Origin of the sequence: Hufsiella ginkgonis (assembly GCF_009834915.1) — a bacterium.
GTDB classification, from domain to species: Bacteria; Bacteroidota; Bacteroidia; order Sphingobacteriales; family Sphingobacteriaceae; genus Hufsiella; species Hufsiella ginkgonis.
On record NZ_WVHS01000003.1, the window covers coordinates 113,966 to 229,308 of the forward strand.

104 protein-coding genes, 2 tRNA genes, 1 other RNA gene and 1 riboswitch (2 of these 108 running past the window's edge) are annotated in these 115,343 nt (G+C 50.3%); of the genes, 44 read left to right on the forward strand and 63 right to left on the reverse strand.

Annotated elements, in window-relative coordinates; genetic code table 11:
* From GS398_RS12900 to GS398_RS12910, 3 genes are all read left to right on the forward strand, one after another.
* Positions 1-100: the 3' portion of a glycoside hydrolase family 31 protein gene (locus tag GS398_RS12900; protein WP_160907222.1), read on the forward strand. It extends 2,378 nt beyond the left edge of the window; only the last 100 of its 2,478 coding nucleotides appear in the window; its start codon lies off the left edge, out of view; it ends in the stop codon at positions 98-100.
* Positions 101-442: 342 nt separating this feature from the next.
* Positions 443-2,359: a 1,4-alpha-glucan branching protein GlgB gene (glgB, locus tag GS398_RS12905; RefSeq protein ID WP_202406096.1), complete on the forward strand. Its 1,917-nt coding sequence runs from the start codon at positions 443-445 to the stop codon at positions 2,357-2,359.
* Positions 2,360-2,453: 94 nt separating this feature from the next.
* Positions 2,454-3,122 (forward strand): Uma2 family endonuclease, encoded by a 669-nt coding sequence (locus GS398_RS12910; protein ID WP_160907224.1) that lies wholly within the window; start codon positions 2,454-2,456, stop codon positions 3,120-3,122.
* 141 nt (positions 3,123-3,263) lie between these two features.
* Here the strand turns inward: GS398_RS12910 and gap are convergent, their stop codons facing one another.
* Genes gap through pfkA form a run of 3 tightly spaced genes read right to left on the reverse strand, consistent with a single transcriptional unit; the run spans position 3,264 to position 6,101 of the window.
* Positions 3,264-4,259, reverse strand: coding sequence for a type I glyceraldehyde-3-phosphate dehydrogenase (gene gap / locus GS398_RS12915; protein WP_160907225.1), 996 nt, complete (start codon positions 4,257-4,259; stop codon positions 3,264-3,266).
* A 6-nt stretch (positions 4,260-4,265) separates the two neighbouring features.
* Positions 4,266-5,117 carry a hypothetical protein gene (locus GS398_RS12920; protein ID WP_160907226.1) on the reverse strand — a complete coding sequence of 284 codons (852 nt, stop codon included), beginning with the start codon at positions 5,115-5,117 and terminating at the stop codon, positions 4,266-4,268.
* Positions 5,118-6,101 (reverse strand): 6-phosphofructokinase, encoded by a 984-nt coding sequence (pfkA, locus tag GS398_RS12925; protein ID WP_369410260.1) that lies wholly within the window; start codon positions 6,099-6,101, stop codon positions 5,118-5,120.
* Between the two features lie 132 nt (positions 6,102-6,233).
* On the opposite strand from pfkA, the gene GS398_RS12930 reads away from it, so the two are divergent.
* A complete protein-coding gene (locus tag GS398_RS12930) occupies positions 6,234-6,929 on the forward strand; it encodes an NUDIX hydrolase (RefSeq protein WP_160907227.1) in 696 nt (231 codons plus the stop codon).
* A gap of 178 nt (positions 6,930-7,107) precedes the next feature.
* Here the strand turns inward: GS398_RS12930 and GS398_RS12935 are convergent, their stop codons facing one another.
* On the reverse strand, positions 7,108-7,956 hold the full coding sequence (locus tag GS398_RS12935) for an N-acetylglucosamine kinase (RefSeq protein ID WP_160907228.1): 849 nt from the start codon (positions 7,954-7,956) through the stop codon (positions 7,108-7,110).
* A gap of 114 nt (positions 7,957-8,070) precedes the next feature.
* Between GS398_RS12935 and GS398_RS12940 the strand changes: the two genes are divergently transcribed.
* Complete coding sequence (locus tag GS398_RS12940; RefSeq protein WP_160907229.1) at positions 8,071-9,090, forward strand: threonine aldolase family protein; 1,020 nt, start codon at positions 8,071-8,073, stop codon at positions 9,088-9,090.
* Positions 9,091-9,093: 3 nt separating this feature from the next.
* On the opposite strand, the gene GS398_RS12945 is transcribed toward GS398_RS12940, so the two are convergent.
* Positions 9,094-9,531, reverse strand: coding sequence for a TlpA family protein disulfide reductase (locus tag GS398_RS12945; protein ID WP_160907230.1), 438 nt, complete (start codon positions 9,529-9,531; stop codon positions 9,094-9,096).
* 156 nt (positions 9,532-9,687) lie between these two features.
* Between GS398_RS12945 and GS398_RS12950 the strand changes: the two genes are divergently transcribed.
* A complete protein-coding gene (locus tag GS398_RS12950) occupies positions 9,688-11,016 on the forward strand; it encodes a M16 family metallopeptidase (RefSeq protein ID WP_160907231.1) in 1,329 nt (442 codons plus the stop codon).
* Positions 11,017-11,124: 108 nt separating this feature from the next.
* A complete protein-coding gene (locus tag GS398_RS12955) occupies positions 11,125-13,197 on the forward strand; it encodes a M16 family metallopeptidase (RefSeq protein ID WP_160907232.1) in 2,073 nt (690 codons plus the stop codon).
* Positions 13,198-13,253: 56 nt separating this feature from the next.
* On the opposite strand, the gene GS398_RS12960 is transcribed toward GS398_RS12955, so the two are convergent.
* Entirely contained in the window at positions 13,254-13,550 is a 297-nt protein-coding gene (locus GS398_RS12960; RefSeq protein ID WP_160907233.1) for a hypothetical protein, read from the reverse strand.
* Positions 13,551-13,797: 247 nt separating this feature from the next.
* Between GS398_RS12960 and GS398_RS12965 the strand changes: the two genes are divergently transcribed.
* Complete coding sequence (locus GS398_RS12965; RefSeq protein ID WP_160907234.1) at positions 13,798-15,762, forward strand: T9SS type B sorting domain-containing protein; 1,965 nt, start codon at positions 13,798-13,800, stop codon at positions 15,760-15,762.
* 78 nt (positions 15,763-15,840) lie between these two features.
* Positions 15,841-16,044 (forward strand): DUF1456 family protein, encoded by a 204-nt coding sequence (locus GS398_RS12970; RefSeq protein ID WP_237488185.1) that lies wholly within the window; start codon positions 15,841-15,843, stop codon positions 16,042-16,044.
* Here GS398_RS12970 and GS398_RS12975 read toward each other — a convergent pair whose 3' ends face one another.
* On the reverse strand, positions 16,045-16,479 hold the full coding sequence (locus GS398_RS12975; protein ID WP_160907236.1) for a hypothetical protein: 435 nt from the start codon (positions 16,477-16,479) through the stop codon (positions 16,045-16,047).
* 241 nt (positions 16,480-16,720) lie between these two features.
* Here GS398_RS12975 and GS398_RS12980 point away from each other — a divergent pair, with 241 nt between their 5' ends.
* Entirely contained in the window at positions 16,721-18,025 is a 1,305-nt protein-coding gene (locus GS398_RS12980; protein WP_160907237.1) for a DEAD/DEAH box helicase, read from the forward strand.
* A gap of 88 nt (positions 18,026-18,113) precedes the next feature.
* Positions 18,114-18,539, forward strand: coding sequence for an OsmC family protein (locus tag GS398_RS12985; protein ID WP_160907238.1), 426 nt, complete (start codon positions 18,114-18,116; stop codon positions 18,537-18,539).
* Between the two features lie 145 nt (positions 18,540-18,684).
* Here the strand turns inward: GS398_RS12985 and GS398_RS12990 are convergent, their stop codons facing one another.
* Positions 18,685-19,788 carry a metallophosphoesterase gene (locus tag GS398_RS12990; RefSeq protein WP_202406059.1) on the reverse strand — a complete coding sequence of 368 codons (1,104 nt, stop codon included), beginning with the start codon at positions 19,786-19,788 and terminating at the stop codon, positions 18,685-18,687.
* A gap of 37 nt (positions 19,789-19,825) precedes the next feature.
* Positions 19,826-20,425 carry a superoxide dismutase family protein gene (locus GS398_RS12995; RefSeq protein ID WP_160907239.1) on the reverse strand — a complete coding sequence of 200 codons (600 nt, stop codon included), beginning with the start codon at positions 20,423-20,425 and terminating at the stop codon, positions 19,826-19,828.
* Between the two features lie 93 nt (positions 20,426-20,518).
* On the opposite strand from GS398_RS12995, the gene GS398_RS13000 reads away from it, so the two are divergent.
* Positions 20,519-21,331, forward strand: a complete 813-nt coding sequence (locus GS398_RS13000; RefSeq protein ID WP_160907240.1) for an N-acetylmuramoyl-L-alanine amidase family protein — start codon at positions 20,519-20,521, stop codon at positions 21,329-21,331.
* A gap of 16 nt (positions 21,332-21,347) precedes the next feature.
* Here GS398_RS13000 and GS398_RS13005 read toward each other — a convergent pair whose 3' ends face one another.
* Positions 21,348-22,112 (reverse strand): SGNH/GDSL hydrolase family protein, encoded by a 765-nt coding sequence (locus GS398_RS13005; RefSeq protein ID WP_160907241.1) that lies wholly within the window; start codon positions 22,110-22,112, stop codon positions 21,348-21,350.
* A 74-nt stretch (positions 22,113-22,186) separates the two neighbouring features.
* Entirely contained in the window at positions 22,187-22,834 is a 648-nt protein-coding gene (locus GS398_RS13010; RefSeq protein ID WP_160907242.1) for an ankyrin repeat domain-containing protein, read from the reverse strand.
* A gap of 184 nt (positions 22,835-23,018) precedes the next feature.
* Here GS398_RS13010 and GS398_RS13015 point away from each other — a divergent pair, with 184 nt between their 5' ends.
* The 9 genes from GS398_RS13015 (at position 23,019) to GS398_RS13055 (ending at position 29,814) form a co-directional block, all read left to right on the forward strand.
* Positions 23,019-25,586 carry an FtsK/SpoIIIE family DNA translocase gene (locus GS398_RS13015; protein WP_160907243.1) on the forward strand — a complete coding sequence of 856 codons (2,568 nt, stop codon included), beginning with the start codon at positions 23,019-23,021 and terminating at the stop codon, positions 25,584-25,586.
* A gap of 1 nt (position 25,587) precedes the next feature.
* A complete protein-coding gene (lolA1, locus tag GS398_RS13020) occupies positions 25,588-26,238 on the forward strand; it encodes an outer membrane lipoprotein periplasmic chaperone LolA1 (RefSeq protein ID WP_160907244.1) in 651 nt (216 codons plus the stop codon).
* A gap of 28 nt (positions 26,239-26,266) precedes the next feature.
* Complete coding sequence (locus GS398_RS13025; protein WP_160907245.1) at positions 26,267-26,542, forward strand: hypothetical protein; 276 nt, start codon at positions 26,267-26,269, stop codon at positions 26,540-26,542.
* Between the two features lie 15 nt (positions 26,543-26,557).
* Complete coding sequence (locus tag GS398_RS13030) at positions 26,558-27,319, forward strand: MBL fold metallo-hydrolase (protein WP_160907246.1); 762 nt, start codon at positions 26,558-26,560, stop codon at positions 27,317-27,319.
* A 69-nt stretch (positions 27,320-27,388) separates the two neighbouring features.
* A tRNA-Leu gene (locus tag GS398_RS13035) sits at positions 27,389-27,471 on the forward strand.
* Between the two features lie 50 nt (positions 27,472-27,521).
* A tRNA-Leu gene (locus GS398_RS13040) sits at positions 27,522-27,605 on the forward strand.
* Positions 27,606-27,990: 385 nt separating this feature from the next.
* On the forward strand, positions 27,991-28,422 hold the full coding sequence (locus tag GS398_RS13045; RefSeq protein ID WP_160907247.1) for a DUF2147 domain-containing protein: 432 nt from the start codon (positions 27,991-27,993) through the stop codon (positions 28,420-28,422).
* Complete coding sequence (locus tag GS398_RS13050; protein ID WP_160907248.1) at positions 28,404-29,435, forward strand: WD40/YVTN/BNR-like repeat-containing protein; 1,032 nt, start codon at positions 28,404-28,406, stop codon at positions 29,433-29,435. Before GS398_RS13045 ends, GS398_RS13050 begins: the two co-directional genes overlap by 19 nt.
* A 115-nt stretch (positions 29,436-29,550) precedes the next feature.
* Positions 29,551-29,814: a hypothetical protein gene (locus tag GS398_RS13055; RefSeq protein WP_160907249.1), complete on the forward strand. Its 264-nt coding sequence runs from the start codon at positions 29,551-29,553 to the stop codon at positions 29,812-29,814.
* Between the two features lie 2 nt (positions 29,815-29,816).
* Here GS398_RS13055 and GS398_RS13060 read toward each other — a convergent pair whose 3' ends face one another.
* The 9 genes from GS398_RS13060 to GS398_RS13100 form a co-directional block, all read right to left on the reverse strand.
* Positions 29,817-30,761, reverse strand: coding sequence for a phosphatase PAP2 family protein (locus tag GS398_RS13060; RefSeq protein ID WP_369410261.1), 945 nt, complete (start codon positions 30,759-30,761; stop codon positions 29,817-29,819).
* A 1-nt stretch (position 30,762) separates the two neighbouring features.
* Entirely contained in the window at positions 30,763-31,320 is a 558-nt protein-coding gene (locus GS398_RS13065; RefSeq protein ID WP_237488186.1) for a sterol desaturase family protein, read from the reverse strand.
* Positions 31,321-31,399: 79 nt separating this feature from the next.
* The gene (locus tag GS398_RS13070; protein ID WP_500784538.1) at positions 31,400-32,122 is read right to left on the reverse strand and encodes a CDP-alcohol phosphatidyltransferase family protein; all 723 of its coding nucleotides are present in this window, start codon (positions 32,120-32,122) and stop codon (positions 31,400-31,402) included.
* A complete protein-coding gene (locus GS398_RS13075; RefSeq protein WP_160907252.1) occupies positions 32,119-32,556 on the reverse strand; it encodes a GtrA family protein in 438 nt (145 codons plus the stop codon). The genes GS398_RS13070 and GS398_RS13075 overlap by 4 nt, the downstream gene beginning before the upstream one ends.
* Before the next feature lie 3 nt (positions 32,557-32,559).
* A complete protein-coding gene (locus GS398_RS13080; protein ID WP_160907253.1) occupies positions 32,560-33,885 on the reverse strand; it encodes an inositol-3-phosphate synthase in 1,326 nt (441 codons plus the stop codon).
* Between the two features lie 79 nt (positions 33,886-33,964).
* Entirely contained in the window at positions 33,965-34,963 is a 999-nt protein-coding gene (locus GS398_RS13085; RefSeq protein ID WP_160907254.1) for an NAD-dependent epimerase/dehydratase family protein, read from the reverse strand.
* On the reverse strand, positions 34,960-36,081 hold the full coding sequence (locus tag GS398_RS13090; protein ID WP_160907255.1) for a hypothetical protein: 1,122 nt from the start codon (positions 36,079-36,081) through the stop codon (positions 34,960-34,962). The genes GS398_RS13085 and GS398_RS13090 overlap by 4 nt, the downstream gene beginning before the upstream one ends.
* Complete coding sequence (gene spt, locus GS398_RS13095; protein WP_160907256.1) at positions 36,078-37,283, reverse strand: serine palmitoyltransferase; 1,206 nt, start codon at positions 37,281-37,283, stop codon at positions 36,078-36,080. The genes GS398_RS13090 and spt overlap by 4 nt, the downstream gene beginning before the upstream one ends.
* A 370-nt stretch (positions 37,284-37,653) precedes the next feature.
* Positions 37,654-43,224, reverse strand: coding sequence for an alpha-2-macroglobulin family protein (locus tag GS398_RS13100; protein ID WP_160907257.1), 5,571 nt, complete (start codon positions 43,222-43,224; stop codon positions 37,654-37,656).
* Positions 43,225-43,277: 53 nt separating this feature from the next.
* Here GS398_RS13100 and guaA point away from each other — a divergent pair, with 53 nt between their 5' ends.
* The gene (guaA, locus tag GS398_RS13105; protein ID WP_160907258.1) at positions 43,278-44,807 is read left to right on the forward strand and encodes a glutamine-hydrolyzing GMP synthase; all 1,530 of its coding nucleotides are present in this window, start codon (positions 43,278-43,280) and stop codon (positions 44,805-44,807) included.
* On the forward strand, positions 44,798-45,979 hold the full coding sequence (locus GS398_RS13110; RefSeq protein ID WP_237488188.1) for an RsmB/NOP family class I SAM-dependent RNA methyltransferase: 1,182 nt from the start codon (positions 44,798-44,800) through the stop codon (positions 45,977-45,979). The genes guaA and GS398_RS13110 overlap by 10 nt, the downstream gene beginning before the upstream one ends.
* Positions 45,980-46,143: 164 nt before the next feature.
* On the opposite strand, the gene GS398_RS13115 is transcribed toward GS398_RS13110, so the two are convergent.
* The 3 genes from GS398_RS13115 to GS398_RS13125 all read right to left on the reverse strand — a co-directional run bounded on the left by GS398_RS13115 (position 46,144) and on the right by GS398_RS13125 (position 50,905).
* On the reverse strand, positions 46,144-46,710 hold the full coding sequence (locus tag GS398_RS13115; RefSeq protein ID WP_160907259.1) for a MarC family protein: 567 nt from the start codon (positions 46,708-46,710) through the stop codon (positions 46,144-46,146).
* Positions 46,711-46,885: 175 nt separating this feature from the next.
* Positions 46,886-48,574, reverse strand: coding sequence for an amino acid permease (locus GS398_RS13120; protein WP_160907260.1), 1,689 nt, complete (start codon positions 48,572-48,574; stop codon positions 46,886-46,888).
* A 120-nt stretch (positions 48,575-48,694) separates the two neighbouring features.
* Positions 48,695-50,905 carry a sodium-translocating pyrophosphatase gene (locus GS398_RS13125; RefSeq protein WP_160907862.1) on the reverse strand — a complete coding sequence of 737 codons (2,211 nt, stop codon included), beginning with the start codon at positions 50,903-50,905 and terminating at the stop codon, positions 48,695-48,697.
* A 241-nt stretch (positions 50,906-51,146) separates the two neighbouring features.
* Between GS398_RS13125 and GS398_RS13130 the strand changes: the two genes are divergently transcribed.
* The 3 genes from GS398_RS13130 (at position 51,147) to GS398_RS13140 (ending at position 55,223) form a co-directional block, all read left to right on the forward strand.
* Entirely contained in the window at positions 51,147-52,595 is a 1,449-nt protein-coding gene (locus GS398_RS13130; RefSeq protein WP_160907261.1) for an APC family permease, read from the forward strand.
* Positions 52,596-52,666: 71 nt separating this feature from the next.
* Positions 52,667-54,004, forward strand: coding sequence for a glycoside hydrolase family 88/105 protein (locus tag GS398_RS13135; protein ID WP_160907262.1), 1,338 nt, complete (start codon positions 52,667-52,669; stop codon positions 54,002-54,004).
* Positions 54,005-54,104: 100 nt separating this feature from the next.
* On the forward strand, positions 54,105-55,223 hold the full coding sequence (locus GS398_RS13140; RefSeq protein WP_160907263.1) for a Gfo/Idh/MocA family protein: 1,119 nt from the start codon (positions 54,105-54,107) through the stop codon (positions 55,221-55,223).
* Positions 55,224-55,244: 21 nt separating this feature from the next.
* Here GS398_RS13140 and GS398_RS13145 read toward each other — a convergent pair whose 3' ends face one another.
* Positions 55,245-56,489, reverse strand: a complete 1,245-nt coding sequence (locus GS398_RS13145; protein ID WP_160907264.1) for a serine hydrolase — start codon at positions 56,487-56,489, stop codon at positions 55,245-55,247.
* A gap of 45 nt (positions 56,490-56,534) precedes the next feature.
* Positions 56,535-56,730: riboswitch (cobalamin riboswitch) on the forward strand.
* A gap of 181 nt (positions 56,731-56,911) precedes the next feature.
* Here GS398_RS13145 and GS398_RS13150 point away from each other — a divergent pair.
* From GS398_RS13150 to GS398_RS13170, 5 genes are all read left to right on the forward strand, one after another.
* Positions 56,912-58,846 (forward strand): TonB-dependent receptor plug domain-containing protein, encoded by a 1,935-nt coding sequence (locus GS398_RS13150; RefSeq protein ID WP_160907265.1) that lies wholly within the window; start codon positions 56,912-56,914, stop codon positions 58,844-58,846.
* Positions 58,847-59,010: 164 nt separating this feature from the next.
* A complete protein-coding gene (locus GS398_RS13155) occupies positions 59,011-59,715 on the forward strand; it encodes a Dph6-related ATP pyrophosphatase (protein WP_160907266.1) in 705 nt (234 codons plus the stop codon).
* A gap of 73 nt (positions 59,716-59,788) precedes the next feature.
* Positions 59,789-62,569, forward strand: coding sequence for a M14 family metallopeptidase (locus GS398_RS13160; RefSeq protein WP_160907267.1), 2,781 nt, complete (start codon positions 59,789-59,791; stop codon positions 62,567-62,569).
* A 164-nt stretch (positions 62,570-62,733) separates the two neighbouring features.
* A complete protein-coding gene (locus GS398_RS13165; protein ID WP_160907268.1) occupies positions 62,734-62,940 on the forward strand; it encodes a hypothetical protein in 207 nt (68 codons plus the stop codon).
* 61 nt (positions 62,941-63,001) lie between these two features.
* Complete coding sequence (locus GS398_RS13170; RefSeq protein WP_160907269.1) at positions 63,002-64,087, forward strand: DUF3810 domain-containing protein; 1,086 nt, start codon at positions 63,002-63,004, stop codon at positions 64,085-64,087.
* On the opposite strand, the gene GS398_RS13175 is transcribed toward GS398_RS13170, so the two are convergent.
* From GS398_RS13175 to GS398_RS13195, 5 genes are all read right to left on the reverse strand, one after another.
* Positions 64,084-64,923: a helix-turn-helix domain-containing protein gene (locus GS398_RS13175; RefSeq protein WP_160907270.1), complete on the reverse strand. Its 840-nt coding sequence runs from the start codon at positions 64,921-64,923 to the stop codon at positions 64,084-64,086. The genes GS398_RS13170 and GS398_RS13175 overlap by 4 nt on opposite strands.
* On the reverse strand, positions 64,916-65,857 hold the full coding sequence (locus tag GS398_RS13180; protein ID WP_160907271.1) for a heme-dependent oxidative N-demethylase subunit alpha family protein: 942 nt from the start codon (positions 65,855-65,857) through the stop codon (positions 64,916-64,918). Before GS398_RS13180 ends, GS398_RS13175 begins: the two co-directional genes overlap by 8 nt.
* A gap of 62 nt (positions 65,858-65,919) precedes the next feature.
* Positions 65,920-66,318 carry a hypothetical protein gene (locus GS398_RS13185; protein WP_160907272.1) on the reverse strand — a complete coding sequence of 133 codons (399 nt, stop codon included), beginning with the start codon at positions 66,316-66,318 and terminating at the stop codon, positions 65,920-65,922.
* Between the two features lie 102 nt (positions 66,319-66,420).
* Positions 66,421-68,718 (reverse strand): LruC domain-containing protein, encoded by a 2,298-nt coding sequence (locus GS398_RS13190; protein ID WP_160907273.1) that lies wholly within the window; start codon positions 68,716-68,718, stop codon positions 66,421-66,423.
* 216 nt (positions 68,719-68,934) lie between these two features.
* Positions 68,935-70,515 carry a peptide chain release factor 3 gene (locus tag GS398_RS13195; protein WP_160907274.1) on the reverse strand — a complete coding sequence of 527 codons (1,581 nt, stop codon included), beginning with the start codon at positions 70,513-70,515 and terminating at the stop codon, positions 68,935-68,937.
* Positions 70,516-70,700: 185 nt separating this feature from the next.
* Here GS398_RS13195 and GS398_RS13200 point away from each other — a divergent pair, with 185 nt between their 5' ends.
* Entirely contained in the window at positions 70,701-71,303 is a 603-nt protein-coding gene (locus GS398_RS13200) for a hypothetical protein (RefSeq protein WP_160907275.1), read from the forward strand.
* A 7-nt stretch (positions 71,304-71,310) separates the two neighbouring features.
* On the opposite strand, the gene GS398_RS13205 is transcribed toward GS398_RS13200, so the two are convergent.
* The 5 genes from GS398_RS13205 to GS398_RS13225 all read right to left on the reverse strand — a co-directional run bounded on the left by GS398_RS13205 (position 71,311) and on the right by GS398_RS13225 (position 75,907).
* Positions 71,311-72,285, reverse strand: a complete 975-nt coding sequence (locus GS398_RS13205) for a polyprenyl synthetase family protein (protein WP_160907276.1) — start codon at positions 72,283-72,285, stop codon at positions 71,311-71,313.
* A 31-nt stretch (positions 72,286-72,316) separates the two neighbouring features.
* The gene (gene rnr / locus GS398_RS13210; RefSeq protein WP_160907277.1) at positions 72,317-74,452 is read right to left on the reverse strand and encodes a ribonuclease R; all 2,136 of its coding nucleotides are present in this window, start codon (positions 74,450-74,452) and stop codon (positions 72,317-72,319) included.
* Positions 74,445-74,966, reverse strand: a complete 522-nt coding sequence (locus tag GS398_RS13215; protein ID WP_160907278.1) for an NADH-quinone oxidoreductase subunit B — start codon at positions 74,964-74,966, stop codon at positions 74,445-74,447. Before GS398_RS13215 ends, rnr begins: the two co-directional genes overlap by 8 nt.
* The gene (locus GS398_RS13220; protein ID WP_160907279.1) at positions 74,956-75,480 is read right to left on the reverse strand and encodes an NADH-quinone oxidoreductase subunit A; all 525 of its coding nucleotides are present in this window, start codon (positions 75,478-75,480) and stop codon (positions 74,956-74,958) included. Before GS398_RS13220 ends, GS398_RS13215 begins: the two co-directional genes overlap by 11 nt.
* A gap of 115 nt (positions 75,481-75,595) precedes the next feature.
* Positions 75,596-75,907 carry a hypothetical protein gene (locus GS398_RS13225; protein ID WP_160907280.1) on the reverse strand — a complete coding sequence of 104 codons (312 nt, stop codon included), beginning with the start codon at positions 75,905-75,907 and terminating at the stop codon, positions 75,596-75,598.
* Between the two features lie 171 nt (positions 75,908-76,078).
* Between GS398_RS13225 and GS398_RS13230 the strand changes: the two genes are divergently transcribed.
* Both GS398_RS13230 and GS398_RS13235 read left to right on the forward strand, forming a co-directional pair.
* Positions 76,079-77,182, forward strand: coding sequence for a PQQ-dependent sugar dehydrogenase (locus GS398_RS13230; RefSeq protein ID WP_202406060.1), 1,104 nt, complete (start codon positions 76,079-76,081; stop codon positions 77,180-77,182).
* A gap of 2 nt (positions 77,183-77,184) precedes the next feature.
* Positions 77,185-77,877, forward strand: a complete 693-nt coding sequence (locus GS398_RS13235) for an SIR2 family NAD-dependent protein deacylase (protein ID WP_160907281.1) — start codon at positions 77,185-77,187, stop codon at positions 77,875-77,877.
* A gap of 4 nt (positions 77,878-77,881) precedes the next feature.
* Here the strand turns inward: GS398_RS13235 and GS398_RS13240 are convergent, their stop codons facing one another.
* The 4 genes from GS398_RS13240 to GS398_RS13255 form a co-directional block, all read right to left on the reverse strand.
* Positions 77,882-78,433 carry a DUF6580 family putative transport protein gene (locus GS398_RS13240; RefSeq protein WP_160907282.1) on the reverse strand — a complete coding sequence of 184 codons (552 nt, stop codon included), beginning with the start codon at positions 78,431-78,433 and terminating at the stop codon, positions 77,882-77,884.
* A 313-nt stretch (positions 78,434-78,746) separates the two neighbouring features.
* Positions 78,747-78,995 (reverse strand): hypothetical protein, encoded by a 249-nt coding sequence (locus GS398_RS13245; protein WP_160907283.1) that lies wholly within the window; start codon positions 78,993-78,995, stop codon positions 78,747-78,749.
* Positions 78,996-79,081: 86 nt separating this feature from the next.
* Positions 79,082-79,795, reverse strand: a complete 714-nt coding sequence (locus tag GS398_RS13250) for a DUF3291 domain-containing protein (RefSeq protein WP_160907284.1) — start codon at positions 79,793-79,795, stop codon at positions 79,082-79,084.
* Positions 79,796-79,826: 31 nt separating this feature from the next.
* The gene (locus tag GS398_RS13255; protein ID WP_160907285.1) at positions 79,827-80,177 is read right to left on the reverse strand and encodes a hypothetical protein; all 351 of its coding nucleotides are present in this window, start codon (positions 80,175-80,177) and stop codon (positions 79,827-79,829) included.
* Positions 80,178-80,305: 128 nt separating this feature from the next.
* Here GS398_RS13255 and GS398_RS13260 point away from each other — a divergent pair, with 128 nt between their 5' ends.
* Positions 80,306-80,779 (forward strand): free L-methionine (R)-S-oxide reductase MsrC, encoded by a 474-nt coding sequence (locus tag GS398_RS13260; RefSeq protein ID WP_160907286.1) that lies wholly within the window; start codon positions 80,306-80,308, stop codon positions 80,777-80,779.
* A 4-nt stretch (positions 80,780-80,783) separates the two neighbouring features.
* The gene (locus GS398_RS13265) at positions 80,784-81,833 is read left to right on the forward strand and encodes an agmatine deiminase family protein (protein ID WP_160907287.1); all 1,050 of its coding nucleotides are present in this window, start codon (positions 80,784-80,786) and stop codon (positions 81,831-81,833) included.
* Here the strand turns inward: GS398_RS13265 and GS398_RS13270 are convergent.
* From GS398_RS13270 to pyrG, 15 genes are all read right to left on the reverse strand, one after another.
* A complete protein-coding gene (locus GS398_RS13270; RefSeq protein WP_160907288.1) occupies positions 81,830-82,372 on the reverse strand; it encodes a DinB family protein in 543 nt (180 codons plus the stop codon). The genes GS398_RS13265 and GS398_RS13270 overlap by 4 nt on opposite strands.
* A gap of 84 nt (positions 82,373-82,456) precedes the next feature.
* Positions 82,457-83,155 carry a peptidylprolyl isomerase gene (locus GS398_RS13275; protein ID WP_160907289.1) on the reverse strand — a complete coding sequence of 233 codons (699 nt, stop codon included), beginning with the start codon at positions 83,153-83,155 and terminating at the stop codon, positions 82,457-82,459.
* A 29-nt stretch (positions 83,156-83,184) separates the two neighbouring features.
* Positions 83,185-84,417 carry a nucleoside recognition domain-containing protein gene (locus tag GS398_RS13280; RefSeq protein ID WP_160907290.1) on the reverse strand — a complete coding sequence of 411 codons (1,233 nt, stop codon included), beginning with the start codon at positions 84,415-84,417 and terminating at the stop codon, positions 83,185-83,187.
* A 53-nt stretch (positions 84,418-84,470) separates the two neighbouring features.
* Positions 84,471-85,700, reverse strand: a complete 1,230-nt coding sequence (locus GS398_RS13285) for a M14 family metallopeptidase (RefSeq protein ID WP_160907291.1) — start codon at positions 85,698-85,700, stop codon at positions 84,471-84,473.
* A gap of 16 nt (positions 85,701-85,716) precedes the next feature.
* Positions 85,717-87,021, reverse strand: a complete 1,305-nt coding sequence (locus tag GS398_RS13290; protein WP_160907864.1) for a bifunctional folylpolyglutamate synthase/dihydrofolate synthase — start codon at positions 87,019-87,021, stop codon at positions 85,717-85,719.
* A 26-nt stretch (positions 87,022-87,047) separates the two neighbouring features.
* A complete protein-coding gene (locus tag GS398_RS13295; RefSeq protein WP_160907292.1) occupies positions 87,048-87,860 on the reverse strand; it encodes an energy transducer TonB in 813 nt (270 codons plus the stop codon).
* Positions 87,857-88,255, reverse strand: a complete 399-nt coding sequence (locus tag GS398_RS13300; RefSeq protein ID WP_160907293.1) for an ExbD/TolR family protein — start codon at positions 88,253-88,255, stop codon at positions 87,857-87,859. Before GS398_RS13300 ends, GS398_RS13295 begins: the two co-directional genes overlap by 4 nt.
* Positions 88,252-88,947 carry a MotA/TolQ/ExbB proton channel family protein gene (locus GS398_RS13305; protein ID WP_160907294.1) on the reverse strand — a complete coding sequence of 232 codons (696 nt, stop codon included), beginning with the start codon at positions 88,945-88,947 and terminating at the stop codon, positions 88,252-88,254. Before GS398_RS13305 ends, GS398_RS13300 begins: the two co-directional genes overlap by 4 nt.
* 3 nt (positions 88,948-88,950) lie before the next feature.
* A complete protein-coding gene (locus tag GS398_RS13310; protein WP_160907295.1) occupies positions 88,951-90,186 on the reverse strand; it encodes an HU domain-containing protein in 1,236 nt (411 codons plus the stop codon).
* Between the two features lie 42 nt (positions 90,187-90,228).
* Complete coding sequence (locus tag GS398_RS13315; RefSeq protein ID WP_160907296.1) at positions 90,229-91,905, reverse strand: porin family protein; 1,677 nt, start codon at positions 91,903-91,905, stop codon at positions 90,229-90,231.
* 3 nt (positions 91,906-91,908) lie between these two features.
* Positions 91,909-94,935 (reverse strand): tetratricopeptide repeat protein, encoded by a 3,027-nt coding sequence (locus GS398_RS13320; protein WP_160907297.1) that lies wholly within the window; start codon positions 94,933-94,935, stop codon positions 91,909-91,911.
* Between the two features lie 140 nt (positions 94,936-95,075).
* The gene (locus GS398_RS13325) at positions 95,076-96,008 is read right to left on the reverse strand and encodes an aspartate carbamoyltransferase catalytic subunit (protein WP_160907298.1); all 933 of its coding nucleotides are present in this window, start codon (positions 96,006-96,008) and stop codon (positions 95,076-95,078) included.
* 14 nt (positions 96,009-96,022) lie between these two features.
* Positions 96,023-96,562 carry a bifunctional pyr operon transcriptional regulator/uracil phosphoribosyltransferase PyrR gene (pyrR, locus tag GS398_RS13330; protein ID WP_160907299.1) on the reverse strand — a complete coding sequence of 180 codons (540 nt, stop codon included), beginning with the start codon at positions 96,560-96,562 and terminating at the stop codon, positions 96,023-96,025.
* A 35-nt stretch (positions 96,563-96,597) separates the two neighbouring features.
* Positions 96,598-98,466, reverse strand: coding sequence for a membrane protein insertase YidC (gene yidC / locus GS398_RS13335; RefSeq protein ID WP_160907300.1), 1,869 nt, complete (start codon positions 98,464-98,466; stop codon positions 96,598-96,600).
* A gap of 20 nt (positions 98,467-98,486) precedes the next feature.
* A complete protein-coding gene (gene pyrG, locus GS398_RS13340; protein WP_160907301.1) occupies positions 98,487-100,097 on the reverse strand; it encodes a CTP synthase in 1,611 nt (536 codons plus the stop codon).
* A 528-nt stretch (positions 100,098-100,625) separates the two neighbouring features.
* Here pyrG and GS398_RS13345 point away from each other — a divergent pair.
* Positions 100,626-100,904 carry a hypothetical protein gene (locus tag GS398_RS13345; RefSeq protein WP_160907302.1) on the forward strand — a complete coding sequence of 93 codons (279 nt, stop codon included), beginning with the start codon at positions 100,626-100,628 and terminating at the stop codon, positions 100,902-100,904.
* Positions 100,905-101,070: 166 nt separating this feature from the next.
* On the opposite strand, the gene cobA is transcribed toward GS398_RS13345, so the two are convergent.
* A complete protein-coding gene (gene cobA / locus GS398_RS13350) occupies positions 101,071-101,805 on the reverse strand; it encodes a uroporphyrinogen-III C-methyltransferase (RefSeq protein WP_160907303.1) in 735 nt (244 codons plus the stop codon).
* Between the two features lie 109 nt (positions 101,806-101,914).
* Between cobA and GS398_RS13355 the strand changes: the two genes are divergently transcribed.
* The gene (locus tag GS398_RS13355) at positions 101,915-102,124 is read left to right on the forward strand and encodes a heavy-metal-associated domain-containing protein (protein WP_160907304.1); all 210 of its coding nucleotides are present in this window, start codon (positions 101,915-101,917) and stop codon (positions 102,122-102,124) included.
* A gap of 2 nt (positions 102,125-102,126) precedes the next feature.
* Here the strand turns inward: GS398_RS13355 and GS398_RS13360 are convergent, their stop codons facing one another.
* Both GS398_RS13360 and GS398_RS13365 read right to left on the reverse strand, forming a co-directional pair.
* A complete protein-coding gene (locus tag GS398_RS13360; RefSeq protein ID WP_160907305.1) occupies positions 102,127-103,305 on the reverse strand; it encodes a glycosyltransferase family 2 protein in 1,179 nt (392 codons plus the stop codon).
* 4 nt (positions 103,306-103,309) lie between these two features.
* Positions 103,310-104,221, reverse strand: a complete 912-nt coding sequence (locus GS398_RS13365) for a glycosyltransferase family 2 protein (protein ID WP_160907306.1) — start codon at positions 104,219-104,221, stop codon at positions 103,310-103,312.
* A 59-nt stretch (positions 104,222-104,280) separates the two neighbouring features.
* Between GS398_RS13365 and GS398_RS13370 the strand changes: the two genes are divergently transcribed.
* Genes GS398_RS13370 through GS398_RS13385 form a run of 4 tightly spaced genes read left to right on the forward strand, consistent with a single transcriptional unit; the run spans position 104,281 to position 106,758 of the window.
* Positions 104,281-104,796, forward strand: coding sequence for a hypothetical protein (locus GS398_RS13370; protein WP_160907307.1), 516 nt, complete (start codon positions 104,281-104,283; stop codon positions 104,794-104,796).
* Entirely contained in the window at positions 104,796-105,932 is a 1,137-nt protein-coding gene (locus GS398_RS13375) for a response regulator (protein ID WP_160907308.1), read from the forward strand. The genes GS398_RS13370 and GS398_RS13375 overlap by 1 nt, the downstream gene beginning before the upstream one ends.
* Positions 105,933-105,935: 3 nt before the next feature.
* Positions 105,936-106,250 (forward strand): STAS domain-containing protein, encoded by a 315-nt coding sequence (locus GS398_RS13380; RefSeq protein WP_160907309.1) that lies wholly within the window; start codon positions 105,936-105,938, stop codon positions 106,248-106,250.
* A gap of 7 nt (positions 106,251-106,257) precedes the next feature.
* Complete coding sequence (locus tag GS398_RS13385) at positions 106,258-106,758, forward strand: hypothetical protein (protein ID WP_160907310.1); 501 nt, start codon at positions 106,258-106,260, stop codon at positions 106,756-106,758.
* On the opposite strand, the gene GS398_RS13390 is transcribed toward GS398_RS13385, so the two are convergent.
* Complete coding sequence (locus GS398_RS13390) at positions 106,755-107,213, reverse strand: nuclear transport factor 2 family protein (protein WP_160907311.1); 459 nt, start codon at positions 107,211-107,213, stop codon at positions 106,755-106,757. The genes GS398_RS13385 and GS398_RS13390 overlap by 4 nt on opposite strands.
* 43 nt (positions 107,214-107,256) lie before the next feature.
* A complete protein-coding gene (gene rbp, locus GS398_RS22675; protein WP_160907312.1) occupies positions 107,257-107,655 on the reverse strand; it encodes an RNA-binding regulator in 399 nt (132 codons plus the stop codon).
* Positions 107,656-107,997: 342 nt separating this feature from the next.
* On the opposite strand from rbp, the gene GS398_RS13400 reads away from it, so the two are divergent.
* Positions 107,998-108,912 carry a M28 family peptidase gene (locus GS398_RS13400; RefSeq protein ID WP_202406061.1) on the forward strand — a complete coding sequence of 305 codons (915 nt, stop codon included), beginning with the start codon at positions 107,998-108,000 and terminating at the stop codon, positions 108,910-108,912.
* Between the two features lie 9 nt (positions 108,913-108,921).
* Here GS398_RS13400 and GS398_RS13405 read toward each other — a convergent pair whose 3' ends face one another.
* The 5 genes from GS398_RS13405 to rnpB all read right to left on the reverse strand — a co-directional run bounded on the left by GS398_RS13405 (position 108,922) and on the right by rnpB (position 114,642).
* Positions 108,922-110,520 (reverse strand): S41 family peptidase, encoded by a 1,599-nt coding sequence (locus tag GS398_RS13405; RefSeq protein ID WP_160907313.1) that lies wholly within the window; start codon positions 110,518-110,520, stop codon positions 108,922-108,924.
* Positions 110,521-112,017 (reverse strand): S41 family peptidase, encoded by a 1,497-nt coding sequence (locus tag GS398_RS13410; RefSeq protein ID WP_160907314.1) that lies wholly within the window; start codon positions 112,015-112,017, stop codon positions 110,521-110,523. It lies immediately after the preceding gene.
* Positions 112,018-112,037: 20 nt separating this feature from the next.
* Positions 112,038-112,652: an HAD hydrolase-like protein gene (locus GS398_RS13415; RefSeq protein WP_160907315.1), complete on the reverse strand. Its 615-nt coding sequence runs from the start codon at positions 112,650-112,652 to the stop codon at positions 112,038-112,040.
* A 34-nt stretch (positions 112,653-112,686) separates the two neighbouring features.
* Complete coding sequence (locus GS398_RS13420) at positions 112,687-114,072, reverse strand: sigma-54-dependent transcriptional regulator (protein WP_160907316.1); 1,386 nt, start codon at positions 114,070-114,072, stop codon at positions 112,687-112,689.
* 175 nt (positions 114,073-114,247) lie between these two features.
* An RNA gene (rnpB, locus tag GS398_RS13425) (RNase P RNA component class A) lies at positions 114,248-114,642 on the reverse strand.
* 35 nt (positions 114,643-114,677) lie between these two features.
* On the opposite strand from rnpB, the gene GS398_RS13430 reads away from it, so the two are divergent.
* Positions 114,678-115,343 carry the 5' portion of a phosphotransferase enzyme family protein gene (locus tag GS398_RS13430; protein WP_160907317.1) on the forward strand. The gene runs 375 nt beyond the window's last position, so 666 of the gene's 1,041 nt are visible here — the first part of the coding sequence; its start codon is at positions 114,678-114,680; the stop codon falls past the right edge of the window.

Sequence of the window (115,343 nt, forward strand, 5' to 3'; positions counted from 1 at the left end):
AGACGGCAAAGATTATACCGGCAGCCTGGAGGTAGACAACCTGCAAAGGGTGAGGATTAAAACCAGCAAGAACTTTAGGTATATACAGGTATTGGCTTAGGAAAGGATCATATAGGTTTAAGGTGGGACGTTTGATGTTTGAGGTTAGCTTCGCTTTATAAATGAGCGATAAGCGCATGCAACCTCAAACATCAAATTTCTTCAAGCCGGACCAAGATTCTCAAGATTATTACCAACCATCGGCCTTTTCCCCTGTTAAACAGGTATCTTTATTCACCAATTAAGAACCTGTTAATCATTCATCATCTCTATAATTATGGCTAAAAGAACCGTTGCGGACCAGGAAGGTCAGTCGCCGAAACCTGCGCGCATACCCAGGAAAACTAAAGCCGTTGACACGGGCGAAACCTCTCCTGCGACCGGCCAGGGTAGTTTTGTGGCAATGAAAAATGTAGAGGTTTTTAGCCTGCTTACGGATTTTGATGTCAGTCTCTTCCAGGCAGGCAAACATTTTAAGCTTTATGAGAAGATGGGTTCACATGTACTGCAGCACCTGGGCGTTACCGGTACTTATTTTGCGGTTTGGGCGCCCAATGCACGGCAGGTTTCGGTAACCGGCAATTTTAACGGCTGGAACCGCGATTCACACCAGTTATTTGTACGCTGGGATTCGTCGGGAATATGGGAAGGCTTTATACCCCATACCGGTAACGGCGAGATCTATAAATATTTTATCCGCGCGAACTCCGGAGAGGAGCTCGAAAAAAGCGATCCCTTCGCCTTGCGGTGGGAAGAGGCGCCAAAAACCGCTTCCATTATCTGGGATACCTGGTACGAGTGGAAGGACAGGAGCTGGATGACCGCCCGTGCGGAGAAGAATGCGCTGAATAAGCCGTTTTCGGTATACGAGGTGCATTTTGGTTCGTGGGCCAAGAGCCCCGAATCGCCCGACCAGTTTCTTAGCTACCGTTCAATGGCGGGTAAGCTGGTACCTTACGTAAAGGAAATGGGTTTTACACATGTGGAATTTATGCCGCTCGCCGAGCATCCTTATTACCCCTCCTGGGGATACCAGATAACCGGCTATTTTGCGGCGACTTCCCGGTACGGCACTCCCCAGGACCTGATGTACCTGGTGGAGCTTTTCCATGAGAACGGGATCGGCGTGATTATGGATTGGGTACCCTCACACTTCCCTGGAGACGCGCATGGGCTTCACCGGTTTGACGGGACTCATTTATACGAACACGAGGATCCGCGCAAGGGCTTTCATCCCGACTGGAAATCGCACATATTTAATTACGGCAGAAACGAGGTGCGGTCCTTCCTCATCAGTAACGCGATCTTCTGGCTCGACCGGTATCACATCGACGGGCTACGGGTAGATGCGGTGGCCTCTATGTTATACCTCGATTATTCGCGGAAAGCCGGGGAATGGATCCCCAATGAACATGGCGGCCGCGAAAACCTGGAGGCCATCAGCTTCCTTGAGGATTTCAACAAAGCGGTATATGGTACTTTCCCTGACGTGCAAACCATTGCCGAGGAATCTACCGCCTGGGGTGGCGTAAGTAAACCGGTTCATCTTGGCGGGTTGGGTTTCGGCATGAAATGGATGATGGGCTGGATGAACGATACCCTGAGCTATTTCCAGCAGGATCCCGTTTACCGGAAATATCATCACAGGCAGATCACGTTCAGTACGATCTACGCGTTTACGGAGAATTTTATGCTGCCCTTCTCGCATGATGAAGTGGTGCACGGCAAGAAGTCGCTGCTATATAAGATGCCCGGGAATGATTGGGAACGTTTTGCTAACCTTCGGCTCCTGTTCCTCTATATGTTTACACATCCGGGTACCAAGCTGTTGTTTATGGGTGATGAGTTCGGCCAAAGCAGCGAATGGGCCTTTTCGCGCTCGCTCGATTGGCACCTGCTTGAATATGCCCCGCACCTGGGGATACAATCGCTGGTAAAACAGTTAAATGCCCTTTATAAACAGGAACCGGCTTTATACGAGAAAAGTTTCACCCCTGATGGTTTCGCCTGGATAGACGGCGGCGATGCAGCGAACTCGATCCTGGTATATGCCCGCAAAGGTGACCACCAGCATGATGAAGTAGTGGTAGCGCTGAATATGACCCCGGTGTCAAGAACCGGCTTCAGGATCGGTGTGCCCGGACCGGGAGAATGGCAGGTGATTTTTAATTCTGACGACCGGCAATTCGATGGCAGCGGTGTTTACATACAACCCGCCTTAAGCGCCGACAATATCGCATGGATGAACCAACCTTGCTCGGTATCCATGGGTTTGCCGCCGCTGGGAGGAATAATATTAAAAAGGAAAAGCCAGGAATAGATTAAAGTGTAGCAAGGAATTTTGAAATATTTCTTTATAATTATCTAAATTTCTTATTATTTCGTTTTAATTTCTTTGTTATTTATATTTGAATATGAAGAATGAAGAAGTCGAAAAATATGAAGAGGACCACGACCAGGTTCCTTATCTATACGGTGAACCGCCGTTACACGAACTGAATGAGCCGGCTCCCGATTATTTATCCAGGAGTTACACGATGGAGGAATATTTCGGGCTGGAAGGATCTTCGGAAGAGAAACACGAGTTTTTCCGCGGAGAGGTATTTGTGATGCAGCCCCCCAGGCTCACACATAACCTGATCGTGATGAACGTTTCTGCGCTGTTAATGCAAAAGTTAGCGGGAAAAGGATGCCGGCCGCACAACAGCAACCAGCGGTTGCACATCCCGGCGAATACGCTTTGCACTTATCCTGACATCTCCGTGGTATGCGGTAAAGTCCAAACCTTGAATAATGACGAATGGAACCTCCTGAACCCGACCGTGATCTTTGAAGTGCTGTCGCATTCCACCCGTAATTATGACCGCGTAAGGAAGTTTATCCTGTACCAGTCCATACCGACGCTGCGTGAATATGTGTTGATAGATTCGGAAGCGATCGCCACCGAAGTATACCAGGTTAACGGTAACGGGAATTGGGGGATGCTAAGATGTAACGAGCCGGATAAATGGATCTACCTGGAATCCATCAGGGTGCGGTTGTCATTAAAAAAGATCTATGAAGGTACAAAGCTGGTTACTTAGCACTATATCTCCGGTAACCACTGGCGATCCGCTCCATCGTTGTATCCGGCCGTTTTTGGCAGGTGGAAGGCCGGGCGGATTATGGCAGATCATAAACAAAAAACCCCGCCGTCCGGGCAGGGTTCTTTTTGTTTCGATCTCCTATAATTTCCCGATATGCTGAACCAGGTCGATGATCTTGTTGGAGTAACCCCATTCGTTGTCATACCACGATACCACTTTTACAAAGTTATCATTGAGGGCGATACCGGCTTTGGCATCGAAGATGGAAGTACGTGCATCCCCGAGGAAATCGGTGGATACCACTTCATCTTCCGTATAGCCTAAGATACCGGCCAGGTCGCCTTCTGAGGCTTCTTTCATCGCTGCTTTCACCTGCTCGTAAGTAGCTGGTTTTTCCAGCCGCACGGTTAAATCTACTACTGAAACGTCGGCGGTAGGAACGCGGAACGACATACCCGTAAGCTTTCCTTTTAATTCAGGGAGTACCAGGCCAACCGCTTTAGCGGCGCCGGTAGAAGAAGGGATGATGTTCTGGTATGCCCCACGGCCACCACGCCAGTCTTTTGCAGACGGGCCGTCAACAGTTTTCTGTGTGGCAGTTACCGCGTGGATGGTGCTCATCAATCCTTCCACGATCCCGAATTTATCATTCAGTACTTTTGCGATCGGCGCAAGACAATTAGTGGTACATGACGCGTTCGAAACGATGTTCTGATCGGCAGTGAGCTTGGTGTGGTTTACACCCATCACGAAGGTAGGGGTATCGTCTTTCGCGGGAGCTGACATAACTACTTTTTTGGCGCCCGCCTGGAGGTGTTTTCCGGCAGTATCCTGGGTAAGGAATAACCCCGTTGATTCGATAACTACTTCGGCGCCTACCTCGTCCCATTTCAGGTTTGCGGGGTCTTTCTCCGCGGTAACGCGAATGGTTTTGCCGTTTACTACGAGGTTTCCGCCGCTTACTTCAACGCTACCTTTAAACTGACCGTGTGTAGAATCATATTTCAGCATATACGCCATATAATCCGGCTCTACAAGGTCGTTGATCCCAACGATCTCGATATCATTACGTTCGCTTGCGGCTCTGAATGCCAGGCGGCCGATGCGGCCAAATCCATTAATTCCTATTTTCATGATTATTTATTGATTTTTATTTGTGTAATATGTTAATACGTTAAAAATGGGCGCTTTAACAACCGAGGCAATTTCCAGGCCGTAATTGCCGGCCACTTCCCGCAACCAGGGTTCGAAGGCAAAGGCGATGGTGCCGGCAAAATGTAATGGCGCTCCCGGGTTCGTTTCAGTGATCGGCGTCACATAGTTCTTAAAGTAGAGGTCGAAACCTTCCTTTACCGTTTCTTTGACATAAGTGTCGTTTGCATTTTCTGCGAAGAACTCTGAAAACGACGTAAGGAACAATACCGGCTGCGGCTGCCTGTACACCTTGTCCAGGATCTGTTTGCGCTCGAGCCCGAATTTCTTGTTGAACTTATTCAATAGCGGCTCGGGGAGCGTATGGTTCAGGAAGCTTTTGAGCAGCCTTCGGCCGAGCCAGTTAGCCGAGCCTTCGTCGCTTAAGATGTATCCCAGTCCGTTGTTGTTCTCTTTTACTGATCGCCCGTTATAATAAGCAACGTTCGAACCGCTGCCGATAATGCCTACCACCCCTTCATGATCGCCGCAGGTAGCCAAAGCGGCCGCTTTCAGGTCGTGCTCGACTGAGATCTTACCATACCTGAAAAAATTACTGAACGACGTGGCAATGATCTTTTTCCTGTCGGGAGACGAAGCGCCTGCACCAAAGAAATAGATCTTTTTGATGCGCTCGGCATAAGTAACCAGCTCGTTGGTTTTATTCAGCAACTGGGTGATGAAGCGCTCGTCGTTGAAAAAGGGGTTGATACCGAGCGTTTTAAACTCGGCGATAATCGAGCCCTTATCTGCCAGCTTCCAGTTTGCATATCTCGAACCGCTGTAAACTACTGCAATCATTTATATGGTAAGGATCGTTGACATTTCCATCAGGTCCTCTTCAAGTTTAAAAGAATTATTGTTAATCGATTCAACCAGGTCCGTCAGCTTTACCCGGTTGCCCCTGATCCCGACCATTTTACGGGTTTCGCCCGCTTCCAGCGCCTTTACCGCTGCATACCCGAGACGGCTTGCCAGCACACGGTCGAAACTGGTCGGGCTGCCGCCGCGCTGCAAGTGGCCTAAGATAGTTACTTTGATGTCGTAAAACTGAAACTTTTCTTTTACCAATTTCGCTACATGGTAGGCGCCGCCATTTTTATCGCCTTCGGCAATGATCACGATGCTGGAGCTTTTATTGCTATCGGCGCCTTTCTCCAGTTTCTGGATCAGGTCTTCTATCCCGGTGTCTTTTTCGGGAAGGAGGATCGCCTCGGCGCCTCCCGCAGTACCCGCCCAAAGTGCGATACAGCCGGAGTCTCGTCCCATTACTTCGATAAAAAACAACCGGTCATGCGAGGCGGCTGTGTCCCTGATCTTATCGATAGCCTCGATCACCGTATTATTGGCGGTATCGTAACCCAGGGTGAAGTCAGAACCGTACAGGTCGTTGTCAATGGTCCCCGGAACACAGATCACCGGGATGTCGAACTCCCGCGAGAGCAGCTCGGCGCCGGTAAACGTACCATCACCGCCGATAGCTACCAACGCATCAATGCCTTCTTTTTTTAGATTCTTATATGCTTTCTGCCGGCCTTCATAGGTGCGGAACTCGTCGCAACGGGCGGTTTTAAGGATGGTACCTCCAAGCTGGATAATGTTGCAAACCGAGTGGGAATCCATATTTACGAACTTCCTGTCGACCATCCCCTGGTAACCTTGTTTAATCCCCACTACCTCTTTACCCAAATAAATGCCCGTCCGGACCACAGCCCTGATGCAGGCATTCATCCCGGGAGCGTCGCCCCCAGAGGTAAGTACCCCGATTTTCTTTATGGCTTTCACGATTGGTTAAGGTTTGAAAATAAATACGAATATAGTGTGTATTTATTACACTAAGGTAAATTTCGCAATAATTTTTTACACTAATAGTAATCACCTATATTTAAGGTCTTTTAAGGTCTTAATTAAACAGGCGTGCAGGAAATAGTCCCTAAGTTCGAATCGATTTTTACCGTTGACTGTGTGGTTTTTGGCTTTGATGAAGGTGAGCTCAAGGTGTTGCTGATCGAGCGTAATGAAGAAGATTATACGGGCTGGTGGGCATTACCCGGTTATTACGTACAGCAGGATGAAGGACTTGACCCGGCCGCTGAACGTATCCTGTACGAGCTTACCGGCCTGCGAGATATTTACATGGAGCAGTTTTATGCGTTCGGCGATGTCGATCGTCACCCGCAGGGCCGGGTAATCACGGTAGCCTATTTTGCCATGATCCGGTTAAACCCGCTCAAGGAACTGAAACCGGTGATCAACTACGCCAGGAAAGCTTTCTGGCACCCGATAAACGACCTGCCCAAGCTTGCCTTTGACCATACCCAGATCTTCGAGAAGAGCCTCGAGAAAATTCGCCGCAAGATCAGCTACCAGCCCATTGCCTTTGAATTGTTACCCGAAAAATTCACCCTTACCCAGCTACAGCATCTCTACGAGCTGATCCTGAACAAAAAGCTCGATAAACGGAACTTTCGTAAAAAGATGCTTAATTATGGCATCCTGAAAGAGCTGGATGAAAAACAGCGCGGAGTATCCTATCGCGCCGCAACCTTATATAAGTTCGACAGGCGGAAGTATGCAAGGCTGTTTCAGAAGGAGTTATCGTTTAGTAAGTAGCAATCGCGTTGTGGGAACAGGATCCGGTTGTGGGGGCAGGGTCCGGTAGAGAATGGGAAAATGGGGAATAGAAAATAGAAAATAGAAAATAGAAAATGGAGAATAGAGAATAGGCGTGTCGTCCATTCTCTATTCTCCATTCTCCATTCTCTTCTATTACGATTATGTTTACAAGATTCTACTTATCTTCGAGGTGGAACTTCACCAGGTTATCTATCGGGGATCTCAGTAATTGTCCCATTTCCATTCCCCATTCGGCCGCTACTTCCTCAATTACGTTACGGAAATTGTAAGCAACAGATCCTACGCAGTTAAACGTATAGTTTTTATAATCAGGGTAATGGCTCACCAGGTTGCGGAAGAAATCGTCGAACGATGTTTTAACCAGGTTGCGGGTGTATTCTATGTTCACGTTATTGTCATAAACAAACTTGGCGAAGCTTGCGCAGAAGCGGCTCACCATCGGTTTGGTGTACACGGCGTCTTCGATCTCTTCCGGCGTTAAGCCGAAGGTGTCCCAGAAACTCTGGCGAACGGCTTCGGGCATGTAGCCGCGAAGGTAGTCGATCAGCAATTTTTTACCGATGTGGCAGCCGCTGCCTTCGTCGCCCAATATATAAGCACCCGAATTGATCTGGTGCGTAATATCGTCGCCGTCATACAGGCAGCTGTTTGTGCCGGTGCCCAGGATGGCCGCAAAACCTTTCTCTTTTCCGAGGAGCGCACGTGCGGCAGCCAGTAAGTCGTGGCCCACGAAAACTTTTGCGCCGGGAAATACTGCCTTGATCGCTCTTTCGAGAATGCTGGCCTTTTCGTCACTATGTACACCTGCGCCATAGTAATTGACCTCGGTGATCTTGTCAAACTCCAGGTCTTCCGGCAGGCCTTTTTGAAGGGAGCCGATAATATATTCTTCGTCGACGAAAAAAGGATTGTATCCTTCAGTATTGAAATAGATTTTTTTGCCTTCGTCATTGATCAGGCACCAGTTCGTTTTTGTAGAACCACCGTCAGCGATTATGATCATATTTTGTTTTCAGTTTGCCTGCTAATGTATAAAAAATGACTGGTGTATAAATAACACGATGTAATTTTCTTGCGGGCACCGAAAATAGCTAAATTTGGCCATAAACGATTTTACATGATAGTTGATCTGCGAAGCGATACCGTAACCCGGCCCACGGCGGGCATGAAAGAAGCCATGATGAACGCCCCGGTGGGCGACGATGTATTTGGTGAAGATGAGTCGGTAAATGCCCTCGAGGAAAAGGCCGCCGCACTTTTCGGAATGGAAGCCGGCATTTTTTGTCCTTCGGGCACGATGACCAACCAGATCGCTATTAAGTGCTTCACCCGGCCAATGGATGAGGTGATCGCCGACGAAACCGCCCATGTTTACCGGTACGAAGGAGGGGGCATCGCCTTTAACTCGGCCGCCTCGGTGAGGCTGTTGTATGGCGATCGGGGTCGCCTGAACCCGGAACTGATCGAGCCGGCCATTAACCCGGATAATATACACCACCCGCGAACTAGCCTGGTGGTGCTCGAAAACACCGTGAACCGGGGCGGCGGCAGCTGCTATACCGTTGGCCAGATAGAACCGGTTTATCATTTATGCCGGTTAAAAAAGCTGAAGCTGCATCTCGATGGCGCCAGGGTCTTTAATGCGCTGGTAGAAACCGGCGACGATCCGAAGAATTACGGAAGGATGTTCGACGGTATTTCCGTTTGCCTCTCTAAAGGGCTCGGCGCACCGGTAGGCTCCGTGCTGCTGGGAAGCCTCGAAACGATCTACCAGGCGCGGCGCATCCGGAAAGTGCTGGGCGGCGGCATGCGGCAGGCGGGTTTCCTGGCCGCGGCAGGGATCTATGCCCTCGATCACCACGTTCAGCGCTTAAAAGAAGACCATCAGCATGCCCGCGCGATCGGGATTGCATTAGCCGAACTCCCCTTTGTAATACGCGTGCTCCCGGTCGATACCAATATCATCATCTTTGAGCTGGATCCGAAACACCAGGCGGATGAATTCGTGCTGCGACTAAAGCACGCGGGTATTTTATGCAATACTTTTGGCGAACAGATGATCAGGTTTGTAACTCACCTGGATGTTACCGGCGAAATGGTCGATTATACCATCGGGGCGCTACGTAAAATGAGGTAACCTTCAGGCGTGCATCAGCGAAGGCTGGTGATAGTATTCGTTGGTGAGCTGCTCCAGTATTTTATCCAGTTGTTCGGGCTCCAGGTTGCGGGTGATCACTTCGCCATCGGTATCCATAAGCACATTGGCCGGCAGTGCACGGATGCCGAACTCCCCGGCGGCCTGGTTGCTCCAGTAGCGCAGGTCGCTTAGCTGTACCCAGTCTGCGCCGTCTTCATCTATGGCCTGCAGCCATTGCGAGCGTTCCGTGTCCAGCGCAATGCTGATGATCTCGAAGTTCTTATCCCTGAAACGCTGTTGTAAATGTTTGAAGAACGGTACGTCCTCCCGGCTGATCTTACACCAGCTGGCCCAAAAATGCAGCAGGATATATTTTCCTTTAAATGACGAAAGCCTCACGGGGCTGGTAGTTCTATCGAATTGTATAATGTCGGATCGCATGGGGTTCAGTTATCGGTTATCAGCTATCAGCTATCAGCTATCAGCTTTTTACCAAATTACCTGCCTTTCATGAAATCCCCATGAAATTTTAAACGTGGCACAATAAATCAATGATTTTTTCCGCTACTTTGTACCTGTTAAATCATAATTATCTATATGCTAAAATTAAAACACCTGCTATGTGTGGGGATGGGCCTGGGGCTTAGTTCCATAGCAGCGGCACAGAAAGTGGAGTTCACGGAGTACGACCTGCCAAACGGGTTGCATGTTGTTTTGCACCAGGACCGTTCTGCGCCGGTAGTCGCGGTCTCGGTAATGTACCACGTGGGTTCGAAAAACGAAGTAGTGGGACGTACCGGTTTTGCACATTTCTTCGAGCACCTGTTATTCGAGGGTTCCGAAAATATCAAAAGAGGCGAGTTTATGAAGCTCGTTTCAAGTAATGGCGGGCAAAATAACGCGAACACGTCGCAAGACCGGACATTTTATTATGAAGTATTTCCGTCTAACCAATTGAAACTTGGTTTATGGTTGGAAAGTGAGCGGATGTATCACCCTGTAATTAACGAAGTGGGCGTAAAAACCCAAAATGAAGTAGTGAAGGAAGAGAAACGCCTGCGTGTGGATAATTCGCCATACGGCCGGTTTGCCGACAAGATCTTTAGCAACCTGTTTTCAAAACACCCTTACACCTGGCAGCCCATTGGGTCGATGGCCGACCTCGATGCCGCCAAGCTGGAAGAATTCAGGGCTTTCTTCAAGAAATATTATGTGCCTAACAATGCTGTGCTGTCTATCGCCGGCGACATCGACATCGCACAAACGAAAGATTGGGTGAGCTCCTATTTCAGCGTGATCCCCAAAGGAGAACCGGTACTGTATAAAAAGATCGAAGAAGCGCCCATCACCAAGGCGATCGTTGACACCATGTACGATGCCAATATCCAGATCCCGGCGATATTTGCTGCCTACCGGGTACCCGGCATGACCGGTAAAGACGCTACCGTGATGGAAATGATATCCTCCATTTTATCGGGCGGATCGAGCTCAAAACTTTACCGAAAAATGGTCGATGAAAAGAAAAATGCGCTCCAGGTGGCCGCGTTTAATTATACCCTGGAAGATTACGGAGCCTACATTACCCTTGCCCTTCCTAACAACAATACGCCGTTGAATACCTTATTAAAAGACATCGACGACGAGATCGTGAACCTGCAGACGAAGCTCATCAGCGAAGACGATTATAAAAAGATCCAGAACCAGTTTGAGAATAACTTTGTATCGGCCAATTCAAAAATGCTGGGCGTGGCCGAGAACCTGGCTTCCGGTTATACATTCTTTAATAAGAATACGAACCATGTAAATACGGAACTGGACGAAATAAGAAAAGTGACGCGTGAAGATATCCAGGCAGCGGCACAAAAATACCTTCAGCCAAACAGCAGGGTGGTATTATACTACTTACCGGCAAAAGCCGCTAAATAATGAAATCGAACTACGTTAATCGCAAAATAATGAAACTTGCATGGGCTGCTGCTCACTACGGCAATCTTAGCGCATACATGCTTCGTAACTCTTAAAACAATTATTCCGATGAAAAAACACATCATATTGACCGCCTTGTTCCTGGCATCTATTGCTGCCAGCGCACAGGTTGGGATCGACCGGTCGAAAAAACCATCTGCCGGCCCGGCCCCGGTGATCACTATTAAGGACCCGGTAATTTTTACGCTGCCCAATGGAGTCACCGTATTAGTGGTAGAAGACCATAAGCTGCCTAAGGTAGACGCCTCGCTTTTTATCGATATGGGCCCGGTTACCGAAGGAAGCAAGGCCGGCCTGGTATCGCTCATGGGCAGTATGCTTAATGAAGGCACTAAAGACATGACCAAGGCGCAGTTTGACGAAGCGGTGGATCGCATCGGCGCCAATGTTTACCTCGGCTTTAGCGGCTCCGGCGCTTCGGCTTTAACGCGTTACTTCCCGCAGGCATTTGAATTGATGGCCAAGGGCGTAAAAACGCCGGCATTCCCGCAAGAATCATTTGATAAAATAAAGTCGCAAACCTTAACCGGGATGAAGGCTGATGAGAAAAATGTAAAGGCGGTTTCTACAAGGCTGGTTAACGCACTTTCCTATGGCAAAACGCACCCTAACGGCGAATTTGCGACCGAAAAGTCGATTTCTGCGCTTACGCTGGCCGATGTAAAGGCATCGTATGCGAAATATATTACACCGTCCCGGGCGTATCTGACGTTTGTAGGCGACATTACTCCCGACCAGGCAAAGAAATTAAGCCAGTCCTTCTTTGCCGATTGGAAAGGCGCGCCCCTCAAGCTGGAAGTGCTCGCACCGGTGGCTAACCCCTTAAAAACGGAGATCAACGTAGTTGATATGCCAAATGCCGTGCAGTCTGAGATCACCGTGGTTAACCTGGTGGACCTTAAAATGAATAACCCGGATTATTTCCCGCTGCTGCTGGCTAACCAGATCCTGGGCGGCGGTGCCAGCGCAAGGTTATTTATGAATCTCAGGGAAAAACATGGCTTTACCTATGGCGCTTATTCCAGTGTGGGCGCAGGCCGTTTCCAGAGCCGGTTTTCTGCTTCTGCAGCGGTGAGAACAGCCAAAACAGATAGCGCGGTGAACGAGTTCCTGAACGAAATAGCCCGCCTTCGCGACACCGAGGTAGCTGATGATGAGCTCACAGACGCGAAAGCGCTGTACAACGGCTCTTTCGCCCTGGGCATGGAGAACACGGAACGCACCGCAACTTATGCGCGCAATATTCTGCTGAACGGACTTCCAAAGGATTTTTACCGTACCTACCTCCAGAAATTAAATGCAGTCACCAAGGCTGATATAAAGCGCGTTGCCCAGAAGTACTTTAACTATGCCAACACACGCGTGGTGGTGGTGGGTAATAGCGACCAGATACTGGAATCGTTAAAGAAACTGAAGTACCCTGTAAAACAATATGATACCTATGCAAACGCAGTAGTTAAATCAACAGCGCCGGTTACGGTGAAGGCCGCAGATGTGCTTAACGCCTATCTTACTGCCATAGGAGGGACTGCCGAGCTCGCGAAAGTAAAAACACTAAGCATGCTGGCGGGCATGGAAATGCAGGGAATGGCAATCGACGTGACCAGCAAGGGGATGACGCCCAACAAAGAGTTGATGACCATGTCGATGGGTGGAAATGTAATGATGAAAACCGTTTTCGACGGAACCTCGGGATACCAGCTGCAAATGGGCCAGAAAAAACAAATGACTGTCGAAGAGATCAAAGAGAAAAATGCCATCACCGGCCTGTTTGAACAGGTAGACTATGTAAAAAATCCTGCTTTTAAAGCAGAAGTCAAGGGTATCGAAAAAGTAGCGGGCGCTGACGCTTATAAATTGGTAATTACTTATCCCTCGGGAAAAGTGAAGACGGAATATTATAATACTACGACCAAACTGCTTGTTAAACGCGATGAGGTTGATGCCGCAACAGGCGTTAATACCACCTCCGAATTTAGCAACTATAAGAAAATCGGTACGATCCTGTATCCTTACGACGTTACGTTGACGGTGAGCGCCGGCGGACAATCGCAGGTACTGCCAATTAAGGCAAAGGAAGTTAAATTGAATGAAGGCGTAACCGCCGAAGACTTTAAATAACCTACCATGAAGCTAATGGCTATCGGCCGATAGCCATTAGCTTCTATATTTCCGGGCTAGATCACGCCATCGGGGCCGGATATTTCCTCATCCGTGCGTACTTCGTCATCTTCGGCAATGTCCTCGTCTTCCGACAGGAGAAAATCTTCCTCTTCTTCGTTATCCGCTTCATCCGTTTTCTTTATGTTCGGATCGGGGGCGTTATTGTCTTCCACGGAAGTGGGATCATCATCCTGCGGGTCTTCGTCGCCAGCCCCTGGACCGGTGAGTGTTTCGTTATCCGGATCAGGCGTTTCGGCAAACGGGATCAGGTGCTGGTAAGAGATGGCTGATGTGTTGCTGTGTAGGTTCATGGAGGCCTTTTAAAGAGAACCATCGGCAGGCGAAACGGTTTTCGGTTTGAATACTTCGGCCACCCCGATCCAGGTTTTTTCGTACCGGTCCAGCTAGCTTGCGGCCACATCGGCCCGTACGCCGCCGTCTATGTCGATAGCAATAGGTTGATTTTTGGACATTCCCTGTAATATTAAGGATGGGCTTGAATTCCGGTTGAGGCAAAGTTGCTATTTTTGATCCTGCCAGGCATGTCCTATCGGTCTTATGAAGAAATACTTGTTCCTGCTTTTATGCGTGCCGGGCATTTTTAAAGTGTCCGCGCAGTCGTTCTATGCGAGCTCGGCCTCAGATTATTACTTCCCGGGCGGCGATACCAGGGTATACAGGATCACCAAAACGCCTGCCGGATTTTCTACGGAATTGTTAACTGCCTGCGCAGGACCGGCATATAAGCTGCTCTCCATCGCCATGGATGCGACCGGGCTGTACTGGGTGAATGGCTACCAGGTCGGCAAAGCGGAGATATCTGGTAATTCGTTAGTGAATTGTCGTCAAATAGCGACCGTCCCGGGAGGATCAGCGGCGCTTACCATAGGTACAGATAACAAATTGTATTATTCAGCCGCAATCCTGACGACAACTGACGTGAGCACCGGCCAGACCAGGAATCTTGGTCCGATGACTTACCAGCCTACGGGCGATATGACCTTCTATGAGGGTGAACTGTACATGACCGCAAGAGAAGGCGTGATCAAGATAGATATAAACGACCCCGCTAACAGTACCCTGCACATTCCGCTTCCCGCTTCGCTGAATATGTATGGCATGGTTACGCTGGCTACCTCCCTGCATAAAAATACCGTATATGGTTTGTGCGCCGTATCTGCCACACAAACCGACATTATCGAGCTCGACATAGACAACCGGATAAACAAAGGAGTGGTAGGCTCCCTGCCGATAAATGTACTCGATGCCGCAAGTATCGTAGAAGACGGCAGTATCGTCGGCATTCAGTTGGATAAGGTGAAGATACGCCAGGGTTGCGATGCGGCATCGGGCAGCATAGCCGAGATCTCCCTCAAACCTCACCTCGAGCCGGTAACTTTCACCCTGGATAATGGAACGACCAATACCACTGGAATATTTACAGGACTGGAGCCGGGAACGTATTCCGTGACCATGAAGTCCGCTTCAGACGAACAAACCGCCGCTTTCTCCGTGCAGGGATACATCGCCGACCAGCCAACCGTTAGCTACACCACGCACGATCCGGCATGTGCGGCTAAAGGCGATGTCCGATTCTCCGTCGCGGGGACCAGTTCCGGGTACCAGGTAATGTTCGGCAGCGACGTCTTTCCCGCAGCGCACCTGTTTGAAGGGCTCGGCGCCGGGAAATACCATTTTGTTATCCTCAACGCCGCAGGTTGTATAGTAAAGGAGGCCGACATCGTGTTAAAATACAAGCCCTGTGATGTGGTGATCAGCGACATCAGTACCAGCGCCGAATGCGATATTATAGGTAGAGACGTGTTGCGGGTTAACTGCCCTCCTATACCCGAAACCTATTTATACACACTTACCGGCCAGGCTACCAACACCACCAATAGTACCGGGGTTTTCGGTATGCTTTCCCCGGGGACTTACCAGCTCACCGTAAATACGTCGGGTGGAGGAACGCCGCAAAGCAGGACGATCAGCATGCCCGACTTTAGCCTCACCAAACCCGTAACCCGGGTCTCAATAACGAACCCGTTATGTGAGCTTCCGGGAAAGATAAGCCTGGCGGTAGAAACCGGCGCCGCATTGTATGATATCAGGTTTAATGGTCGCATTTACCCTTCAGACCATGTTTTTAGCGACCTGGAGGCAGGCGATTACCAGTTCGAAGTGCTGAGAAAGAATGGCTGCATCGCCGATAAGATCGATGTTGCGCTGGTCGCCGAACGCTGCAGCCCGGTATCGTTCCCCTCCGCTTTTACGCCTAACGGCGATGGGGTGAACGACCTTTTCCGCGCAAAGCCGGAAAGTACGGCGAGCAATTTCCGGCTGCGGATTTTCGATAAATGGGGTGCGCTGGTATTTTCAACCACTGACCTGCATGGCAATTGGGACGGTAACAATGCTCGTGGCAGGCCCATGCCCGTAAGCACTTACTATTGGATCGCCACGTTCATTTCCCTGGAAAACAAGCAAGTGATACAAAAAGGCGCGGTTACCCTCGTCCGTTGAGCCGCCCGGCAGAGCGATTCCGGATTTTTATCGCCAAATTCGCATAAAATTCCCTGCCATATGAGTAACAACGAAGTCATGAAAAAACTTCGCGTAGCCCTGCAGCTCCGCGACGATGATATCGTAAATATCCTTAAGCTCGCTAATTTTAATATCACCAGAACAGAGTTGAGCGCTTTCTTCCGTGCAGAAGATCACCCGAATTTTAAGCCCTGCGGCGACCAGGTATTGCGTAATTTCCTGAATGGGCTGGTGATCTATAAAAGAGGGCCGAAGCCGTGATTACGCACCGGTCTTTTTGGTAAACAGGCCATTTACCAGGCCGACTACGCCTCCGGTTACCGCGCCCATTACCCCTGCCGCAGGAAGGTCCATTAAGGTGCCCTGGAGCGTGGAGATATTGGTGGTGCCCAGCATCGTGAAATCGTGGCTGGCTGCCATTAGCACGTAAATCACAAAGCCGCCAAGAGCGCCGGCGCCAAAGGTGCGTACACTGCCGTACTTTCCGAAAATAAAGGCCAGGAGAAAACCGCTAAACAAGCTTCCCAGTATCAGCGCCCAAAATAACATGTCGTTATCGGCCCGGTAAACATTGGTCGCGGTGCCAGCGGTGTCCATAAAATACTTCGACAACAGGAAGCCGTAGATCAGGAAACCCATAAAAAAATTGGCGACGCCACCGGCGGTCCCGGAGAGTAGGAATTTTTGAAGACTCATAAAAGTGAATTAAGATTTGGATGGTTAATACAAGATAAACATGTTATACCGTATTTACAAGCCGCTGACAATAAGTTACAATTAAAAAATAGTATCTTTGCGTAAAATACTCTCGTTTAGCAGTGCTTGTAAAGCTGCTATTCCTTTCTAAAGCTCATCTGATACAGGATGAAGAGGATATCATTAACTGCCCCCTGTATATCCCGGTTGTTAGCATTATTAACATAATTACTATATTATTTTGTCATTCGAAGATTTAAATCTTATTGAACCCTTATTGAGGGCGCTTAAGACTGAAGGGTACACCGTACCCACCCCCATCCAGGAAAAGTCCATTCCTGTAGTATTAAATAACAGGGACCTGTTAGGTTGCGCCCAAACCGGTACCGGTAAAACGGCTGCCTTTGCGTTGCCGATCCTGCAGATCCTGAATAAGAACGAGTATGTAAAAACCGGTACCAAAAAGATCGGTGCGCTTATACTTACTCCAACCCGCGAACTGGCGATCCAGATCGGGGAAAGCTTTGCTGCGTATGGCAAGCACACTAAGCTGAAACACCTGGTTATTTTTGGCGGTGTAAGCTCCTTTCACCAGATCAGCGAGCTGCGTCGTGGTACGGATATCCTGGTGGCTACGCCGGGCCGCCTGCTCGACCTTGCTTCACAAGGCGAAATCGATCTTAAAAGTATCCAGATCTTCGTGTTAGACGAAGCCGACCGGATGCTCGATATGGGCTTTATCCACGATGTGAAGAAAGTGATCACCCGTATCCCGGTTAAAAGGCAGACCTTGTTTTTCTCGGCAACTATGCCTGCGGAGATCTCGGCGTTGGCAAACACTATCCTCTCGAACCCGGTAAGGGTAGAAGTCACCCCGGTGTCGTCTACCGCCGAAAAAATCACCCAGTCGGTTTATTTTGTAGATAAACAGAACAAACCGTCGCTGCTGGTTCACTTGTTGCAGGATCCGGCGATGGATAGCGTGCTGGTATTTACCCGTACAAAACATGGTGCGGATAAGCTGGCTAAAGCGCTGGTCCGTCATAATATTACCGGGGATGCCATTCATGGCAATAAATCTCAAAACGCGCGCCAGCGTGCGCTGAGTAACTTCAAGTCGGGACAGATCCGCGTGCTTATTGCTACCGACATCGCTTCGCGCGGTATCGATATCGATGAACTGAAATACGTGGTTAATTTCGAGCTCCCTAACATTCCCGAAACCTATGTACACCGTATCGGCCGTACCGGCAGGGCAGGGTTGAGCGGTACCGCATTTTCATTCTGCGATGCGGAAGAGCGTCCGTACCTCCAGGATATCAATAAATTAACGTCGCAATCGATTAAGATCGTGAGTGATCATCCGTACCCGATGACGACTACCGCTTCAGATGCCGCCGCAGCTTCAAAAAAAGCGGCCCCGGCACAGCGCCAGGGCAGGGCCAGCCAACGCGGAGGAAACGGCATGAGCGGACGTTCGCGCGGTGCGGCTAAACCGGCACAAAGCGGCGAGCAAAAAGCCTCTTCCAACAGAAGATGGAGATAGTGAAGCCATAGTTTTTAAGCATAAGAAGAGAAAGAGGCTGCCAGTACGACAGCCTCTTTTTTATTAAGAAAAACCTGATATTTAAGCCATGAACTACAAATTCGAAAAGCCTGTTCATGGCGAGATTGGCACCGCTAAATACCAGTGTACCATTACCTGGCGAAACGGAAAATTTATTTCGGATGAACCGGCTACCCTGGGAGGATTAGATGAAGGCCCCGATCCCTATACGTTGCTCCTCGCGTCATTAACCTCCTGCACGCTGATCACGCTGCGTATGTACATAAACCGGAAGGGTTGGGAGATCCCGGCGATCGCCGTTAACGCCAACCTGTTCCAGGAAATAAAGGATGGAAAAGCGCGTACCGTGATCGATCGCGAGATTCTTTTTCTTTCGGCTTTGCCGGATGAGCAGAAAATAAGGCTGCAGGAAATTGCCGCTCATTGCCCCATTTCAAAGATACTGGAAAACCAGGTAGTGGTTCGCACCTGCTGTAACGAGCGCAAGATGTGAACAGATCAAGGCATCGCTGCTCCCGAAACCATTTATGATCTGTGAAACGTGCTTTCGGTTTCGTAACCCATCGCCCTTGCGGGGTGCGACGATCCGGCCGCATAGTTCTTTGCTCACCATGGGGTACGGCTCATGATAGCAGTAATCACTTATTGCCGATCAACCCGGCCAGTACGGAAAGCGATATTTCTTCCAGTACGATCCGGGCAGGAAGACCTTGTTCATCGTATTCCCATTTCACCAGGCGGATATAGCCATCGGCGATCTCGATCCCGGTGATGTCGCCATCGTCGAAACAACAGCATCCGGCATTAAAATAAGTAGGACGGTAGGAGGTGAAATCGGGGATGATATCGCCTTTTCTCCAGCGTGACCTGATCTCCCGTTCGAACTCTTGTATTAAGAGCTGATCCCCTGCTTTCTTTGCATCGTTTAGCGATTGATAGAGGCGTTCGAGATGGGTAAGCGACAGGAAAACAGGTTGATGCGTATGACCGGTTACCAGGAGCATGTTTTCCTGCCGGGCGCTCCATTCGTACATCAGGCGATTATGCTCCGTTTTCAGCTCGTCGTTATTGGACGGCGTATTGGGATTGATGCCCAGGTAGGATTGCAGCGGCGCCCATACCATAGAAACGAACCATTTGCTGAACCAGTTGCCGTCGCTCTGCAGATCGCCCTGGTGACCATGCGTTAAAAAGATCTTAAATGGGTTACCCCCGATGTCCGTCTCCAGCAGGGCGCCGGTGTAGATCCTCACCTTTTCACCATAAATACCCAGTAAGGTAATGGCAGCCAAAGGGTCGTTATCCCAAAACAGGTCATGGTTGCCGAAGATTTTAATGAAGCGCTTTTCTTTTAAGAACTGTTTCTCCTTTTCGAACGACAGCGGGTTTTCCCGGGTGACCGATATTACGCCGTTCTTCCAAAGTTCTTCGCTGTCGCCGAGGTTGATATAGCAGTAATTGCCGTTAAAATAGTGGTCGAGCGCGGCCAGGTAGTTGCGCTCGGCCAGCATAAAATCGTCGGCGCCGTTTTTAGCGCCTTTATGCTGATCGGAAAGAATAATAAAACGATCGTTTAAACCGAAATGGAGAATGGGGCCTTTCTTGCCGGGGTCTTTTACAATGCGGTGGAAAAGCCTGGTAAGCGAAGCATGTACCCGCCGTTTAACCGGGCGCGACGAATACCGGTCGGCTAACCGGCGTACCCGGTTGCGCAGCAGCTTTTGCAGGAATCTTCGTATCATTTAGTTCTTCCGGGAAAAGCTGCTGCGGGTTAGGGCATTAGTTCATTTGGACGATCGGTCCGCAACCAATCCTGCTTCCGGAATTGCCGGTGGGCTGTGTTTTCAGATCGTCCACACCCGAATGTACAATAATTGAGCGATTCAGGATATTTGTTTTTTCATCTCCCCCGATGCTCCAGCGGTCACTGGCGATGGTTACTTCGGCTTTGCCGTCTTTATCCAGCTGTATATTGCCGATGTCGCCCGAGTGGAAAGGAGGGACGCCCCATTTGCCATGCGCCTCGTTGGTAGGGTTCCAGTGCCCGTGTGCGCCTTTGCCTGCATCAGAGCAATCGGGATGTTCGTGGAAGTGCACCGCTATCGTCTGGTTAGCCTTTGCCGGGATGGTTAATGACAGGGTCATCTCCACCGTTCCGTCGCCTTTACTGGTAAAATGAGCGGTACCTGTTACCGCGGTATCTGTTTTGGTGGCGGTAATATCGGCGTGTGCCGCGAGCGCCTGGCTGCTTACACTATCTGAATCTACCAGCGCAGTAGAATCTGCATCGCTGTGCGTGTTGGTGGCAGAGTTACAGCCCATACTCGCCAGTGCGATCCCCGCCGAAAATAATAAGGTGTTTATTACGTTGATTTTCATGGTATATTTGTTGGTTAAAGGCTAAACAACTATTCGCATTTTTGGTTTACCCCGAAGAAACTATTCACCTATGGTCTATGTATTAACCTGCTTATGAGGATCGTGCGCCCGAAATGGCTGTTTTGCACGGCAGCCTGTTTTTTATTGTTCCTGACGTCTTACCGTACCAATCCTGCCGGCAGCCAGCGAAAGATCCGCACCATCGTGATCGATGCCGGGCATGGTGGTCGCGACGGCGGGTCAAGTGGTGTCCGCAACAAGGAAAAAGATATCGCGTTAAAAGTGGCGCTTGGCCTGGGGAAAGCGTTAGAAGAGAAAATGCCCGACGTGAAGGTTGTTTATACCCGTACAACCGACGTGTTCATCGACCTTTATGACCGCATCGGGCTTGCCAATCGCATTAAAGCGGATATTTTCATCTCCATACACTGCAATTCCCTTCCACTCAATAAGCCGGGACGTGCGTCATTCCGCGGTGCGGAAACGCTGCTTTCAGGCTCGGGACGACTGGGTGAGCAGGATGTAGCGTTACGCGAAAACGCCTCCCTATTACTTGAAAAAGACTATAAAGAAAACTACGACGGGTTTGATCCACGCGATCCGCAGAGCTATATCATCTTATCATTGATGAAGAATAATTTCCGCAAACAAAGCATTAACCTCGGCGTGCTGATACAGGACCAGTTCCGTCAATCGGGAAGAATAGACCGTGGGGTGCGTGAGCAGAGCCTGGCAGTATTGGCGCGTGCGGGCATGCCGGCGGTACTTTGTGAGATCGGGTACATCAGCTCACCAGAAGAAGAAAACTACATGAGCTCTGAAAGTGGTCAGAAAGAATTAGTCGCCAACCTGTTAAACGGGTTGCAGCAATACAAGATCCAATCCGAGCAATATCGCACGGATTAGATCCTGTATCAGCCGGCTATTTCAAAACCTGCAGCCAGGCTTCAGCCATCAGCTGCGCCCCCGCCAGGCTCGGATGAACGCCATCGGCCGTCCAATAGGTGCCCGGGATCCCGTTTGCCGCGGCCTTGTCAAAGACAGACTGCAGCGGAATGAACGCGGTGCTGAATTCCGCCGAAAGCTTACGTGCCGCTTCCTGGTAGGGAGCCAATGCGGCGGTCCAGGTTTCGTTCACGGCAGTTCCGCCTACTACGGCGAATGGCTCGGCAATGATCAGCTTGATCCCCGGTAATTTTTGTTTGGTACGTTCGAGCAGCGCACGGAAATCATTGATGTATTTTTCCGGCGTGCCCGCAGGATAGTTGCCGTTGCGCATGTGCCAGTAGTCGTTGACCCCGATGAGGATACTCATCACGTTCGGCTTGATATCGAGGCAGTCGGCGTCCCAGCGTTCCGCCAGTTGGTACACTTTATTACCGCTGATCCCTTTGTTGTAAATTTTGAGCCTAAGTTCCGCATGTTTCCTGAGTAGGGCGCCTGCGGTGAGAAACGCATAGCCGCTGCCCAGTGCCGCAGCGTTGTTGAAGTCTTTGGTGGTTTTGTTTCTCCCCGCATCGGTGATGGAGTCGCCCTGGAAAAGATAGGTATCTCCGGGCGCCAGTTTAATCTTGCTGCTTTTTTCGGCGGCAAAAGCTTCCTGCACGATAGCGGGCAGGGAAAGTGCCATCATACCTCCAACCGATGCGGTTTTAAGAAAGTTACGGCGGTTAGTTGAGTGTTCCATTTGGAATGTTGAAAAGTTAGGAGTTTACTATTGATCGTTCTTACAGTTGTTAATTAATATAACGCCGGGTGTTGTTACGACAATATATTCGCAATTTCGGTAAATCCCTTTGCAGCAGCCATATCCGAGGCAAGTTTTCCACCTTCCATGCGTATATCTGTGCTTGCCCCGGCTTCGAGCAGGAGGATGAGGATCTCGATATTCCCGTTGTGGGCGGCAGAATGAAGCGGTGTGGCGCCGGATTGCTGGGTAACGTTTACTTCGGCGCCTGCCTCAAGCAGGATCTTGGTGATGACGTCGTTATTAGAGGCTACCGCCGAATGTATGGGATACACATTAAACCCGTTCCTGGACGCTATGTTCACTTCCGCACCCTTTAGCAGCAGGTAGCGGGCGATATCTTCATGCCCGAAATAACAGGCCAGCCCAAGCGGCGTAAACCCGTCCTGCGAATAAGCGTTGATCTGGCCGGGGTTTTTATAGATGTGGTTGGCTACGCTGTCAAACTTCCCGGAGGCGCTGGCCTCGTGCAGATCGGGATCTTTTACAAAACCCAGGATCACCTTCACCACGGCAGGCTTTTTATAATAGCAGGCAAGCATTAACGGGGAAACTTGCTGGCTGGTGGGTTTAGTCACCAATGCGGGGTTTGAATCCAACAGATCCTTCAGCGCATCGGCATTGCCAGCTTGTATATATTCTTCGACCAGATCCTGGCTCATCGCGTTTTTAATTAATAATCAATAATAATGATTTTATATAAGAATGAATAATGATCGGGACCCAATGCATAATATCTGCCGGCCGGCGGCAAACAAGCCCGTATAAATATCGTTCATTGTTGATTGCCGGTTGTTCATAGACGATAGATCGTCGTATATTTGTTACCTAATCCTACGAAAACGAATGCCTTCAAAAGGAAATCAATTCAGATCAAATAATTTTCGGGATGAGCCACAGCCGAAAACCGGCGGGGAAAAGGTTCAGAAAGAAAAGACAGAAATATTCCCCCGGTTCCAGTTCGATAACGGGCGTGCGGTGAAGATCATTGGCCTGCTTTTCCTGGTGATATCGGTATATTTCCTGGTGTCGTTTACGTCCTACCTGTTCACCTGGGAAGAAGATCAAAGCTACGTGATCGACGCTAACGGCGGCTGGCATAACCTGTTCAGGAATGCGGAGGCGCTGGAAAAAGCAGGTGTTCGCGATATAGCCGTTGAAAACTGGTTGGGCAAGTTCGGGGCGCTGCTCGCGCACCAGTTCATTTATGAATGGTTCGGTGTGGCTTCGTTCATTTTCATCGTCATCTTTTTTATCATCGGCTATCGTTGGTTATTTAAGGTACGGATCGCGTCGATCTCCAAAACATTGGGTTACTCGTTTTTTTTCCTCGTGTTCGCATCGGTTACCATGGGATTTATCCACAGCTTTGTGTCTGATTACCCGCATTTCCTCGAAGGGGAATTTGGCTTCTGGACAAACAGGTTGCTGCAGGCAGAGATCGGCAACGCAGGAATTGCGGGTCTATTGGTATTCCTGGGGCTTTCGATCCTGATCATCGCTTATAATATAGATTTTAAGCTCCCTGAGAAGAAGCGGGAGGTGAAGGTACAACCGGAGATAAGCGATGAAGAGATCGAACTGTTAAATGAGATCCGCTCGGAGCCGGTAGAATTCCCGTTGCCGGGACGTGTAAACATACGCGAAACCCGGGAAAAGCCTGCCAGCCTGCAGCAGCAGGAGCGCCTGGCGCCGCCGGTGGTGATCGAAGAGGAGGATTTTAAAGAACAGGTGCTGCGGCCAAATAAGACCTTTGCGGCAGGCGACATCACACTCGAGAATGTGCTGCGTCCCGAACCGGAGCCGGAACCGGAACCCGAGGTAGAGATGACGGTCGAAAGGCCGCGCGATGAGAAAACAACCGTAGAAAAAACGGCGGACAGCCTGGTAGAACGGTTCGGGGAATACGATCCCAAGCTGGACCTTTCGGGGTATAAGTACCCGCCGCTGGACCTCCTCGAAAATTACGGATCCAATAAGATCGCCGTAAATACCGAAGAGCTGGAGGCCAATAAGAACAAGATCGTTGAAACCCTGAACCACTACAACATCGAGATCGATAAGATCAAGGCTACTATAGGACCGACCGTGACGTTGTACGAGATCATCCCTGCGCCCGGTATCCGTATCTCCAAGATCAAAAACCTGGAAGATGATATCGCACTGAGCCTGGCGGCGCTCGGGATCAGGATCATTGCGCCGATGCCCGGGAAGGGAACCATCGGCATAGAGGTGCCTAACCTGCACCCGGAGATGGTGTCGATGCGCTCGGTGCTTGCCACAGAAAAGTTCCAGAACACCACCATGGACCTGCCCATCGCGCTCGGGAAGACGATCTCGAACGAGATCTTTATTGCCGACCTGGCGAAAATGCCTCACTTGCTGGTTGCGGGGGCTACCGGGCAGGGAAAATCGGTTGGGATCAACTCTATTCTCGTTTCGCTGCTCTATAAACTTCACCCGGCCCAGCTGAAATTCGTGCTGGTGGACCCTAAGAAGGTGGAGCTTACGCTGTTTCGTAAGATCGAGCGGCATTTCCTGGCAAAGCTTCCCGGGGAAGAAGATGCTATTATCACAGATACTAAGAAGGTGGTTAATACGTTAAATTCACTCTGTGTAGAGATGGATTTGCGGTACGATCTGCTGAAGAACGCACAGGTAAGAAACTTGCGGGAATATAATTCCAAATTTATCGGCCGTAGGCTGAACCCGGAAGAGGGGCACCGTTTCCTGCCGTTTATCGTGCTGATCATCGACGAATTTGCCGACCTGATGATGACAGCCGGTAAAGAAGTAGAAGCGCCGATCGCCCGTATTGCCCAGTTGGCACGCGCGGTGGGTATTCACCTGGTGATCGCTACACAGCGGCCCTCCGTGAATATCATTACCGGCACCATTAAGGCGAACTTCCCGGCGAGGCTGGCATTCAGGGTATTGTCTAAGATCGACTCGAGGACGATCCTCGATTCGGGTGGCGCCGACCAGCTGATCGGGCGCGGAGACATGCTGCTTTCAACAGGAAGCGAGCTGATCAGGCTCCAGTGCGCGTTCGTGGATACACCGGAAGTAGAGCGAATCGCCGACTACATCGGGGCACAGCGGGGGTACCCTTCGGCGTGGATGCTGCCCGAGTATTTTGACGAAAACAGCGAATCGGGCACCAAAGAGTTCGATCCCGACGATAAGGACCCGCTGTTCGAGGACGCCGCAAAGCTGATCGTGATGCACCAGCAGGGATCTACCTCGCTCATCCAGCGCAAGCTAAAGCTCGGCTACAACCGCGCGGGCAGGATTATCGACCAGCTGGAAGCCGCCGGGGTAGTAGGGCCGTTTGAGGGCAGTAAGGCGCGTGAAGTGCTGATTCCTGATGATTACGCCCTGCAGCAGTTTTTAGACAACATGAATAATGGATAGTATGATAAGGAGAAAAGTGATCCCGGGAATGATGTTCCTGCTGTATATGGTTTCGCCGGCGATGGCGCAAGACCCGGCTGCGAAAAAGATCCTGGCGGAAGTAAGCCGGATCTACCGCACGTACGACGTTATTAAAACAGATTTCAGCTACACCGTCGAGAATCCGCAGGAGAAGACGAAGCAAACAGAGGCGGGAACGTTATACGTTAAATCGAAAACGAATAAGTATAAGGTGCAGCTGAAGGAACAGGAGATGGTGAGCGATGGCAAAACACGGTGGACCTATCTTAAAGAGGACAAGGAAATACAGATCGGCGAGGCCGACAATACAGACGCGATGAACCCGGCCAGGATCTTTATTATCTACGAAACCGGGTTTAAATACGTGTATTCGGGCGAAACTAAGTCGAACGGCCGCGTATACCAAACCGTAGATCTTACACCGGTGGATACAAAGCGTTCATATTTTAAGATCAGGCTTAGCATTGATAAGGTGCTAAAACAGGTGCGCGGGGCAACGATCTTTGATAAAAACGGTAATAAGTATACCTACGCAATTAAAACATTCACCCCGAATGTTAAAGTGCCCGAAAGTACATTTACGTTCGACGTGAAAAAGTATCCGGGCGTGGAAGTGGTAGACCTGAGATAGCTCCGGTATTTTCATTAATTTCGCTGATATGTCTGTTACTTATACCCAGCACACCCTTGATAAGCTCGAGGAACTATTTAAGCAGTTGGGGTTTAAGGTGCGCTATGAGCGTGGTAACTTCAGAACGGGCGCCTGCATGCTCGAAAGCAGCCAGATCGTGGTGGTGAACAAATTCTCGAACGTTGAAAGCCGCATCAACTCCCTGATCGAGTTGCTGCAGCAACTGTCCGTTGCGGAAGAGATACTCGATGAAAAACACAAACAGTTCCTGTATAGCCTGAAGCAGACAGAATTAAAATTATAGCGCCGGAATAACTACATGAAAGTCACTTTTTTAGGAACAGGAACATCCCAGGGCGTGCCGGTAATTGCCTGCGAATGCGAGGTTTGTATGTCGCCTGATCCGCATAATAAGCGGCTGAGGGTGTCGGTCCTGGTAGAAGTGGACGGGAAGAATATCGTGATAGATTCTGGTCCCGATTTCAGGTACCAGATGCTGCGCCAGGGCGTAAAGCACCTGGAAGGTATCATGATCACGCATGAGCATAAGGACCATATCGCAGGCCTGGACGATATCCGCGCTTTTAACTATAAGCAGCAATCGGCGTTGGATGTATACGCTACAGAACGGGTGCAGCGCATGCTCCGCAACGAATTTCATTACGCTTTTGCCGAAAGTAAATACCCCGGGATCCCGCTGATAAACCTGGTGGAGATCTCCAACGAGCCATTCACGGTGGCGGGCATCCGGGTCATTCCCATTGAGGTAATGCATCACAAACTGCCGGTATCGGGTTTTCGTTTTGGCGATTTTACCTATATCACCGATGCCAAAACGGTTTCGGAAAGCGAGCGGGAGAAGATCAAAGGCTCACAGGTGCTGGTGGTTAATGCTTTGCAGCACGACTTTCATATCTCGCATTTTACGTTCCGGGAAGCGATCGAATTTGCGCAATCTACCGGGGTGCCTTCGGTTTATTTTACGCATATAAGCCATAAGCTGGGTAAGCACGACGAGGTGTCGGCCATGCTTCCTGCAGGAATTCGACTGGCTTATGACGGCTTGCAGATTGATTTATAATGGATTAGTATTTTTTTCAAATTACATTCTGAAATTTCGAATACTACTTCTATATTTGCAATCCCTTGAGCCCGGGTGGCGAAATTGGTAGACGCACCATCTTGAGGGGGTGGCGCCTTACGGGTGTAGCGGTTCGAATCCGCTTCCGGGCACAAAAACAACACTGGCACAAACCGGTAAAAGATAATACTACTTGCTCAACGCCCGGATGGCGAAATTGGTAAACGTTGCGGTCTCAGAAGCCGTTGGGAATTGTCCCTTGAGAGTTCGAGTCTCTCTTCGGGCACGTAGTTAAGGAACCGCTCCTTTTGGAGCGGTTTTTTTTGTTTCCATTCCTTCCTACCCTTAGGCGATCAAGGAGGATCAAGCTTAAAAGTTTGGGAGCTTTCAGCTATCAGCGATCAGCTTTGATTACACTGTCAAACCTGGAATACTACCCAGGAGGAGCTCAACGTCAATTACTTATCTTATAAGGTATACTTACGGGCTGAATGCTGATAGCTGACAGCCAAATATCCTCCCTGGGAGAAAGTGCCGAAGGCTGAGGGGTACTAATTACCCTGTGACCGGCAGAGCAAGGAGGAGATTACATCCCTGTCTACTACCCGGATTTTATCGATTGATCCCTGATTTGGCTAAATTCTTGCAAGTGTTAAGCTAAAAGCATTTTTATGAAACTGGCACTAGCATCCGTCCTGGCATTTTTTTTATATGTTCAGTATCCGCCGATAGAGAGCGACTCTGTCCTGGGATCCTGGGAGCACTCCTCGGGCGCAGGCCATATCCAGATCTTTAAACGCGGAGACAAGTACTTTGGAAAAGTGATCTGGCTGAAGGAGCCGCTAAAAGACGGGAAACCGCGCCTGGACTGGCATAATCCCGATACACAGCTGCAAAACAGGCCAATATTGGGGCTCGAGATCCTGCGCGACTTTAAATATGACCGCGACGGCTTATGGGACGACGGCACCATCTATGATCCCAAAAGCGGCAAAACCTATCGTTGCAAAATGATGATGGATAGCAGCGATAAACTTGAGATTCGTGGCTATAAGGGCGTATCTTTACTGGGAAAAACAGAAGTATGGATCCGCGTCGATTAATAAAAATAGTTCTTTCCCTGTTACTACTGTCGGTTTTTGTGGACGCTGGCGCACAAACCATCGCACTGCATCCCGCAGGTAAAAGCGCAAGTTTAAGGGGGTTATCTGTAGTGGATAACCACACTGCCTGGGTGAGCGGCTCCAATGGTTGGTTTGCACGCACAACAGATGGCGGCGTTACCTGGAAATGGAAGCAACTTGAAAAGTACACCAAACTTGATTTCAGGGATATCGAGGCTTTTTCGGATAAGGTGGCAGTGATGGTGAACGCAGGATCGCCGGCTGTGATCGTTCGCACCGGTGACGGCGGAGAAACCTGGACCGAAGTATACCGAAACGATGCGCCCGGGATCTTCCTCGATGGGATCGATTTTTGGGATAATAAGAGAGGCATCATTTTCGGCGACCCCATCCTGGGACAAATGCAGCTCCTGAAGACTGTTGACGGCGGGAAGAACTGGGAGAACATCACCCCGAACCTTAAAGTTCTCCTGGTAGAAGGAGAGGCCAGTTTCGCAGCCAGCGGAACCACCATCAGGGCCATGAAGGGCGGCCATACCTGGGTAGCAACCGGCGGCAAGCGCTCACGCATCTTTTACTCCCCTGACTATGGGAAGAACTGGCAGGCTTTTGATTGCCCGGTGATCCAGGGTCCGGAGTCGGCAGGGCCTTTTTCTATCGCATTCCTCGATAAAAACATTGGCATAGCTGCCGGTGGAGATTATAAAAGAGATACGTTACGGCAGGACAACCTGGTGCTTACCCGCGATGGCGGTAAAACCTGGCAAAAACCTGCTTCCGGGCCGCTTGGCTATCGTTCGGCCGTTGAGTATCTATCCAAAAACGTATTGGTTGCTACAGGCACTTCGGGCACGGATATTTCTACGGACGGCGGAATCACCTGGAGAAATATTTCTAAAGAAGCCTTTAATTCAGCGCGAAGGGCAAAGAAGGGTACCTGGGTGGTGCTGGCAGGTTCGCGCGGAAAGACGGCCACCCTGAAAATGGACTAGGTGTATTTACGGATTTAATAGTTATTGAAAGCAACTTTATCTTGCTTCTGTTGTTAGAAGAGGAATGAAGGACGTTTTTCTTTTAGCCAGGGACCCTGAAAACGAGTGCAGAGACATGATCTACCACCGTGGGAGTAACCTGCGGATGCGTGTCTATTGTCTTGGCGAGGAACAATACCAGTCGAACCCCGACGAGCTGCAGTTTTATGCCGATAACAATGGCGAGCTGCTCGCGTTCGAAACCTGGCATTATGATATGGACGATCCGGGATTGATCATCGAGGCGATACGCTGGTATGCACGTTACATCAAGAATCCAGGGATGGAGATCCTCGCCGACGATCCCCGGGCAGGCCACAACAATTCCAATTACGGGTAGTCCTACACGGAGGCTGCTTGCTCCAGCTTCAATATGAAGCTTTTTAACCAGGTACTGCGGTTAACCGCGAAGTGAAACAAAGCGATCCCCACAGCAGCACAGGTAATGCCCGAAAGTACGTCGAGCACGTAATGGTGACTGGTATAAACTGCCGCAAACCAGATCCCCACGGTAACCATGGCGAATAATACATTTACAAACCCCAGTTTATTCTTAACTCCGTAATAAAGAACAATGAGCGGGTAAGCCGAGTGCAGCGAAGGCATGGCAGCGAACACGTTCGAGCTCTTTTCATAGATGGACTTGAACACGGTGATGCCGAAGAACACGTCGAAACGGGCGAGCCCCGCAGTATTGCCCTTTGTAGCGGCATCGAATACAAACCCGTGGTATTGTACATACCAGGGCGGCGCCGCCGGATGAGAATAATAAACTATGAATCCCAGCAGGTTTACTAGCAGGAAGGTAAGAGCAAAGTGGAAGAACTGCGTACGTTTTTTGAAGAACAGGAATGCGCCCGTTAGCAAAGGCACCGGGATCCAGCAGAGGTAAAAAATGCCGCTGAGCACATCCAGGAAAGTGTTCTTATGTAAAAACAGGAATTCGTTGGGGGTAAATAGCTTTCCACCGCTGTGAATGCCAAAAAGAAGCTTCTCCAGTTCATAAATATGTAGGATATCTACGTCATGGTACCGGTAATTAGGGAACGCTTTCATGTAATCGAAAATGATCCAGTAAACAATAAAGATGGAGAAACCGGTAACAAAATTCCGCGTTACGCCCGAAACCAGGAACAGGAAATTGAACAGCACAACCAGCGTTAATTGCTCTGGCCGGTAACCGATTACGAGGTATGAAAGCAGCATATACGCCGCGGACAGGGAAAGGGAGAGATAAACGTGTTTACGGGTAAGCGTAAATCGTTGGCTAACAGGAACTAAAGACACGTTATTTTTTAATAAAATCCGAGCGGAAGATCTTATCCCAGAAATCTGAAGTTACGCCATAGCCTTTGGTATCATCTGAATAATGATGGAGCATGTGGTGCTTTTTTAGCTTTTTCCAGAACCCGCTTTTAAAAGTGGCATGATGCAGCGCATAATGCACCATATCATAGATCAGGTAGCCGGTAATAAAGCCGCAGAACAGCGGAAACGCCATATTCCCGAGGATCACATAAAACAGCAGGAAGAACAGCGATGCGAGCGGCAAACTGGCTGAAGGAGGCATCACAAGGCGCCCCGCATCATTCGGGAAATCATGATGTACGCCGTGAAAAATAAAATGGATCCGTTTAGCCCAATCAGACGTCGGGTGGAAATGGAACACAAAACGGTGAAGAAAGTATTCGATAAAGCTCCAGACGGCGAAGCCTGCAGTTACATAAGCGGAAAAGGTAAGCGCACTCAGGTTAAGAGAGAAAAGCGATTTCCAGATAAACCAGATGATCACCGGGATATAAACGATCAGCGGAACGTAAAAAGGGACTTTGGAAAGGCTTTCCATAAACCCGCTCTTAAACATTCTCACTGATTCAGAGGAATTTGATATATAAGTTTTCTTCATGAAGCAAATATGTTACTGCTTATTGTTGTGATTCTTTTGCTTCCAGGGCTTTTTTTGCATCAAGCAAACGTCTAAGCGCCGTCAGATTGGTCAATATAGCCATAATTGCAATAGGAATGGTGAATATTGACATAGTTTCGAACACATGAAACTTAATTCCGGGTACAAACAGTTTATAATCTCCGCCTATATACAAAGAAACGATCCCGCACGCCCAGGCCGAGGTTCCCAACACTACTACACGTTCCGGGCGCTGCATTACACCCCCTTTCAGTTCTATTCCCAATCCTTCGGCGCGTGCCCTGGTATAGCTCACCATCATGGAGCCGATCAGCGCGATAAACGCGAAAAGCGAGCTCAAAAAATAATGATGTGCGATGAGGTAATAACAAACACCCAGGAAAAGGATCAGTTCACTATAACGATCCAGCACCGAGTCAAATAACGCTCCGAACGCCGATTTCATATTGCCAAGGCGTGCAACCTGCCCGTCGAGCATATCGAATAACCCGGCTATGAGTACCAGGAACCCGGCCCAGCCTACAAACCGCAGGTCGCCCCGGTTGCCTTCTTCGGCGCCGAAAACAAAGATAAAGGCCACACCCACATTTAGCAGCAACCCTATGAAAGTTACTGCGTTAGGAGTGAGTCCCAGCCTTATCAGAAGCATAACAAAGGGATCGATGATCTTGTAGATTCCCAATTGCAATTTGGTTCGCAATGGAATATTTGCCATACTCATTTGTACTTAATATTTATGTGCTGCGATATTTCTTCTTCTTCTTCTTCTTCCTGCTCTTCTTCACTGCTCTTAAAAACGAAACTGTTTTGTAAAAGATAGTTATAAAAGAACCCGATGATCAATGACACGACGATCTTGCTGATCGGAAATTTTACATGACCGTAATTTGTCATCAAAAAAACGCCGCCGGTATTTAATACCAGGTTACCAACCCAAACCAGTACATACCGCAGGAACTGGGTATGTACTGTATGGTTTTTTTCATTGAATACCCAGGTACGTCCCAGGTAAAAGTTTGTGATCCCTCCCGAAATATTGCCGCTGATATTTGCCGTGATAACGGAAACCCCGAATACCCCGTGAAACAGCATCGACACCAGGAAGTCGACTATAGTCGCTGCGAACGCAGCCAGTTGTGATCTTAAAAACTTCATTAACTACATCGACTCTACCAGGTCCTGGTAATAATCCAATCCGAGGTGCGTGATCAGATCTTCGCCCATGATGTGACGCAGCGTGTTTTGAAGCTTCATCAACTGTTTGAAGATGTCATGCTCAGGTTTCAGCCCGGGGGCCGTTTGCGGCGATTTCAGGTAGAAAGACAGCCATTCCTGCACGCCACTCATGTTAGCGCGTTTGGCGAGGTCCATAAACAGGGCCAGGTCTAATACGATAGGAGCTGCCAGGATGGAATCGCGGCAAAGGAAATTGATCTTGATCTGCATCGGGTAGCCTAACCATCCGAAGATGTCGATATTGTCCCAGCTTTCTTTGTTATCGCCGTGCGGAGGATAGTAGTTTATACGGACTTTATGGTACAGTTCGCCGTACAGCTCCGGGTTGATCTCCGGCTGGAAGATCTCTTCGAGTACGCTCAATTTAGACACTTCCTTGGTTTTAAAGTTATCCGGATCGTCCAGCACCCATCCGTCGCGGTTGCCCAGGATGTTGGTAGAGAACCAGCCTCTTACACCAAGTGCTCTTGCGCTGAGACCTGGGGCCACGATGGTTTTCATCAGCGTTTGGCCGGTTTTAAAGTCTTTGCCTGCGATAGGCGTTTCAGTTAATTTCGCAAGCTCTACGATGGCAGGAATATCAACCGACAGGTTAGGAGCGCCATTAGCGAAAGGAACACCTTCTTTAACCGCAGCGTAGGCATAGATCATGCTCGGTGCGATATCAGGGTGGTTATTGTGTAATCCTTCCTCAAAAGCTGCGAGGGTGGTATGTACTTCGGTTTCTTCCTGGTAGATCTCGGTAGAACCGCACCAAACCATTACCAGGCGGCTGCAGTTGTTGGCGGCTTTAAAGTTGCGGATATCGGCGATCAGCTGTTCGGCCAGGTCATATTTTGTGGTAAAGGTCTTTACGTTGGTACCGTCGAGGTTTTTGGCAAAACGCTTGTCGAAAGCAGCGGTCATGGGAACCAGTGCGCTGAGTTCGTCCTTGATCTGGTTTAACAGGGCAGGCTCAAGCACTTTCGCATTGATCGCGGCATCGTACACGTTGTCGCTGTAAACGTCCCATCCGCCGAAAACGATGTCGTTAAGGTCGGTCAGGGGAACGAAATCCTTGATCTTCGGATACTTGTTTTCGGTACGTTTTCCTACGCGGATGTTCGAAGTTTGTGTAAGTGACCCGATTGGTTGTGCAATACCTTTTTTTACTGCCTCTACGCCCGCAATAAAGGTAGTTGCAACAGCTCCTAACCCGGGGATCAGGATACCTAATTTACCTTCAGCAGGTTGTACTGATTCTTTCATATTTATTCTTGTTTACTATTATATTAAATTTACGTTTCCGGCACAGAGAATTTGCAAAAGTAAGATTTTCTTTTGTGTATCAGTTAAGCCATTTGTTTTCTCTATACCATTTAATTGTTTCCTCAAGACCACTTTCCAGGTTATACTTCGGAACAAAATCCAGGTCTTCCTTCGCTTCCGCGATACTGCATACCCAGTTCTCCGCCGTAAGCTCATGCATTTTTTCCTGGTTCAACACCGGCGGAGCGGAGCTGAACGTGTAAGCTTTCTCCATAAAAAATGCAAGGCCTTTTACAAGTACCAGTGGGATATGGAATTTAACGGTCCTTTTATCCAGCAACTTACGGGTAATTTCGCCAAACCTGTATTTATCATACGCAGCGCCGTCGGAGATATTGTAGGCGTTGCCCGCATTTACCGTTTTAGTAAGTGTATTTACGACGATTTCGGCGAGGTCTTTTACATAAACAAAGCTAAGCTGCTGTTTATTCCTGCCGATATAGGGTTCAAATCCGTTAGCGATCGTATTGATCAGGATGAACAGGTCACGCTCACGCGGCCCGTAAACCGCGGTAGGACGAATCACCGTTAACGGTAAGCCGGGAATTTCTGCCAGGTACTTTTCTGCCAGGAGTTTGCTCTTGCCATAAGCGGTAACGGGGTGGGGGGGATGGCTGGAGGATATCGGTGTGGTATCGCCGGCTTTCAAGGGCCCGAGAGCCGCCAGGCTGCTGATGAAAACGAACTTTTTCAGCGGAACGCCCGAAGCCATGGCCGAGGCGGCGAGATTACGGCTGAAATCGGCATTCACCCGGTCGTAATCCTGCTGCGTTTTAGCCCTGGTGAGCCCGGCGGCATGGATGATGTACTGGTATTGGTGACGTTTTAACTCTCTTTCCAGTTGTCCGGGGTCATCAAAAGCGAGGGCGGTAAAGTTTACGGGCGACGATTGCAGGTGGTCGATCCTGCTTGAAGGCCTCACGGCGGCAAATACCTCCAGGTTTTTCTGAAGCGCTTGCTGCACAAGGTGATATCCTACAAAGCCGGATGCCCCGGTAATCAATACCCGTTCCTTCATATCGCCTGTTCGAGTACCCGGTATTTTTTATAGAGCCTGCCGTTTAACTGTTCGATCGCGTGATTCATCACGTAATTGGTTTCCAGCATCCACGAGCATTCCGCGGTTTTCATATTTCCTTTTTTGGAGTTTTTAATGAAATGGCCGTATATACAGGCTTCGATGCCCAGTTTGCGGTATCCCTCATTTACACCTAAACAAAGCACGCGCAAGCCGTTTATCTTTTTCTTGTTCAACAGCAGCTTAAAGATCCCGGTCGGGAGCAGCCGGCCGCGTTTAATGGTTTTCAGGATCTGGTTGATATCGGGAATGGCGAGGCCGAAACCCACGAATTTGCCATCTTTTTCTGCTACCTGGCAGTAATCCGCGTCGAGGATCATCTTGAGATCCTTCGCCAGGTAATCGAACTCTGCTGGCGTCATGGGTACAAAGCCAAGGTTCTTATCCCATGCGGTGTTGTAGAGCTCCCTTAATTTGGCAGCTTCTTCTTTAAAGTTTTTAAGGTTGATCTTACGGATGGTGATACCGCTTCGCTGCAGACGTGTTTCCAGCAGGTCGAGCATCCTAAATGCCTTGTCGTTCTGCTCACCGATGGTGATCTCGTACGCCAGCAGGTCGATCTTCTTGGAAAGGCCGTAATTTTCAAAAAGCGTGTTGTAGTAGGGGGCGTTGTAGGGCATCATCGCCACCGGCGGACGGTCGAAGCCCTCGATAAGGTAACCAAGTACATCGTTACTCGAAAAGCTAGCCGGGCCGATCATGTTGGTAGCGCCCAGTTCCCTGATACGCGCCTTTGCCGCGTCGAGCAGCATATTGGCAGTCTCCTGGTCGTTAATACAATCGAAAAAGCCGAAAAAGCCATCGGTGGTACCGTTAAACTTGTTATGGTTGTTATTCATGATAGCAGCCACGCGCCCGATCACCTTTCCGCCGTCGTACGCCAGGAACAAATCGACCGTAGAATGCTCGTGGAAAGGATGTTTCCCAGGCGTAAGCATATCCTGCTGCGCAATGAACAGTTCCGGTACATAGTTCGGGTCGTCCTTGTAAAGGTCGTGTGGGAAATCGATAAAATGCTTCAGATCTTTTTTCAGATCGGCGCGAAGGACTTGCTTCATATATTTTCTTTCACTAAAGGTACGCTAAGCGCCTTAAAAGCTTTGGAGAGCTTATCGACCGCCTCATCTATCTGGCCGAACGTATGGCTGGCCATGAGTGAAAAACGGATCAGGGAGGAATCTGAAGGAACCGCAGGAGATACTACCGGGTTTACAAACAGCCCGTTCTCCTGGAGTAAATTGGTCACCATAAAGGTTTTTTCGTTATCGCGGATGTAGATAGGCAGGATAGGGCTTTCCGTTCCCCCCAGGTCAAATCCTTCGGCAAGAAGCAATTTCTTTGCATAGTTTGTATTGGCCCAAAGCTTATCGATGATGCCCGGATCCGACTCCACGATATCGATGGCCGCCAGCACACTGGCCACTGAAGCCGGCGTCATGCTCGCGCTGAACAGCAAAGCACGTGCGCGGTGCTTTATATAGTCGATCACATCTTCATCGCCGGCAATAAAACCGCCCAGGGACGCAAATGATTTACTGAAGGTGCCCATGATCAGGTCTACTTCGTTGGTAAGGTTGAAGTGTGACGCCGTACCCGCGCCGTTCATGCCGATCACCCCGAGACTGTGGGCATCATCCACGAAGATGTTCGCGCCAAACTCCTCGGCGATCTCCACAATCTCCGGCAGTTTGACAATATCGCCTTCCATGCTGAAAATACCGTCAACCGCGATCAGCTTGGTAGCCTCTTCGGGAAGCAGGCTCAGTTTTACCCGGAGATCCTGCATATTGTTGTGGGCGTATTTGATCACACGGGAGAACGAAAGCCTGCTGCCATCGATAATGGATGCGTGATTGTATTCGTCGAGGATCAGGTAGTCGTTACGGCCGGTAAGGCAGGAGAGTACGCCCAGGTTCACCTGGAAACCGGTGCTGAAAATAACCGCCGCGGGCTTACCCACATATTGTGCCAGCCTGCGCTCGAGCGCTAAGTGGATATCGAGTGTGCCATTCAGAAAACGTGAACCTGCACATCCTGTGCCGTATTTATCAATGGCCGCTTTTGCCGCTTCTTTGATCTTTGGATGATTGGTTAAGCCCAGGTATGAGTTCGAGCCGAACATAAGCACTTCCTTCCCGTCTATCATCACCCTGGTGTCCTGGCCTGACTCAATGGCACGGAAAAAAGGATATAAACCTTTCTCTCTTAAATCGGATGCATCTTTGAAGGAAGCCACCCGGTCGTGTAATTTTTTACGCATTAACCTTCTGTTATTTCTTCGCAAATTTATTGTAAAGTAACTTAAACAGTATATCTTTTTGTAATCTGCACGTATTTTTATTTGAGAATTTCACAAAGATAAACGATTTATTGCCGCATCTTTTAAGCGGCTGGCGAAGGTAATTATCCTGCTTATTATCCGCCCTTGCCTATCCCCGGCGCATAAAAAAATGACTTACCGATGATCTGTATAAGACGCCCGTCCGCGGCGAAATGTTACCTGGCCAGGAGATAAAATCTACTGCGCTTAATACGACGGATAAAACCGCATTGCCAACGGCCGGCAGCGGAGAATCATGCAGGATTAAAAGAGTTCCGCGGGTATACGCACGGAACTCTTTTTGGGATGGTTATTTAGTAACGATCACCCATTTACCGGCAGCTACCGCCTGGATGTCGTTATCGTACATCGCCTCACAACTGGTGGGTGGCAGGAAGTAACGTCCTGCATATGCGGCGGTAAGCAACACCTGGTAGGTGAGCGTTTGCGCCGGCTGGATGTTAAAGTAAGTCAGCACCCGGTCGTCGCGGATATCCCGGTAGGTATATGGCGACAGCTTAAGCGTTTCGTCGTTCTCAGCAAGCCTTGTATTGATGATCTCCCAACCCGACGGGAAGATCTGTGTGAGCGCCATCTGCTCGTAAACGCTCCTGTTGCCCGGGTTGCGGACGGTCACTTCGGCTACAAAGTCGGTGCCCTGGCGTAAGGCGGCAGGATCGATCCTGGCTCCCGACTGTGTTTTGTAGGCTACATTCATCACCAATATCGCTGGCTTTCTCACCGAAGGAAGTATGGTCCCTGCGGGGGGGCGCCCTTCCGAGATCACTTTCACAAATAACTTTGCGTTGAGCTGGTTCGACGCCGCTATCGTGTTCTTTCCGCCCTTCAATACCAGCGGCGCGCGGTAAACAAAGGAGCCGGTAGACACGCTCTGCACTTTACCGTTAAGCGTATACGTAGCCTGGATCCGCTTGCCCGGCGATGCAATGCCGCAATACTTAGCGATAGCGATCAACGCGTAAGCCGTGGTCTGCGTGCTGTACCAGTTGTCGGTGGCCAGCCTGGCGCCAATAGACACTAACAGCTTGTTTGCTTCGGCACGTTTACCGAGGTAGGTAAGGGTTTCGAGGATGATGGCTTCATCGCGCATGTCGGATCCGTAGGTATATCCCATCTGTTTATAGGGCTTAACATGGTAATCCAGGCCGCGCACCAGCGCGTTTGCCACTTCCGCCTGCCCGATCAGCTTATAGGCGGCTGCCAGCTGCCATTTCGCCGCCGGTGAAAGGTAAGCGAATTCCTTAAGCCTGTTCATCGCACCTATTTCGGGCGACTTGGCAAGGGCAAGCAGGTACAGGCGGTAGGATTGCATGAGGTCGCCGCCGTAGAAATTATTCGTGTTTGGCGCCCACTGGACCGCTTTGCCGCGCTGGTAATTTTTCCATGGTTCCATGAAGCCGGCAGGCAGGCTGTATCCTTTCGCCTGCGCTTCCAGCATGAAGTGCCCCGCATAATTAGTTCCCCATTCGTCGGCGTCGCGCTCACCGGGCCAGTAGGCTAACCCGCCGTCAGCGGTCTGGAAGCCCCTGATCCGGGAGATCCCCGCGCGTACGTTCCGTTCGATAGTGGCTTTCTGCTGCCCGGAGAGGTCGGTTACATTATCAAGCAGCAGTTGCGGAAATACCGAGGAAGTGGTCTGCTCAATGCAGCCATGCGGGTACTGGATCAGGTAGTCGAGCCTTTTCCCAACGTTCACCGGGATGGCGGAAAGCTCGATCGAGGTGCTGCCATTGGCCAGCGGGCTTACGGCGCCCGTCCATTTCTTCCCGCCGTCAAGCTCGGCGCTTACCACCGAAGTGATGAACGGGTTCGGGTTGCGGATCACCAGTTCGGTTTCGACCTGCGTGCGCTCCGTACCGCTTGTAGCGATCACCGTAATCTTTCCAACACCGGTAAGGTTCTTAACTGCGATATCTGCATCGATCATTTTTTCGCCGGGTTTTTCAAAGTCGACTACATAGTCTTTCGCGCCGGAAAGCAGCCCGTTAACTAGCACTCTAACATTAACTCTCCTGATCCGGTTTTCCATGGCAAACAAGGTAACAGGTACCTTGAACGATTCGCCTGGGCCTGCTACACGCGGAAGAGTGGTGAGCAGCATGAGCGGTTTCTTTACCTGTATGGTTTTTTCTGCAGATCCGTAAGCGCCGTTCTCCCCGGCCACTACCATCATACGTACCGAACCGACGTATTGCGGCAATTTAACCTGGTGAATTCTCTTCTCGCCAGGTTCCAGGTGGAAGGGACCGAGGAATTTTACGACAGGTTTAAAGCGGTTAGACTTGGCGGGATCCACATTGCGGTTCATGCCGTCGCCGCCGATGCTCAGGATCCTTTCCAGGTCGCCGCCCCAGGCGCCGATCACGTGGTCGAACAGGTCCCAGGTTTTAACGCCTAATGCTTCGCGGGCATAAAAGGCGCTGTGCGGATCGGGGGTTTTAAAACGGGTAAGGTCCAGCAGGCCTTCATCTACCAGGGCGATGGTATAGGTCATCGGCCTGCCGCCGCTTTCAGAAATCGTTACGGTGCTGGTAGTCTCCGGCCTGAGCACGTCGGCCATGCTGATCACCGGTTTCAGGACGGTTTGGGGATCCGACACCAGCAGCGGGATCACGCCGTACATGCGGATTGGCAGGTCGTTCGCCGTTTGCGAATGCGGCTGCAGCAGCGTAACATTCACATACACGTTTGGCGCCATCTCTTTTTTCGCTTTAAACTTATAGATCGTTTGCCCTTTTTCGGTCTCTATCCACCAGGTTTTAAGTACTTTACTGCCGGTTTCGATACTTACCAGGCCGCGGCCTCCTGCGCTGGAAGGAATAGTAAGAGTAACTTCTTCCCCTGCTTTATAGCTTTGTTTATCTGCGGTGAACGAAAGCATTGCGGCATCGGTTTGGCTGCCTTCCAGCTCGCGCTTCGCGCCGCCGGGCCAATCCATGTACACGGTTTGTCCTGTAACGTGTCCGCTGGTAAGATCTTTTACACGCACCAGGTATCGGCCCCATTCGGGCGAGTTCACCCGCAGGTTCCACCGGCCGGCGCCATTGTTCAGGGTCAACTTTTGGACGGAGATCAGCTTGTTATACCGGTCCTGCGTAAAGTTGCCCAGGTTTTCCTGCTGCTGGTCCCACCACCAGCGCCACTGTATCTTATAAAGTTCAACCTGCACTTCCCGTTTTCCGGCCACCGGTTTCCCTTCCGGGCTAACCGAAACAATAGACACGTTATTGTCGCGGTCAGTATACAGCATTTCCGAAAACCCGACCCCTTTCGGAAACCTGATCCCTGCGTAGGCATCATACATATGGTAGGGAATACTGAAATTATCGATGCTAAAGCCGCCTCCCGGTTCAAACACACGGGTGTTAAAGCTGGCAGTAAGCACACCCGGTGCGGTTGTCGCGGCGCTGATGCCGGTTTCAATATCGGCGGTGCCTGCAGGCGAAAGGCCGCCGTCAAATATGGTTTTAGTCTCGGGCTCGAAGGTACCCGTAGGATCGTCGAATACGTACCCGGAGAAACCGGGGAAACTTGTTTTCCCGGGCTTGAGGGTAACGTCAACTTTCGCTTTCAGGTTCTGCGCCGTTGCGCCGAAAAGCCATTTAGCGGAAAGGGAAGCCTTACCCGGCCCGTCTTTGGTGAGGTAACTGCGGCCGCCGAGATCGAAATTGATCTTCAGCCGGTTAGGCATCACCGTTTCTATCTTCAGCGTTTTTTGGAAAAGAGCGCCTCCCGCCTTGATCCTGGCACTCCAGTTCCCGGTAGGGGCGGTGGATTCCGTAGCCGTATGGAAGCTGTAAAACCCATTTACCGGGTTGCTTTTGATCATTTGCCGGGTAAGCTGTCCCTGCGGGTTATACAGCTCGAATGTGACCGGCATATCGGCGGGCATCTTTTTATCCTTGTCTTCCAGCACGAAGCTCAGGAACAGGGAGTCGCCGGGACGCCAGACGCCGCGCTCACCGTAGATAAAACCTTTGAGACCTTTTTGAACGATGTCGCCATTTACGTTAAAGCGCCCCAGGGGCAGCGAAGAGCCGTCGTCGAGCTTCAGGTAGCCGCGTTCCGCTCCTTTTTGGGCCACCAGCAGGAACGGCTTGCGCTTCAAGCTGAGCTGGGCAAGGCCCTCGCCGTCAGTGGTGATGGTTTGCAGCACCTGGTTCTGGTAGTCGAGCAGGCGGAGCTCCACGCCGCTCATCGGTTTCGTGGTGAGAATATCGGTAGCCGCAATTACCAGGCTGTTGCTGGCGCCTTCTTTGGCGATCAGGCCGATGTTGGAAGCGATCACATTTCGCGATGCCCATCGCCGGCCGGTGTAATAAGATTCGGTACAGGGGTCGTCTTTGTCGGCCCAGCTGTAGTTATCGGGGTAAAAACTGCCATAACGGCTCCAGAAGTCGTCGTCTTCGTCGATATCGCTCCCGGAGTCTGAATAATAGCCATCGCCGTCATATTCATATTCATTGCTGTCCTCAGCTGGCGCAGGTTTCGAACCGTTACATACCTGTAGGGCGTAGGCTTTGCGGAACCCGATGGTGATCCGGTAAATGGCGCCTGGCTCCGTGCGCAGGAGTTTGTCGATATCTAGCGAAAAGCGGTTCTTCTTTCGCAGGTTCAGGTTCTTGTCGGCATCCAGGCGAACGGTTTTCTCGACCACCGGCCTGGCCACACGACGCAGCTCCTGCTCGCCGTCGATCGTATTGCGCTGGAGGTACTGCGGGATATTATTTTCGTAGATCTTGATAATGGTCACATCCACCGCGCTGAGGTTCGACGCCTCGAACGGGAATGTAAGCTTTCCCGCACCCGGCAGGATAATGCCCTTACCCGGGATGCTCACCGAAGGCAGGTGGCTTTCGAAGTTCACGTTCGCCGACATTCCCTTGCCGGTTTTCAGGGCGCGGATGTTTTCGATGCCTTCATTTACCGTAACGGAGTAATTGCCGTTCAACTGATCGGGCGCGTACACTTTCACTTCGCTGCCTTCAATGGTATAACGCAGGTCGGTAACGTTGGCGATCCCGATCAACCCGTTCAGGTCCTGTGCCACCAGTACCGGGTCTGAGAACTGCACGAGCACATATTGATCGGTGTCCTGTACGGCTTTGATATCAAGCACTTTAAAATCAGCGCCTACGGCAGGCACCTCCAGCGAAGTGCTCCCTTTCGCTTCGGCGTCGATCGGATCGCCATCCCAGCTCAGGCTGATCGGTTCAGCGGTCTTCTTACGCGGAATGCTGTCGATGGTGTAGCTCGAAACGCGTGTTTCGGGATCATGTGCCCATTTGATCTTCATCTTCCCGCCTGAATAGCTGCTGGTGAGGACCTTTTCGATCTTCCTGGGATCTTCCGTATCGGCAAACGACAAAGATCCGGTAAGTTTCATATAATCCAGCGACGAGCTGTTGATCGCTTTAAGACCGTCTTCTTTAAATTCCACACCGGGCTTCATCACTTTAAAATCAAAAGCGAATGTTTTCAGCTCTTCGGGCACTTCGGTGATTTTCGCCAGCTCGATGGTGGCATCGTAACGCTTATCGGGGTCGAGGTCTTCATCCGGCCGGAATTCCAGCGTGCGGTCGGTTACCCAAACAGTCTTGCCTTTAATGGACGGGCTGAAGCTGAACACCTCAGGTGCTTCGCCGTTCTGCGGATGCACGAGTGTTACCGAGCTCGCAAACTGCACCCTGATCGGCGATTTTTTGGAGATGGTGCCCGATGTATACGCTTCCAGGAACTGGCTATAGGCAGAATCCGGCTTCAGGTCTTTCTGGAAATAGCGGCAGGCAGGTAAGGTAAGGGCTAATAACAGCAGGAAAACAACTTTGGTGTAGCTATATCGGGTGCCTGGATTTTTCATTAACAAATGGTTAATCTGTTACCAATGTAGGGAACAATTTTCTATCTTTGCCCATGCAGGAAAAAATTATCATTCTCGACTTCGGGTCGCAATACACCCAGTTAATTGCCCGGAGAGTAAGAGAGCTCAACGTCTATTGCGAGATCCATCCGTTTAACCATGTCCCCGATTTTGACGATGCCGTAAAGGGAGTGATCCTTTCCGGAAGCCCGTATTCCGTGCGCCAGGCAGATGCCCCGAACGTGGATTTTAAAGCCATCGGCGATGCGTACCCGCTGCTGGGCGTTTGCTACGGGGCGCAATACATCGCCCTGCATTCGGGCGGCCAGGTTAATCCGTCCTCTATCAGGGAGTATGGTCGGGCGAACCTTAATTTTATCGACGGCGCCAACGCGCTTACAAAGAATATCCCCCTCAACTCGCAGGTGTGGATGTCGCATGGCGATACCATTACCGCGGTACCCGATAATTTCGAGATCATAGCCAGTACCGACACGGTAAAAGTGGCTGCTTACCACGTTAAAGATACCAACACTTACTGCATACAGTTTCATCCGGAGGTAACCCACAGCGTGGATGGCAAACAGCTGCTGGAGAACTTCCTGGTAGAGATATGCGGTTGTTCGCAGGATTGGACACCGGATTCTTTCATCGAAACTACCATTGCGGCACTAAAAGAAAAGATCGGCAATGATAAGGTAGTGCTGGGACTTTCGGGAGGCGTCGATTCGTCGGTTGCCGCCGTGCTGCTCCACCACGCCATAGGAGAGAACCTGCACTGTATTTTTGTCGACAACGGCCTGCTGCGCAAAAATGAGTTCGAAGACGTACTCGATTCCTACCAGCACATGGGCCTGAATGTACGCGGGGTGAACGCGAAGGACCGCTTCCTGGACCAGCTGGCGGGGTTGAAAGATCCTGAGCAAAAACGGAAAGCCATCGGCCGCGTATTTATCGAGGTGTTTGATGATGCCGCGCACGAAGTGCAGGACGTGACATGGCTCGGCCAGGGAACGATCTACCCCGATGTGATCGAATCTGTTTCAGTAAAAGGCCCGTCGGCCACCATCAAGTCGCACCATAACGTAGGCGGTCTTCCTGATTTTATGAAGCTGAAGATCGTTGAGCCGCTCAATACTTTGTTTAAAGATGAAGTGCGCAGGGTAGGGAAAGCGCTTGGAATCGATCCGCTGATCCTCGGCAGGCATCCTTTTCCCGGTCCCGGCCTGGCCATCCGTATCCTGGATGACATCACCCCGGAGAAGGTAGCCATTTTGCAGGACGCCGATGCCATCTACATCAATAACCTGAAAGAAAGCGGCTGGTACGACAAAGTATGGCAGGCTGGAGCTATCTTCCTCCCGGTGCAATCGGTGGGGGTGATGGGCGACGAACGCACCTACGAACACGTGATCTGCCTCCGCGCGGTAAGCTCGGTTGACGGTATGACTGCCGACTGGAGTCACCTACCCTATGAGTTATTGGCCAAGATCTCCAACGAGATTATCAACAACGTAAAAGGTATCAACCGGGTGGTGTATGACGTCAGTTCGAAGCCCCCCGCAACCATCGAATGGGAGTAACGTCCCGCGAAACTATGCGCCATGAACAGCACCTTCGTACGTTTTTAAAGATCCTGGAGCTTTACCCGGCAGATAGTCCTGTCGGGAAGTTCCTGCCCGCCTATTTCAGGCAGAACAAGCAAATGGGCGGGGCCGACAGGCGTTCAGCATCAAGGTTGTTATATACTTATTTCCGGCTTGGCCGGGCCTGTGATGCGCTGCCGCCGGAGGAAAGACTCTTCCTGGCGGAATTTCTATGCAATACCGACAGCGCCTTCCTGGCTCATTTTAAACCGGCGCTTTATGAGAAAGCAGGTTTGCCGCTTCGCGGGAAGATCGGCTGGCTCGAAACGCAAGACTATGGCTTTAAGTTAGCGGACGTTTTCCCGTTCCATACCCATCTTTCCCGCGGGATTGACCGCGAAGCTTTCCTGGCCTCGTTCTTTATTCAGCCGGATCTTTTTATCCGAATTCATCCCGGCAAAGAAAAGAAAGTGAAAGCCGTACTGGATTCGGCAGCTATCACATACTCGGAAGAAGCCCCCGGTACCCTGCGGCTGGAGAACGGCACCAAGCTCGATCCCCTGTTCGCGGATAGCCGCGATTTTGAAGTGCAGGACCTCTCTTCGCAGCAAACCGGCGCCTGGTTTAAGCCTGCCGCGCACGATTACTGGTGGGACGCCTGTGCCGCCTCAGGGGGGAAGTCGTTGCTGCTGTTTAACCAGGAGCCCTCCATAAAGCTGCTCGTTTCCGATATCCGCGAAAGCGTACTGGCCAACCTCGACGAACGTTTCGCGCGCTCGGGACTTACGAAATACCACAAAAAACTCCTTGACCTTACACAGGACCCGCAACCCGTATTACACGACTATCATTTTGATGGCATCCTCCTCGATGCGCCCTGTTCGGGTTCAGGCACGTGGGGACGAACCCCCGAAATGCTCAGCCAGTTCAGGGAAACAGGAATAAGGGGATTTCATGGCCTGCAGGAATCTATCCTGAACAACGTAACCAAATATCTCAAACCGGGGAAACCCCTGGTTTACATCACCTGCTCCGTTTTTAAGGAGGAGAACGAAGACATGGTAGATTTCATTTCAACAACGCTCGGGTTGTCAACTGAATCGTGCCAGGTGATAAAAGGTTATGAGAAGAAAGCGGATACGATGTTTGTGGCGAGATTTGTGCGATAGAAACATTAACTTTGATAGTATCATTTGATGCTATATGAAGCCGCCTTATACCCTTACGCCAGCAATATTACAGTTGATCACACTTCCAACTATTCATGGCCTGGCACCCCGCCTCCGGCACATTAGCTGCACTTCCCTATATCCGGGATAGAAACGTCTAACCCCTACAACCCCGTATTACTCCTGAATAGCTTGATCGCGATCGCCAGTAAGATGATCCCGAATGCCTTCCTGAGCACACCCAGCCCCGTTTTACCCAGCAGTTTTTCGATGCGGTGTGTATTCTTCAGCACGAAATAAACGAATATGGTATTCAGGATAATGCCCACGATGATATTTGCGGTGGCGTATTGTGATTTAAGCGAAAGGAGGGTCGTCATTGTTCCCGCTCCGGCGATCAGGGGGAACGCCAGCGGAACAATGGATGCAGTGGAGCTGATCTCCTCCTCTTTAAAGATCCGGATTCCCAGGATCATTTCCATTGCGATAAAAAAGATCACCAGTGAGCCCGCGATGGCAAAGGATTTAATATCCACATTGATAATGCTCAGCAGCTCGTCACCGATAAACAGGAACACGATCATCAGTATCAATACCGTTATGGATGCTTTCTCAGATTCGATATGCCCTGCCCGCTGACGCACCTGGATGATCACCGGGATAGTGCCGATAATGTCGATGATCGCAAACAGGATCATGGTTACGGAAAGGATCTCACGGAAGCTGAACATGTTAATAGATTAATGCCGGACAAAGGTAGGAATTATACGTTGTACGTTATACGTGGCTGCGCTTTATTAACACCGGATGCGTACGTATAACGTACAACGTTTAGGAGGTTTTAAACAAGAAAAAGCCCCTCCTTAAAGGGGCTTTCCCGGATTTAAATCTATAACATGCTTTAGCTTATACTTTGGCAGAGATAGATTTCACTCCGAAAGCCCGGTATAAATAGATGAAAAGGTGTAACACGGCGAACCCGGTTGAGAAAAGGAACAAGGCGGAATCGTCTGTTTCTGCTACCTGGTGATGGGCTATTGCGATCAGTGCCAGCAGCACAGTAAGGCTAACGCCGATTAATGATACGGTACGACTGCTTTTTAACAGCGTAACCGGGTTGTTATCAGATAGTAAGCTGTTTTTCATGCCGTAGAAGAGGTATACGTCAAGCCCGATGATCATCCAAACCACTAACCTGATCCAGGTATCAAGCGGCAGGAACACCATCATAAAGAGACAGGTTGCCACACCGAGGATCGGGATCAGCGGTACTAGAGGTGTTTTAAACGCTCTTGGAATTTCCGGCATGCGTTTCCGAAGAATAATAATACCTATACAAACCAGGATGAATGCAAAGAGTGTACCGATGCTGGTCATTTCTCCTACCACCCGTGCAGGTACGAATGCGGCGAACAAGCTCACAAAAAGCATGAACAACATGTTGCTCTTAGCAGGAGTGCTGTATTTTGCGTGCACATTTGAGAATACTTTCGGAAGCAGCCCGTCTTTACTCATAGAGAAGAACACGCGTGACTGGCCCATCAGCATCACCAGGATTACAGAGGCGTAACCGGCAAGAATGGCGACGATGATGGCTTTGTTTAACCACGGGAACGCAGGTGTGATAGAGCCGTCCGCATTTACGGCGCCCATATGATCTATCGCGACAGCTACCGGCGCAATTCCGTCCTGGCCTTTAAAGTCAGTGTAGTTGGCTACACCGGTCATTACATGCGCGAACAAAATGTAGAGTACGGTACAGATAAGCAGGGAGATCAAAATCCCTTTAGGCATATCCTTGCCGGGGTTTTTCGCCTCCTGTGCCGCGGTAGACACGGCATCAAAACCGATGTAGGCAAAGAATACGATGGCTGCCGAGCGTACGATCCCGCTAAACCCGAACTCGCCGAACGTGCCGGTATTCTCCGGGATATATGGCGTATAATTTTCTGTGTGGATGAAGCTCCAGCCGAGGATGATAAAGATCAATACCACGACAACTTTAAGCGCGACGATCAACCCGTTAATGAAAGCCGATTCTTTAGTGCCCCTGATAAGCACCAGCGACATCAATATCACGATAAAGACCGCGGGCAGGTTTACCCCGCCGCTTACGACCGTTCCGTCTGCCAATGTAACTGAATCGAAGGGCGACATGGTAAGCCCCACCGGCAGATGCAGGTCGAAATAACCGAGGAATTTAACTAAATACCTGCTCCAGCTTATCGAAACGGTGGCGGCTCCAACGGCGTATTCCAGCACAAGGTCCCAGCCGATGATCCAGGCTACAAATTCGCCCATGGTGGCGTAAGAATACGTATATGCACTGCCGGCTACGGGGATCATAGATGCAAATTCTGCATAGCACAACCCTGCAAACGCACAGCCTATTGCTGCAATGATAAAAGAGATAGTAATGGCAGGACCTGCGTTATTGGCCGCAGCGCCTCCAGTAATCGAAAATAATCCCGCACCGATAATTGCCCCGATACCAAGTGCAACCAGGTTGGTTGCCCCAAGCGTTCGCTTAAGGGAGCCCTCTCCGGTCTCTGCCGCCTCAGCTAAAAGTACAGTAATTGACTTTCTGAAATTCATGATTAAGAGTTAATGTGTTTCGATAAGATTTTTATTAGTCTGAATCCAAACCTAATTAAAATAAATTTAAAAAAGAAAGGGGATCAAAGCTGATCCCCTGTATTACGGTGAATTGTTACGTTATCTGAGCTTACCCGCCGAAATCATAGCTGTTTTAACCTCTTTTACGCGCACTTCCTTACGCACTTCGGGTTTGATGGCGCTGGTTTCCGCTAAATTTACATGAATGTGCGGCGCGATGATCAGCGATACGATCGACATCAGCTTGATCAGGATATTCATAGACGGGCCGGACGTATCTTTGAAAGGATCACCCACAGTGTCGCCGGTTACCGAGGCTTTATGGGGTTCCGATTTTTTATAGAAGATCTCCCCGTTAATTTCCACACCCTTTTCGAAACTCTTTTTGGCGTTATCCCAGGCTCCGCCGGCGTTTGACTGGAACATACCCATCAGTACGCCCGAAACCGTTACACCCGCCAGTAATCCGCCCAGTACTTCGGGGCCGAAGGTAAAGCCAACGATCAACGGTACTACCAGGGCTATGCCTCCCGGCAGCATCATCTCGCGGATCGACGCCTTGGTGGAAATGGCCACGCATTTTTCATACTCCGGTTTCGCCTTGTACTCCATAATGCCCGGAATCTCGCGGAACTGGCGGCGTACTTCCTGTACCATGTCCATAGCGGCACGGCCTACTGCCGAGATGCATAGCGACGAGAAAATAAAGGGGATCATACCACCTACAAACAGGCCGGCGAGCACGTCGGCTTTATAGATATCGATGCTGTCGATCCCTGCTATACCCACAAACGCGGCAAATAACGCGAGCGAAGTAAGGGCGGCAGAAGCTATCGCGAAACCTTTACCTGTCGCTGCCGTGGTATTCCCTACGGCATCCAGGTTATCCGTACGGTGACGCACCTCCTCGGGCAGCTGGCTCATTTCGGCGATCCCGCCTGCGTTATCGGCTATGGGGCCAAAGGCGTCGATAGCCAATTGCATCGCCGTAGTGGCCATCATGCCTGCCGCGGCGATAGATACCCCATAGAGGCCGGCAAAATAAAATGAACCGTAGATACCGCCTGCCAGTACCAGGATCGGTAACACAGTGGACTCCATCCCAACGGAAAGGCCCCCGATAATATTGGTCGCATGGCCGGTAGAAGATTGTTTAATGATAGATAGAACCGGGCGTTTACCCATGGCCGTATAATACTCGGTAATGATGCTCATCAGCGTTCCCACCACGAGACCTACCAGGATGGAGAAAAATACGTCGTTCTTTGTGAACGGTACATTCCTGATGGTAAGCGTATCCGGCAGCAGCCATTGGACCGCGAAATAAGAGGCGATGGCCGTTAACACGATCGACGACCAGTTGCCTATATTTAACGCGTTCTGCACGCTGTCTGTTTCGTTCCTGATCTTTACAAAAGACGCCGCTACGATTGAGAATATCAGTCCTAACCCCGCGATCAGCATCGGCAGCAGGATAGGCGCGATGCCGCCGAAGTTGTCGTTTGAAACGATTTCCTGGCCAAGTACCATGGTGGCGAGGATAGTAGCCACGTACGAGCCGAAAAGATCGGCGCCCATACCGGCAACGTCACCTACGTTATCGCCTACGTTATCGGCAATAGTAGCAGGGTTACGCACATCATCTTCCGGGATACCGGCTTCTACTTTGCCCACCAGGTCGGCGCCTACGTCGGCTGCTTTGGTATAGATCCCGCCGCCTACGCGCGCGAACAAGGCGATCGACTCCGCACCCAGCGAAAAGCCCGCCAGTACTTCCAGCGCTTTTTCCATGGCCGGGCCGTTCACATCGGCGCCCTGGCTAACCACGTACATATGGTAGAATACGATAAATAAAGACCCGAGGCCAAGTACCGCTAACCCGGCCACACCGAAGCCCATCACCGACCCGCCGGTAAAAGAAACCTTTAACGCCTTTGCCAGGCTGGTGCGCGCCGCTTGCGTGGTGCGTACGTTCGCTTTCGTGGCGATGTTCATGCCGATGTATCCCGCGAAAGCGGAAGTGAAGGCCCCGACAAGGAATGAGATGGCGATGACCGGGCTGGAGGTCTCCACCAGCGTTCCCGACCATGCTAATAAGATGGCAGCAATTACCGCAAAATAAAAAAGTACTTTCCATTCGGCCCTTAAGAAGGCCATCGCACCGTCGGCAATGTAACCTGCAAGGGTTCTCATGTTCTCATCTCCCGCATCCTGTTTGGTTACCCAGGCCGATTTTGCCAGCATCACTAAAATCCCCGCAACCCCAAACACCGGGATCAGATAAATTAAATTAGTTTGTAAAAACTCCATCATGTAGTATTAGTTAATATCGATTAGTTTTTTGATAAGAGGCCAAAAATAAGAGGCTTAACGGATTAATCAAATTTATTGGTGATTTATTAGTTGCCGGTTTTCAGTTGCCAGTTATCGGTTTCAGTGATCCGCGTTACGGGTGTTTATATCGTTGCCTGTCGTTATCAAACTGAACGCTGATCACTGGTACTGATAACTAAAAGTGATATATTCGTATTCTCAACCTAAACCCAACAACATGACCAAACCTTCAGAACCAACCGCGATGAAGCGGGAATTCACCTTGCTCGACGGTACCCTTTTAGTGGCGGGAAGCATGATCGGCTCCGGCGTTTTTATCGTGGCGGCAGACATTACCAGTTATGTAGGCTCGGCCGGGTGGCTGATCGTTGTGTGGTTGATCACAGGTTTTATGACGCTGGCCGCCGCCCTGAGCTATGGCGAGCTGAGCGGGATGTTCCCGAAAGCCGGCGGCCAATACGTATACCTGAAAGAAGCCTATAACTCACTTATCGCCTTCTTATATGGCTGGAGTTTTTTTGCGGTCATACAAACGGGCACGATCGCTGCGGTAGGGGTTGCGTTTTCGAAGTTCGCCGCGTATATTTTTCCGCCGCTCAGCGAAGACAATATTATACTAAGTTTCCAAACCGGTGTGGATGCCGCCGGCGCGGGCAAGTTTTTTACCATCAGCGCTGCGCAGATCGTTTCGATACTGCTCATCGTATTTCTTACCTATGTAAATACCAAAGGTGTAAAAGGCGGTAAGCTCATTCAAACATTCTTTACTTCTACCAAGCTGTTAAGCCTTTTTGGTCTCATCATCTTCGGCTTCATACTAATGAAACCGGAAGTATGGCAGGCCAACTGGGCCGATGCCTGGCAATTGCGGGGGTTAAGCAAGGACGGGTCCTTTACAGAATATGCCGCCATCGCCGCTATCGGTGCCGTTGCTGCCGCGATGGTGGGTTCGATATTCAGCAGCGACGCCTGGAACAGCGTGACCTTCATCGCCGGCGAAATGGAAAACCCAAAACGTAATATCGGCCTCAGCCTGTTCCTGGGTACTTTGATCGTAACCATTATCTACGTGCTCGCCAACCTCATGTATACCGCGGTGCTTCCGCTGAATGATATCGTGAACGCCGAAAAAAGCCGGGTAGCCGTCGACGCATCCAAGGTGATCTTTGGCGATATGGGCACCATCGTAATCGCGGTAATGATCATGATCTCTACCTTCGGCTGTAATAACGGCCTCATTCTTTCGGGAGCCAGGGTATACTACACGATGGCGAAAGATGGCCTGTTCTTTAAAAAAGCGGGAGAGCTTAATAAACATGCCGTGCCTGAATTCGGGCTTTGGGCGCAATGCCTGGTAGCTGCCATCCTATGCCTCAGCGGGCAATACGGTAACCTGCTGGATATGATCTCCTTTGTAGTGGTGATCTTTTATGTGTTAACCATAGCCGGGATCTTCATCCTTCGCGCGAAGCGTCCCGATGCGGAACGGCCTTATAAAGCTTTTCTTTACCCGGTGCTTCCCGCAATCTACATCGTGATGGGGCTGGCTTTCTGTGCATTGCTCATCAAGTTTAAACCGGAATATACCTGGCCGGGGCTGATCATCGTATTGATAGGGCTGCCGATCTACTTTATTTCGAAACCGAAGGGGAGTACGACGGTTTAACAACTTAGGATTGAAGGAATGCCGGAGTCGTTCCGGTTCTCCGGTATCTTACTGATCCTATTTGATACCTTATGAAGCACCACTATCTTATTTGCCTCTTAGCGTCCGGACTGCTTGCCTGCGCCCCGTCTTTAAGGAAGCCCGACAAACAGCCGGCTTACTCCCAAAAGATGGTAGAGAACCGTGCCATGAAGCGGTTTTTCAGTAACCGCGGCGAACAAGAGCTGGCAACGGCGCATTGGGATTATGTACCCGGTTTGGTAGCTTACAGCGTGCTGAAAGCCTGGGAACAATACCCGGAGAAAACGGAATACTACCGGGTGGTAAAGGCGTATGCCGACCACTGCCTCCAGGGAAAAGATACCGTGGGCGTCGGCGTAAGCAACATCGACGACCTGGCCGCCGGGAGGATCTTTTTTACCCTTTACCAAACCGAGTTAAAAAAAGGCAATAAAGCCGATGCGGTGCGTTATAAAACATGCGTAACCGTGCTCAGGAACAAGCTGAAGTACGACCACCGCCGCATCAGCGCAGGAAAACCCGGCACCGGCGGTTTTTTTCATAAAGCGCAATACCCTAACCAGATGTGGCTCGACGGCTTATATATGGGCCCGGCGATGTATGCGGGTTGGCAGACCGTGTTTGGAAAGGAAACGGGTGATGAGGACAACCGCCAATCGTGGGACGACATCACGCTGCAGTTCAAAACCATCCACAGATATACTTACGACACCGAAAAGCAGCTCAACTACCACGCCTGGAGCGCCGACCCGGACGACGAAAACTCTTTCTGGGCTCGTAAAAGCGGGCCGTTCAAGGGCTGTTCCCGGGAGTTCTGGGGCAGGGGAATGGGCTGGTACTTCGCGGCCCTGGTCGATGTATTGGAGCTGATGCCCAAAGAACGCCCCGGCTATGATACGCTAAAAAGCATCGTTAACCAGGTAGCGGCAGGGCTTGCCCGTTACCAGGATAAAACGAGCGGATGCTGGTACCAGCTCCTGCAATACGACGGTAGAATGATAGCGGACAATAAAGGCGACCTGGTGGCGGGGCAAACGTTTAACGGCGGAAATAAGAGCAATTACCTGGAATCTTCGGCATCGTCGATGTTTACCTATGCTTATCTGAAGGGAATCCGTTTGAAAGTGCTCGACCGGGGAACTTATCTCCCGGTAGCGGAAAAAGCCTACCTGGGACTATTGACCAACTTTATCCGTGAAGAAAGTAACGGGGAGTTGTCGATAACGCAATCCTGCGCCTCAGCGGGATTAGGACCGGCAAAAGACAGATCAAGAACGGGTACGATCAATTATTATCTCTGTGGTAAGGATGTAACGGTTACCCAAAATGAGGGGAAAGCGATCGGGCCGTTTATATTGGCGAGTTTGGAGTTTGAGAGGAGGAAATAGCCTGGCGGGGTGACAGGACACGGTAGAAGTGACGTATATATTTGTATTTTAGCGTTTAACCGGCCTTCCGGCTCTTAACTACCCTAAAACGAACGAACCAATGGAAACCCGCCGCAACTTCCTCCAGAAATTAGCCGCCTCGGCGATCGTATTGCCCATGGCACCTGTAACTGAAAGCTGGGCTGCCGATGCCATAAGTCATGAACCCTACGATGGGCCCGTTCTTCGCGTCGCCATGATGGGGCTGGGCAGCTACGCTAACCGCGTTGCCGATGCCATGAAATCGTGTGTGAAGGCGAAGATCGTAGGCGTGGTAAGCGGTACGCCCGAGAAGATCACCGATTGGCAGGACAGGTTCGGGATTCCCGGAAAGAACTGTTACACCTATGAAAACTTCGATTCGCTTAAGTCGAATCCCGACATCGACGCGGTTTATATCACCACGCCCAATTCACTTCACCGTCCCTATGCCGTACGGGTTGCAGCCGCCGGTAAACACGTGATTTCCGAGAAACCGATGGCAGTGAATGCAGCAGACGGGCAGCTCATGATCGATGCCTGTAAGAAAGCGGGCGTGAAATTACTGGTAGGCTATCGATTGCATTTCGAAGCGAGAACGCTCGAAGTGGTACGTATGCGGCAGGCCGGAGAATTCGGCAAGATCCGCTTTTTCCAGGGGCTCAGCGGCTTCAGGATAGGAGACCCCACCCAGTGGAGGCTCAATAAACAGCTCGCCGGCGGAGGCTCGATGATGGATATAGGCGTTTACTCCATCAATGGTGCAAGATACATGCTGGGCGAAGACCCGATCTGGGTAACCGCACAGGAAACGAAAACCGACCCGGTAAAGTTTAAAGCCGGGATCGACGAAACTATCCAGTTCCAGCTGGGCTTCCCGTCGGGCGCGGTGGCTTCCTGCCTCTCAACTTATAATATGAACAACCTCGACCGGTTTTTCTTAACGGGGGAAAAGGGCTTTGCTGAAATGGTGCCGTCCACCGGCTACGGCCCGCTAAAGGGTAAAACACATAAGGGCGAATTGACCAGCCCCCATATAACCCACCAGACTCAGCAAATGGAGCAGTTCGCAGGCATCCTGCTCGAAGGCAAATCTGCGCCCATCCCGGTCGACGGAGAAGAGGGCCTGAAAGACCTGAAGATCATCGACGCGATCTACGAGGCGGTAAAGACGGGGGAGAAGGTGATGCTGAAGCTGTAGGCTGCCTGCTTATAACCCCGATCACCTTACCGAACTAAATTTATCCAGCCCCGGTATGTGTTTTCTCTTTCGTTCCAGCTCCAGCTGGTAGATCAGCTGCCCTATATTCTTCATGAACGGATAACAAACCGTTTCGTACTCATACTTATTGTCGTTATAGATCCCGTCTTCATTAGACTGGACGACCACGGTGAGCAGGAATTCGATCTTGTTTTTAAAGTCGACGATGTAGGCGTTATCGATGACGTACCCGTATGAATCGCCGTACTTATTAAAGATGCGCAGGTTGGGATCGGTCAAGGCATTCTTATCCCGGCCGTAATAAAGCATTTTGGCATAGGTGGGCCAGAATGCTTTCGGGTCGTATTTTGGGAAATCGCTTTCGGTGGGATACATAGACATATACCGGTAGATCAGCTCGTAATCGCCGGCGGTGAGATTGAATCGCTCCTTCCCGGGGAACGCTTCCGGGAAGAGTAGTTTTTTCATCACCTGCTGCTGGTCCTGTATGGGGTAAACATTCTTGTCAGCGAAGCTGTAGGGTTCGTTCACCAGTTTATCATTGGCGTCCATATAACCAGTACCGCGTGAAAGGTTTTGCAATTTCAGCGGGTAGTCTGTTGCGTCGTATTGGGCTTCCTGCCGGTAGACAAGCTTTCCGCCGGTATAAAAACTGACGGGGTTGGTATGCCTGGCGGATTCCCCGGCATCGCCGATGGCCAAACGGTTCAGGATACGGCTGTGCACGGCGCCGTTCTGCCGTAGTTTTTCGTTAATCTCCGCACGGCCGATAAATTCAAAGAGGCGGTTAAACGCGTCGTTATCGCTGGTGAGCAGGATCTTTTTGATATAGTGCTCGATGGAGGGGAGGCCGTTTGCCGCGGTGCTGTCTACGTTTACCCGCGTCTGCCTTGCGAAGGCGCTGTCGGTGATCATGACGCTGGTACGCGAAAGCCCCGGAATTTTAAGGCGGTTGATCTTTTCCAGGGCGAAGATCACTGCAGGGAGCTTCACGGTGCTCGCCGGGTAAAAATACCAGGAAGGATCGGGGTGATAGCCGAATGATTTAAAATGAGGCACGTTCCGCGAATCGCGGTTGATCTGCGTGTACAGGATCTGCACTTCGTTGTTTCCCGGGCGGGAAAGAATGCCGCCAAATTCGTCCGGGTGCGCCTTCATTAGTTTCTCCAGGAAGCGTTTGTCGGTTTTATTCTGGGCAGGTAGCATGGCTGGCAGCATACATAATAAGAGGAAAATCCGCATCATAAACGAAGATATAGAGAATTTTTATCGTTGTGAGGAATGTTCTGCTACCTTTGCGGCGCTATTGGTGTCCGCAAATGCGGACTTAAAAGGGAACCGGGTGCGAATCCCGGACAGTCCCGCTGCTGTGTTCTCCGTTTAACGGTCGTCCATTCTTATTGTCACTGTCCTGCCGCCGGCGGGGCGGGAAGGCAGGACCTCACCGGGAGTAAGTCAGAAGACCTGCCAGGAGCCTGAACTAATTCATAGCTTTCGGGGATTGAAGCTTAGGATGAACATATGCTTTCCGTATATTTCATTTCCGCCATCCTTCTGTTTGCTGTGGGCTTACTCACAACAAAATGAAACCTGCATGAGCATACCGCTAAAAATCCAAATGGATAAGCTCATGCAAGCTTCATTGCCGTTAAAAGGCACATGATTAAATGAAAAAAGAAAAAATTGTAATTGCTGCAAGCCTGGGGTTTGCACAATTGGCGCTGCTGAGTACAGCAGCCCACGCACAGGAACGACCTGCACGGGAACTGGACGAAGTGGTGGTAACGGCTACCCGTTCACCCAAAAAACAATCAGAGATCGGTAAGGTCGTGAAGGTGATCGACGCCAAACAGATCGCGGCCAGCCAGGGGAGAACGCTTGTTGACGTACTGAACAACGTAGCGGGTTTACAGCTTTCGGGCGGGCACAACGCGCCGGGATCCAATATTACACTCTTTACCCTGGGAGCGGCATCCGGCAACACCCTGGTGCTTATCGACGGCATCCCTGCGAATAATGCAGGCGGGATTACCGGCGAGTACGACATCTCTTCGATCGCCATCGACCAGGTGGAGCGTATCGAGATCCTGAAAGGGGGCAACTCTACCTTATATGGGTCTGACGCTGTGGCAGGGGTGGTGAACATTATTACTAAACAGCCTTCGAAAGATGTGCATACCGACCTGCTGCTTACAGGCGGCACTTACGGGACCTTTAAACAGGCGCTCGGCGTAAGCGGAACTTCGGGCAAAACGGCCGTTTCACTAAATGTATCCAACAATAATTCGGATGGTTTCTCTTCCGCCAAAGGCGATGAGAGCACCTTTGATAAAGATGGGTTTAACCAGAAAGCGCTTACTACGCACGTCCGGCAACAGCTTACGGACAAGCTTTCGCTGCAGGGAAATGTACAGTTTAACTGGAATAAATTCGACCTGGATGCCGGTGCCTTTGCCGATGACAAGGATTATACCGCTAAGAACTCTTCGTTCTTCGGCGGATTAAATGCCGCTTACGCGCTGCCCAAGGGGACTATAAACCTGATCTTTAACCAGAATAACGTACGCAACCAGTTTACAAACCCGGGTACCGGCACCAGTTTCAGCCGGCAGGACAACAAAGGAAGAGTAACCTATTCTGAAGCTATCCTGAGCCAGCAGTTCATCCCGGCGCTGGGCCTCACCGCAGGCGTTAACTACCGCCGCTCGGAAACAGACCAGACTTACGAATCCAGGAGCTCTTTCGGTCCGTTTAACAGCTACTTAAAAGCCGACGATGCCAATAACAATATTTTTAGCGGTTATGCCAGCTTCTTTCTCAAAGCCGCTGGTTTTAACACAGAGCTGGGCGGCAGGTACAATCACCACTCGCAGTACGGTAATAATTACACCTATACGGTGAACCCCTCATACGTGATCGCAGATCGCTACAAGGTATTTGTAAGCGCGTCTTCCGCGTTTAAGGCGCCTTCGCTTTATCACTTAACATCCGAATATAAGAACCCGAACGGCCTGGAGCCCGAAACCACCACCTCTTACGAGGCAGGTACCGAACTGGAACTGGTTGAGTCAAAGCTGAAGCTAAACGTGGCCGGTTTTATCCGCGATACTAAAAACCTGATCTACTTTTACACCGATCCGGTTACCTTTGCTTCTGCCTATCGCAACGGCAGTAAGCAGCACGACAAAGGCCTGGAAGCAGAAGTAGCGGTTACGCCTACCGATCGCTTTAAACTGGAAGGCTGGTTTGCCTACGTAAAAGGCGAAGGCACCGATGCGGCCGGCGCGAAAACTAACTACCTGCTCCGCCGCCCGGAGAAGACGTTCGGCGCAAATGCGGGTTACGAATTCAGTAAGCTGTTTTCGGCAAAGCTGATCTATAAATATACCGGCAGCCGGTTAGATCCGTTTGGTTATCCTGTAGTGAACACCAACCAGCATGCTTTCACGTTGCTGGATACCTATCTCCAGCTGAAGCCGACGGCTGCGCTGGTGGTTTTTGCCGATATTAAGAATATCTTCGACGAAGGTTATACGGAATGGCAGGGATATACCACCGCCGGCAGAAACTTTAATGCAGGAGTAAAGTACACGATTAAATAGTAATACGCAGGTTTTCCTCCCCGGTCTTCGTCGCCCCGTCCGGCGGGATAAGCGCCATGGCGCAATAACGGTTAGGTCTTAAGATGAATCAAATCATGATGGCAGACAAAAACTTAACCCCCCTTTGGAGGGAGCGGCCAGGAGATCGGAGGAGGATCTGAGTGATGAAAACACCGGTCGCCCTTTTCTGGAGCGGAGGTAAAGATTCCTCCTTCGCGTTACACCATATCCGGCAGGAGCATCCCGGGCTGGAAGTAGTACGTCTTATCACTACTCTTAACCTTGAGTTCAAACGCATCTCTATGCATGGCGTGCGCGAAGAACTGCTGGACCGCCAGGCGGAAAACCTGGGCCTGCCGCTCGATAAAATGTGGGTTCCGAACGAACCGGCCAACCTTGCGTACGAAGAACAACTCCACGGGGTGCTTGCTGGGCTCAGGGCAGAGGGTATCAATCATGTTGCTTTTGGGGATATATTCCTCGAAGATTTGAAACAATATCGTGACAAGATACTTTCGGAACACCATATAACCGGCGTCTACCCGCTTTGGAAAAAACCAACAGACAAGCTCATCCGCGATTTCCTTCGGGCCGGTTTTCGCACGGTGACCTGTTGCATAAATACCGCGGTACTTTCTGAAAACAGCCTTGGAATTGAAATAAACGAGGATTTTATAGCGATGCTCCCCGTAAACGCAGATCCCTGCGGCGAGAACGGCGAGTTTCATACCTTCTGTTTTGACGGCCCCGTTTTTAACCGGCCGGTTGATTTCAGAACCGGGGAAGTCGTTTTTCGTCCGCTCGGCGTGCGTTTGCAGGAGGCTCCGGCCGTCCGCGCGGGCTTTAGCTATATTGACCTGTATCTCTAGAAATTGTATCTTGCTTGGGTAGGTTATACGCTTAACGGATAACTTAAATCATGGCTGAAAAACCCCAAACTTTATGATCAACAAATACCTGAGCTCACTGGCGTTCATGCTGCTGTTTATTACTACACTGGCATCGGCGCAAAACATCCCGTCACCGAAAGAACACTTCGGGTTCTCTATCGGCGATGACTACAATCTTGCGAACTTTACGCAAACGGAGGCTTATTTTAAAAAGCTCTCCGCGTCTGACCGTACTAAGATGGTCGACATCGGCCTTACCGAAGAGGGACGGCACCAGTTTATGATGATCATCTCATCGCCGGAGAACATCAAGAACCTGGAGCGCTACCGCGAAATCTCAAAAAAACTGGCACGCGCCGAAGGTCTTACAGACGAGCAGGCCAGGGCGCTGGCTGCCGAAGGAAAAACGGTGGTATGGATCGACGGCGGCCTGCACGCCAATGAGACCGTTGGTGCGCACCAGTTAATTGAAACCGCCTGGCAGCTGGTAAGCCGTAAGGACCCGGAAACCCTGCGGTTGCTCAATGGCGCTATCATCCTGATGGTACATGCCAATCCCGACGGGCAGGAACTGATCTCCAACTGGTATATGAAAGAGAAAGATCCGCTGAAGCGCTCGCTGAGCCAGGTTCCGCGTCTTTACCAGAAATACATCGGGCATGATAACAACCGCGATTTCTACATGATGAACATGAAGGAGTCGAAAAACATTAACCGCCAGCTGTACCTCGAGTGGCTGCCGCAGATCGTGTACAACCACCACCAGGCGGGTCCCGCAGGATCGGTGGTTGCCGGTCCCCCGTACCGCGATCCGTTCAACTTCGTGTTCGATCCGCTCCTGGTAACCAGCCTCGATGCCATCGGCGCCGCCATGAACAACCGGGTGAACCTCGAAGGGAAGCCAGGTTATACGTCCCGCTCGGGCTCTACCTTTTCTACCTGGTGGAACGGCGGCTTGCGCACCACCACGTATTTTCACAACATGCTGGGTTTGCTTACCGAGATCATCGGCAGCCCTACACCAAGCGAGGTTCCGCTGGTGCCCGACCGCCTGGAGCCGAACAGTGCTACACCTAACCCGGTAACGCCGCAGGTATGGCATTACCGCCAGTCGATCGATTACTCGGTATCGCTTAATTACGCCGTGATCGATTACGCGGTCCGCTACCACGACGAGGTGCTGTTTAATATGTACAAGATGGCTAAGAATTCCATCGATCGCGGCAGCAGGGACTATTGGACGCTTTCACCCAAAAGGGTGGAAGAGATTAAAGTAGCTGCGCGCGAAGGTCAGCCTGCGCCTGCGGCAGGTGCTGAAGGAGCAGGGGGTCCCGGTGGCTTCGGCGGCCGGGGCGGCATGAATGTAAAGTATTTTGATGCCGTACTTAAAAATCCTGCGTTGCGGGATGCCCGCGCCTACGTAGTCCCCGCTGACCAGGCGGATTTTCCTACCGCGGTAAAGTTCCTGAACACGCTGATCGCTACCGGTGTTCGCGTACACCAGGCCACGGCCGCGTTTACCGTGGCCGGCAAGAAATATCCTGCGGGATCATACATAGTAAAAACCGACCAGGCGTTCCGTCCGCATGTGCTCGACATGTTCGAGCCGCAGGACCACCCGAACGATTTCCAGTACCCCGGGGGGCCGCCGATCCGTCCGTACGATGCGGCGGGCTGGACCCTGGCTTTCCAGATGGGGGTGCAGTTTGACCGGATCCTCGATGCGCTAGACGGACCTTTTACCGCAACGCCTTATGGCGAGCTGCTGGCCGCGCCGAAAGAAACGGTAGCTGCCTCGGCTAAAGCGGGGTATTTGCTGAGCCCTAAGGTGAATAACGCCTTTATCGCGGTAAACGACCTGCTAAAGGCAGGCGCCGAAGTATACCGTGTTTCTGCGGCGCAACCCGGTGTTGATGCCGGTGCTTTCTTTATCCCGGCTTCTGCCGTTGCGAAAACATCGCTCCTGAGATCGGCGGCAGACCTGGGCGTACGTGCCAATGCGGCGGCCAAAAAACCGGCTGGTGCCGTTAGGGTCACCGCGCTGCGGATCGGCTTATGGGACACCTACGGGGGCTCAATGCCTTCCGGATGGATCCGCTGGATGTTTGAGCAATATCATTTCCCGTTCACGGTGATCTATCCGCAGGAGATTGACGGCGGTAACCTGAAAGATAAATATGATGTGATCGTATTCGCTTCGGGCGGCATCCCTTCGCTTCGCGGCGGACGCGGCTTTGGTGGCGGAGGCGGCGGTGCTTTTGGCGGTGCAAGGGTAGAGATCCCTGCCGAGTTCCAGAAGATGACCGGCTCGATCACGGCCGAAAAATCGGTGCCGGAGCTGAAGAAGTTTATGGAAGCCGGCGGCTCTGTAGTGGCCATCGGCAGCAGCAGCAACCTGGCTTATCACCTCAAACTGCCCGTAAAAGACGCCCTTACCGAAACGGTTAACGGACAAGACCGGCCATTACCCGGCGAGAAGTTCTATATCCCTGGAAGTATTATGCAGGTAACGCTTGCCAGCACGGACCCGGCCGAATGGGGCATGGACAAAGTAGCCGATGTGGTTTTCGATAGCAGTCCCGTATTTAAGCTTCAGCCCGGCGCAGAAGCCGCTGGCATTAAAACGCTTGCCTGGTATGCGACAGACAAGACGCTGCGCAGCGGCTGGGCGTGGGGGCAATCGTACCTGAAAGATGGGGTCGCCGCGTTCGAGGCACCCATCGGTGCCGGTAAATTATACGCTTTCGGACCTGAAATCACCTTCAGGGCGCAGCCTCACGGAACCTTTAAATTGTTGTTTAACCAGCTCTACGGAGCTTCAAAAGCCAAATAATCGCCAGAACCTGCCGGAAAAGCCTTTAAACGTTGATATGTGGATAAATTTTGTTAGGCAGAAATAAATTCTGTTTGAAAAACTGCTATACTTGTTTATTGTTACCACTTTGAGTAATTAAGACCTGGTACACAACAAACTATATTAACCTTTAAAAACCTGTTATGGCAACAAATGGAATCACCGCTTATTCGGTAAAGACAAAAACAAAAAACGTTCCTATGGTTGATCCTGTGATCGACGTTAAATCTGGTAGATACATCGCTACCGGTACTGATGGCGCTGGGAACAAAATGGCTGCGATCCTTTCGAAAGCGAAAGCTGAAGAGCATATTGCAGGCGGAGCAGCAAAAAAAGGCTCTGGCTGGTAAGCACGCTGCTTGTTGAAAAAAACAGAGCCGGATGTATGCATCCGGCTTTTTTTATGCTATAATGAAAGAATCGGTTTCAACCAGCAGGCTGCTCCTGACCATCGTTAGCCTGTTATTATTATATGGCCTGGTAGTTGCCGCAGGGCATGCCCCGCTGTTTGTGGAGCAGTATTACTCGCAGGAGATTTACCCGGTGATCGCCACCGCTACACAGGCCATTTTTAACTTTATCCCGGTAAGTGTAGGTGACCTCCTGTACATCGCTACGGTGTTGTGGCTCGTGGTGATAGCGGGTAAATTGTTGAAAAGATTATTCACAAAGAAGTTTCGCGAGGCGGGTCGCCTGGTGTTGAAAACCCTGATAGGGGTACAGGCGGGGATCCTGGTGTTTTACTTGTTCTGGGGACTCAATTATTTCAGGCCGCCGGCCGCTGTAAGACTTGGTCTGCAGGATAGCTGCTGTTCCCGCGAAGACATCCGCCGCGTGGCAGCCATCCTGATCGACAGCGCCAACGCGGTCAAGCTCCGGTTAAAGCCTTCAGACCTGCAGCAGGATAACCGGCAGATCTTCGGCAATGCCGTGGCAGCCATGAAAGCGCTGGGCAGCCACGATGCACGCTTCAAAACGTATTTTCCCACGGTAAAACCCTCGATGCTTACGTTCTTTATGAACTACATGGGTACGGCGGGTTATTATAACCCGTTTACTTCAGAAGCCCAGCTCAATTATGAGATGCCGGTATACACACGGCCGGTAGTAGCCTGCCACGAGATGTCGCACCAGATCGGGTTTAATGCGGAGGATGAGGCCAATTTCGGCGGATTCCTGGCAGGGGTATCCTCAGATGAGCGCCTGCTGAAATATTCGGCTTATTATATGGGGATGCAGGAGTTTATGGCCGAGTTGCGTAACCGGGACACCACGGCGTTTAATGAACTAAAACCCTGTATTTCGCCCGCAGTGATCGAAGACCTGAAGGCCGAACGGGAGTACTGGCGCCGGTTCCGCGGAAAAGCAGGGATCCTGAGCAGCCTGATGTACGAACAGTACCTTAAGATAAACAACCAGCCTGAAGGACTGCAAACCTATAACCGCATGGTTAAATTGGTGATCGCGTGGTACAAAAGAAACAGGCCCGGCCATTAACTGTCGCCTTGCTTTGGCTGAAGGAAAAAATTGGCGATGTTCTTTTCCCTGAAAGCATACGCGGAGGGATTTTCGCCGGTGAACGCTTTAAAATTCCGGATAAAATGCGACTGGTCGAAAAATGCGGCTTTGTATACTATTTCAGACCAGTTTGTTTCTTCTTCATCCACCAGGCTGAAGATATAATTGAACCGGACGATCCGCGCGAACAACTTTGGGGAGAGGCCTACCATTTTCCTGAACAGGTATTCGAGCCGTCTTTCGCCGGTGCCGCTGCCAGGAAGCAGTTTACTGACGGATATCATGCCGTGATTGCCGGTGATCAGCTCAACCGCACGATCTGCCGGGCCTGGACGGTAGTCGCTGTCTGCAAGTAACTTTTTAAAGCAATCGTTAAGCAGGCCGGTAACCTCCCTGTGACCGGGCGTGTCCCTTAACACCGTTTCCAGGTGCCGGAAGGGATCTCCTTTAATCGCCTGGTGCAGGTCTGCCACGCGGTCTTTTAGCAGGTGCATATCTAACCCGAACAGGTGATATACTGCCGTCGGTTTTAATTTGATGGCCACCATGTGTGAGCGGCCGGTGTTTTTCAGCATAAAGTGCCTGCTGATCTGCCCGGCAAGCAAAGCGGTGGGTTGTTCCTCCCAGCGATCTTTCAGGCGGATGACGTAAGGATCGCCCAGGTGAAAAATGATCTCGACAAACCCATCGGGGATGATCTTCTGTTCTGCCGGTGTGGCATCATCAGAAATGATGATCCAGTAACACTCGATTATAGCCGCCAGTTCCGGCGAAGGCGCAACCCGTTTGAAGCGGGGATCGACCGGTTCAGGCATTGGCCGTGGTGGGTAAAAGGTGAGTGCGGAGCCAGGGAAGGCTCCCGGCGAGTCCTTTATAGGCTAAAGAGGCGGGCGACATATCGCCGATAGCGCGCATCAGCGCGGCACGTTCTTCGCGGGAGAGGGTGCTTACCGGGTAAAAGTACGTACGGATGGTAAACAGGAACGCCTCCCGGCCTGGGAAGCCCACCAGGTTTTGCCGTTCAGTGCGCACATAGATCTCGTTAACACCAGGCCCGAATGCGCGGCCCTGCCACCCTATGGCATCGGCGCCGGGCGGAGCAACAGGATGATGGTTGAGATACGTATCAGTAGACAACCCCCAGGCAAAGCGTGTGAAGGGGCCTTTATGCACCGCGGCATTAAGGATGCTGAAGTAACTGGCATTCAGCTTCTCCATACCAGGTACGGCATGGTGGATATACGAAAATCGTTTGCCGATCTTATCGCCCGGTTCCCAATGATTGGGCGCACACAGGTGAATGGCCGCCATATGATCGTTGTCCTGGTGCAGCTGGCAGATGAGCACATCTTCCTGTACCTGGCAGGCGAGGGCGTCGAACAGGTTCACATAGGTATCGTGCGGGAGAGCGATCCAATCGTCGCCCCAGCTAAAACTTTCGCCCGTAAGGAGATTTGAAAACGAAAAAGAACCTGCTTGTTGTTCGAAACGGAATACCGACGGGTGTTCGGCCGCCAGCTGGTTTGCGAGGTACCGGTTTATGGCCGATGCCGTTTCGCGCGGAAGCGCCGATTCATGGTAATATTTATAGATGTCTTCTTGCCGGCAGCGGCGTTTATTGCCAAGCCATGCCATATATTGATCGTCGACCTGGAAAACCTGGCGGTCTGCGGGGATCGCTGCCTTGTCAGATTGCTGCAGGCCGGGAGCCACACTATATTTCCCGTTCAGGAACGGAAGGTATCTCATCTTCATGGTAGAATAATGAGTAAGATACATAAAATCAAATACCGGCAGGCGGGGAAAATTTGTTAATTCTTGCCTTTGTCTTTCAGCTTATCGCTGATCTTTTTACCGGCATCGTTGATCTTATCGCCGATCTTCTCTATTCCTTTGGCAACCTTATCATCGGCTTTATTGAGCTTATCGCCGGTTTTCGACACCCACTTCGCCACAGAATCGGCGCGTGCGCCGGGGGAGGTGAGGATGGTATACACGGTATCCTTGCGGAAAACGATGGTACGGCCAGAATCGGGGTAATCCCAGATCTCGGTATTTTGAATGGTGTTACGCTGTTTGGGCTCACCAACAATGGCGGTAACGCCGGGCTTGCTCATGCCGATCTCTACGGTAGCAAGTGTCTTAGGCGTTCTGCCGCAGGCCGACAGTAAAACGGGAAGCAGCAAGATGTAAAATGGAAGGGTTTTCATAGCGGTACGTAATCTGTTGAACAACAGCTGCCGTTACGATTTGTTCAAAACAAAAAAGCTACCGTTGCCGGTAGCTTTTTGAGAACGCTAACTTGATTTGTATTAATATATGTTCGCGGTATTTCTATAACCGGTACCTGTGTTACTGTACCAGTCGGCATACGCCTTGGGAGTGGTGGTTGAAGAAACCCAATCATCCAGGCGAAGATAGGTGTTCACGATATCTATGCCTTCTTTAGGATAAGAGAAGGTAGTAGTGGGGATATCGATCGCCCAGGGTAAGCCGGTGCTGGTTACGTAGTAACGTGAGTTGGCAGCGCTGGTGTTGTCATTGCCGGTACCGAACAATGTAGACGTACCTGCGAGTGTCGGCGCGGTAGGTGTATGTCCGGGCAAGTGTATTTCGTAAGCACGGCCGTAACCATTGGTACCATTCCAGATAAACGGATTATATTCCGTTTGTGGGAACGAATTTAGCACGACTGTATTGGATGGCAGGGTGAACTCTACGTTATAAGTCTTCACTGCTGAAGCAGGCTCGGTAGAGCGGGTGTTCCAGGTAGCCTGCTCATCACGCATGCTGTTGAACAGGATCACTACGGCGTTGGTTCTGCCCACTTCAAGCGTTCCGCCGGTAAGCGTTCCAACCGCTGATCTCAACACAGGGAATTCGACACCGAATCCGTTAAGGAATTCACCTCCTGTGGCTCTCAGCGTGTATACTGCAGTGATCTTTCTCACTACGCTTTGTGCGCTGGCCCACAGTGTATAATTGTAGCTGATAACGACGTCGTTCATGTCATAGTCACCTTTTAAAGGCCATTTATCTTCAAAAGCCAGGGTGCCGGATTTTCCGGGAGTGCTGATCGCAATAGTCGGATCGGTAGGCGCTGCGTCTGAGCCATCAGCTACACCGTCGCCGTCTGTATCAACTACGGTTACGTTCCCAACCGGGTTACAGGTAGTTACCGGAATGGTGGTAGTACAGCTTTGACCTGCACCGTTGATAAATATAGAAGCAGTAAGCTGAACAGGATTACATACCTGTACCGTTCCGGAAAACTTAGGGCTATTTTGAACGGTCGTAGCAGAAGTAACCTTAACAAATGATGTGCTGCTTGATGTGGCACCGGTGATGGTCACGTTGTCCATCACGAGCGTAGCCGTATGCAGCATTGAAGCACCTGACATGGTAATACCTGCCTGGTTGATGTAAGAAGTACCATCTACCCGGATAAGCGCTCCATTTTGATTGATCATTGCTGAACCGGAGCTCTGTAAATAGTTTGTTTTAGTCCATAGGTAGCAGCTATTGGTGAATGGAGCATTCACTTCCAGGTTGCCGGAGATAATGATCTTACCGCTGTTAACAAATGAAGTGCCGCCCACTACCATTTTACCGGCGTTAACGTTGATAACTCCGGTGCTGGTGTTGGTAATTGCCGAGCCGCTGTTTACGTCATAATTACCTGCCGATAAGTTAATCGTTCCCGAGTTAGTAAAGGTTGTACCGGTGGTTAACGTAGTCGAGTTGATGGTTCCTGAATTAGTAGCGGTACCGCTTGAAAGGGTTAAAGTGCCGCTTGAGTTGATAGTTCCTTCATTGATAAAAGGACCGCTCACAGAGAATGCACCGGTAGTTATCGTTCCATAATTATTAAAAGTGGCACCGTTATTTACCTGCAGGCTGGAGCCCACGATCACAGATGCAGTACTTTTAATAAGGAGCTTCGCGGTGCTGCTGCTCATGGTTACGTTAGAAAGTGTCACGTTTGTGCCGCTAACCAGAATCGTTCCGTTTACCGATGCAAAACCAACGGTTATATTGCTACCGTTGATACACAAAACCTGGCCGCTATTTACACTAACATTGTTGGTGCTTGTTGTGATCGTAGTCGAACATGACGGCCAGCTCGTCGGTTCAGTAGAAACAGTTGCCTTCCCGGTGCTGCTGATAGCAGGATTGCTGTTTTTAGAAGAGACAACACCACTATTTTCGCCCATGGCCACATTGACCAACGCACTGGTAACAGGAACTTTTATCGCGTACTGAGAATTGTCAGGAGCTGTTTTCACCACGTATACTTCGGTGATCACATCAGCCAGATCAATTTTGTTTTTGAAAGGTGTGTTGGCATAAGCGACACCCCTGGACAAAAGAACGCCGCCAGTTCCCGGGTCAGCGTTATAAATAGAGATCACACTAGCCATGCCGTTAAAACGGGTGTCAGTCAGTGTGATATTAAATTGTACTTCGCGCGACATTTTCCAGGTAAACCCTGTTGGTACGACCAGGTTGTTAAAGCTGTTTTCTTCAATGATTTCGGGACCGTTGTTCTTTTTACAGGATCCGAAAGCAACTACGGCAATGACCAGGAGTACCGCGTAAATTCTTTTCATAATAGTAATAGTTAATGGGAACATAATTATATACAAATCTATTCATTCAATTCAACTTGTATGCCAATCGTTACAATGTGCCTTATTTACGTAAAAAGGCGCTATTAGATTTATAGAATGGGGAATTTGTTGCCGGATGATCTAAAAAGAGGCCTGGAAAGTGGGGAAAATGGTGGAACACTTTGGGAAAGGGGGTAAACGATAACGAATCATAACTTAGCTAAACTCGGAAGTTTTATGGAATTCCACTTCCGGGAAATCGCGTTTTGCCAGGTTCAGCGCCCAGTCGTTATCGGCCAGGAACACCGGGTTACCTTCTTTGTCGTAGCCTATATTTGCCGCGCGGCGCTGCATGATCTCCTGGAGATTTTTTTTATCCTTCGCCGTTATCCAGCTGGACCTTTTAAAGGTAAGCATGCGGAACCCGCATTTGGCGCCATATTCATGTTCGAGGCGGAAGCTGATCACCTCGAACTGGAGCTCACCCACCGTACCGATGATCTTGCGGTTACCTGGCTGCTGGATGAACAGCTGCGCCACACCCTCTTCGGTGAGCTGCTGGATGCCTTTTTCGAGCTGCTTGGTCTTTAACGGATCACGGTTTTCTACTTCTTTAAAGATCTCCGGCGAAAAGCTGGGGATGCCCTTAAACTGGAGTTGTTCGCCTTCGGTGAGGGTATCGCCGATCTTGAAGTTGCCGCTGTCATACAATCCTACCACGTCACCGGGCCAGGCCTCTTCTACCAGGCTCTTTTCGTTGGCCATAAAGTCCATCGGGTTCGAGAACTTCAGTTTTTTATTCAGGCGGGTGTGGTAGAAGAACTTGTTGCGCTCGAACTTGCCCGAACAGATACGCAGGAACGCGATGCGGTCGCGATGGTTGGGGTCGAGGTTAGCATGGATCTTAAACACGAAGCCGGTAAAGGCCTTGTCGTTGGCGAGCACCACGCGCTGCTCCGCCTCACGGCTCCTGGGGCTGGGGGCCACATCTATAAAGGTATCCAGCAGTTCCCGGATCCCGAAATTGTTAATAGCGCTGCCGAAGAACACTGGAGCCAGCAGGCCCTCGAGATACATCTCTTTATCCAGCTGACCATAGATGCCATCAGTAAGCTCGAGGTCGTCCTTTAGTTTGCCAAGCTCTTTGGGCTGGAGAAATTCTTTCAGCAGCTCGTCGCTAAGGTCGTTTACTTTGATCACCGGTTCGGTCACTTTCGACTTATCAGGCTCGAACAGGTTAAGCTGGTTGTCATAAATATTGTATACGCCTTTAAAGGTATGACCCTGGCCGATCGGCCAGGAGAGCGGGCACACGCTGATGGCCAGTTTGGACTCGATCTCGTCGAGCAGGTCGAAGGAATCTTTGCCCTCCCGGTCCATTTTGTTGATGAAAACGATCACCGGGGTATTGCGCATGCGGCAAACCTCCATCAGTTTCTCGGTTTGCTCTTCGACGCCCTTCACGCTGTCGACCACCAGGATCACGCTGTCAACGGCCGACAGGGTGCGGTAGGTGTCTTCCGCAAAGTCCTTGTGGCCGGGTGTATCGAGGATGTTTATACGCTTGCCTTTATATTCAAATCCCATCACGGAGGTGGCTACGGAAATCCCGCGCTGTTTCTCTATTTCCATGAAATCGGAGGTGTTGCTCTGGTTCGCTTTGTTGCGCTTTACGGCACCGGCGGTATTAATGGCGCCGCCGAACAACAGGAATTTTTCGGTCAGGGTAGTTTTTCCGGCATCGGGGTGACTGATGATGGCGAAAGTTTTTCTTTTTTCTATTTCAGGATTTACCATAATTTCTTTCAGCCTGCAAAGGTAGTGATTGTAGGATTAGGATCAAGGTAAACCGGTGAGGTGGTTACAGGAATGGAAAACAGCTTAAGAGCCTGCGTTTTTTTCGGCCTATTTTTAATTAATTTCGTCACAATGCCAACAACGGCAAATGTTAATCGTTATTTCCGCAAAGTCCCTGGAAATATATGCATAAGCAAACAGCAAGAGCGACCTCCTGCCTCGCCGTTACCCTGGCAGCGTTAGCCATTTTTTCCTGTACCGGCGGAAAAACCAGCCATGGTGCGAAGCCAGATTCTACAGCAACGGCGTCGGCCCGCCCGGTGCCGGCAGATACCGGCGCCGTATTATTAACGCAAACCGCCGATCACCTTTTTAGCAGCGCCAAAACGCCGGACCACTTTGAGCTTACCGTTACCGGCGCGTCCCTGGTAAAAGGAACCGCTACCCTTAAGATTACCAACGGCAGCGGCGATGTCATTTATTCACAAAAATTCCCGGCATCGTACCTGATGGGTATGCCGGTAGACGAAACTGCGGCGCAGCGTCCGCAGGAAGAGTTAATCACGTCCCGGGCCAAAGAGTTCTTCGCGGAAGCCAATTTCGGTAAACCCGCGATCGGTGCCGGGGAACGGTTTGACGGACAACATGCTAATAAAGCCAATTGGGACGAAATTCAGTCAAACCCCGGACTAGTTGGGTTTACTTATCCAACGGGTATAGAGAACAACAGCTCTATCGCCTGGTCGGCGAAACAGGGTAAGGTGGTGGTTTACTTTAGCTGCTGTTAGGAGTCCGTTAATTTTCCCGCACCAGCAATTGCTCGGCAAATTCGCGCAATAGCTTTTTCCGTTCTGCCGGCACCGGGATCGCTTCCAGTTGCTGCAACGCGTGTTCGGCATGGTCGTTCATCTCCGCTTCTGCCAGGGTCCTGATACCAAGCCTGTCGAAAACAGCGGTAACCGCGCGGACCTTTTCAGAGGGGCCGGCATCACTCTCATTAAACCAGTAGTTTAATTCTTCCTCGTCCAGGCCTTCAGCCAGCTCACGCGATTTAAGTAAAAGCCAGGTTTTCTTGTTCGCGATAATATCGCCGCCGGTTTGTTTGCCGAACTTTTCGGGATCCCCGTAAACATCCAGGATATCATCCTGGAGCTGGAAGGCGATGCCGAGGCTTTCGCCGAATTTGTAGAGTTTACCGGCATCGTCAGCGGCTGCGCCACCCAGCAGCGCACCTATCCGGAGACTGGCGGCAAGAAGCACCGCGGTTTTAAGCCGGATCATCTCCAGGTATTCCGGGATGGTGATCCCGTCTTCCTGTTCAAAGTTCATGTCGATCTGCTGGCCACGGCAAACACCTGCGGCGGTTTCGTTAAAGACGTCGAGCACCTGGCGCAGTACCTGGTCTTCGGTGTTCATCATCAGCCGGTAGGCTTCTACCAGCATCACGTCACCTGAAAGGATCGCTACATTTTCGTTCCACTTTGCATGAACGGTGGGCTTGCCGCGACGTAGCGGGGCTTTATCCATAATATCGTCGTGCACCAGCGTAAAGTTATGGAACAGCTCTATCGCGACGGCCGGCTCCAGGGCCTTTAATACGCTTCCGCTAAAAAGGTCGGTTGCCATCAGGAGCAATACGGGACGCAGGCGTTTGCCGCCGAGCGACATGATGTAGTTGATCGGGTCGTAAAGTTCCGCAGGTTCGCCCTTAAAGGTCTTGCCCGCGATGGCCTGGTTAACCAGCTGCTGCAGGTGCTGTATTTGATGCATGGGTTCTAGTTCAATATAATATCTTGTTCAGTTATTGGTTCACCAGCGTGAAATCGATCATTCTTTTGCCCAGGTCCACTTTTTTTACCAGGATCTTAACGGTGTCGCCTAACTGGTACTTCTTCTTTTTGCGCTGCCCGATAATGCAATAATTCTTTTCATCGAGCACATAAAAATCGTCGGTAATATCGCGGAGCCGCACCATGCCTTCGCATTTATTTTCGATGATCTCTACATACATTCCCCATTCGGTAACGCCGGAGATGATCCCTTCAAACTGGGTCCCGATGTTATTTTCCAGGTATTCGGCCTGTTTGTATTTAACGGAAGCGCGTTCCGCGTCGGCGGCCTTCTTCTCCATCTGCGAGGAATGCTCGCTCATTTTCTCGTACGTAGTTTCGTCTACGGATTTTCCATCGGCCAGATAACGTTCGAGCAGCCGGTGTACCATTACATCGGGATACCGGCGGATGGGGGAGGTGAAGTGCGTGTAATAGTCGAACGCAAGCCCGTAGTGACTGGTCTTCTTGGTGGTATAAATGGCTTTGGCCATAGAGCGGATGGCCAGTTGGGTAAGTACGTTCTGTTCTTTTTTGCCTTCTACGTCTTCCAGCAGGTGGTTTAACGAACTGGCCACTTCGCGGTCTGAGCGGGTGTTGATCTTGTATCCGAATTTTGCGGCGAACTGGGCGAAGTTCAGCAGGGCGTCGGGTTTGGGTGCATCGTGTGCCCGGTACACGAACGTAAGCTTTTGTTTTCCTTTACCCTTTTTGGCAATAAACTCCGCCACCCGCCGATTGGCGAGCAGCATAAAATCCTCGATCAGCTTATGGGCATCCTTTCGCTCTTTTACGTATACGCCGACCGGCTTGCCGGCATGATCCAGTTTGAACTTTACTTCCGTGCTTTCGAAACTGATGGCCCCGTTTTTAAACTTGCGGTCGCGGAGCTTATAAGCCAGCGCATTTAACGTGAGGATCTCTTCGCTATACTCGCCGGTTCGCTGTTCGATCAGTTCCTGCGCGTCTTCGTAGGCAAAGCGTTTATCCGAATGGATGACGGTTTTGCCGAACCATTGGCCGATGATGTGCGCTTCCTCATCCATTTCAAATACCGCTGCAAAGCAAAGTTTGTCTTCATTGGGACGCAGGGAACATACACCGTTCGACAGGCGTTCGGGCAGCATCGGGATTACGCGGTCTACCAGGTATACCGAAGTACCCCGCTGAAAAGCTTCATCGTCCAACGGCGTTCCCGGCTTAACATAATGTGAAACATCCGCGATATGCACGCCGATCTCGTAGTTTCCATTGTCCAGTTTCTTATAGGAAATGGCATCGTCGAAATCCTTGGCATCCGCGGGGTCGATGGTAAACGTAAGGGTGTTCCTGAAATCGCGCCTGCGGGATATCTCCTGTTGCGATATTTCCTCAGGAATGGCATTCGCTTCGGATTCCACCTCTTTGGGAAATTCGAGGGGGAACCCAAAATCGGCGAGAATGGCGTTCATCTCGGTATTGTTCTCTCCCTGTTTCCCCAGGGCATGTTTGATCTTCCCGATGGGATTTTTAGAACCTTCCGGCCAGTCGATGATATGGGCTACGGCTTTCTCGCCATCGAGGGCACCGTTCAGGTTTTCCCGGGGGATGAAAATGTCGTGCAGCATCTTCCGGTCATCGGGAATGAGGAATGCAAAGTGTTCCGATAGTTTAATGATACCGGTGAAGTCCATTTTCGCGCGGGTGATGATTTCCACCACTTCGCCTTCTTTCTTCCGGCCGCCTTTGCTTTTTCCGAAGGCATATACTTTCACAATGTCGCCATGGAGCGCGTTGAGAAGTTTGCGCGGCGCCACATAGATATCTTCTTCAAATTCGTCGTCGGGTACGATAAAGGCAGAGCCATCGGCGGTCATCTGCACCTTTCCGGTAATAAAGTTTTTGAGCTCCTTGAGCCTGAATTTTCCTTTGTCGGGCTCCTGGAACTCCCCTTTGCGGGTTTCCTCCTGGAGGATCTGCAGGATGGTGTCGCGTGATTCGCTGTCGTTAATATTCAGCTGTGCGCAGATCTGTTTACAATTAAGGGGTTTATTTCCCGATTTTTCAAGCACATCGCCAATCAGGCGGGTTAAAACAAGTTTTATGTTGTTAGTTTTCTTTTTAGACATTTTGTTGGTCGTTAAGGAGCAGATCTGCTTCGGCGCTGCCGGCTTTGATCACTTCCGATTCTATTTTCTTTTGCAGCTCGATGATAGCGCCTATCAGCGCTTCCGGCCGCGGGGGACAGCCCTGCACGTACACATCAACAGGAATGATGCGGTCCACCCCTTTTACCACGTGGTAGCCATGTTCCCAGTAAGGTCCCCCGCAGTTGGAGCAGGAGCCCATCGAGATCACGTATTTAGGTTCGGGCATCTGCTCATATAGCCTTTTTATACGAGAAGCCATTTTAAAGGTGACGGTCCCGGCGATAATGATCACGTCCGATTGCCTGGGAGAGGGGCGCGGGAACACCCCGAAGCGGTCCAGATCATAGGTGGAGGCCATCGAGCCCATCATCTCGATGGCGCAGCAGGCAAGCCCAAAGCTCATTGGCCATAAAGAAGATAGTCTTGCCCAGTTTAACAGGTCATCGAGCCGGGTGATCACCACACTGCCGTCCTGATGTAATTTATCGCTCATGCTCTAGTTCTTTTACCGGTGCGTCAAATTTCCTCACCTGGTAGGTTTGCTGGTTTAGCCGGTCGTACGCAGCTGGAGGAATGCCCGTTTTTACCTCCGGGGTTATCGGCGCGGGTTTTACCCATTCCAGGTCGCCCTTTTTCCAGACATAGATCAGGCCTAATAACAGTATCCCTACGAAGATCATCATTTCGGTGAGGCATAACCATCCCCAGGCCGGCTCGGCGGTTAACAGCGGCTGCTGCGCATAAATAGTGGACCACGGAAAAATGAACACCATCTCGACGTCGAACAACAGGAATACGAGCGCAATTACGTAGAAACGCGGGTTAAACTGGATCCATGACGATCCTGTCGGTTCCTCACCGCATTCGTACGACAACAGCTTTTCGGGGGTAGGTTTCCGGGGAGAAAGCAACCGTGCAGTAAAAAACGCGATCAGCACGAATACCGATCCCGTGATCAGGAAAAGTAAGATCTTTCCAAACTCCGTTACCTGGGAGGGATTTGACATACAACAAAGGTACGGAATAGTGAGCAGTTGTGAGACGTCGGTTATCAGCTATCAGTTATCAGCTGTCAGCCGTCAGTTATCAGCCGTCAGTTATCAGTTATCAGCTGTCAGCTTGCTAAATGCGTTTCATGTAATATACTTTGCCGTTTACGTGCATAACCATGCACTTGGCGCCGAAGCCTGAGAGTACCCGCTCGCGGAAAGTGATGCAGAGGTCGCCGCTTTCCACTGGTTTGTTATAGATCACCTGCTTGCGCATCCCGGAGAAAATACTGGCAGAATATAAGGTGATGGTCACCTCGCAGGGATAGCTGGCAGTGAGAAAAACGGATAAACATCCCTCGTTAATGTCGTAGTTGAGGTAGGACAGGGCACTTTCCCGGTGCTTGTAATCGATGGCATCCATTGAAATTGTAGAGTGATTCATACGCTGCTGAGTTAATATGGGGTCAAAACTATCGTGACGTGGCGCCCCGGGCAAGCGGCAGTCGGCGAAACGCGGAAAACTTCCGGTGAAGGGCGGTTTTTCATCCGGCGATGAGGCGGTGAAACATATGCGATGTCGGCGTGTTGCTTTGTACAGTTAAACGAAACGGTTATGATCAAGAAAATCATCTGCCTGGCTTGTATTGGTATGATATGGGTAGGCGCGTGCAAAAAATCCGGCGAACCGGCTACGGAGGATTTGGCGGATGTGGAACTCTCTGCAAAAGTGCTTAATCAAAGCTTAACATTTCCATGGGAGGTGCTCTGGGGACCTGATAATATGCTTTGGCTTACGGAAAGAGGGGGAAGGATCAGCAAAGCCGATCCGGGTACGGGTGCGCTCACCCCGTTGCTCAATATCGGCGAAGTGAAATCGGAAGGCGAAGGCGGCTTGCTCGGAATGGTGTTGCACCCTGACTTTAGCACCACGCCTGAAGTGTTTGTGGCCTATAATTATGATAAAAACGGCGTTTATACTGAAAAGATCGTTAAGTACACTTATAACGGCACTACACTCATCAACCCGGTGGTGCTGCTGGATAACATTGCGGCTTCCACTATCCACAACGGGTGCCGCCTGGCGATCTCGCCGGATAAGAAGCTATTTATCACCAGCGGAGATGCGTCTGTTTCGCCTAATGCACAAAATTTGTCGAATATCTCGGGGAAGATCCTGCGCATCAATTTAAATGGCAGCATCCCGGCAGATAACCCAAACCCGGCAAGCCCTGTCTGGAGCTACGGGCACCGCAATGCGCAAGGACTGGTGTTTGTTAAAGACCGTCTTTACAGTTCGGAGCACGGCAATACTACCGACGATGAGATCAACATCATCACCAAAGGAAAAAACTTTGGCTGGCCTAATGTAGAAGGATTCTGCAATACCACTGCAGAACAATCGTTTTGCAGCAGTAACGGCGTGCAGGAGCCCGTTTTTGCGTGGACACCCACCATTGCCCCATCGGGGATCGACTATTACAACCACACACGTATCCCGCAATGGCGCAATTCGCTGCTGCTGGCGGTGCTTAAGGGTAACGTCCTGATACAGTTAAAGCTGGATGACGCCGGCAACACGGTCACTTCAGCCACTGAATTTTTTAAAACTACGTACGGAAGGCTGCGGGATGTTTGTGTTTCGCCCGAAGGCAGGGTATATTTGATCACCAGTGACGGGTCCAAGGATAAGTTGGTGGTGATCGATAAAAAAGAGTAGTTATGAAGCGAATTGCCGTTCTCACAGGCGCAGGGATCTCCGCGGAAAGCGGGCTTAAAACTTTCAGGGATACCGATGGACTGTGGGAAGGCTTTGATGTATATGATGTGGCGACCCCCGAGGCCTGGGCACGCAACCCGGTGATGGTGCAGGACTTTTATAACCAGCGGCGTAGAACGGTGCTGGAGGCGGAGCCAAATGCCGCGCACCGGGCATTGGTGAAGCTGGAAGAGCGGTTCGACGTGACGATCATTACGCAGAATATCGATGACCTGCATGAGCGGGCCGGCTCTTCCGATATCCTGCATTTACACGGGGTGATCACCCGGTCGCAGTCGGATAAAAACCCGGATCTTACCTACCCTATTGAAGGCTGGGAAATAAAAATGGGCGAATTATGTGAATTGGGCTCCCAGCTCAGGCCCCACGTGGTGTGGTTTGGGGAAGCGGTGCCGATGATCGAAAAAGCGGCGCAGATCTGCAGCCAGGCCGACCTCTTTATGGTGATAGGCACTTCCCTGCAGGTTTACCCTGCCGCAGGTCTTATCAATTACGTTAAACGGAATGTTCCCAAAATCCTGGTCGATCCAAACCTCCGGGAAATAGACGCGGTGGCGAACCTGGAGGTGATAACGGACAAGGCGACGGTAGGAGTGGTGCAGGTAGTGGAGAGGATGCTGGGGGTTGGACGTTAATACGTTAACGTCTAACGCGCGCCGGCGCCAGCTGCGGGAATTTCTTTTCCAAAAGATACAGGCCGCCAAAAAGCACGATACCGTAAATCGCGTCCCCGATGATCATATTGCGGAGAAAGGGCAGGCCAGCCACATACGAAGCAATTACGCCCTGTAGCGAATGTGGATACCAGGTGTTCTGGTATACATAGCTAAGGTTGGTGATGAGGAAGAAAAGCACAGCACCGGTGATAGAGGCAATTGCGATGCTGGTTATGGTAGTGCGTTTGCTGATCACCATTCCGCATACCACCATCAGCAGAAACGAAGCGTAAACGATGAGGTCGAAACCATTGCCGAGGAAGAGGTCTGACAACGCCATTACCGCCATCGGGATTGCCATAGCCAGGAACTTGTTCTCAAATTTAGATCCCGCGAAAACGCATAATGCGCCTACCGCGGTGAAGTTCCATAAGAAAAGCTGGGGAGCTATCCGGGGTAACGCCCGGGTATAGGCAGCCAATACTATCAGTGCGCAAAGCACCACGAACCGGTAAATATTTTCCTGTTTGATCATCCCCAAAAATAGGATTTTTTTTCGAGAGGTAAAATAACTCATTTTTCCCCTGCAGGATGAGAAACAACCGGTTTTTTCGGGGAAGCAAACGCCAAATAATATTTTGTTTTTAAAATATACAACTGTTAACCAGTTTAATATGGTTTTTATATTGATGCTTTATTCACGTAGGCCGGATCGTATGACCGGCACGGGTAAAAAACGCCTGGTATGGGACTGTTTTTTGCCAAATAATATTTGGCTTAAAAGGATATCTTACAGGTAATCAGCGGTTAAGCATATGTTTAACTTATGACACGGAAGGTCACAGGGATTAATATTCATGGCGCTGGTAAGCCTGGCGGAAATCAGCGCTCATGCCCTCGAAGCGTTGCACTACCGTGGCGATAAACGCTTCGTCCAGGATCTCGAACACGGAGTCGAGTCCCTTCATCATATCGATCTCGGAGAGCTTATAGGTTTGTTCCAGTACGCCTTTTTCGAATTTGATGATGAACTTCATGTTCATGGAAAAGATGGTGATCTTACAATCGGGACGAGGGAGTTCAGCTACTACGCGCATGGGATGCAGTGGGTAAGTTATCAGTTATCAGCTTCAGCGGTCAGCCGTCAGTTATCAGTTATCAGTTATCAGTTATCAGTTGAGGTTTAGGGCGCTAAGTTAGTTAATTTTCCGGCGAGGGGATCGCATCCATGGAGGGTGCCATAGCTGGCGATGGGGCGGAAGCGGGCGAAGAGCTCCTCGCTGTACCAGCCTTCTTCGCGGGTTTTGCGGATCACCTCGCGGTGCACGGGCGAACGGTATGCAAAATCGGCAACGGCATCTTCATTTTCCCACAGGGAGAACGTGGCCTGCCTGAAAAAAGGTGCCTCCCCTATTCCCACGGATGTGAGGTATCCGGGAGCGCTATGCATAAGATTTGCTACTGGCGTTACATGTTGCCAAAACCTGGGGAGCTTTTTAAGGCGTATGGTGGCCCTTGTAAGCACCGCAATGGGCGCAGGAGGCACCTGTGATTGTCCGGTGATTTTAAAAGGCTCCCTGCCGTCCCATTTTCCGTGGCTGGCGATCGGCTCGGCCAGCAGCGTCCATTGTTCCGTGGTAAAAGCGTTCCACCAGCGTGGGACGAAGGACGATCGGGCAAAGGCTTCGTAGTCCTCCCGCGTTTCCCAGGCCGCAAGCAGCCCCCATTGCCGCCAGTCGGGTTGAAGGTCGAACGTGCCGTTCCTGCCGGAGCCCAGCAGTTTCCAGAACGTACACTTCTGGGCTAGCCATAGTGGTAACCGATGTACCGCCATAGCGAGCAACGCCACCGGGATAAAGCGTGTACGATAGCGGACAATGGTTAACGATACGATCATATATTTATGAAAAACAATTAATTAGGGTGGCTTATCTTCCACGGTAATAGAGAAAGAACTCCTGCAGGTAATTTTCGGTTTCAACCTGTTTCCTTTCCAGCATCCGGATGTTGCTGGTAAACGATTGCACATTGATGGTGGGAGTCCGGTTAACCAGGTAGCCGGCCCGCGCAAACTCCAACTGCCGTTCGATGGCGGTGATCAGCGACGCGAGATGCCGCGTTTCTTTGTTCTTATCGGCACTCAGTTTTTCGAGCGTGACCTTTGGCGTGCGCATCACTTTGTGTAAGGTATCCGTTTCCGATAATGGTTCCAGTTTGCCATACTGGGCAAAAGCGGAAGAACCGGTTAAAAGAAGGCAAATGAGGAACAAGCGGAACATAGCTGTTGGTTTACGTGTTACGTCGGATGTCTGGAAGTTCCTGTCCCTTGTTTATTGAGGCAGCTAAGGGACCGGACGTACTACGTCAAAACGTCCAACGTATAACGTAAAAGTAATAACTTTGCGCGATGGCTGAAGACTTAAAGATTGTTGAAGCGGCAAAGGAAGAACAGTATCGTTCGCTGCTGCCGCAGATTGAGGCGTTAATGCAGGGCGAAGACGATTTGGTAGCAAACCTGGCGAACTGCTGCGCCGCATTGAAAGAGCAGTTCGGGTTTTTTTGGGTGGGATTTTACCTGGTAAAAAATAACGAACTGGTGCTGGGCCCTTTCCAGGGACCGGTGGCATGCACGCGGATCGCCAAAGGGAGGGGCGTTTGCGGCAGCGCGTGGGCGCAGGCGCAAACACTGATCGTTCCGGATGTAGAAGCGTTCCCCGGGCATATCGCCTGCAGCTCGCTTTCTAAATCGGAGATCGTAGTGCCCGTCACCAGGGGCGGTAAAGTGATCGGCGTGCTGGATGCAGACAGCGACCGATACGACCAGTTCGATACCACCGACCAGCAATTCCTGGAACAATTAATGACGATGATTTCTTTCTGACTATATGAACCACGAAAATAGCACCCCCCGGCAGCTGGGCTACCGGTTCCCTGCCGAATGGGCCGAGCACGTTGCTACCTGGCTCAGCTGGCCTCATAAGGAGGCGAGCTGGCCCGGCAAGATCGATGCGATATATCCCGTGTACGGCGAATTTGTAAAGCTGCTGGCTGAAGGCGAAAAAGTACGGATCAATGTGGCTGATGAGACCATGAGGGCCGCCGCCGTGCAGCACCTGGAAAAAGCCCGTGCAGACCTCCGCCAGGTGGAGTTTTATTTCCATCCCACCAACGATGCCTGGTGCCGGGACCACGGACCAGCGTTCCTGCTAAATAACCAGGCCGCGGAAAGAAAGGCGATCGTAGACTGGGGCTTTAACGCATGGGGCGGAAAGTACCCGCCATTCGACCTGGACGATGTGATCCCTACCCGCATTGCAAACCATTTTGGCCTCCCGGTTTTTAACCCGGGCATTATTATGGAAGGCGGATCGGTAGAGTTTAACGGCAAAGGCACGGTATTAACTTCAACCTGTTGTCTCCTGAACGGGAACCGCAACCCTTACCTCAGCCAGCAACAGGTTGAACGGTACCTGTATGACTATTATGGCATGGAGCAGGTGCTATGGGTGGATGAGGGTATCGTAGGCGACGATACTGACGGGCATATTGACGACACCATTCGTTTTGTAAATGAGGACACGGTGCTCACCGTGGTCGAGACTGACAAGAACGACGAGAACTATACCCTGCTGCAGGACAACCTGCGCGCCCTTAAAAAGATGCGTCTTTTAAATGGCAAGCAGCTGAACATCATAGAGCTGCCCATGCCAGATGCGGTGACCTGGGAAGGCACCCGGCTACCCGCGTCCTATGCCAACTTTTACATCAGCAACAAACACGTCATCGTACCTACCTACCGGTGCCACAAGGACGAAAAGGCCCTGGAGCTGATCCAGGCCTGCTTTCCTACCCGCAAAACGGTGGGTCTTGATTCTACTGATATTATCTGGGGACTAGGCAGTTTTCACTGCCTCAGCCAGCAGGAGCCGCGTTAACCGGCAAGCTCATCTACCTGCTGGGCAAGTCTTGGCAGGTAGATCACGTTGCTGTAGTTTTTAAACTCCATCGACCAGAAGCTTCCCGAAAGCTTAAAGATGCGGAACAACTGGTTCGACTCATGGAGGACGAAGAAATCGATCCACTGGGAAATATCCATCCTGCCGAGAATGGCATGGGTGCCCACTCTTGAGAATTGCTCCGGCGACATATCTTCCAGCTCGAGCATAATGTGATCGCGCATACGGTATAGCTCGTGGAGCAGGGAGCCGGTGGTGCGGGCTACCGCGAAATGGTATTCGGGGTCTTCATCCGGCTTATACATCCCGAAGAACGGGTTAATGCTGTTCATGATCCCTTTTAATCTTTCGAGGAAAATATAGTGATAGCGTGTAAGATAGGCGATGGTTTCGTGGATCGAGTACTTATCCGAATTAAGACGGTTGTAAATGGCCTCTGGCGGGAGGTTGTCGATATATTTTTTAATGGTTTTGTGCTGCGAAGCAAACCTGCTTAGCGTTTGTGCCTGGAGATTCATAACGTACATGGTTAGTGCAAATATAACGCCGGCCGCTCTCCGCTTGTTTTGCAGGGAATAAGATAATAAGAAGATAACAGGAATTTAATTTTTAAGGAGCTTCGTTATTTCCTTATCGCTCAGCACGCGGAATTTTACGTTTAAGCGCTCCACAGGACGGTCGGCGGGGCCGGTTTTTACGGCAGCAAGCTTGTCGATCACCCCGATTCCGGAGATCACTTCACCAAAAACCGTATAGTCCTGGTCGAGTGCGGGAGTACCGCCAACAGTTTTATAGACTTCCCGCTGGCGGGCGCTGAAGTGGAAATTTTTGCCTTTCCGGTGCTCGATGCGGTCGAGCTCGGAATCGGTACATACCCGCCCCTGTACAAAATAGTATTGACCGGTGAAGGATGTTTTCCCCGGGTTATCATCGCGGCCGGCCGCAAAGGCGCCTTTTTTATGGAAGAGCAACGTGTCGAGCTCCGGCATCAGCCTGGGGAAGGCGTCTGGGCCTTTGGCTTTTTCCTGTGCTGCATAGGCCGAATCGGTTTCACCACCCTGGATCACGAAGTTCTTTACCACACGGTTCATGTCGAAGCGGTTAAAATAACCCGACCTGGCCAGCTTAACGAAATTATCACGGTGGCGTGGAGTTTCCTTATACAGGCGGATAACCATATTGCCATGAGTAGTCTCCGCCAGCACGTAGGCATCTTTTGATTTTTGGCCGGAATCGGCAGCGCCGGAGAACGAGAAGAGATAAAAACCGGTTAGGATGAGGAAGATTTTGGTGTTGAACATTGCAGACGATATTTAATGATCCAAATTCCCTAACCAAAAAATGCGTACCCGATGATGATCGCGGCAACCAATCCCACCAGGTCGGCTATTAACCCGCAGGCGGCGGCATACCTGGAGTTCTTAATATTGACCGATCCAAAATAAACAGCCAGCACATAGAACGTGGTTTCCGTAGATCCCTGTATAATGCAGGCCAGCCTTCCCTGGAAAGAATCGGGACCATATTGTTTCATGATATCGATCATCAGGCCGCGGGCGCCGCTGCCGCTAAGGGATTTCATAATGCCCACCGGTAAAACGGGAACGAAGCGCGTATCAAGCCCGCAGGCTGCCGCTAACGTACCGATACCGTTTACCACGTAATCCATACAGCCCGTGGTCCTGAACACGCTGATCGCTACCAGGATACCCACCAGGTAGGGGATGATCATCACCGAAGTTTGAAAACCCTCTTTGGCGCCCTCGATAAATGTTTCGTAAACATTGATCTTCTTCACCATTCCGTACACAATAAAAAGTGCGATGACGGAAAATATCACCAATCCGCCCAGTAACCCCGTTACCAGTTCGATCTCCTTCGGAGAACGGTCCCCCAGCCAAAGGTACAGCCCGCCCATCATGCCGATAAATAAACCGAAGAACACCATGACCGGTAGTTTAAATAAATTAATGCGTTGATAAAGGGATACGGCGATCATTCCCGACAGGAAGGAAATGAACGTACCGATGATGGAAGGGATAAAGATATCGGCCGGGTTGGCGGCCCCGGCAACCAGCCGTATGGCGATCACCGAGGTAGGGATCAATGTAAGCCCTGCCGTATTCAGCACCAGGAACATGATCTGCGCATTAGTGGCGGTATCCTTATCGGGGTTCAGCTCCTGGAGCTGTTTCATGGCTTTAAGCCCCACGGGGGTGGCGGCGTTGTCAAGTCCCAGCATGTTTGCCGAAAAGTTCATGATCACCGATCCGTTTGCCGGGTGGTCTTTCGGTACGCCCGGGAAAAGCTTGCTGAAAAACGGCCCCACTCCTTTGGCGAACAGGGCGATCATCCCGGCCCGTTCCCCCACGCGCATGATCCCCAGCCAGAAGGTCATGATCCCGGCAAGTCCGATCGAGATCTCCGCACCTGTTTTCGTGCTTTCGAACATGTTCTTCATCACCTCGGTAAAGATCTCGGTGTCGCCGAACACGATCAGCCTGACCAGCGCAACGATAAATGCAACAAGGAAGAAAGCGATCCAGATGTAGTTTAGGGCCATAGGACGTTTGACGTTTAACGCAACACGTTCGACGTATTATGCGATTCGTGTGATTAGTTGGTTAATCTACCAGTTTTTACCGTAATCCTGCCGTTTTCGATGGATAAAATTGTTTCATTTCCCTCCTGGAGGATGAGATCTGCAGGTTCCTGAAGTTTTGGGGGACGGATTGGGATGAAGGTCAGGCCGGTTGCGTCGACGGTTTCGTAACCGGCGTAGCCGGAGAGGTCGCCGATATCTTCTACGCGGTACAGGAGACCTGGGAATTTGCCAGGTTCGGCGAAATCGAGTTCGGCCACCAGGCCCAGGTCTGCGCGGTACCAGGCATTTTCCGCATCAATGCGGCAGTTTTTTAGCAGCAGGCTCACGTGCAGCGGTTTATTCGGAACAATGGTAAAGTAATTCTCCAACGGTTCCGCGGTATATGAACGGGTGGCAATGGCATGTAAAGCGGATATAAAGGCGGTAAAGATCAGCTTGCGGCTTACCTGCCGTTCCGGGTCGTTGACGAGACCGCCTGATTCTACAAGAATGGTTTTGGTGCCCAGTGACTGGAAATTGTCGCCAAATGCGCGCGGTTCGTAAGTATCGTCGAAACGTCCGATATGTCCCGGAAGCAATTGCTGCAACGTGGCATTCATCACGCTGCAAACCTGCATCGCTTCCTTCCTGCCGGGGGTAAGAGATGCCGGTTCGTCGGCCGCAGGCGCCAGCAACGAGACGGTGGCAGGATTCCCGCTGTTACCGGCAGACCAGCGGATGCTCTGGTCGTGCAGGTTAAACCCGAAATGTGGTTCGATCATGTCGCGCACCGACCGCAGCAGCCTCCCTTCCGGCGATTGTTGTGCATGGAAATCGCGGTTGACATCGATCTGCTGGTAATTGCGGCGGGTAAACGCACCGGCGCCATCGGGGTTTACCATGGGCACCAGGTAAAGGGTACAGTTTTCCAGGATACTTTCGCGTATATCGCCAAACGCATCGGAGCCCGCGAACAAGAAGTTCAGCAGGTCAAAAAGCGCCATGGTGCCCGTAGGCTCGTCGCCATGCATCTGGCTCCAGAACAGCACTTTTACCGGCCCGGTACCCGTCTTTACAAGAGATACGGATTTGCCCAGGCATGAGTGACCGATTTCGCTGATCTTAACTTCGGGCTCATGCTTCCATTTTTTGAGCAGGGTAAGAATTTCCGTGTGTTTAAAAAAACGATCGTAGAGGCTTGCTTCGCGGTAGCGCGGATGCATTTCAGAAAGCGTTACAAAAATATCCCGGCCCGTTTCCATACCTGTATGGGTTTTGTTAAATTACTTCGGCAACTACAAATGTACTACCGCCGATAAAGACCAGGTCGGCCGCCGACGCATTTTTCCGGGCAGCCTCCAGCGCTTCCCGCACGGTTGGGTATATGTCGCCCGTTAATCCGAACGCCCCTGCTTCGCCGGCGAGCTCTTCCGCAGGTTTGCCGCGTTCTATTGCCGGCTGGCAGAAATAATACCTTCCCTCTTTAGGAAGAAGGGAGAGCATCGCGCTTATGTCTTTATCTTTAACCATGCCTATTACCAGGTGAAGGTGCTGGTAAGGGGTAGCCTCCAGGTTTTTCACCACTTCGCGGATCCCGTCTTTATTGTGACCGGTATCGCAGATAATAAGCGGGGAGTGACTGAGTGTTTGCCAACGCCCGGCGAGCCCCGTTAGCGTGCTAACTTCTTTTAATGCCGCACGAAGGTGTTCGCCGGTAATGTGAAATCCCTGCCGCCGAAGCTCCGCCACGGCGGATAGCACTGTCGTGAGGTTCTTCTCCTGGTAAGAGCCCGTGAGATCGAGTTGTAAAGGCGATGGAAAATCATACGCGGATGATGGCTTACCATTTAACCGATACTTGATATCGATGTCCAGGTATTTCCCGCGGCCGCGGATGGCGGTTTCCCAAAGATCACTCCCGAATACCAGGGTGGAACCGGTACCGGATGCTTTTGACAGGAACACCTGCGCGGTTTCCTCCTGTTTTTCGCCGATTACCACGGGGATGCCAGGTTTAATAATCCCAGCTTTTTCGCCGGCGATTTCCCCGAGCGTATTCCCCAGCATGTTCATGTGATCATAGCTGATATTGGTGATCACGGACAGGAGCGGGGTAATGATATTGGTTGAATCGAGCCTGCCGCCGAGGCCTACCTCAATGATGGCGATGTCGGTTTCTTGCTGCGCGAAATGATCAAAGGCCATTGCCACCGTCGCCTCGAAAAAGGAAGGCGCTATTTCTTCGATCGACGCTTTTTGAGCGTGCACGAACGCAACCACATCCTCCTGGGAGATCATTTCCCCGTTTATACGGATCCTTTCCCGGAAATCAAGCAGGTGCGGGGACGTATATAAACCGGTTTTGTAGCCGGCCGTTTGCAGTATGGCAGCCAGCATGTGCGAAGTGGAGCCCTTGCCATTGGTGCCGCCAACGTGGATGGTCCTGAATTTTTTGTGCGGATCACCCAGCCTGCGGCAGAGCTCGATGGTGTTGGTAAGGTCCTTTTTGAAGGCAGCCGCGCCTATGCGGGTAAACATGGGAAGCTTGGCATACAGGTAGTCCAATGTTTCGGCGTAGGTCATCATGAAATGTAGGAAGAAAAACCCTATTATTTTACCCTGAAGACGAAGCGTTTTACACCGATCTGTTCATCGGCGGCTTCGTCCGTGCTGTTCATGCTGGCATTGAGCATCGCGTTGATGCATTTATTCTGGAGGGTAAGGTCGGAGATGGTAGTACCTTTCGTAACCTGGGCGGTGGTTATTCTCCCTGATTTGCTTACCCGGTACCTGATCACGATGATACCGGTGATCTGCCCGTCGTCTTCGATTTTGGGATAGTTCACAAACGATCTCCCGGGCGGGGCTTTTTCGCCATTGCCCGATCCGCCGCCGTTGTAGTTATCAGAAAGCGGGTCGCCGTTAACGCTTCCCTGGTTGCCGGGCGTGGTGGTAGTGCCGTCGCCGCGGCCGGTAGCGCCATTCCTGGGACCTTTATACAGCGCATTCTGATTTACAGTTGGTGTTTTAGTTTCCTTTTCGGGCGTGGTCACCGGTGGTTTTACCGATTTCTTTTCACTGGTTTTTACTTCCGGGGCGTCTTCGATATCCTGGGTGGCCACCGATTTCTCGTTGGTCTCCGGGGTGTTTTCTTTTACCGGTGTTTCGTTCGGCAGTACTTTGTCGGGCACTTTGTTATTGGCATTCGGGTCCTGCGAAGCCTCTTCCATGCTATTCAGGTCGTCGCCCATCCCGGCATCGGTGGTACCGTAATTCATGATGATCCCGCCGGTACCTACTTCAGGCACGGGCGAGCTGATCAGCCAGAAAAAGCTAAGCAACAAAAAAGCGCCCATCAGGACCGCCGAGATCACGATGGCTTTCGGGTAATTATTCTCTTCGCGGTAGCTGATGGTTGTCATTTTTTGCTTTCAGTAGCTAAAACGAGTTTTACCTGTAATTTGTTGGCTATATCGGTAATATCGACCAGGTTCTGTACCGTGGTGCTTTTGTCGGCTGATAAGATGATTGTCATGTCAGGAGAAGCTTTCTGGTACGACTCGATCACGGCGAACAGCTGGTCGAAGGCCACTTCCTTATTTTCAACGCTGTATTTCAGGTCTTCTGATATGGATACGTTAATTTTTTTCGTGGGGATGCTTTGCCCGGAACTCGACCTGGGCAGCAACAGTTTCACCACGTTGGGGTTTACTACCGCCGATGCCAGGAGGAAGAACAGCAGCAGGAAGAACATGATATCGTTCAGTGCCGAAGTATGTACTTCTACATGGCCGCGGTGTCGTTTTTTTAGATTCATTTTCCGGGTTCTTCTAAAAGATCAATAAACTCGATGGCATCGGTTTCCATGCGGAGGATAATGCGGTCGACCATGATATTCAGGATGTGGTACAGTACATAAGATACGATACCCACGATAAGGCCTGCCGCCGAAGTGATCATTTTGGTGTACAAGCCGCCTGAAACGGTACCGATCTCGATCAGTCCCTTGATGGATACGTCATGGAAAATGGTGATCACCCCGATGATCGTTCCTACGAATCCCAGCATGGGTGCGATCCCGGCTATAATTCCCAGGATACTGATGTTTTTTTCGAGTTTCGATACCTCGAGCTTACCGACGTTTTCGATAGCCGCTTCAATGTCTTTGATCGGGCGGCCGATGCGAAGGAGTCCTTTTTGCAGCATCCGGCCTAACGGGGTGTTGCTGTTCCGGCAGATGGCGATAGCCGCGTCGAGTTTTCCCGAAAGAATACTTTGCTTAACCTGGAGCATGAGGTTCGACTCATCGCGCGAAGCCTTGCGGATAGTGAGGTACCGTTCAATAAATATCACCAGGCCGATAAAAGCGATCAACGCGATGGGAAGCATCACCCAGCCGCCTTTCATCAGGAGGTCGATAAAACGGAGGTCCTGTTCCGCTGGTGCGATCTGCGTAGCGGCGGTATGGGTGGTATCTGTTAAAGGCGTGTCAATAAGTAAGAAGAGCATAGATTATTTTATAGGTGTTTTAATAAGCATTACCCGCGCGGCCGTGTCTACCCCGGCTTTCACTTTGGCCAGATTTTTTAAGGCGTCTCCCAACGTTTTGTAGGAACCGGCACTCACAAAGAGCCATTTCGGGCTGGTAATCATAAAGAGCTTTATGTTGGAATTCCGTTTTAGGCTGATATATTCCTGCACTTTCTTTTCTGTATGAAAGGAGGCCAGGATGATCTGGAAACTTGCGCTGTCGGCTGCCGCGGCCGTATCAGCAGCAGCTGCCGCCTGGTTTGCGCGGAAGACGCTGTCGTTCCTCAGCGAGTCTGCCTGTGTTAACGAATCAGGCAAGATCGGGGACGGCGTCGTTTTAATGGAAGCGATCGTTTTGCTGTTATCTTTAGGCTCTTCCTCTGCTTTCGGTACCATCAGGTAAAGGATTGCAGACAATATGCCGATCGCGATCACCGCTGCTGCGGCTATCCATATCCACCTGTCGCTGGGAGAGTCTTCATCGTCGGCATCTCCCGTTGGTTTCGTAAGCTGGCTGATAAAGCCGCCTCCGCGCGAGCTGTCGCGGAGCACGATCTTGTCGAATAGTACCGAATCGTCGCCACCTGCACTAACAGCCGCAATTTCAGGTTCCGGATGTTTGATTTCTGCGGCTGGCTGTACCGGTTCCCCCGCATCGTTATCACGATAGGATGTGCCGGCAATCTCCGGCTCGGGATCGTTTGCCGTTTCCGTTTCCGGCGCTTCGCTGATATTTTCGGGTGTAGGCGGTTCGGTTGACTTTTCAGCCGGCGGCAGGGGGGCCGTTGGCAACGCCGGCGGTATTTCTTCTGACTTGCCAGGTTCAGTAACAGGGACCAACCCGAAACTGGACATTAATTGATTTTCTTCCGACAGGTCGAGGTAAATCCCGCCGTCTTTTTTGCGAAGGGTACCGACCGGTAATAAACCAGCTTCCCCGTTCCCGTTGAGCTGCCTGTTAAGGTCGTCGCCGAATTTAGCGGCAAAGAAATCGGCCGACGCTTCAGAAATATGTTTGGTTTTACTGATGTGCCGGCTCAACAGCGCATCCGCGTTTTCTCTTTGGGTAAAGGCAAAGGTTTCCCCGGGAGGGAGAAAGGACTGTGTATTTTCGTCGAACGAGGCGGCTACCTTCTTTTTATAGATCGTGCCGAAACCGGGAATAGTCACTTCATCATGATCTTCCAGTATTTCAGCGATGTATAGGGCGATGTCCATCCGGGTAAAATTAGCCTTTAATTCCTATTCAGCCAAAACGGTTCAGAAAGAATAATTCAAACCGCCGAAGATGGTTGTGCCGATAGAGGGATAATACAGGTATCGCTGGTAGTTGGTTCCGAAGATATTATTGACACGAAGGAACAGTCCTACCTTCTCGCGGAAGAAATATTCGGCGCCGGCGCTCAGGTCGGTATAGCTTTTTACGGATACAATCTTATCGTTAAACGGTGCGACCGTTTCGCGCGTGAGCGCTTTGGAATCGCCACGAAGCGATACCTCTCCGTCTATGGTCAGCTTTTTATTGATGACCAAGTGTACGTTCGACAGAAATTCGAGCCCCGGCTTAAACCATGCTTGTTTTTGCACGCTGGTATTGTAATCTGTGGCGATAAATTTCCCCGTCCAGTTAAACATGCCGCCGGTTTTTACGCTGATCTCGCCTTCGAGGCCGATCACTTCGGTTTTGCTGTCATATACTACGTCGAATTTCTGCGCTTTCGTAAAATTATTCACAAAGAGCGGCATGTCTTCAATGGTTTTAAAGGAGGCGGAGGCTTTATAGCCAAATCCCGATCCCGCATTTCCCTTCACGCCGCCGTAGATGTTCGATTTTTCCAGCGCATTTTTGATAAGGATGTTTTCGTTGATGAACATGTTTTCGTTGCTGAGGTTTAGCAGCGTCGTTTTTTGCACATCACCGGTATAACCGCCAAACAAGGTGGCAAACCCGGGCACGATCTCAAAAGAGGCCGTTACGGCAGGCAGGAGGCTAGTGCGCGAGGTTTGTCCAAATTCCTGTACTACGTTTAGTCCTACGGTAAGGTCGTAGTTCTTTCCCTGCAGCTTAACAAATGGATTCGCCCGCAGGATGTTGTTTGATATCCTGTAAGAGGAATCTTTAGTGCCTGTAAAATCGAGCGCAGCGGTAGCGCCAAGGTGGAACCGGCTGAATCCCTTGCTTACAGATCCGCTTACCAGGAATGCGTTTTCGCGCGCTTTAAATGCGTTTCTTAACAGGTAAGCATTTGTTTTAACCGCGTAGCCGAGGTTGCTGCCGGTTTCTTCATAGCGTTCCAGCACTTCCCCGTTCAGGGTAAGCGTGCTGTAGGTTTGCTTTTGGATGTTGACAGGAGCGGTGGTAATTTCAGGGTTATATCCGTAGAAATTGGTCGACTTCCGGTCAAACCGCACATCACCTCCAAGTGTCATTTTATCCTGGATGCTTCGCCCAAACGCGCCAAATTGTTGTTGCGAGTACTTTTGGCCCGCCTGGTCGCCGGCTTGGTTGAGGTGTTTGCCGAATATACCAGCCTGGAGCGCCTCGTCCTTGCCAGTTGCAAAATAGAGCTCCCCGAGCCCGGTGTTACCGTTGCCCGCGCCGGCTTTTATGTAGTTATTTTTCAGGATCGTCTCCTTAATATCGGCGAGCTCCTGTGCCTGCAGCTTCCGGATATCGGTGTTAAGTTCCAGTTTCTTGTCGAGGATCTCGTAACTGAGATTAGGCTTGAAGGGCTTGTTCTCGTCGAGGTCAGGACTTCTGCGTATCTTTACCGCATCTGCAAGTACCGGTTTATAGGCTCGTTCTACCACGATCTCTTCGGTAGTAACTATTTTCTCGGGTTGTTTTGCCGGTTGACCCTGGGCCAGCGATAAGGACGCGTAAGCTGCCAGGGCAGCGGTCATGCCGTATTTTAAATAACCAGGTGTTTTCTTCATCCGTTAGTTCTTTTTGTTCAGACTTTCCAGTTTCGCCTTTGCCGATGGCAGGATATCGTCGTCGCCTTTATAACCTTCAATAATGCTCTTTAATGTTTCTTTCGCCTGGAAAAGGTTTTTCTGTCCTACATATACGTCCGCCAGCAGCACATAGCTTTTTGCCACCCAGTAATCATAGGAGAACAGCTTGCTGGTAAGCTCAAAGATGGTGGCTTCTGCCGCTTTGTAGTTACCTTTCAGGTACTGGATCTCGGCGACGTTGTATTTTGCTTCGGCTGCCGAGATGGTCTGCGCCTGCGTAACCACCTCCTGGAACTGGCGGAGGGCGACGGTGGTGTCCCCTTTCATCAGGTAAGCTTTCCCGCCGAAGAGCATGGCACGGTATTTTTCTTCTTTGGAGGATTTTTCGAACTTGTCGACCAGGGCTACATATTTAAGTACGTCATCCGGCATCTGCATATTACTGTAAGCCTCGAGCAGGTTGTTGATGGCAAAACCGTAATTCGCCTTGTACTCGGCCGTGAGCTCCAGTTTTTTCAGGTAAACCACCGCTTCGTTATATTTTTTCTGCTTCAGGTAAAGGTTAATGATGCTGATCAGTGAGCGTTCGGTGTATTCGCTGGTCCAGTCGTTCAGGATAAAAGTGTAATCGGGAACGGCTTCATCTGGCCGGTTAAGCTTTACCAGGCTTTCCGCCCGGATAAATTTAGCCTGTTTTTCGTGGATGGGCCGTGAGAACTTATCGAAATAAGCATTTACAGCCTCGAAAGTTCCCTGGAAATCACCTCGCTGGTACCTGTTGTAAGCGGCCTGGAAGGTAATGTTATCCTGCTCGGAAGTGGTGAGATTACCGATGTTGGTACTGTTCGCATAGGTGAGAAAACCGTCGGAATCTCCCTTATCGAGGTAAATGTTTTTGATCGATTCGAGCGCCTGTTTGGCTTCGTCGGCCGTGGAATATTCCGAAACCACCCGTTGAAAGGTAGTTAGTGCGCCCGCATCGTCGTCCTGGTTGTACTGTACCAGCCCGATGGTTACCAACGCCCGCGGGGCATAGCTGCTGCGGGGGTATTTTTCCAGCATCGCGGTCAGCCCGGCTTTCGCTTTAGCGTAGTCATTGGTTACGAAATAGGTATAAGCGATCTCGAAATCCGCATCATCCGCATAGTTCGAGCCGGGGTATTGTTTGAGTAACGACTGGAGGGTAGCGATTTTCTCGGCATTTTGCTGCTGCAGCCCAAAGATCATCCCGCGCTGGAAGAGCGCATAGTCTTCGCCGCTTGCCCGCCAGGCGATGATCTTATTATACTGTTCCATGGCATCACCATAGTTCCTGTTTACGAAATATGAATCCGCCAGGCGGAGGGTGGCGTCGTTAAGGGTGTTTTTATCCTGTTCCCCGCCCCTGATGAAGCGCTCGAAGTAGGTTGCCGCCTTTGCATATTTATCATTTTGGAAAGCGGAATAGCCGATGGCGTAGTTAGCGTAATTGTACACATCGGTTTTCTTCGCAGCCGGCAATGCAAGGAATTTCTCGAACTGGACAACAGATTCGCCGTATTTTCTCACTTCGAACATGGCTTCGGCGAGCCAGTAGGTGGCAAGCGCTTCGATCTCTTTGTCGATGCCGTTAGCAGCCGACCGCATCAGCATGGATATCGCGTTTTCGAAAGCACGTTCGTTGTAAAACTCCAGACCGCGGAAATAAGTCACTTTCTGGTAAGCCAGCCTGGCGTCCTGGTTTTTGTTAGTAATAGACTCCAGCACGATCACCGCTTCCTTATAATTCTTGGTAGTGAGCAATACTTCCGCCAGCAGGGTTTTGGCCTCGTTGGTCCGGGCAGATTTGGGGTACGTTTTGAGGAAAAGCTGGATCGCGTCTAAGGCAACGGAGTGGAATTCAAGCTCGTATGAGAGTTTCGCGTAGTTAAAGAGTCCTTCTTCCTGTAAAGCGGCATCGAAGGTGAGCTTTGATGCCCGGAAAAAGGCGTTGCGGGCGCCCTGTTTATTGCCGGTCTTAAGAAACGAGTTGCCGAGCGTAATCATGGCGTGCTGGTAATAAGCGTCGGCCACGGTCATTTTTTCGAGTTCGGTAACCGCCTTGGCGTAGGCGGCATTTTTAAAAGCGGTATACCCGATCTGGTAACTATCCTGGTTATTCTGTGTTTTCCCGAGGTCTTTGTCCTGGAAGCGTTGATAGTAAATTCCCGCGTTCTTATAATCAGACCGGGCAAAATAGGAAGCACCGATGATGCGGTTCATTTCGGGCTTATACTGGTCGTCGATGGTAGCGGTGGCGGGAATGGTGTACCGGAGTACGTCATCATACCTCTTATCAAGGAAGTAAAGGGCCGAAATATAGTAGGGATAGCTCTTTTCGTAGGTTTTTGATCCTTTTAGCCGTTCGAATTCGCGGAGGGCGGTTTTGTAATCGGCATCCGCATAATTGAGGTAAGCGTAATAGTATATGGAAGGTTCCGCAAATTCGCTTTTGCCGTCTTTAAGGGAAGCGAATAATGGCTCCGCTTTTACGTAATCTTTCGAGAAGAAGTAAGAATAGCCCAATTTAAACCGGTATTCTTCGCTTTCTTTGGAGGAGAGGTTCTGTGGCTCGATCTTTTTAAACCATTCGATGGTTTTCGGGTAGTTCTTTTGTTTAAAATAAAACCTGCCGACCTGGTAATAGGCCGAACGTGCGTTGGCGCTTACCGGGTGGTCGTTAATAAACTTCAGGAAGAGCTTTTCCGCATCGTCATTCCCAAGCTCGAGGGCACAAACGGCCCTGTAAAACTCCGCGTTTTCCTTTAAGAGCGAAAACTGGCGCTGGTCACCGCTGCCGTCCGAGGGGAACATCCGCGACTCGTCAACACGGCTGAACTGCGCGGATGCGGCGGCAAATTTGCCTTTTTCGAAAAGCTCGAGGCCTGTCTTGTATGCTTTATCCACCTCGAACCAGGATGTTTGCTGGGATTTGGCCGTAACACCAAGCAGGCATAATAAAAAGGTGAGGCGTATATAGGGTTTCAGCATAATTTAATCTAAGGTGAACAGGCAAAATTAAAAACGAAAAGTACCATAATCCACAGTAGAAACTAACACATGTGGAAAATTAAGGGACTAACGGCAAAAGAAGGTAAATGGTATGAATGTGTGGAAAAGATTAGAAAAATCTAATCCCGCTGGCTTGCCAGCAGGTATAATACCGCCATCCGGATAGCCACCCCGTTTTCCACCTGGTCGAGAATGACCGACTGTTTACTGTCGGCCACATCGCTGGTGATCTCCACTCCGCGGTTCACCGGGCCCGGGTGCATAATGGTGATCTCTTTGTCGAGCGAATCAAGGATTTTTTTGTTTAACCCATATAGCATGGTGTATTCCCGCAGCGTGGGGAAGTACTTGATATCCTGCCGTTCCAGCTGTATACGGAGCATATTGGCTACATCGCACCAGTTGAGTGCTTTCCGGAGATCGTACTCAGTTTTTACGCCAAGGGTATGAATGTATTTGGGGATGAGTGTCGGCGGCCCGCAAACCATCACCTCGGCGCCCAGTTTATGAAGGCAGAGAATATTGGAGAGCGCTACACGGGAGTGAAGGATGTCACCAATGATAGCCACCTTTTTGCCTGCCACGTCGCCGTAGCGTTCGCGGATCGAGTAGGCGTCGAGCAACGCCTGGGTAGGATGCTCATGTGCACCGTCGCCCGCATTCACGATCTGCGCATTAATATGCCTGCTCAGGAATATGCCCGCCCCGGGATAAGGATGCCGCATAACCACCATATCCACTTTCATGGCCAGGATGTTGTTCACGGTATCGATCAGCGTTTCTCCCTTACTCACAGAAGAAGAGGATGCCGCAAAATTCACCACATCTGCGGAGAGGCGTTTCTGGGCAAGCTCGAAAGACAGGCGGGTGCGGGTAGAATTTTCGAAAAAGATGTTGGCAATGGTAATATCACGAAGCGAAGGCACTTTTTTAATTACCGGGCTGTTCAGCACATCTTTAAATCGGTCGGCGGCGTTAAAAATGAGGCCGATGTCAGATTCCCGGAGATCTTTTATGCCTAGTAGGTGTTTGGTGCTTAACTTTTCTGCCATTTATATCTCGGGTTTTACTCTGATAACAAAGTGACTTTATCTTCCTTGTCGGTCTCTTTCCAGCTAACGATCACTTTTTGCGAGTTGATGGTGTCTACCTGTATCCCGATATAATCGGGTTCGATAGGCAGGTGACGCGCATAACGCCGGTCTACCAGCACCAGCAATTCAACCTTTTCTGGTCTCCCGAACGATTGCAGGGCATCCATCGCAGAGCGGATAGTGCGCCCGGTCCACAACACGTCGTCGATCAGGATCACGCGTTTGCCTTCAACCGCGAAATCGATCTGGGTGCTGCTTGGAAGGATGAGCCCTTCGCGCCTGCGGAAATCGTCCCTGAAAAAAGTGATGTCAAGGTCGCCGCAATTGATCCTGGCCGCCGGGAGAATTTTTCGCAACTCTTCCGTGATCCGCCTTGCAAGGAAGATTCCCCGGGGCTGAATCCCCAGGATCACGGAATCGGTAAAATTGTCGTGATTTTCAATTAACTGATAGCAAAGACGCTGCAGCGTGACCTGGAACTTTTGACCGTCGAGCAGGATTAGGTTTTGCATCAGGGATAAATTGAACAAAAATACAATAAATCAGCTTATTTCTTTTTGGGTTTGGCAGAAGACGCCGGTAAATCTTTGCCTTTTGCAGTTTGCTGCTGCTGCCTCATGTAGTCTTCCATGCGTTGCTGGAAGCCGGATTTTTTCTTCGCCGTTTCCGGTTTTTTCTTGTTCTCCTGTATCTGGGCGTGGATCTTGTCGTCGTTTACCATCTGCCTGATCAGGAATTGCTGTGCAAAGGTGAGCATGTTGGCCAGGAAGTAATAATAGTTCAGACCAGCAGGATAGCTGTTGAGCACACCCAGGAAGATGATGGGAGAAATATACCCGATGTATTTCATCTGTCCCGTAGCCCCGGAGATCTGGTTGTTGAAATAAGTATAGATCAGGGTCGAAATGGTCATCAGGATACACATCAGGCTCAGGTGATTCCCGATGAAGGGAACCTTGATCCCGAAATTGATAAACGCATCATAAGTTGAAAGATCATCCATCCATAAGAAACTCTGCTGCCTGAGCTCGAACAGGTTCGGGAAGAAAAAGAAGAACGCCATTACGATAGGCAGCTGCAGCAGCATCGGTATACATCCGCCTAACGGGTTTACGCCGGCCTTTTTATATAGTTTAAGGTATTCCTGCTGAAGCAGGGTAGGGTTGTCTTCGCCGACCTTTGCCTTGATCTCGTCCATTTCAGGTTTTAAAACCCGCATTTTGGCCATCGAGAGGTACGACTTATAAGTTAACGGCGATAATACCACTTTCAACAGCAGGGTGAGTACCAGGATGATCAGCCCGTAGTTCCAGTTAAAGCTGTCCAGTATCCTGAAAACGTACAGCACTACGTAGCGGTTGATGTATTTTAACGGCCAGTAACCCATCTCTACCTGTCGCTCAAGCTCATACCCCTGTTTTTCGAGGATGCTGAACTTATTTGGCCCAAAGTAGAACTCCATAGGATAGGCGTTCACGGCCTGGCGGGAATATGGAAGCTGCATGTTGGCAGCGAACGCTTTTACCGCACGGGGATCTGAAGGAACGGAGCTCACACTCAATGTTCCTTTGGTAAATCCTTCCCTGGCAATCAATACGTTAGAGAAAAAGTGCTGCTTAAAAGAGATCCATTGAATTTTCCCTTTGTCGCCGATGGCTCTTTGTTCGTCTTTTGCCGTTTCGAGGTGGGTTACCTTGTCTTCTGCATCGAGGTAATATGCGGTAGAAGTAGGTTGTTCATTGGTTACATCTTTTTCTTTTTGTTTAAGCAGTGCTTCCCAATTCAGCGTAAGCGGTTTGTTTGGCGCGAAGACGTCCTCCATGCCCTGCGCCCGGATGGTGAAGCCCACTTTAAAGCTGTCGCCCGTCAGTGAATAGATGTAATCGATGTATTTTCCTTCGGAGTAGGTAAGCCTGAATGAAATCGAGGATGAATCGCCCCTGGCTACCGACAGTGACGATGAAGAAGGTGTAAAGTAGAGGTCGTTGGTAGAGATCAGGGCGCCGGCGGTATTAAATACGAGGCCGAACTTGCTGTCTTTCCCCTCGAACATCACCAGGGGTTTCTTGTCGTAGGTTTTGTACTCTTTTAAAAGTACGGAAGCGATCCTTCCGCCCCTGGTATCGAAGCTTACTTTTAAATGTTCATTTTCGAGGGTGATCAGTTGGCTGGTGCCGGCGATGGCTCCGCCGAAAGGACCTTTAAAGGCGGTGGAATCGGCAACCGCCTGCTTACCCGGGGCCGGTGTTGTTTTGAGTGCTGCTGTCGGTTTACCTGCGTTGGCTCTTTTTACTGAATCCTGGTATTGAACTAACCGCTCTTTTTTTAACTCGGCTTCCGAGGGCTTCATTAAGAAAGTTGAGCCAACTATAATGATCAGGATCAAAAAAAGTCCTGTATAAGTATTCCTATCCATTCTAAAAAATAAATCGCCTGTTATTTCTTTCGGGCAAAGCCCAGCGAAGCGGCGACAAAGTTAACAAAAAGTGGATGCGGATTATCAACAGTTGATTTTAATTCCGGATGGAACTGTCCGCCCACGAAAAACGGGTGATTCTTTAATTCGATGATCTCTACGAGGCTGTTTTCCGGGTTGATCCCGGAGGCAATGAGCCCGGCCTTCTCAAAATCCGCCAGGTAATCGTTGTTAAATTCGTACCGATGGCGGTGGCGTTCGGTGATCTTATTTTTGCCATAGATCATGGCGGCTTTGGTGCCTTTTTTTATTTCGCAGGTGTAAGAGCCGAGCCGCATGGTACCGCCCTTGTTGCGGATCTTTTTCTGCTCCTCCATCATAGAAATAACCGGGTGTTTTGTATGTTCGTCGATCTCGGTGGTGTGGGCGTCTTTCCATCCGAGGATGTTGCGGCCATATTCTACTACCGCGCACTGCATCCCGAGACAGATCCCGAAAAACGGGATGTTGTTTTCGCGAACATGCCGGATCGCTTCGATCTTTCCCTCTATTCCCCTGCTTCCAAAACCAGGGGCCACCAATACGCCATGCAGCCCGGCCAGTCTTTCCGCCGCATTTTCCGCGGTTAATTCTTCCGAATGGATGAACTTCAGCTTAACCTTACATTCGTTTTTCGCGCCGGCGTGGATAAATGCCTCGTTGATGGATTTATAGGCATCCGGCAGTTCGACATATTTACCGATGAGCCCGATGCAGATCTCGGCAGTCGGGTTTTTAAGCCTCCCCAGGAAGTCCTTCCAGCTTTCGAGGTGCGGATCGCTTTTATGGGGAAGCTTTAATTTGGTAAGCACGGTTTTGTCAAGCTGTTCCTTCAGCATCAGCAGCGGAACATCGTAAATGGTGGAAGCATCGATCGATTCGACCACTGCATTGATATTCACGTTACAGAACAGGGCGATCTTTTTGCGGATATCCTGGTTAATATGGTGTTCGGTACGGCAAACGAGGATATCCGGCTGGATACCGTACTCGAGCAACATTTTTACGGAGTGCTGTGTGGGTTTCGTTTTTAGCTCGCCGGCCGCGGCAAGGTAGGGGATCAGGGTAAGGTGAATTACGATCGAGTTGCCCGATCCTGCTTCCCACCTGAACTGACGGACGGCTTCGATAAAAGGAAGCGACTCTATATCGCCTACCGTTCCGCCTAACTCCGTGATCACGATATCATAGTCGCCGGTTTCGCCAAGGATACGCATGTTGCGCTTGATCTCGTCGGTAATGTGCGGGACTACCTGCACGGTTTTCCCGAGATAGGCGCCTTCACGTTCTTTGTTGATCACGTTCTGGTAGATGCGCCCGGTAGTAATATTGTTGGCTTGAGAAGTAGGAACATTCAAAAAACGTTCGTAGTGGCCAAGGTCGAGATCTGTTTCCGCACCGTCTTCGGTGACATAGCATTCTCCATGCTCATAGGGATTCAGCGTTCCCGGGTCAATGTTGATGTACGGGTCGAATTTCTGGATGGTTACGCGGTATCCTCTCGATTGAAGGAGCTTGGCAAGTGAAGCCGAAATAATACCTTTTCCTAACGACGAGGTTACGCCGCCTGTAACAAAAATATACTTAGTCATGAGTGAAGGATTAGCCACTTACTATTGCCTGATGTTAGCAACCGGTAATGGTTTTTGTACGGGATTCAAAAGTAAGAAAATTTTCGGGTATAGCGGGATTTGTGGAGAAATGAAAGGATGTGGAAAAGCGGAATGATAAGATAGAAGCTGCGGGTAACGCTGTAATCCCCATGCGCCGTTCGTGATATTTTATCAACATGCCCAAACTATCCGGTAAAGTAGCGGTTGTTAATAAAACGGCTATCGACCGGCAGCCGGGTTCCTTTTAGTATACCTGTGGATAAAATTAATGTGTGCCCTTAACCGGCTTTATTTCCGTGTCTTGAAACTAAAAGGTGTTGAAAACTCATTTTTTTGTCATTAAAATGCCAATGTGTTAAGCTAAAACGTTTTCCTTTGATATTTTATCAATAAAACATCAAAAAAAATATGAAATAATTTGCAAAAGCTATTTTTGGTATTTAAATTTGTAAACGCAAAACGATAAAATCATTTTGTAAACGATTCACCACTTAAACATCAGGGACCATGAACTTAAAAGAGGTATTACTAAACGGCTTAAGCTTTAACGAGATCTTAAAGCGATTTTCAATCGATCGTACAAATTTCACTATCCGTGATGAGGAAGTGATCGAGTGCAAGAAGAACCTGACCCGGGGAGATATTTTTAAGGAAAGTATCGTTATCCAGGGTAAAGCGGATAATGGTCCTATCTTTAACTTTTTTGGTACCCTGCATTATAACCTGCTAAACCACCTGGCGGTGTTTGAGCTGGATTCCGTAGAAAAAAATGCGGTTTCGGCATAATTAGCCGGATAACCCTGTGTTATAAAACCCCGCCCGGAAACGGCGGGGTTTTTTGTTGAATTTTAACATTCTGCGCCAGCTACATACGTACTAAATAAATGGCCGCTGTTAGCTATAAATAGTGAGGAAGGAGCGAAGAAATAACATTTTCCGGGCTGGTCCGCGGTTATTCTTTTGATTCCCCGGAGAAGTGTAATTCCACTACGCGTCCGATGATGATCAGCGCCGGATGTGTGAGCTTACTTGCGGTCGCCATAGCAGGAAGATCTTTTACTTTCCCGGAGATAAATTTTTTATTGGGCAGTGAGGCGTGCTGAACAATCGCGGCGGGCATTTCCCCATTTCCCGAGGATAAATAAGTTTCGGAGATCTCCGCCAGCTTTTTCATTCCCATATAGATCACCACGGTAGCACGGCTTTGTATGGCAAGCCTGAGATCGTCGGATAAAGAGCCGTCCTTTTTCGTGCCGGTTACCATCCATACGCTTTCGCTCACCGAACGATGGGTTAGGGGAACGTTTTCCATCCCCGAGGCCTGCATACTGGTAATGCCCGGAACGTAATAAGCGTCGATGCCTTCCGCCCGGGCATAAAGCATCTCTTCAAAGCCTCTGCCAAAAATAAACGGGTCGCCTCCCTTTAGCCGGATAACAGACCCATGTTCGAACGCCTTTTCGCGGATCAGGGCATGAATGGTTTCCTGCGGCGTATATTTGCCGTAAGGCTGTTTGCCTACGTATATTTTTTCGCAACCGGCCGGTGTTACGGCCAATAGTTCTTTGTTGGCAAGATTATCATACAGCACGGCTTTCGCTTGCCGGAGCAATCGGTACCCTTTCATGGTAATTAGTTCCGGGTCGCCGGGGCCGGCGCCGATGATGTAAAGTTCAGGACGGGTCAAGTGTGTTCAATTATCTTCAAATATAGCCCGATGATACAGAAAGTATATCCTCCAAAAGTAAAACCTGTTGCCCGGTTCGGAGGTTATACAACCGGAGGCTATATAGATCATGGAAACCCTGAATTTTAAGACAAATATCAACTGCAGCGGATGCGTAACGGCGGTTACTCCCTTCTTACATAAGGAAGAAAATATTTTAAAATGGAAAGTGGATACCGACCATCCCGCTAACATATTAACCGTTGAGGTGCAGAATATAGGCGAAGGCGAGGTAGTGAAGCTAATAAAAAAAGCCGGGTTCGACGCAGAGCGGATCTAAGATCAGCCTTCTTTTCGTTTCGATTTCTCCCAGGCGGCGCTTTGCTTTTTCCTGAAGTACCGGATGATACCCGCAATTACCGCGTAATTCATCACACAAAAATAATAGGGCACGAATAGGGCTTTCACGCGAAGTTGTCTTTTTTCGAGTATAAAACCTGCGAGGGCCAGCAAGTAGAATCCTAGCTGGCAAATAAAAAGGAGCTGGTACAGCACAGCACCGGGTTGTGCTGCAAGCAATGCATTTAAAATAAGCGCCAGGACCAGGAGGAAGGGGGTGACCGTCCAGCGAAGTACCCGGTGGCTGATATATTGGAAGCTCAGCATGCCGTATTTGAAAATGTTCAGTAAGCCGGCAAGCCACACGATAGACTGCATGCCGCCCGCGGCGATGCGCACTTTTCGCTTAAGCTCTTCAGTTACGTTTTCAGAGGCTGTTTCCACTGCATACGCTTCGGGCTCGTAAATGATCCGGTACCCTTTTTGGGCGATCAGCATCGAGATCATAAAGTCGTCGATGATCGAATCCGGCGAAACGGGCAGGTACAGCGATTTCCTTACGCTGAACAGTTCTCCGGCGGCGCCTACAACCGAATACAGCTCAGAGTCCCATTTTTTTAGCTTCGACTCATATTTCCAGTAAAATCCTTCGCCTGCCGAGCTTGCATCAGCAGTTTCCCCGGCGGAAACGCGTTTTTCGCCGGCTACGGCACCAACCGTTGGATCGGAGTAATGCCGGCATAAATTGATCAGTGCATCCGGGTTTAAAAAGGTATTGGCATCGGTGAACACGATGGCATCGGTTGTTACTTCCGTAACGGCGCGGTGAACGGCAGCGATTTTGCCTTTGCGCTCGGGACTATGCATCAGCCTGATCTGCTGGTATTGCGCGATGAGCTCCGGTGTACGGTCTGAGGACCCGTCGGTAATAAATACCAGGCTCAGTTTGCCTGCCGGGTAACGAAGCTCAAGCGTGTTTTTGATTTTTTCGGTGATGTAATTTTCTTCATTGTAGGCAGCCACAACCAGCGTGCAGGAGGGCAGGGAGGCGTCTGACGATACCGGAAGCGGCCTTGCTCCCTTGATCGCCCTCCGGATCCTGACCAGGATAAACAACACAAAGCCATATCCCACGAAAGTGTATATAACAACAAAAATACTTAACCAGAAAATCAGGGCCATGAACTTACTTAAGCGTGTAACCTAAAACTGTGCTGTCTTTATTATTTGTAACGTTCCACCAGACCGCCCTTAAAAGTACGGGAATAAAAGCGAAGTTCCCTTTAGCGATATACACCAAGATGTTTCGTGTGCAAACCAGCAGTATAAAATACACATAGAAAAATAACCGGGCGGCAGGCGGCGAGTTCCTCCTGGCGAACAGGATGCGGTTACGGTTCATAAAGTATTCTTTTAACGGGCTGTTGGCGCCCACAGAGATCGATTCCTTATGGTAAATAAGTGCGTTCGTATTGATCATCAGGCGGTACCCGGCTTGTTTAAACCGCTCGCACCAATCCATTTCTTCGTAATACAGGAAGAAATTTTCGGGCATCAGTCCTGCTTTATCTATGGCTTCTTTCCGGATCATCATCGCTGCGCCATGTACGAACCCGGTTTCTCGCTCGATATTATCATATTGCCCCCGGTCCTTTTCCAGGTAACCCGGGCTGGCGTTTTGTATCGTGTAATAGTTCATCGGTGTGAACCCCACGTATTGGATCGTGTCTGGCACACTAAAGAACCTGATCTTGGGTGATACTACCGCGACTGAAGGAAACCGGTCGAGCGTATCCGCCAGGGTTTCTGCCAATCGGGGCGTAAATTCTGTATCGTTATTCACCAGGAAAAGATAGTCGCCGGTAGCCGCTTTTATCCCCAAATTATTGCCGCCGGCAAAACCTAAGTTCGTGTTGGAACGTATAAAGCTAATATGCGGGTACCTGGTGGTCCACTCCGGCACGTGGTTAATTTTACTGCCGTTGTCTACCACAATGATCTCCGTTACGGTAGATCCTTGCGCCTGGATAGAATGAATTAATTCTTCTGTAACCAACGGTTGGTTGAAATTGACCGTAATAACAGAGATGCTTGCCATGAATAGTTGTTGTAAAGAGCCGAAAAATACAATTTAATTGCGATAATCCGACGGTAATAATGATTGAAGAAGTGGACGGAAAAGAAGCGGCGATGGCCAACAGGAAATTGGATGAGCTTATCGTCATGCTCGATTCAGGAAAACTGGATAGGGAGCAGAAGTTTCTTATGCAGCAGCGTTTAAACGAAGCATTAAAACGCTCGTCTTTTGATCCCGACGTTTTCGAGCCTTTTGTTAAGCTTGGAGAAAATACGCAGCTTTCCCGCGAGGATATGGCCGACGACCTTGAGTCGTTACTGGCGCAGATCCCGCTCGATAGCAACATCTCAAAAAAATACCTCCTCATCGAGCACTCTAAGCGGGTGGTACAGGTGATCATCTCTTTCCTGTTAATAATTATGGGTATTAGTATGATCATCATCAAGGCTCCGCCAAATTTTGAGATGTTTACGATCTATTACTTCACGTGGGACGACGGCATCACCCTCATGGATTTAATTTCCGTTTTAATTGTATTTTCGGGCATCTATTTACTGATCAGCGCATGGTTGTATTTGCGCAGAGCTGAACATTGATGACTGCCTCGAAAAAGATCTTACTGGTTGATGATGATCGATTTATGCTTGAGCTTACCGCGAGGGCGCTTGAGAAGGAAGGCTTTTTTTGCCACAAGGCATTGTCGGCACTGGAAGGATTGGAGATACTTGCACAATCGCTGCCAGATATCATTCTTTCTGATTATGATATGCCGGGGCTGAATGGTTTTGATTTCAGGCAGCGGGTGTTATCGGACCCGAAACTGAAGAATATCCCGTTTGTTTTCCTTACTTCATTTACCGATGAAGACCTGATGATCAAGGGCCTCGACCTGCAGGCGGTCGATTATATCACGAAGAATACACCGCTGGCAGTGATTGTCTCCAAGCTTAATAACCTGTTAAGCACGGTGCGCGAAGAGCATCAGCGATCGCTGCAGGAGCTTCGCAAAACGGCGGAGGCGCTGAACCTCCGTTCGGTACCGGTGAAAGCACCCGTGATCGGCGGCGTAAAGATCGATTTCCTGCATCACCCGTTCCAAAATTACCCGGGCGGGGATTTTATCGATTTTATTGTCGTCGACAATTCCTTTACTTTCTGCATACTTGGCGATGTGATGGGGAAAAAGTGGGGAGCCTGGTTTTTTTCCTTCAATTTTCTCAGCTATATCCGTTCTGCGGTGAGGCTTTGTGTGTTCGAAGGCGACCTGTCTACCGCAAGCATCCTTCGCAAGATTAATAAAGTGATTTACCTCGACCCCGTACTAAGCGATGTGTTTTCCACCGTTTCGCTTATCCGCATCGAACATGCTACCGGGAATATTTTATATTCTGGTGCGGGAGATCTGCCGCTGATCCGGTACCGGGCCGACCTCGATGAAACAAGCCGGTTAACATCGTCGGGCCTATTGCTCGGCTTGTTTCCGGATGGAAAATACGACGAAGCAGGGGTCACGATGAGTAAGGGAGATAAGTTGATCATGATCTCCGACGGAATGATCGACTACGAGGATGAGGTGGGAAAGAAAAGTGATTTCCAGCTATTTTATAACTCGGTGTTACCGGTGATCGGGCAGGAGAACGCGTTCGAGCGCATCAAAGCAGCCACCTTCGCCGAAAATACGGAGAAAGTACAGGTGGATGACTGCAGCATGATTTTTTTTGAAATAAAATAAGATATGATACAAGTTAAAGAGCTCGGTGACTATGTTGTGGCTTCGCTCAAACTGAAAGAAGCGAATCTCACGGAAGCCGAAAGGTTTAAAAAGGAATTGATGGAAGTGATCGATCAGGGCCATAAAAAGATCATTGTCGACTTCGAACAAGTAATGTATGTCGACAGTTCCTTCCTCGGAGCACTGGTTTCTTCGTTAAAATATGCAATGACGCTGGGTTCTGACATCGCGGTAGTACATCTGAATAAGGATATTTTCAACCTGTTCCAGTTGATCAGGATGGATAAGGTATTTCATATTTATAAAACCTTACCGTAACCGGAGAATGGCTGGTTTTAAGAAGCAGTTCCATTTCACGGAAACGGGAGATCTATATCCTTTTATGCTCGAAATTCTCTCAGAGATCGAAGAGCGTACGGGCGAAACAATATTTAATCGAATCAGGGGCAGCAGCCGGTTTATCCTGATCGAGTTGCTCACCAACGCGATCAAACATACGAATGGGACCATTTCCGTTATCTGTTTAGAGATCGACGGTAGTAATGTGACCATCAGCCGCTCCGACAGCGGGCAGCGTTTCCTGGTCGAAAGACCGGATCATGTGATCTACAGCGACGATATGGCCACGTTGTACGGGAAACCGCTAACGGATGATAAGTTGGTTTTCAACGTAGTAGACCACGACCTGACGAGGCCGCCGCTTGTTGAGCACCTTTCCGAGCATTACGGCCTGACGATCATCACCAAAGCATCCGACGAATTTACGTATGCTTATGATCCCGCAGCCGGGACTAACACGTTTTCAGCAAGAATTAAATTAGGTTAACCGGGACATTCATCTTTTCGGCGGGTGTCGACCAGGTAAACGATCTTCCACCCGTTAGGTCCCTTTACCAGTTGGAAGGAGTTTACGCCGCAGTGGCTGAACTGGTCGCCGGTATAAAATTTGTAGTTGGTCCACACGCTCGCAAGGCGACCATCGATCAGTACGTAGTTAAATGTGATTCGCTCATCCCATACAGCGGGATGCGGGGCGCCCACCGCTTTAAGAAACGATGCGGGGTCGTCGGTTTTGACAGCTAACGTGAGGGAGGCTGGAATTGTTTGAAGGACCATCCCGGGAGCGAACGTAGTTTTAACCAACGCACTATCGCCCTTGCGCATTCCTTCAAACAAAGTATTTATCACTTTTTTTACCGCATCCGTTTCGGGACTTTGCGCAAATGCAGTAACGCTAAATAGAAACGAAAATGTAAGTAAGAGCAAGGCTCTTTTTTTCATAACCGGTAGATAGCCTGATTTCCGTATCAAACGGAATATGAACCTAGTATTCGGAGCCGCCACCGCGATTGTAGCCACCGCCACCGCCGCCTTTGTTGTAACCGCCGCCACTACCGCCTTTATTGTAGCCACCTCCGCCGCCACCGCCGCGATTAAAACCGCCACCGCCGCCGCGTGAAAAGCCGCCTGGTTTTTTATCCTGACGCTCCTGGGCCTGCGATACCGCGATAGAGCGGCCGCCTACCTGTAAACCGTTCAGGTTCTCGATAGCCTTCAGCGCTTCAGATTCATCAGCCATTTCTACGAAACCGAAACCTTTGCTTCTGCCGGTTTCTTTGTCTGTAATAATCTTGATAGAGCTAACTTCTCCGTATTGTTCAAAGATCCCTCTTAATTGATCTTCCTCTAAGCTGTAGGGAAAACCGGCACAAAAAATGTTCATTTAATTTAGCTTTTCTGTTAAAGAATTATTCCTGGGAATAGTTTTAATTTTTTTAAAGATATTAAAAAAGAATAAAAGTGTTCACAAAACAAAATTTAATCTTTTCGTAATCTTCTTCCTTAAAATTAAACAATACGAACGATAAATAACCCAGGTTGGGTGCGATTTGTTGTTTATTTTTTCAATCACGTAATGCGGCCCGCGAGCAGCCCTGGAATTTATAAACGGCTCCCGCCGGAAAGATCCGGGACGGCGGCCGTCGCTTTCCCCCGGCTGCCCTTCCGTTGGGTCTTGTGGTTTCGCACCGTTAGTTTGGTCCGTTAAAAACAGTATTTTAGCCGTATGAAGAAAATTGTATTTATCGCAGCGATGTTTTATGGTTTTGGAGTAACTGCCCAGGTAATTAACCCGGTACAGGTACTGAAGGATGTGGAGATCTTATCGTCAGACGTGTACGAGGGAAGACAGACCGGCACGAAAGAGAACCAGATGGCGGCCGATTATATCATCGGGAGACTGACAAAGTTGGGTGTCGCTCCGTACCAAAAGGATTTTAAACACCCTTTTACCTTTAAAACGCGCCAGGGCGAAGACGTAAAAGGCGTAAATGTGCTGGGAATAATCCCGGGAAAAACCGCGGGCCTGATCGTAATCTCCGCACACTACGACCACGTGGGGATTAAACGCGGACTAATTTATAATGGCGCCGACGATAATGCTTCCGGGGTGGGCGGGCTGTTGGCAGCAGCGGAGTTTTTTACGAATAACAAGCCTGAGAAGACCATCATCATAGCGGCGTTTGATGCCGAAGAAATGGGCCTGCAGGGGGCGAAGGCATTTGTGGCCGATCCAACGACTGAGCTTTCAAAGATCCTCCTGAATATCAATATGGACATGATCAGCCACAATGATAAAAACGAGCTTTACGTGGCCGGCTCCTTTGCGAATCCCGCGCTTAAACCGTTCCTGGTAAGTAATAATCCAAAAGTTAAACTGATTGCCGGGCACGACGATCCCAAGCTTGGACATGATGACTGGACCAATCAGAGCGACCAGGGCGCATTTAACGCAAAAAAAATCCCTTTTCTTTACTTCGGTGTGGAGGATCACCCGGATTATCATAAAGCCACGGATGAATATTCCACCATCACGAAGGACTTTTACGTAAATGCCGTTGAAGTGATCATCCGGATCGCGGGCAACTATGATAAAAGCACGGCTAAAAAGTCGAAAAGCAAACTGATCATGAAAAACTAACCGGAGCGGCTAGTTTTTCTGTTTGATCCTGTTTTCTATTGCTCCTTTAAATTCTCCGGGTATTTCGATCGTTATAGCTTGTGCGCCCGACGCGCTAACGGTGGCGCTCTCTTTAGAGGCGCTCACGGAAGAGATCGTATTGGTGGCGATGTAATTGATGGCGGCAAGCGTCGACGATTCTTTCGAGTTGCCGAAGTCGCGTGTGACATCGTCGAACGTAGTTTTATCGGGGGTAAATCCAGTGAAATAGTCACCTTCTCCAGCCGAGTTCCGGGTCTGGAACATGGAGTAATAGACGTTGTAATTACCGATCCTGATCGGGAAAAAACCGATCGGCTTACCATACGATTTCGCGCCGAAGATCTTTACGTTCATATGCGGCTTCAGGTTGTTGATCACGAGCTCGCTGGCCGATGCGGTATTCCCGGTAACGATAAACGCGACGTTGGTAATGTTTTCAAGAGCACCTTTCTTGGCGAATTTGTAAGTATGCTTTGCCAATGAAAAATCTGCATCTGCATAAGTCCTGATGCGCCCGTTAACATATTGTACCTTGTCGTTGTCGTCCAATTGCGGCTGATTTGCCAGTATCCTGGCATTGTTTGCCTGCATGGTGCTGTTGTAGGTTTCGCTGAACATGGTGCTTCCGGTAAGCGTCCCGGGAGCGATCAGGTCGGTAAGATGTTGTGCGGTAGAAACGTATCCTCCGCCATTATACCTTAGGTCGATGATGAGCGCGGTAACCCCTGCGGTCTTAAACCCGCTGAATACCGTGGTGAGGGCGGCTTCGGAGTTTTCGGCAGAGGAAAACCGTGCGTAGGCAATATAACCGATTTTTTTACCGAGCGTGTCGATCACGCGGCTGGCGAAGATAGGGCTGCTTTTATATACAGCTTTGGTGAGGGTAAGGTTGGTCTCCACGCCGTTCACTTTGCGGGTAAGCGGAAGCGTAGTTTGTGCCAACGCACTGTTAATGGCATTTACTTCGGCCGAAAAATTGGCCCCATACGCTACGCCATTCAGTTTGCTAAGGATTTGTCCCCGGCGAATCCCGGCGTTCCATGCCGGCGAATTCAGGGCCACGAAACGCACATACAGGTCGTACGTGGTGTTTGTCGCATCTCTATAAAGTCCCGTTACGGCAATGCCAAGGTCATTCCCGTTTCCTTCCAGGTCCACGGCGCTGATCGTACCCGGCATATACGCTACCGGGTTGATGGTGGCGCGGTCCTGGATATACGAGTATTTCGGTTTACCGACAGTGGTGGTGTATTCGTAAGGCAGACCGGTAGTGGTATTTATCTTGTATTGGCTGATCGCGAACAGCTCGCTGTTAAAATTCGTTAATTCGCTGCCCGACGCCGTAAACCCCCGGGGGTTAAAAGCTTCTACGGTGGGTAAGGCGTCGTTCCAAAAGTAAACCTGTTTGGCATATAAAAAGATCGAATCTTTAGTAAGCTCGGCTCGTGTGCCATTTGCCGTTTCAGGTGGTGTACCGGTATCAGGCGTCTTTTTAGCACTTTTTTTGCAGGATACCGCCAGTAAAACCAGCAGGCAGGGAACCATCACCTTAAGCATCGAGAGGTTCCGTCGTTGTTGAGACGTCATTTATTTAACTTTTAAATTTCTAATTACCATCCCTTTAAATTCATTCCTGTCCAGCTTTTTGGTGATCCTGGCTGCCTCGGCCACAGTAAACACGCCAGTCGATTTTGAGCTGCTTACGCTGTTTTCACCGGAGTTAGTCGCGGCAAATGTTCCTTTACGCGCGTAGGTAAGCGCATAAGCCAGCAGCTTTTCGGAAGTATCGCCAAATTCTTTCGTTAGATCGTCGTTATCTTCTTTGTTTACGGCTATGCCGTCGTAGTAACCGCCCTGTCCCAGGCTGTTTTTCGACTCGAACTGCGGAATATAAAGGTCGAGCTTGTCAATGGTGATCGCGAAAAATCCCACAGGTTTTCCATACGTTTTATTGCCGATCAGCTGCACATCCATCAGCGGTTTCAGGTTATTAATAAGCAGTTCGCTCGCGGAGGCGGTGCCGCCGGTCACAATAAAGTAGCAACGGTTCACGTTCAGGCTCCCGATTTTTGCGAACCGGCGGGTTAAATCGGATGCGGCATAACTTTCATCGAACGCAGAAGTAAGTACGCCGTTATCATAATATTTCTGATTTTTAAGGATAGTAGCGTTCCCGCTTTGCATCAGCTGGTTAAAGTGTAGCGAATACATGGCGGTATTATTTGCGCTCGCAGGCACGATAAGGTTTGCCAGGAGTTCGGAAGTGTCTACTGCGCCACCCCCGTTGTAGCGAAGGTCGATGATCAGCTCCGTTACGCCCTTCGACGCAAAATCAGCGAAGACGGCGATCAACTGCTGGTTTACGTTGAGGGTGAAGCTGTTAAACACGATATAACCGATCTTTTTGCCGCCTTCCGTATATACGTTGGTGAAAAGGATGGGATTAATCGTATAGCTTCCGCGTGTTACCACCACATCCTGTGTACTGTTGTCAGGCTTTTTTACCGTCATGGTTACACTGGCTGCCGAACCGAATATGGCATTCACTATAAAGTTGATGCTGGCGTTGGTAGTCGTGGTAAGGTCTGTGCTTCCGTTAAGTTTTATGATCTGGTAACCGCGTTTTAGCCCGAGCGCTGCGGCAGGAGAGTTCGGGTACACATATTTTACCCGGAGATCCGAAGTGGAGTTAAAAAAAACGGAAAACCCATAATCACCGGCCGTTCCGCCGATCGCAGAGGCCAGTGTCCCATCATCAATGAAGGAATATTTGGGCTCATCCGGGTAATCTTCGTCGTATTCGTAATTTTTCCCGGTGGCAGGATTTAGTGTGAGCCTGGTAATGGCCAGCAGTTCCGCGTCGTTGGACGTGTACTTACGGGGATTGAACGCCTCATAAGTCGGCAGCGCGGTGTTCCATAAATAAGTTTGCTGTGCATAGAGGTAGATCGAATCTTTCGTAAGCGCTTCCCTCTGGGCTGGGTCGACTTTATTTTTTTTGTCCTTTTTGCAGGATGTTGCTACAAGGCTGGTGACCAACAGGCACCACATCGCTAACTTCAAACAGGTAAAGCTTTTCATCATAGTAGCACGATAATGTTAATCTATCTAAGAAAACCCTGATCTAAATAATCGATCCCAGCAGCGTCAGCAAATTCTTCGTCAACTTTCAGGGTACCAATTATTAACAGTTCTTTTCGCAGAATATTGTGCTGTGCCAGGATCATATTTAGTACGTCGGTTTCAGGCTTGGGGTTTGTCTCGGCGGTAAAATAAACGGTGAGGTGCTTTTCGAGCCCGTGCCACTCGATTTGGCGTATTTTATTCAGTTGCTGCCCGGGATCGCCGTCGGTTACCAGGAATATTTTCTTCCGGTCGACCACAATTTCCTGCAGCAGTTCCAGCATCGGCTTATATAGCAGGAGCTTGAGCGGAAGTCGGGCCGTTTGGTGCAGCAGCCCGAAGTTCCTCCGGTATTTTTCATCCAGGGCGAAGGCAGCCAGGGCACGGTCGAAGATCCCGGCGGCGCCATGATGGTCGAGCGAGGTTTTAAAGAAAGAAGTGAGATCGGCCGCAGGCGGAAACCCTTCGGTATATTCGATGAAATTTGCGAACAGGTAATATACCTGGAGCAGGTAATCCCGCTCCGGGTAAAGTACGTTGTCTAGTTCGAAAATAAAGGCCTTTTTAGCAGGGTCCAGATCCGCGTAATTCAACATGTGCCGTATTTTATACAGGCGAAAATAGCGGTGATTAGTCCGTTCTTTTCAGGCCATATTTTTCGATCTTACTGTATAAGTGGCTTCGCTGGATGTCGATATCGTCCGCCGTTTTAGACACGTTCCAATTGTTTTTTTCGAGCTTATACTTAATAAAATCGCGCTCCATGTAATCTTTATACTCCTGGAAATTGGCGAACTGGTCATAGTTTCCTGTTACGGCAATGCCGTTACCGTTCGCCGCAGCGGCAGGCGCGGGGCCTGATGGATTGGCAAACGTGTTCACGTCGCTTTCCGTAATGCTTTTTTCGCTCAGGATGATAAGCCTTTCCACCATATTGCGCAGTTCGCGGATATTGCCGGTCCATGGCAATGCTTTCAGCGCTTCGATGGCGCCGTCGGAGAATTTCTTTACCGGTACGCCATAGTCATTGCAGATCTCCTCGCAAAAAGCATTTGCGATAATCGGGATGTCGTTTTTACGTTCGGTAAGATGGGGAACATGGATGAGGATCACGCTAAGCCGGTGGTAAAGGTCCATACGGAAATTGCCGGCATCGATCTCTTTAAGCAGGTCCTTATTGGTTGCTGCCAGCACGCGTACGTTCACCTCGATCTCTTTTTCGCCACCCACGCGGGTGATGCGGCTTTCCTGCAGGGCGCGCAATACCTTCGCCTGCGCGGATAAGCTCATATCTCCAATCTCATCCAGGAACAAGGTGCCGCCGCTTGCCTGCTCGAACTTCCCGATCCGTTGCTTAACGGCTGAAGTAAAGGAGCCTTTTTCATGGCCAAACAGCTCGCTTTCAATTAACTCTGAAGGGATTGCGGCACAGTTCACCTCGATCAGCGGGTTATTTGCCCTGTTCGATTTTTCGTGAAGCCAGCGTGCAACCAGTTCCTTGCCGCTCCCGTTAGCCCCGGTGATCAGCACGCGGGCGTCTGTAGGGGCCACGCGCTCTATCGTGTCGTGGATCTTGGTGATGGCGGGTGAGTTTCCCAGGATCTCCCGGGTTTTACTCACTTTCCGCTTCAGTACTTTGGTCTCGCTTACCAGGCTTCCGCGTTCAAGCGCGTTGCGCACGGTGATCAGCAGCCTGTTCAGGTCGGGTGGTTTCGAAATAAAATCGAAAGCGCCTTTCTTGCTCGCTTCAACGGCGGTTTCGATGGTGCCGTGCCCCGATATCATGATGAATGGAAGATCTGGCTTGATCTGGAGCCCTTCGGTCAGGACTTCCATGCCGTCCATGCGGTTCATTTTAATGTCGCATAGCACCAGGTCATAGTCATTTTTCCTGATCAGGTTCAGCCCGTCGATCCCGTTGTCGATGTCTTCAACGGCATAATCTTCATATTCCAGGATTTCCCGCAGCGTGCTTCGGATAGCCCGCTCATCATCAATAATTAGGATTTTAGTCATATTGGCCCTTTTCAGCATTTCCCGAACAAGTAATGTCCTGATTTCGGGACGGTTTATACGATGGCAATAACGTTGGTGTAGTGGAATTGTTTTTGAAGAGTAATCAGCGGCCAGTTTTCAGTGATCAGTTGATATCCCTCGCAGGAACTGATAACCGATAACTGACGACTGAAAACAAAAAAACAAGCCTGTAAGCCGGGTTCTGTTCTCCCGCGTACGCGGGATGCCTATCATTTATCTGGCCGTGCCATTGCTGACACGATCTAACGGCCTACCCATCATGTTAGTGAGCGAGCAGCTCCATGACCTATTTGGCCTTTCAACTCCCGGGGTTTACCGTCGGTGCATGTCGCCATGCAGAGCCGTGAGCTCTTACCTCACGTTTTCACCGTTACCGCGCCAGGGGCGAGGCAGTTTCTTTTCTGTGGCACTTTCCATTGACAGCGGCCCGATTTCACTCTTCGCCAAGCTCAGAATGCTATCAGGACTGCCCTCTTCCCGTTAGGAAGCGAGACGCTCTGTGTTGCCCGGACTTTCCTCTCCAAACGGAGCGATAGACCAGCTTGCTCCGGCGAAGGTACGGATTAATGGCTATATTCGGCGCCATGCAAGAGATACTTTCGCGCTATGACCTCGCAGCCGGGGAATACACGATCGAACCATTTGGCACCGGGCTGATCAACGCTACCTGGAAGATCTCCCGGACGGACGGAGAGCGGTCATTTATCTTACAGCGCATCAATACGGCGGTTTTTAATAACCCGGGGCAGATCGCGGAGAACGTCCGGCAGCTGAAGAATTTCTTTGATCAGCGTTTTCCACACTACCTTTTTGTTGCGCCGCTTGCGGATGTGGATAACAGGCTGCTGGTTCCTGATGCGGATGGAAATGTTTTCAGGCTCATTCCTTTTGTGGATAACTCGGTAACCATCGACGTGGTTATGCACAGCGCGCATGCGTACGAAGCTGCGGCCCAGTTCGGTAAGTTCACCAGGCTGCTGCGTGAATTTAACCAGGACCGGTTGCAATACACCCTGCCGGACTTTCATAACCTCAGTTTGCGCATAACACAGTTCGAGGAAGCGGTAGCAAACGCCCCGGCAGGGAGAAAAGCGGAGACAGCCGAAACCATCGACCTGGCGAGGCGTTACCGCGGGATCGCGGATCGTTACGACTCGATCGTGGCGGGCGGCGCCATTCCGCGCCGTGTGATCCACCACGATACCAAGATCAGCAATGTATTGTTTGACAGGAATGGCCACGGTTTATGC

Coding starts and splice junctions, on each gene's coding strand:
- glgB (WP_202406096.1), top strand. CDS start 443: ATGAAAAATGTAGAGGTTTTTAGCCTGCTTACGGATTTTGATGTCAGT.
- GS398_RS12910 (WP_160907224.1), top strand. CDS start 2,454: ATGAAGAATGAAGAAGTCGAAAAATATGAAGAGGACCACGACCAGGTT.
- gap (WP_160907225.1), bottom strand. CDS start 4,259: ATGAAAATAGGAATTAATGGATTTGGCCGCATCGGCCGCCTGGCATTC.
- GS398_RS12920 (WP_160907226.1), bottom strand. CDS start 5,117: ATGATTGCAGTAGTTTACAGCGGTTCGAGATATGCAAACTGGAAGCTG.
- GS398_RS12935 (WP_160907228.1), bottom strand. CDS start 7,956: ATGATCATAATCGCTGACGGTGGTTCTACAAAAACGAACTGGTGCCTG.
- GS398_RS12940 (WP_160907229.1), top strand. CDS start 8,071: ATGATAGTTGATCTGCGAAGCGATACCGTAACCCGGCCCACGGCGGGC.
- GS398_RS12945 (WP_160907230.1), bottom strand. CDS start 9,531: ATGCGATCCGACATTATACAATTCGATAGAACTACCAGCCCCGTGAGG.
- GS398_RS12950 (WP_160907231.1), top strand. CDS start 9,688: ATGCTAAAATTAAAACACCTGCTATGTGTGGGGATGGGCCTGGGGCTT.
- GS398_RS12955 (WP_160907232.1), top strand. CDS start 11,125: ATGAAAAAACACATCATATTGACCGCCTTGTTCCTGGCATCTATTGCT.
- GS398_RS12960 (WP_160907233.1), bottom strand. CDS start 13,550: ATGAACCTACACAGCAACACATCAGCCATCTCTTACCAGCACCTGATC.
- GS398_RS12965 (WP_160907234.1), top strand. CDS start 13,798: ATGAAGAAATACTTGTTCCTGCTTTTATGCGTGCCGGGCATTTTTAAA.
- GS398_RS12970 (WP_237488185.1), top strand. CDS start 15,841: ATGAAAAAACTTCGCGTAGCCCTGCAGCTCCGCGACGATGATATCGTA.
- GS398_RS12975 (WP_160907236.1), bottom strand. CDS start 16,479: ATGAGTCTTCAAAAATTCCTACTCTCCGGGACCGCCGGTGGCGTCGCC.
- GS398_RS12985 (WP_160907238.1), top strand. CDS start 18,114: ATGAACTACAAATTCGAAAAGCCTGTTCATGGCGAGATTGGCACCGCT.
- GS398_RS12990 (WP_202406059.1), bottom strand. CDS start 19,788: ATGATACGAAGATTCCTGCAAAAGCTGCTGCGCAACCGGGTACGCCGG.
- GS398_RS12995 (WP_160907239.1), bottom strand. CDS start 20,425: ATGAAAATCAACGTAATAAACACCTTATTATTTTCGGCGGGGATCGCA.
- GS398_RS13000 (WP_160907240.1), top strand. CDS start 20,519: ATGAGGATCGTGCGCCCGAAATGGCTGTTTTGCACGGCAGCCTGTTTT.
- GS398_RS13005 (WP_160907241.1), bottom strand. CDS start 22,112: ATGGAACACTCAACTAACCGCCGTAACTTTCTTAAAACCGCATCGGTT.
- GS398_RS13010 (WP_160907242.1), bottom strand. CDS start 22,834: ATGAGCCAGGATCTGGTCGAAGAATATATACAAGCTGGCAATGCCGAT.
- GS398_RS13015 (WP_160907243.1), top strand. CDS start 23,019: ATGCCTTCAAAAGGAAATCAATTCAGATCAAATAATTTTCGGGATGAG.
- lolA1 (WP_160907244.1), top strand. CDS start 25,588: ATGATAAGGAGAAAAGTGATCCCGGGAATGATGTTCCTGCTGTATATG.
- GS398_RS13025 (WP_160907245.1), top strand. CDS start 26,267: ATGTCTGTTACTTATACCCAGCACACCCTTGATAAGCTCGAGGAACTA.
- GS398_RS13030 (WP_160907246.1), top strand. CDS start 26,558: ATGAAAGTCACTTTTTTAGGAACAGGAACATCCCAGGGCGTGCCGGTA.
- GS398_RS13045 (WP_160907247.1), top strand. CDS start 27,991: ATGAAACTGGCACTAGCATCCGTCCTGGCATTTTTTTTATATGTTCAG.
- GS398_RS13050 (WP_160907248.1), top strand. CDS start 28,404: ATGGATCCGCGTCGATTAATAAAAATAGTTCTTTCCCTGTTACTACTG.
- GS398_RS13055 (WP_160907249.1), top strand. CDS start 29,551: ATGATCTACCACCGTGGGAGTAACCTGCGGATGCGTGTCTATTGTCTT.
- GS398_RS13065 (WP_237488186.1), bottom strand. CDS start 31,320: ATGGAAAGCCTTTCCAAAGTCCCTTTTTACGTTCCGCTGATCGTTTAT.
- GS398_RS13070 (WP_500784538.1), bottom strand. CDS start 32,122: ATGAGTATGGCAAATATTCCATTGCGAACCAAATTGCAATTGGGAATC.
- GS398_RS13075 (WP_160907252.1), bottom strand. CDS start 32,556: ATGAAGTTTTTAAGATCACAACTGGCTGCGTTCGCAGCGACTATAGTC.
- GS398_RS13080 (WP_160907253.1), bottom strand. CDS start 33,885: ATGAAAGAATCAGTACAACCTGCTGAAGGTAAATTAGGTATCCTGATC.
- GS398_RS13085 (WP_160907254.1), bottom strand. CDS start 34,963: ATGAAGGAACGGGTATTGATTACCGGGGCATCCGGCTTTGTAGGATAT.
- GS398_RS13090 (WP_160907255.1), bottom strand. CDS start 36,081: ATGAAGCAAGTCCTTCGCGCCGATCTGAAAAAAGATCTGAAGCATTTT.
- spt (WP_160907256.1), bottom strand. CDS start 37,283: ATGCGTAAAAAATTACACGACCGGGTGGCTTCCTTCAAAGATGCATCC.
- GS398_RS13100 (WP_160907257.1), bottom strand. CDS start 43,224: ATGAAAAATCCAGGCACCCGATATAGCTACACCAAAGTTGTTTTCCTG.
- guaA (WP_160907258.1), top strand. CDS start 43,278: ATGCAGGAAAAAATTATCATTCTCGACTTCGGGTCGCAATACACCCAG.
- GS398_RS13110 (WP_237488188.1), top strand. CDS start 44,798: ATGGGAGTAACGTCCCGCGAAACTATGCGCCATGAACAGCACCTTCGT.
- GS398_RS13115 (WP_160907259.1), bottom strand. CDS start 46,710: ATGTTCAGCTTCCGTGAGATCCTTTCCGTAACCATGATCCTGTTTGCG.
- GS398_RS13120 (WP_160907260.1), bottom strand. CDS start 48,574: ATGAATTTCAGAAAGTCAATTACTGTACTTTTAGCTGAGGCGGCAGAG.
- GS398_RS13125 (WP_160907862.1), bottom strand. CDS start 50,905: ATGGAGTTTTTACAAACTAATTTAATTTATCTGATCCCGGTGTTTGGG.
- GS398_RS13130 (WP_160907261.1), top strand. CDS start 51,147: ATGACCAAACCTTCAGAACCAACCGCGATGAAGCGGGAATTCACCTTG.
- GS398_RS13135 (WP_160907262.1), top strand. CDS start 52,667: ATGAAGCACCACTATCTTATTTGCCTCTTAGCGTCCGGACTGCTTGCC.
- GS398_RS13140 (WP_160907263.1), top strand. CDS start 54,105: ATGGAAACCCGCCGCAACTTCCTCCAGAAATTAGCCGCCTCGGCGATC.
- GS398_RS13145 (WP_160907264.1), bottom strand. CDS start 56,489: ATGATGCGGATTTTCCTCTTATTATGTATGCTGCCAGCCATGCTACCT.
- GS398_RS13150 (WP_160907265.1), top strand. CDS start 56,912: ATGAAAAAAGAAAAAATTGTAATTGCTGCAAGCCTGGGGTTTGCACAA.
- GS398_RS13155 (WP_160907266.1), top strand. CDS start 59,011: ATGAAAACACCGGTCGCCCTTTTCTGGAGCGGAGGTAAAGATTCCTCC.
- GS398_RS13160 (WP_160907267.1), top strand. CDS start 59,789: ATGATCAACAAATACCTGAGCTCACTGGCGTTCATGCTGCTGTTTATT.
- GS398_RS13165 (WP_160907268.1), top strand. CDS start 62,734: ATGGCAACAAATGGAATCACCGCTTATTCGGTAAAGACAAAAACAAAA.
- GS398_RS13170 (WP_160907269.1), top strand. CDS start 63,002: ATGAAAGAATCGGTTTCAACCAGCAGGCTGCTCCTGACCATCGTTAGC.
- GS398_RS13175 (WP_160907270.1), bottom strand. CDS start 64,923: ATGCCTGAACCGGTCGATCCCCGCTTCAAACGGGTTGCGCCTTCGCCG.
- GS398_RS13180 (WP_160907271.1), bottom strand. CDS start 65,857: ATGAGATACCTTCCGTTCCTGAACGGGAAATATAGTGTGGCTCCCGGC.
- GS398_RS13185 (WP_160907272.1), bottom strand. CDS start 66,318: ATGAAAACCCTTCCATTTTACATCTTGCTGCTTCCCGTTTTACTGTCG.
- GS398_RS13190 (WP_160907273.1), bottom strand. CDS start 68,718: ATGAAAAGAATTTACGCGGTACTCCTGGTCATTGCCGTAGTTGCTTTC.
- GS398_RS13195 (WP_160907274.1), bottom strand. CDS start 70,515: ATGGTAAATCCTGAAATAGAAAAAAGAAAAACTTTCGCCATCATCAGT.
- GS398_RS13200 (WP_160907275.1), top strand. CDS start 70,701: ATGCATAAGCAAACAGCAAGAGCGACCTCCTGCCTCGCCGTTACCCTG.
- GS398_RS13205 (WP_160907276.1), bottom strand. CDS start 72,285: ATGCATCAAATACAGCACCTGCAGCAGCTGGTTAACCAGGCCATCGCG.
- rnr (WP_160907277.1), bottom strand. CDS start 74,452: ATGTCTAAAAAGAAAACTAACAACATAAAACTTGTTTTAACCCGCCTG.
- GS398_RS13215 (WP_160907278.1), bottom strand. CDS start 74,966: ATGAGCGATAAATTACATCAGGACGGCAGTGTGGTGATCACCCGGCTC.
- GS398_RS13220 (WP_160907279.1), bottom strand. CDS start 75,480: ATGTCAAATCCCTCCCAGGTAACGGAGTTTGGAAAGATCTTACTTTTC.
- GS398_RS13225 (WP_160907280.1), bottom strand. CDS start 75,907: ATGAATCACTCTACAATTTCAATGGATGCCATCGATTACAAGCACCGG.
- GS398_RS13230 (WP_202406060.1), top strand. CDS start 76,079: ATGATCAAGAAAATCATCTGCCTGGCTTGTATTGGTATGATATGGGTA.
- GS398_RS13235 (WP_160907281.1), top strand. CDS start 77,185: ATGAAGCGAATTGCCGTTCTCACAGGCGCAGGGATCTCCGCGGAAAGC.
- GS398_RS13240 (WP_160907282.1), bottom strand. CDS start 78,433: ATGATCAAACAGGAAAATATTTACCGGTTCGTGGTGCTTTGCGCACTG.
- GS398_RS13245 (WP_160907283.1), bottom strand. CDS start 78,995: ATGCGCGTAGTAGCTGAACTCCCTCGTCCCGATTGTAAGATCACCATC.
- GS398_RS13250 (WP_160907284.1), bottom strand. CDS start 79,795: ATGATCGTATCGTTAACCATTGTCCGCTATCGTACACGCTTTATCCCG.
- GS398_RS13255 (WP_160907285.1), bottom strand. CDS start 80,177: ATGTTCCGCTTGTTCCTCATTTGCCTTCTTTTAACCGGTTCTTCCGCT.
- GS398_RS13260 (WP_160907286.1), top strand. CDS start 80,306: ATGGCTGAAGACTTAAAGATTGTTGAAGCGGCAAAGGAAGAACAGTAT.
- GS398_RS13265 (WP_160907287.1), top strand. CDS start 80,784: ATGAACCACGAAAATAGCACCCCCCGGCAGCTGGGCTACCGGTTCCCT.
- GS398_RS13270 (WP_160907288.1), bottom strand. CDS start 82,372: ATGAATCTCCAGGCACAAACGCTAAGCAGGTTTGCTTCGCAGCACAAA.
- GS398_RS13275 (WP_160907289.1), bottom strand. CDS start 83,155: ATGTTCAACACCAAAATCTTCCTCATCCTAACCGGTTTTTATCTCTTC.
- GS398_RS13280 (WP_160907290.1), bottom strand. CDS start 84,417: ATGGCCCTAAACTACATCTGGATCGCTTTCTTCCTTGTTGCATTTATC.
- GS398_RS13285 (WP_160907291.1), bottom strand. CDS start 85,700: ATGGAAACGGGCCGGGATATTTTTGTAACGCTTTCTGAAATGCATCCG.
- GS398_RS13290 (WP_160907864.1), bottom strand. CDS start 87,021: ATGACCTACGCCGAAACATTGGACTACCTGTATGCCAAGCTTCCCATG.
- GS398_RS13295 (WP_160907292.1), bottom strand. CDS start 87,860: ATGACAACCATCAGCTACCGCGAAGAGAATAATTACCCGAAAGCCATC.
- GS398_RS13300 (WP_160907293.1), bottom strand. CDS start 88,255: ATGAATCTAAAAAAACGACACCGCGGCCATGTAGAAGTACATACTTCG.
- GS398_RS13305 (WP_160907294.1), bottom strand. CDS start 88,947: ATGCTCTTCTTACTTATTGACACGCCTTTAACAGATACCACCCATACC.
- GS398_RS13310 (WP_160907295.1), bottom strand. CDS start 90,186: ATGGACATCGCCCTATACATCGCTGAAATACTGGAAGATCATGATGAA.
- GS398_RS13315 (WP_160907296.1), bottom strand. CDS start 91,905: ATGAAGAAAACACCTGGTTATTTAAAATACGGCATGACCGCTGCCCTG.
- GS398_RS13320 (WP_160907297.1), bottom strand. CDS start 94,935: ATGCTGAAACCCTATATACGCCTCACCTTTTTATTATGCCTGCTTGGT.
- GS398_RS13325 (WP_160907298.1), bottom strand. CDS start 96,008: ATGGCAGAAAAGTTAAGCACCAAACACCTACTAGGCATAAAAGATCTC.
- pyrR (WP_160907299.1), bottom strand. CDS start 96,562: ATGCAAAACCTAATCCTGCTCGACGGTCAAAAGTTCCAGGTCACGCTG.
- yidC (WP_160907300.1), bottom strand. CDS start 98,466: ATGGATAGGAATACTTATACAGGACTTTTTTTGATCCTGATCATTATA.
- pyrG (WP_160907301.1), bottom strand. CDS start 100,097: ATGACTAAGTATATTTTTGTTACAGGCGGCGTAACCTCGTCGTTAGGA.
- GS398_RS13345 (WP_160907302.1), top strand. CDS start 100,626: ATGAACTTAAAAGAGGTATTACTAAACGGCTTAAGCTTTAACGAGATC.
- GS398_RS13355 (WP_160907304.1), top strand. CDS start 101,915: ATGGAAACCCTGAATTTTAAGACAAATATCAACTGCAGCGGATGCGTA.
- GS398_RS13360 (WP_160907305.1), bottom strand. CDS start 103,305: ATGGCCCTGATTTTCTGGTTAAGTATTTTTGTTGTTATATACACTTTC.
- GS398_RS13365 (WP_160907306.1), bottom strand. CDS start 104,221: ATGGCAAGCATCTCTGTTATTACGGTCAATTTCAACCAACCGTTGGTT.
- GS398_RS13370 (WP_160907307.1), top strand. CDS start 104,281: ATGATTGAAGAAGTGGACGGAAAAGAAGCGGCGATGGCCAACAGGAAA.
- GS398_RS13375 (WP_160907308.1), top strand. CDS start 104,796: ATGACTGCCTCGAAAAAGATCTTACTGGTTGATGATGATCGATTTATG.
- GS398_RS13380 (WP_160907309.1), top strand. CDS start 105,936: ATGATACAAGTTAAAGAGCTCGGTGACTATGTTGTGGCTTCGCTCAAA.
- GS398_RS13385 (WP_160907310.1), top strand. CDS start 106,258: ATGGCTGGTTTTAAGAAGCAGTTCCATTTCACGGAAACGGGAGATCTA.
- GS398_RS13390 (WP_160907311.1), bottom strand. CDS start 107,213: ATGAAAAAAAGAGCCTTGCTCTTACTTACATTTTCGTTTCTATTTAGC.
- rbp (WP_160907312.1), bottom strand. CDS start 107,655: ATGAACATTTTTTGTGCCGGTTTTCCCTACAGCTTAGAGGAAGATCAA.
- GS398_RS13400 (WP_202406061.1), top strand. CDS start 107,998: ATGAAGAAAATTGTATTTATCGCAGCGATGTTTTATGGTTTTGGAGTA.
- GS398_RS13405 (WP_160907313.1), bottom strand. CDS start 110,520: ATGACGTCTCAACAACGACGGAACCTCTCGATGCTTAAGGTGATGGTT.
- GS398_RS13410 (WP_160907314.1), bottom strand. CDS start 112,017: ATGATGAAAAGCTTTACCTGTTTGAAGTTAGCGATGTGGTGCCTGTTG.
- GS398_RS13415 (WP_160907315.1), bottom strand. CDS start 112,652: ATGTTGAATTACGCGGATCTGGACCCTGCTAAAAAGGCCTTTATTTTC.
- GS398_RS13420 (WP_160907316.1), bottom strand. CDS start 114,072: ATGACTAAAATCCTAATTATTGATGATGAGCGGGCTATCCGAAGCACG.